Origin of the sequence: Peribacillus simplex (assembly GCF_001542915.1) — a bacterium.
Taxonomy (GTDB): Bacteria; Bacillota; Bacilli; order Bacillales; family DSM-1321; genus Peribacillus; species Peribacillus simplex_B.
Genome location: NZ_LNNH01000010.1, coordinates 176,710 through 292,052, shown reverse-complemented (window position 1 = coordinate 292,052; position 115,343 = coordinate 176,710). Strand labels below are relative to the sequence as shown.

Annotated in this window: 102 protein-coding genes, 1 pseudogene and 1 riboswitch (2 of these 104 only partly in view); of the genes and pseudogenes, 89 read left to right on the top strand and 14 right to left on the bottom strand. The window is 44.8% G+C overall.

Annotated features, from left to right (window positions below):
- On the bottom strand, positions 1 to 812 hold the 5' portion of the coding sequence (gene nikC, locus AS888_RS03940; RefSeq protein ID WP_061140873.1) for a nickel transporter permease. It extends 91 nt beyond the left edge of the window; 812 of the gene's 903 nt are visible here — the first part of the coding sequence; it begins with the start codon at positions 810 to 812; its stop codon lies beyond the left edge, outside the window.
- 210 nt (positions 813 to 1,022) lie between these two features.
- Here nikC and AS888_RS03935 point away from each other — a divergent pair, with 210 nt between their 5' ends.
- The 7 genes from AS888_RS03935 to AS888_RS03905 all read left to right on the top strand — a co-directional run bounded on the left by AS888_RS03935 (position 1,023) and on the right by AS888_RS03905 (position 11,632).
- Positions 1,023 to 2,579: a glutathione ABC transporter substrate-binding protein gene (locus AS888_RS03935; protein WP_061140872.1), complete on the top strand. Its 1,557-nt coding sequence runs from the start codon at positions 1,023 to 1,025 to the stop codon at positions 2,577 to 2,579.
- A gap of 65 nt (positions 2,580 to 2,644) precedes the next feature.
- Positions 2,645 to 4,153 carry an amidohydrolase family protein gene (locus AS888_RS03930; RefSeq protein ID WP_061140871.1) on the top strand — a complete coding sequence of 503 codons (1,509 nt, stop codon included), beginning with the start codon at positions 2,645 to 2,647 and terminating at the stop codon, positions 4,151 to 4,153.
- A gap of 1 nt (position 4,154) precedes the next feature.
- Positions 4,155 to 5,657 (top strand): amidohydrolase family protein, encoded by a 1,503-nt coding sequence (locus tag AS888_RS03925; RefSeq protein WP_061140870.1) that lies wholly within the window; start codon positions 4,155 to 4,157, stop codon positions 5,655 to 5,657.
- 100 nt (positions 5,658 to 5,757) lie between these two features.
- Positions 5,758 to 7,323, top strand: a complete 1,566-nt coding sequence (locus AS888_RS03920; RefSeq protein ID WP_061140869.1) for a glutathione ABC transporter substrate-binding protein — start codon at positions 5,758 to 5,760, stop codon at positions 7,321 to 7,323.
- Positions 7,324 to 7,835: 512 nt separating this feature from the next.
- Positions 7,836 to 9,083 carry an amidohydrolase family protein gene (locus AS888_RS03915; protein WP_061140868.1) on the top strand — a complete coding sequence of 416 codons (1,248 nt, stop codon included), beginning with the start codon at positions 7,836 to 7,838 and terminating at the stop codon, positions 9,081 to 9,083.
- Positions 9,084 to 9,107: 24 nt separating this feature from the next.
- Complete coding sequence (locus AS888_RS03910; protein ID WP_061140867.1) at positions 9,108 to 10,358, top strand: amidohydrolase; 1,251 nt, start codon at positions 9,108 to 9,110, stop codon at positions 10,356 to 10,358.
- A gap of 20 nt (positions 10,359 to 10,378) precedes the next feature.
- Positions 10,379 to 11,632, top strand: coding sequence for an amidohydrolase (locus AS888_RS03905; protein ID WP_061140866.1), 1,254 nt, complete (start codon positions 10,379 to 10,381; stop codon positions 11,630 to 11,632).
- 177 nt (positions 11,633 to 11,809) lie between these two features.
- On the opposite strand, the gene AS888_RS26290 is transcribed toward AS888_RS03905, so the two are convergent.
- Positions 11,810 to 11,995 (bottom strand): hypothetical protein, encoded by a 186-nt coding sequence (locus AS888_RS26290; RefSeq protein ID WP_221408560.1) that lies wholly within the window; start codon positions 11,993 to 11,995, stop codon positions 11,810 to 11,812.
- Between the two features lie 87 nt (positions 11,996 to 12,082).
- Here AS888_RS26290 and AS888_RS03895 point away from each other — a divergent pair, with 87 nt between their 5' ends.
- The 5 genes from AS888_RS03895 to AS888_RS03875 all read left to right on the top strand — a co-directional run bounded on the left by AS888_RS03895 (position 12,083) and on the right by AS888_RS03875 (position 19,503).
- Positions 12,083 to 13,378 carry a uracil/xanthine transporter gene (locus tag AS888_RS03895; RefSeq protein ID WP_061140864.1) on the top strand — a complete coding sequence of 432 codons (1,296 nt, stop codon included), beginning with the start codon at positions 12,083 to 12,085 and terminating at the stop codon, positions 13,376 to 13,378.
- 248 nt (positions 13,379 to 13,626) lie between these two features.
- Entirely contained in the window at positions 13,627 to 13,887 is a 261-nt protein-coding gene (locus tag AS888_RS26060; RefSeq protein WP_081092299.1) for a hypothetical protein, read from the top strand.
- A 146-nt stretch (positions 13,888 to 14,033) separates the two neighbouring features.
- On the top strand, positions 14,034 to 15,983 hold the full coding sequence (locus tag AS888_RS03885) for a putative thiazole-containing bacteriocin maturation protein (RefSeq protein ID WP_061140862.1): 1,950 nt from the start codon (positions 14,034 to 14,036) through the stop codon (positions 15,981 to 15,983).
- Positions 15,980 to 17,923 (top strand): TOMM precursor leader peptide-binding protein, encoded by a 1,944-nt coding sequence (locus AS888_RS03880; protein ID WP_061140861.1) that lies wholly within the window; start codon positions 15,980 to 15,982, stop codon positions 17,921 to 17,923. Before AS888_RS03885 ends, AS888_RS03880 begins: the two co-directional genes overlap by 4 nt.
- A gap of 23 nt (positions 17,924 to 17,946) precedes the next feature.
- Positions 17,947 to 19,503, top strand: coding sequence for a SagB family peptide dehydrogenase (locus AS888_RS03875; RefSeq protein WP_061140860.1), 1,557 nt, complete (start codon positions 17,947 to 17,949; stop codon positions 19,501 to 19,503).
- A gap of 69 nt (positions 19,504 to 19,572) precedes the next feature.
- Here the strand turns inward: AS888_RS03875 and AS888_RS03870 are convergent, their stop codons facing one another.
- Entirely contained in the window at positions 19,573 to 20,415 is an 843-nt protein-coding gene (locus tag AS888_RS03870; protein ID WP_061140859.1) for a MurR/RpiR family transcriptional regulator, read from the bottom strand.
- 725 nt (positions 20,416 to 21,140) lie between these two features.
- Between AS888_RS03870 and aspA the strand changes: the two genes are divergently transcribed.
- The 8 genes from aspA to AS888_RS03830 all read left to right on the top strand — a co-directional run bounded on the left by aspA (position 21,141) and on the right by AS888_RS03830 (position 30,546).
- Complete coding sequence (gene aspA, locus AS888_RS03865) at positions 21,141 to 22,568, top strand: aspartate ammonia-lyase (protein ID WP_061141061.1); 1,428 nt, start codon at positions 21,141 to 21,143, stop codon at positions 22,566 to 22,568.
- 279 nt (positions 22,569 to 22,847) lie between these two features.
- On the top strand, positions 22,848 to 24,437 hold the full coding sequence (locus AS888_RS03860; RefSeq protein WP_061140858.1) for a PucR family transcriptional regulator: 1,590 nt from the start codon (positions 22,848 to 22,850) through the stop codon (positions 24,435 to 24,437).
- A 250-nt stretch (positions 24,438 to 24,687) separates the two neighbouring features.
- On the top strand, positions 24,688 to 25,329 hold the full coding sequence (locus tag AS888_RS03855; protein ID WP_061140857.1) for an aspartate/glutamate racemase family protein: 642 nt from the start codon (positions 24,688 to 24,690) through the stop codon (positions 25,327 to 25,329).
- A gap of 2 nt (positions 25,330 to 25,331) precedes the next feature.
- On the top strand, positions 25,332 to 26,888 hold the full coding sequence (locus AS888_RS03850) for an OPT/YSL family transporter (protein ID WP_061140856.1): 1,557 nt from the start codon (positions 25,332 to 25,334) through the stop codon (positions 26,886 to 26,888).
- 14 nt (positions 26,889 to 26,902) lie between these two features.
- Positions 26,903 to 27,952, top strand: coding sequence for a DUF917 domain-containing protein (locus tag AS888_RS03845; protein WP_061140855.1), 1,050 nt, complete (start codon positions 26,903 to 26,905; stop codon positions 27,950 to 27,952).
- A gap of 14 nt (positions 27,953 to 27,966) precedes the next feature.
- Positions 27,967 to 28,908 (top strand): DUF1177 domain-containing protein, encoded by a 942-nt coding sequence (locus AS888_RS03840; RefSeq protein WP_061140854.1) that lies wholly within the window; start codon positions 27,967 to 27,969, stop codon positions 28,906 to 28,908.
- Positions 28,905 to 29,573, top strand: a complete 669-nt coding sequence (locus AS888_RS03835) for an AroM family protein (RefSeq protein ID WP_061140853.1) — start codon at positions 28,905 to 28,907, stop codon at positions 29,571 to 29,573. The genes AS888_RS03840 and AS888_RS03835 overlap by 4 nt, the downstream gene beginning before the upstream one ends.
- A gap of 52 nt (positions 29,574 to 29,625) precedes the next feature.
- Positions 29,626 to 30,546 (top strand): aminopeptidase, encoded by a 921-nt coding sequence (locus AS888_RS03830; protein WP_061140852.1) that lies wholly within the window; start codon positions 29,626 to 29,628, stop codon positions 30,544 to 30,546.
- A gap of 73 nt (positions 30,547 to 30,619) precedes the next feature.
- Here AS888_RS03830 and AS888_RS03825 read toward each other — a convergent pair whose 3' ends face one another.
- Together AS888_RS03825 and AS888_RS03820 are read right to left on the bottom strand one after the other, a co-directional pair.
- Positions 30,620 to 31,312 carry an N-acetylmannosamine-6-phosphate 2-epimerase gene (locus AS888_RS03825; RefSeq protein ID WP_061140851.1) on the bottom strand — a complete coding sequence of 231 codons (693 nt, stop codon included), beginning with the start codon at positions 31,310 to 31,312 and terminating at the stop codon, positions 30,620 to 30,622.
- A gap of 31 nt (positions 31,313 to 31,343) precedes the next feature.
- Entirely contained in the window at positions 31,344 to 32,879 is a 1,536-nt protein-coding gene (locus AS888_RS03820) for a maltose/glucose-specific PTS transporter subunit IIC (RefSeq protein WP_061140850.1), read from the bottom strand.
- 462 nt (positions 32,880 to 33,341) lie between these two features.
- Here AS888_RS03820 and AS888_RS03815 point away from each other — a divergent pair, with 462 nt between their 5' ends.
- From AS888_RS03815 to AS888_RS24865, 13 genes are all read left to right on the top strand, one after another.
- Positions 33,342 to 33,644 carry a DUF2294 domain-containing protein gene (locus AS888_RS03815; RefSeq protein ID WP_081092297.1) on the top strand — a complete coding sequence of 101 codons (303 nt, stop codon included), beginning with the start codon at positions 33,342 to 33,344 and terminating at the stop codon, positions 33,642 to 33,644.
- A 193-nt stretch (positions 33,645 to 33,837) separates the two neighbouring features.
- Positions 33,838 to 34,884 carry an ABC transporter substrate-binding protein gene (locus AS888_RS03810; protein ID WP_061140848.1) on the top strand — a complete coding sequence of 349 codons (1,047 nt, stop codon included), beginning with the start codon at positions 33,838 to 33,840 and terminating at the stop codon, positions 34,882 to 34,884.
- Positions 34,885 to 34,905: 21 nt separating this feature from the next.
- Positions 34,906 to 35,835, top strand: coding sequence for a nucleoside hydrolase (locus AS888_RS03805; RefSeq protein WP_061140847.1), 930 nt, complete (start codon positions 34,906 to 34,908; stop codon positions 35,833 to 35,835).
- A 24-nt stretch (positions 35,836 to 35,859) separates the two neighbouring features.
- Positions 35,860 to 36,681 (top strand): ABC transporter permease, encoded by an 822-nt coding sequence (locus AS888_RS03800; RefSeq protein ID WP_061140846.1) that lies wholly within the window; start codon positions 35,860 to 35,862, stop codon positions 36,679 to 36,681.
- A gap of 6 nt (positions 36,682 to 36,687) precedes the next feature.
- Positions 36,688 to 37,476: an ABC transporter permease gene (locus tag AS888_RS03795; RefSeq protein WP_061140845.1), complete on the top strand. Its 789-nt coding sequence runs from the start codon at positions 36,688 to 36,690 to the stop codon at positions 37,474 to 37,476.
- Between the two features lie 15 nt (positions 37,477 to 37,491).
- A complete protein-coding gene (locus AS888_RS03790) occupies positions 37,492 to 38,556 on the top strand; it encodes an ABC transporter ATP-binding protein (protein WP_061140844.1) in 1,065 nt (354 codons plus the stop codon).
- 16 nt (positions 38,557 to 38,572) lie between these two features.
- Positions 38,573 to 40,282, top strand: coding sequence for an adenine deaminase C-terminal domain-containing protein (locus AS888_RS03785; RefSeq protein WP_061140843.1), 1,710 nt, complete (start codon positions 38,573 to 38,575; stop codon positions 40,280 to 40,282).
- A gap of 161 nt (positions 40,283 to 40,443) precedes the next feature.
- Positions 40,444 to 40,596 carry a hypothetical protein gene (locus tag AS888_RS25480; protein WP_155645369.1) on the top strand — a complete coding sequence of 51 codons (153 nt, stop codon included), beginning with the start codon at positions 40,444 to 40,446 and terminating at the stop codon, positions 40,594 to 40,596.
- Positions 40,597 to 41,453: 857 nt separating this feature from the next.
- Positions 41,454 to 43,358, top strand: coding sequence for an endonuclease MutS2 (locus AS888_RS03780; RefSeq protein ID WP_061140842.1), 1,905 nt, complete (start codon positions 41,454 to 41,456; stop codon positions 43,356 to 43,358).
- Positions 43,359 to 44,257: 899 nt separating this feature from the next.
- The gene (locus tag AS888_RS03775) at positions 44,258 to 46,042 is read left to right on the top strand and encodes a sensor histidine kinase (RefSeq protein ID WP_061140841.1); all 1,785 of its coding nucleotides are present in this window, start codon (positions 44,258 to 44,260) and stop codon (positions 46,040 to 46,042) included.
- Complete coding sequence (locus AS888_RS03770; protein ID WP_061140840.1) at positions 46,014 to 46,757, top strand: LytR/AlgR family response regulator transcription factor; 744 nt, start codon at positions 46,014 to 46,016, stop codon at positions 46,755 to 46,757. The genes AS888_RS03775 and AS888_RS03770 overlap by 29 nt, the downstream gene beginning before the upstream one ends.
- 141 nt (positions 46,758 to 46,898) lie before the next feature.
- Positions 46,899 to 48,692 carry a carbon starvation protein CstA gene (cstA, locus tag AS888_RS03765; RefSeq protein ID WP_061140839.1) on the top strand — a complete coding sequence of 598 codons (1,794 nt, stop codon included), beginning with the start codon at positions 46,899 to 46,901 and terminating at the stop codon, positions 48,690 to 48,692.
- A gap of 79 nt (positions 48,693 to 48,771) precedes the next feature.
- Entirely contained in the window at positions 48,772 to 48,927 is a 156-nt protein-coding gene (locus AS888_RS24865; RefSeq protein WP_064505156.1) for a DUF1540 domain-containing protein, read from the top strand.
- 169 nt (positions 48,928 to 49,096) lie between these two features.
- Here AS888_RS24865 and AS888_RS03760 read toward each other — a convergent pair whose 3' ends face one another.
- Complete coding sequence (locus tag AS888_RS03760; RefSeq protein WP_061140838.1) at positions 49,097 to 49,732, bottom strand: O-methyltransferase; 636 nt, start codon at positions 49,730 to 49,732, stop codon at positions 49,097 to 49,099.
- Positions 49,719 to 50,042 (bottom strand): hypothetical protein, encoded by a 324-nt coding sequence (locus AS888_RS03755; RefSeq protein WP_061140837.1) that lies wholly within the window; start codon positions 50,040 to 50,042, stop codon positions 49,719 to 49,721. The genes AS888_RS03760 and AS888_RS03755 overlap by 14 nt, the downstream gene beginning before the upstream one ends.
- 502 nt (positions 50,043 to 50,544) lie before the next feature.
- Here AS888_RS03755 and AS888_RS03750 point away from each other — a divergent pair.
- The 32 genes from AS888_RS03750 to AS888_RS25470 all read left to right on the top strand — a co-directional run bounded on the left by AS888_RS03750 (position 50,545) and on the right by AS888_RS25470 (position 83,726).
- Positions 50,545 to 51,942: a DHA2 family efflux MFS transporter permease subunit gene (locus AS888_RS03750; RefSeq protein ID WP_081092296.1), complete on the top strand. Its 1,398-nt coding sequence runs from the start codon at positions 50,545 to 50,547 to the stop codon at positions 51,940 to 51,942.
- A 232-nt stretch (positions 51,943 to 52,174) separates the two neighbouring features.
- Positions 52,175 to 54,247 carry a BglG family transcription antiterminator gene (locus tag AS888_RS03745; protein WP_260320105.1) on the top strand — a complete coding sequence of 691 codons (2,073 nt, stop codon included), beginning with the start codon at positions 52,175 to 52,177 and terminating at the stop codon, positions 54,245 to 54,247.
- Entirely contained in the window at positions 54,244 to 54,513 is a 270-nt protein-coding gene (locus AS888_RS03740) for a PTS sugar transporter subunit IIB (protein ID WP_061140836.1), read from the top strand. Before AS888_RS03745 ends, AS888_RS03740 begins: the two co-directional genes overlap by 4 nt.
- A 14-nt stretch (positions 54,514 to 54,527) precedes the next feature.
- Positions 54,528 to 54,794: a PTS sugar transporter subunit IIB gene (locus AS888_RS03735; protein WP_061140835.1), complete on the top strand. Its 267-nt coding sequence runs from the start codon at positions 54,528 to 54,530 to the stop codon at positions 54,792 to 54,794.
- A 31-nt stretch (positions 54,795 to 54,825) separates the two neighbouring features.
- Positions 54,826 to 56,094 (top strand): PTS ascorbate transporter subunit IIC, encoded by a 1,269-nt coding sequence (locus AS888_RS03730; protein ID WP_061140834.1) that lies wholly within the window; start codon positions 54,826 to 54,828, stop codon positions 56,092 to 56,094.
- Positions 56,095 to 56,201: 107 nt separating this feature from the next.
- The gene (locus AS888_RS03725) at positions 56,202 to 57,047 is read left to right on the top strand and encodes a Cof-type HAD-IIB family hydrolase (RefSeq protein WP_061140833.1); all 846 of its coding nucleotides are present in this window, start codon (positions 56,202 to 56,204) and stop codon (positions 57,045 to 57,047) included.
- Positions 57,048 to 57,255: 208 nt separating this feature from the next.
- Positions 57,256 to 58,284: a LacI family DNA-binding transcriptional regulator gene (locus tag AS888_RS03720; protein WP_061140832.1), complete on the top strand. Its 1,029-nt coding sequence runs from the start codon at positions 57,256 to 57,258 to the stop codon at positions 58,282 to 58,284.
- Between the two features lie 207 nt (positions 58,285 to 58,491).
- Positions 58,492 to 59,271, top strand: a complete 780-nt coding sequence (locus tag AS888_RS03715; RefSeq protein WP_061140831.1) for an SDR family NAD(P)-dependent oxidoreductase — start codon at positions 58,492 to 58,494, stop codon at positions 59,269 to 59,271.
- Between the two features lie 35 nt (positions 59,272 to 59,306).
- The gene (locus tag AS888_RS03710; protein WP_061140830.1) at positions 59,307 to 60,503 is read left to right on the top strand and encodes an iron-containing alcohol dehydrogenase; all 1,197 of its coding nucleotides are present in this window, start codon (positions 59,307 to 59,309) and stop codon (positions 60,501 to 60,503) included.
- A gap of 4 nt (positions 60,504 to 60,507) precedes the next feature.
- A complete protein-coding gene (locus AS888_RS03705) occupies positions 60,508 to 61,941 on the top strand; it encodes an aldehyde dehydrogenase family protein (RefSeq protein ID WP_061141058.1) in 1,434 nt (477 codons plus the stop codon).
- A gap of 47 nt (positions 61,942 to 61,988) precedes the next feature.
- Positions 61,989 to 62,612, top strand: a complete 624-nt coding sequence (locus tag AS888_RS03700) for a cupin domain-containing protein (protein ID WP_061140829.1) — start codon at positions 61,989 to 61,991, stop codon at positions 62,610 to 62,612.
- Positions 62,613 to 62,614: 2 nt separating this feature from the next.
- Entirely contained in the window at positions 62,615 to 63,322 is a 708-nt protein-coding gene (locus AS888_RS03695; protein WP_061140828.1) for an alpha/beta fold hydrolase, read from the top strand.
- 16 nt (positions 63,323 to 63,338) lie between these two features.
- The gene (locus tag AS888_RS03690) at positions 63,339 to 64,118 is read left to right on the top strand and encodes an HpcH/HpaI aldolase family protein (RefSeq protein WP_061140827.1); all 780 of its coding nucleotides are present in this window, start codon (positions 63,339 to 63,341) and stop codon (positions 64,116 to 64,118) included.
- 15 nt (positions 64,119 to 64,133) lie between these two features.
- Positions 64,134 to 65,330, top strand: coding sequence for an ester cyclase (locus AS888_RS03685; protein WP_081092294.1), 1,197 nt, complete (start codon positions 64,134 to 64,136; stop codon positions 65,328 to 65,330).
- Between the two features lie 45 nt (positions 65,331 to 65,375).
- Positions 65,376 to 65,519 carry a hypothetical protein gene (locus tag AS888_RS25475; RefSeq protein WP_155645368.1) on the top strand — a complete coding sequence of 48 codons (144 nt, stop codon included), beginning with the start codon at positions 65,376 to 65,378 and terminating at the stop codon, positions 65,517 to 65,519.
- Positions 65,520 to 65,714: 195 nt separating this feature from the next.
- Positions 65,715 to 66,881 (top strand): ester cyclase, encoded by a 1,167-nt coding sequence (locus tag AS888_RS03680; RefSeq protein WP_221408559.1) that lies wholly within the window; start codon positions 65,715 to 65,717, stop codon positions 66,879 to 66,881.
- Positions 66,882 to 67,206: 325 nt separating this feature from the next.
- A complete protein-coding gene (locus AS888_RS03675; RefSeq protein WP_061140826.1) occupies positions 67,207 to 68,481 on the top strand; it encodes an ester cyclase in 1,275 nt (424 codons plus the stop codon).
- Between the two features lie 60 nt (positions 68,482 to 68,541).
- Entirely contained in the window at positions 68,542 to 69,795 is a 1,254-nt protein-coding gene (gene hisD, locus AS888_RS03670; RefSeq protein ID WP_061140825.1) for a histidinol dehydrogenase, read from the top strand.
- Between the two features lie 71 nt (positions 69,796 to 69,866).
- The gene (locus AS888_RS03665; RefSeq protein WP_061140824.1) at positions 69,867 to 71,168 is read left to right on the top strand and encodes an MFS transporter; all 1,302 of its coding nucleotides are present in this window, start codon (positions 69,867 to 69,869) and stop codon (positions 71,166 to 71,168) included.
- 259 nt (positions 71,169 to 71,427) lie between these two features.
- Complete coding sequence (locus AS888_RS03660) at positions 71,428 to 72,387, top strand: ABC transporter substrate-binding protein (RefSeq protein ID WP_061140823.1); 960 nt, start codon at positions 71,428 to 71,430, stop codon at positions 72,385 to 72,387.
- An 85-nt stretch (positions 72,388 to 72,472) separates the two neighbouring features.
- Complete coding sequence (locus AS888_RS03655; RefSeq protein WP_061140822.1) at positions 72,473 to 73,477, top strand: FecCD family ABC transporter permease; 1,005 nt, start codon at positions 72,473 to 72,475, stop codon at positions 73,475 to 73,477.
- A complete protein-coding gene (locus AS888_RS03650; RefSeq protein ID WP_061140821.1) occupies positions 73,474 to 74,475 on the top strand; it encodes a FecCD family ABC transporter permease in 1,002 nt (333 codons plus the stop codon). Before AS888_RS03655 ends, AS888_RS03650 begins: the two co-directional genes overlap by 4 nt.
- Before the next feature lie 20 nt (positions 74,476 to 74,495).
- Positions 74,496 to 75,287: an ABC transporter ATP-binding protein gene (locus AS888_RS03645; RefSeq protein ID WP_061140820.1), complete on the top strand. Its 792-nt coding sequence runs from the start codon at positions 74,496 to 74,498 to the stop codon at positions 75,285 to 75,287.
- A gap of 94 nt (positions 75,288 to 75,381) precedes the next feature.
- Positions 75,382 to 76,371: a zinc-dependent alcohol dehydrogenase family protein gene (locus tag AS888_RS03640; RefSeq protein WP_061140819.1), complete on the top strand. Its 990-nt coding sequence runs from the start codon at positions 75,382 to 75,384 to the stop codon at positions 76,369 to 76,371.
- Positions 76,372 to 76,508: 137 nt separating this feature from the next.
- Positions 76,509 to 77,819 carry an amidohydrolase family protein gene (locus tag AS888_RS03635; protein ID WP_061140818.1) on the top strand — a complete coding sequence of 437 codons (1,311 nt, stop codon included), beginning with the start codon at positions 76,509 to 76,511 and terminating at the stop codon, positions 77,817 to 77,819.
- Between the two features lie 466 nt (positions 77,820 to 78,285).
- Entirely contained in the window at positions 78,286 to 78,753 is a 468-nt protein-coding gene (locus AS888_RS03630; RefSeq protein WP_061141055.1) for a GNAT family N-acetyltransferase, read from the top strand.
- A gap of 130 nt (positions 78,754 to 78,883) precedes the next feature.
- A riboswitch (SAM riboswitch) is annotated at positions 78,884 to 78,995 on the top strand.
- A gap of 157 nt (positions 78,996 to 79,152) precedes the next feature.
- Positions 79,153 to 80,175, top strand: coding sequence for a methionine ABC transporter ATP-binding protein (locus tag AS888_RS03625; RefSeq protein WP_061140817.1), 1,023 nt, complete (start codon positions 79,153 to 79,155; stop codon positions 80,173 to 80,175).
- Between the two features lie 13 nt (positions 80,176 to 80,188).
- Entirely contained in the window at positions 80,189 to 80,839 is a 651-nt protein-coding gene (locus AS888_RS03620) for a methionine ABC transporter permease (RefSeq protein WP_061141054.1), read from the top strand.
- A gap of 21 nt (positions 80,840 to 80,860) precedes the next feature.
- Positions 80,861 to 81,733 carry a MetQ/NlpA family ABC transporter substrate-binding protein gene (locus AS888_RS03615; protein ID WP_081092293.1) on the top strand — a complete coding sequence of 291 codons (873 nt, stop codon included), beginning with the start codon at positions 80,861 to 80,863 and terminating at the stop codon, positions 81,731 to 81,733.
- Between the two features lie 77 nt (positions 81,734 to 81,810).
- Positions 81,811 to 83,016 carry a M20 family metallopeptidase gene (locus AS888_RS03610; RefSeq protein WP_061140816.1) on the top strand — a complete coding sequence of 402 codons (1,206 nt, stop codon included), beginning with the start codon at positions 81,811 to 81,813 and terminating at the stop codon, positions 83,014 to 83,016.
- Positions 83,017 to 83,227: 211 nt separating this feature from the next.
- Positions 83,228 to 83,446: a Fur-regulated basic protein FbpA gene (locus tag AS888_RS24860; RefSeq protein ID WP_081092292.1), complete on the top strand. Its 219-nt coding sequence runs from the start codon at positions 83,228 to 83,230 to the stop codon at positions 83,444 to 83,446.
- Between the two features lie 31 nt (positions 83,447 to 83,477).
- Positions 83,478 to 83,726 carry a Fur-regulated basic protein FbpA gene (locus AS888_RS25470; protein WP_155645366.1) on the top strand — a complete coding sequence of 83 codons (249 nt, stop codon included), beginning with the start codon at positions 83,478 to 83,480 and terminating at the stop codon, positions 83,724 to 83,726.
- 31 nt (positions 83,727 to 83,757) lie between these two features.
- On the opposite strand, the gene AS888_RS03600 is transcribed toward AS888_RS25470, so the two are convergent.
- Positions 83,758 to 84,120 (bottom strand): dienelactone hydrolase family protein, encoded by a 363-nt coding sequence (locus tag AS888_RS03600; protein WP_260320104.1) that lies wholly within the window; start codon positions 84,118 to 84,120, stop codon positions 83,758 to 83,760.
- A gap of 193 nt (positions 84,121 to 84,313) precedes the next feature.
- Between AS888_RS03600 and AS888_RS26665 the strand changes: the two genes are divergently transcribed.
- Both AS888_RS26665 and AS888_RS26660 read left to right on the top strand, forming a co-directional pair.
- Positions 84,314 to 84,514 (top strand): NUDIX domain-containing protein, encoded by a 201-nt coding sequence (locus tag AS888_RS26665; RefSeq protein ID WP_260320103.1) that lies wholly within the window; start codon positions 84,314 to 84,316, stop codon positions 84,512 to 84,514.
- An 11-nt stretch (positions 84,515 to 84,525) separates the two neighbouring features.
- Positions 84,526 to 84,729, top strand: a complete 204-nt coding sequence (locus AS888_RS26660) for an NUDIX hydrolase (protein WP_260320102.1) — start codon at positions 84,526 to 84,528, stop codon at positions 84,727 to 84,729.
- Positions 84,730 to 84,790: 61 nt separating this feature from the next.
- Here the strand turns inward: AS888_RS26660 and AS888_RS03590 are convergent, their stop codons facing one another.
- Positions 84,791 to 85,372, bottom strand: a complete 582-nt coding sequence (locus tag AS888_RS03590; RefSeq protein WP_061140815.1) for an LOG family protein — start codon at positions 85,370 to 85,372, stop codon at positions 84,791 to 84,793.
- Positions 85,373 to 85,462: 90 nt separating this feature from the next.
- Here AS888_RS03590 and AS888_RS27105 point away from each other — a divergent pair.
- The 4 genes and pseudogenes from AS888_RS27105 to AS888_RS03575 form a co-directional block, all read left to right on the top strand.
- Positions 85,463 to 85,784, top strand: a pseudogene (locus tag AS888_RS27105) (MazG nucleotide pyrophosphohydrolase domain-containing protein); the annotation flags it as partial.
- Positions 85,785 to 86,043: 259 nt separating this feature from the next.
- Positions 86,044 to 86,619 (top strand): TetR/AcrR family transcriptional regulator, encoded by a 576-nt coding sequence (locus AS888_RS03585; RefSeq protein ID WP_185113020.1) that lies wholly within the window; start codon positions 86,044 to 86,046, stop codon positions 86,617 to 86,619.
- A 74-nt stretch (positions 86,620 to 86,693) separates the two neighbouring features.
- Entirely contained in the window at positions 86,694 to 89,861 is a 3,168-nt protein-coding gene (locus AS888_RS03580) for a bifunctional cytochrome P450/NADPH--P450 reductase (RefSeq protein ID WP_061140814.1), read from the top strand.
- Positions 89,862 to 90,263: 402 nt separating this feature from the next.
- Complete coding sequence (locus AS888_RS03575) at positions 90,264 to 90,713, top strand: NUDIX hydrolase (RefSeq protein ID WP_081092291.1); 450 nt, start codon at positions 90,264 to 90,266, stop codon at positions 90,711 to 90,713.
- A 48-nt stretch (positions 90,714 to 90,761) separates the two neighbouring features.
- Here the strand turns inward: AS888_RS03575 and AS888_RS03570 are convergent, their stop codons facing one another.
- Positions 90,762 to 92,159 carry an NCS1 family transporter gene (locus AS888_RS03570; RefSeq protein WP_061140813.1) on the bottom strand — a complete coding sequence of 466 codons (1,398 nt, stop codon included), beginning with the start codon at positions 92,157 to 92,159 and terminating at the stop codon, positions 90,762 to 90,764.
- A gap of 350 nt (positions 92,160 to 92,509) precedes the next feature.
- Here AS888_RS03570 and AS888_RS03565 point away from each other — a divergent pair, with 350 nt between their 5' ends.
- A complete protein-coding gene (locus AS888_RS03565) occupies positions 92,510 to 92,701 on the top strand; it encodes a hypothetical protein (RefSeq protein WP_061140812.1) in 192 nt (63 codons plus the stop codon).
- A gap of 264 nt (positions 92,702 to 92,965) precedes the next feature.
- Here the strand turns inward: AS888_RS03565 and AS888_RS03560 are convergent, their stop codons facing one another.
- Positions 92,966 to 93,808: an SDR family oxidoreductase gene (locus tag AS888_RS03560; protein WP_061141050.1), complete on the bottom strand. Its 843-nt coding sequence runs from the start codon at positions 93,806 to 93,808 to the stop codon at positions 92,966 to 92,968.
- A 469-nt stretch (positions 93,809 to 94,277) separates the two neighbouring features.
- On the opposite strand from AS888_RS03560, the gene AS888_RS03555 reads away from it, so the two are divergent.
- Positions 94,278 to 94,763: an HIT family protein gene (locus AS888_RS03555; protein ID WP_081092290.1), complete on the top strand. Its 486-nt coding sequence runs from the start codon at positions 94,278 to 94,280 to the stop codon at positions 94,761 to 94,763.
- Between the two features lie 152 nt (positions 94,764 to 94,915).
- Here the strand turns inward: AS888_RS03555 and AS888_RS03545 are convergent, their stop codons facing one another.
- The gene (locus AS888_RS03545) at positions 94,916 to 95,248 is read right to left on the bottom strand and encodes an RNA polymerase sigma factor (RefSeq protein WP_061140810.1); all 333 of its coding nucleotides are present in this window, start codon (positions 95,246 to 95,248) and stop codon (positions 94,916 to 94,918) included.
- A gap of 130 nt (positions 95,249 to 95,378) precedes the next feature.
- Positions 95,379 to 96,170, bottom strand: coding sequence for a class D beta-lactamase (gene blaOXA, locus AS888_RS03540; RefSeq protein WP_061140809.1), 792 nt, complete (start codon positions 96,168 to 96,170; stop codon positions 95,379 to 95,381).
- A gap of 170 nt (positions 96,171 to 96,340) precedes the next feature.
- Between blaOXA and AS888_RS03535 the strand changes: the two genes are divergently transcribed.
- Positions 96,341 to 96,991 (top strand): alpha/beta family hydrolase, encoded by a 651-nt coding sequence (locus AS888_RS03535; protein ID WP_061140808.1) that lies wholly within the window; start codon positions 96,341 to 96,343, stop codon positions 96,989 to 96,991.
- An 82-nt stretch (positions 96,992 to 97,073) separates the two neighbouring features.
- Entirely contained in the window at positions 97,074 to 97,277 is a 204-nt protein-coding gene (locus AS888_RS03530) for a helix-hairpin-helix domain-containing protein (protein WP_061140807.1), read from the top strand.
- Positions 97,278 to 97,342: 65 nt separating this feature from the next.
- Here the strand turns inward: AS888_RS03530 and AS888_RS03525 are convergent, their stop codons facing one another.
- Positions 97,343 to 97,939, bottom strand: coding sequence for a spore coat protein (locus AS888_RS03525; RefSeq protein WP_061141048.1), 597 nt, complete (start codon positions 97,937 to 97,939; stop codon positions 97,343 to 97,345).
- 371 nt (positions 97,940 to 98,310) lie between these two features.
- On the opposite strand from AS888_RS03525, the gene AS888_RS03520 reads away from it, so the two are divergent.
- From AS888_RS03520 to AS888_RS03455, 14 genes are all read left to right on the top strand, one after another.
- Positions 98,311 to 99,162, top strand: a complete 852-nt coding sequence (locus AS888_RS03520; protein ID WP_185113018.1) for a PRD domain-containing protein — start codon at positions 98,311 to 98,313, stop codon at positions 99,160 to 99,162.
- Positions 99,163 to 99,286: 124 nt separating this feature from the next.
- Complete coding sequence (locus tag AS888_RS03515; RefSeq protein ID WP_061140805.1) at positions 99,287 to 101,209, top strand: beta-glucoside-specific PTS transporter subunit IIABC; 1,923 nt, start codon at positions 99,287 to 99,289, stop codon at positions 101,207 to 101,209.
- A gap of 65 nt (positions 101,210 to 101,274) precedes the next feature.
- Positions 101,275 to 102,741 carry a glycoside hydrolase family 1 protein gene (locus AS888_RS03510; protein WP_061140804.1) on the top strand — a complete coding sequence of 489 codons (1,467 nt, stop codon included), beginning with the start codon at positions 101,275 to 101,277 and terminating at the stop codon, positions 102,739 to 102,741.
- Positions 102,742 to 103,015: 274 nt separating this feature from the next.
- Positions 103,016 to 103,399, top strand: a complete 384-nt coding sequence (locus AS888_RS03505) for an iron chaperone (RefSeq protein ID WP_061140803.1) — start codon at positions 103,016 to 103,018, stop codon at positions 103,397 to 103,399.
- A gap of 266 nt (positions 103,400 to 103,665) precedes the next feature.
- Positions 103,666 to 104,277: a DUF1349 domain-containing protein gene (locus AS888_RS03500; RefSeq protein WP_155645389.1), complete on the top strand. Its 612-nt coding sequence runs from the start codon at positions 103,666 to 103,668 to the stop codon at positions 104,275 to 104,277.
- Positions 104,278 to 104,340: 63 nt separating this feature from the next.
- Positions 104,341 to 104,832 carry a PTS sugar transporter subunit IIA gene (locus AS888_RS03495; protein ID WP_061140802.1) on the top strand — a complete coding sequence of 164 codons (492 nt, stop codon included), beginning with the start codon at positions 104,341 to 104,343 and terminating at the stop codon, positions 104,830 to 104,832.
- A 288-nt stretch (positions 104,833 to 105,120) separates the two neighbouring features.
- On the top strand, positions 105,121 to 105,537 hold the full coding sequence (locus AS888_RS03490) for a VOC family protein (RefSeq protein ID WP_061140801.1): 417 nt from the start codon (positions 105,121 to 105,123) through the stop codon (positions 105,535 to 105,537).
- 429 nt (positions 105,538 to 105,966) lie between these two features.
- Positions 105,967 to 106,422 (top strand): ATP-dependent metallopeptidase FtsH/Yme1/Tma family protein, encoded by a 456-nt coding sequence (locus AS888_RS03485; RefSeq protein ID WP_061140800.1) that lies wholly within the window; start codon positions 105,967 to 105,969, stop codon positions 106,420 to 106,422.
- Positions 106,423 to 107,004: 582 nt separating this feature from the next.
- Positions 107,005 to 108,009 (top strand): ABC transporter substrate-binding protein, encoded by a 1,005-nt coding sequence (locus AS888_RS03480; protein WP_061140799.1) that lies wholly within the window; start codon positions 107,005 to 107,007, stop codon positions 108,007 to 108,009.
- 130 nt (positions 108,010 to 108,139) lie between these two features.
- Positions 108,140 to 109,933 carry a cache domain-containing sensor histidine kinase gene (locus AS888_RS03475; RefSeq protein ID WP_081092319.1) on the top strand — a complete coding sequence of 598 codons (1,794 nt, stop codon included), beginning with the start codon at positions 108,140 to 108,142 and terminating at the stop codon, positions 109,931 to 109,933.
- A 40-nt stretch (positions 109,934 to 109,973) separates the two neighbouring features.
- Positions 109,974 to 111,173: a response regulator transcription factor gene (locus AS888_RS03470; RefSeq protein ID WP_061140798.1), complete on the top strand. Its 1,200-nt coding sequence runs from the start codon at positions 109,974 to 109,976 to the stop codon at positions 111,171 to 111,173.
- The gene (locus AS888_RS03465; protein WP_061140797.1) at positions 111,166 to 113,052 is read left to right on the top strand and encodes a substrate-binding domain-containing protein; all 1,887 of its coding nucleotides are present in this window, start codon (positions 111,166 to 111,168) and stop codon (positions 113,050 to 113,052) included. The genes AS888_RS03470 and AS888_RS03465 overlap by 8 nt, the downstream gene beginning before the upstream one ends.
- Before the next feature lie 476 nt (positions 113,053 to 113,528).
- Entirely contained in the window at positions 113,529 to 115,055 is a 1,527-nt protein-coding gene (locus AS888_RS03460) for a sugar ABC transporter ATP-binding protein (protein WP_061140796.1), read from the top strand.
- A protein-coding gene (locus tag AS888_RS03455) for an ABC transporter permease (protein WP_260320100.1) crosses the window boundary here: on the top strand, positions 115,036 to 115,343 show its beginning. 694 nt of this gene lie beyond the right edge of the window; 308 of the gene's 1,002 nt are visible here — the first part of the coding sequence; its start codon is at positions 115,036 to 115,038; the stop codon falls past the right edge of the window. Before AS888_RS03460 ends, AS888_RS03455 begins: the two co-directional genes overlap by 20 nt.

Here is a 115,343-nt window from a genome sequence, read left to right as displayed (position 1 = left end):
AATAAAGCGATGTGCGGAGCGCTGAACAAATAGTCCCGTCCGCTGCTTAACATCGCGCCCCATTCCGGTGAAGGAGGCTGGGCTCCTAGTCCGAGGAACGACAAGCCGGCTGCCGAAAGAATGGCCGTTGCCAGGCGCAATGTCGCTTGTACGATGACGGGTGAAAGGATATTAGGGAAAATGTGCTTGAATATGATCGTGAAATCGGTGGCTCCCAATGCACGAACGGCGTCAATGTATTCAAGCTTCCTGACCGAAAGTGTGGAACCCCGTACGATTCGGGCGAACATGGGGATGGAAAACACACCAACCGCTACCATTACGTTGATTAAGCTTGGTCCCAGGGCGCTTATGATGGCAAGGGCCAGCAATATTCCCGGGAAGGCAAGCAGGACGTCCACGATCCTCATGATGACCGTATCGATCCACTTTCCATAATAGCCAGCCGTCAATCCCAAGAGGATGCCAATGAAGGCGCCGAAGAAAACGGAAACGAATCCCACCGTTAAGGAAAGGCGAGTCCCATATAATAACCTGCTCAAAATATCTCTTCCCTTATCATCCGTCCCCATCCAATGCTCTGCCGTAGGTGGCTGAAGCTTGTTGACCAAATCGATTTCATATGGATCCTGCGGTGAAACGACAGGTGCAAAAATGGCCAATAAAATATAAAAAAGTACGATGTATCCGCCTACCAATGCCAACTTATTTCTTTTGAACTTTTTATAAAAGGCTTTCCAGTTTTGTGGTTTTGTAGATTTGTTTTTGTTTAGCTTCAATCCTGGATTCTTGATAACGACCTCTGGCTTCATGACAGTTCCTCCTTTTCTTTCATTTAATTTATGCAAAATAGGTATCGAAGTAAATATGATGCCTGAAAGCAGTAAAGATAATAAAAAAATGAGTAAAGATTCTGAAAATATAAAATTTTGTTTTTTCTTATAATTTGATTATGCCCAATGTGCTCATCGTAAAAGTTGCGTGGAAATCAAAGGGAAGTAGGAAAGGGAGGAACAACTATCATGAGAAAAGGTATAACTGGATTACTATTTGCATCGTTATTATGTATCTCGACGGTTTTATCTGGATGTACATCAGATCAAACAAGCAGCAAGAAGCCAGAAAGGGAAGCGAAAGAAGGGGGAACATTGGTCGTTGCGCGGCTCTCTGATGCGACGACACTTGATCCGCATTTCATTACGGACATTCCTTCGGCAAACGTCGTCTATGAAAAGGTGTATGAAACATTGGTCGTTCCTGACAAGGACATGAAACCACAGCCATTGCTCGCGAAGGAATGGAAACAGCTCGATGATAAAACATGGGAGTTCAAATTGCGTGAGGGCGTGAAATTCCATGATGGGGCACCTTTCAATGCTGAAGCGGTAAAAACCAATTTCGACAGATTACTGGATCCGAAGACTTCTTCGCCACAGGCCGGGAAATTGGAAATGATCAAGGAAATCAAGGTAGTGGATGATACGACTGTACAGTTCAAACTGAAATATCCATATGCTCCCCTACTTTCGATATTGGTCAGTAATGAAGGAAGCATTTTAAGTCCAAAGGCGATTAAAGAGCATAGTGATAAACTTGGCCAAAATCCGGTTGGGACAGGACCATTCGTTTTCAAATCGTGGAAATCGGGAGAAGCGATCGAGCTGGAAAAGAATGAAGACTATTGGGGGAAAGAACCGAAGATCGATGGGGTCGTATTCAAGGTCGTCCCTGAAGATGCAACGAGAATTGCCATGATCGAAACGGGTGAGGCACATGTGACCGATCAAGTGCCCGTGACGGAAATCGATCGCATCGAGGCGTCGGACACGATGGGGCTTTATCGCACCGAAGGACTTGCCGTCGAATACTTAAGCTTCAATGTCAAGAAAAAGCCGTTCGATGATGTTCGTGTCCGGAAAGCGGTCGCACATGCCATCGAAGTCGATTCCATCATCAAAGGGGTATATAACGATGTTGGTACAAAGGCAAATTCAACGATGAGTCCGAAGGTTTTCGGCTATGATCCGAATATAAAGGGATACGATTATGATATTAATGAATCCAAAAAGCTATTGAAGGAAGCCGGAGTCAAGGAGGGCATGGAAATCACTTTAACGACAAGTGACCGTAAGGAAAGAATTAACATGGCAGAGGTGATTCAATCCCAATTAAAAGGAATTGGAATCAAGGTGAAAATCCAAGTTCTTGAATATGGAGCTTATATTGATGCGACCGCCAAGGGGGAGCATCAGGTTTCCATAGGCGGCTGGGGCAATGCGACAGGCGACGGGGATTATAATCAATTCAATCTTTTTGATAGCAAATCCCAAGGTGCAGCAGGGAATAGCTCATTTTACAGCAATCCTGAAGTGGATAAATTGATCGAAGCGGCACGACAGGAATCAGATGGCGATAAACGTAAGGAACTTTATTCGAAGGCCCAGGAGATCGAAAGGGAAGAGGTGCCGTATGTTCCGATCCGGAACTATGAGCATCTGGCTGTTTATGGCGAAACGGTTAAAGGGCTTTGGCTGAACCCGGCAAATTATTTAATGCTCGATGACATAACCGTTCAATAAGGAATGGATCAAAAGAAAAGACAGCATACGATGGTTATGCTGTCTTCTCGATTAGGAGGGGAAATATGATCGATCTGCTGCTCATTCACGGAACTGTAATTACGATGGATCCAAACAGGCGAATCCTTTCGGATGGTGCCATCGCCATAAACGAAGGACGGATTTTAGACGTTGGCATAACCGGAAAACTTACATCGAAGTATGAAGCGAAAAAAGTGATCGATTGCAGCCATCAATGCATATTGCCAGGATTGATAGATGTTCATGGCCATGGGGGGCACTCGATGTTCAAGACCATCGCGATGGAGAATATCGATTTTTGGATGCCGATCATGACGAATACGTATAAACATTTTGTAACCGATGATTTTTGGTACTACGAAGGAAAGCTCTCCGCCCTTGAGAGATTGAAGGCGGGTGTGACAACGGGTGTAAGTGTGTTAGGCTCGATGCCGCGATCCGATGACCCGATTTTCGCCATCAATCATGCGAAGGCTTATGCCGAGGTGGGGGTGAGGGAGGTTATCTGCACAGGTCCCTGTAACCCTCCATGGCCTCATTCATTCAGTCGATGGGTTGATGGGAAAAGAATCGTGAAGGAGGTTACCTATGAAGAGGTATTAAAGGGAGCGGAAGCAGTGATCGAAGCACTGAATCATGCAAATGAAGACAGAACAAGGGCCTTCATTACACCTTTTGTCATCGTCACATCGGTTGACCCCTCCAATCCCACAGCTCCTGACAGGCTAAATGGGCTAAGTGATCATGATCTTTATCAAGCGAAAAGAATTCGGGAAATTGCCCGTAAATATGATACGAGGATCCATTCCGATGCTTTTGGCGGGATGATCCATTTAGCGATACAAGATAAGCAGAATGCCCTGTTGGGTCCGGATGTCCATTTACAGCATTGTCGCGGCATTTCCTTCGATGAGGCAAGGATACTGGCAGAAACGGGGACGAATGTCAGTGCCTCGCCAGGTTTTGGACAGGTGCTTGCCCGAACGCCGATCACTGAATTATTGGAAATGGGGGCAACGGTGGCGATCTCTACCGATGGAACCTCGCCTTCGACTAGCTTTGATATGTTCCAGGCGATGAGGAAAACCCAATTCGTTCACCAGGCGGCACTACGGGATTATTACTATTTACCCCCAGGAAAACTGCTAGAAATGATTACGATCGATGCGGCGAAATGCATTGGCTGGGATGATGAAATCGGTTCGCTTGAGATTGGGAAGAAAGCGGATGTAATTACGGTCAATTTGCATCAGCCGCATCTGACTCCTGAATTCATGCATGTTCATCGGCTTGTCTTCCAAGCAGTGGCGAATGATGTGGAGCATGTCATCGTCGATGGGAAATTAATCATGGAGGGGAGGGAGGTCCACACCGTTCATGAAAGTACCGTACTCGACGAAGCGAATGAAGAAGCCTTTTCGACGATCGAGCGTGCGGGGCTGGAAAAGTATATGAAGCCGACGAAATATTTCTGGGGACACGCCAGGGCCTATGTCGATGAAAGGAGATATGACGAACGGGAAAACGCTGCGGCATTGCGGAAAGGGGAATAAAATGAAAACGAAGCTTAAAGGAAGATACGTAATTGGTCATGATGGCTGCGATCATGTCATTTTGGAAAATGCGGAGGTCGTATATGAAGGGGATACGATTTTGTATGTAGGAAAAAAGTATTCGCAAGAAGTGGATGCGGTATTGGACGCCGGGAATGCCATCATTAGCCCCGGCTTCATTGATTTGAATGCGTTAGGGGACATTGACCATGATATCTTGCATTTCGAGGCTGGCTCCGATAGACAGAAAAATCTGCTTTGGTCAGAGGACTATATCAAAAGCGGCCATCCCGAATGGATGTCCAAAGAAGATGAAGCTTTCAAATCTCTATATGCATATTCACAGCTCATCCTTCATGGCGTGACGACGGCGATGCCGATTACCTCCGTTTTTTATAAAAGCTGGGCCGAAACCTATGAGGAGTTGGCAACTGCGGCGGAGCATGCAGCTGGATTGGGGCTAAGGATTTACTTGGGGCCAAGCTTCCAATCCGGGATCAGGGTCGTCCAGCCTAACGGCAAGGTAAAACTGCACTGGGATGAAAAGGCCGGTGAAGCTGGATTACGAAGGGCGGTCGAGTTTGTCGAAACGTTCGATGGAGCCTATGATGGCCTGATAAGAGGGATGCTTGCCCCAGAACGTGTAGAGTGCCAAACGGCAAATAGTTTAAAACAGACAAAATACTATAGCGATAAATTGGGTGTACCGATCAAGCTTCATGCTGCCCAGGGGAGCTTTGAATTCGAGACGATATGGGAAGCTCATCACGTGACACCGATTCAATACTTGTACGATCTTGGTTTCCTCGGTCCAAGAACGGGAATTCCCCACGCCCATTATATTTCAGGATACAGCCGAGCGAAATATGGCCAGAGTGATGACTTGGCGCTTCTCAAGGAAACGAAGACAACGGTGATTCATTGCCCGCTGATTATCGGCAGGCATGGCGAGGCGCTGGAATCCTTCGCTGAATATAAAAGGGCAGAAATCAATATAGCCCTTGGAACGGATACATTCCCTCCAGATATGTTCCAAAACGTAAGGGTAGGCAGCATGCTTTCACGAATGGCGGAAAGTGAAGTGGAAGGCTCCACGTATGCCGACTTGTTTCGGTCCGCGACTCTTGGTGGAGCCGCTTTTCTTGGCAGGGACGATTTAGGCCGGATTGCCCCAGGGGCAAAGGCCGATATCATTGCGGTCAGCCTGGACAGCTACCATATGGGTGTCATGGATGACCCCATCCGAACCATGTTTATAAGCGGCACCGGGAAGGACGTTACCTTATCCATCATCAATGGGAAGATCGTCATGAAAGATCAAATGATCCCCGGCCTTGATTTGAAAGAGATGAATAATAAGGCGCAAAAATATTTCAATAGGATGAGAAGCGGATATATGGAGAGGGATTATCAGAAACATCCTGAGCAACAGTTGTTTAAGCCCTCATTTAAGATGGTAGAATCAGTTGCTCCCCAATCAGGAATAGAGAGAGAAAAGAAGTAAAGAAAGTGCAAAATATAGTAAATATTTTCACGATAAATAGTCAGAATATTTTCTATAATTAGATAAATATACAAAAAAAGAAATCGGGAGGTCATGGTCCATGGCAGGTAATCTTGGCATAGGAAGGCTTATTCTAGTCATGTTCATCGGATTGATCATTACAGGCTGTTCTTCTAACAATGGTGTAAGTGAAACGGCAAACGATTCGAGCGTCGCATCAAAGGAAGGGGGGACATTGGTCATTGCCCGTTTATCGGATGCTGAAAATCTGGATCAGCAGTTCATGTCCACGATTAATGCTGCCAGTGTCACGCACCATAAGATCTATGAAGGACTGGTGCAGCGGGATAAAAATGGCGAGATACAGCCTATGCTCGCAAAATCGTGGAAGCAAAAAGATGACACCACTTGGGAATTCAAGCTAAGGGAAGATGTAACGTTTCATGATGGTACACCATTCAACGCAGATGCAGTAAAAAAGACGTTCAATCGATTATTGGATCCGGCAGTTGCCTCTCCTAGAGCGGTCGTATTTGAAATGGTGAAAGAAGTGAAGGCGGTTGATGAATATACCGTGCAATTCATACTTAAGGAGCCATTTTCCCCGCTGCTTTCAATCTTGGCGAATCACGAAGGGGGAATCATCAGCCCGAAAACGATCGAGAAGTATGGCAAGAAAATTATCCAGGAACCGAACGGCACAGGTCCTTTCGTATTTGATTCATGGTCCCCGGGACAGGAAATCACCTTGGTGAAGAACAAAGACTATTGGGGAAATGAGCCAAAGGTGGACAAGGTCATTTTCAAGGTTGTCCCTGAAGATTCGACGCGGATATCGATGATTGAAACCGGTGAAGCACAGATAGCGGAGCCTCTTCCGATAGCGGTCATGGATCAAGTGGAATCCTCAGCGGCAATGGATGTTTACCGCAGCGAGGGATATGGTACCGAATATTTAGGGTTCAATGTCAAGAATGAACCATTCAATGATGTCCGGGTCCGTAAAGCGATTGCCCATGCCATTGAAATGGATTCGATCATTAAAGGCGTCTTTAATAATGTCGGAGTAAAGGCGAACTCGTTGATGGGCTCTAAAGTATTTGGGTATAATGCAAGTTTGGAAGCCTATGATTATAATCTCAAAGAAGCCAAAAAGCTGATGGCCGAAGCCGGATATTCAAAAGGCTTGGACGCTACCATCCTTACAATGGATAGTAAAGAAAGAGTCAACTTGGCCGAGGTCCTGCAATCGCAACTAAAAGGAATCGGAATCCACTTGAAGGTACAGGTCATGGAGTACGGGTCGTTCGTCGAACAAGTGAATAAAGGGCAATCGGAAATGTTCATCATCAGCTGGAGAAACGCGACAGGTGATGCCGATTATAATCAATACAATCTATTTCATACGAATTCACAGGGAGCGGCCGGCAATACGTTCTTTTACAGCAATCAAAAGGTTGATGATTTGATAGATGCGGCAAGGAAAGAAAAAGAAGAACAAAAGCGCAAGGAATTATACGCCGAGGCCCAGGAAATCGAAATGGCGGATACCCCATATATTCCGGTAAGGGTCATTGAAAACGTAGCTGCGGTCGCAAAGGATGTAAAAGGCTTCTCGATCAGCCCTTCAGGCTATCTCGAAATTAATGAAGTAACGATAAAGTGATGAAAGCAATGGGTCCGCCCCAATATAGGCGGGACTCCGTTTGCTGATGAAAAGGTTTCTGAGATTTCTTCAGAAGCCTTTTTGTTTTAACTCGATTACTGTGATGAGACTTTCCACGGCACTCTGGATGAAAACGAAAGAAAAATTCAGACAGTCCGCCTTATAGGTGGATTTGGACAATGATCATTTCATGCCACTTTGCATGATGACAAAGAGGCAATCCCGATTGTCCACATGTAGCTGGCGAGAAACGGTACAAAAAGCATGAGAAAAGCGCAATTTTTATGAGCACCCGCCTCAAATTCGGTGCTCAGCCTAAACTCGCGAATAAAGTGGCCCAGCGGAAAGGGGGCACCAGGGACGGTCCAAGTCCAATCCATCCCAACTTGGGGCAATTTATGCAATATGTAAAAATAACATAAAAATGAGTAAAAATTCTGAAATTATTCAATTGGCAGGAGAGCTATAATGAAAGGGACGCATGTTCAATATGTAGTGGAAGGGTGAGTTCAATGTCACGATCGTATTGGTTGACGAATGTTCGGCTGGAAAAAGGCTTCACGTATAATGAAAATGAAGTGATCACCGGTACGGAAACCGGGAATCATCACATTAAGATTGAGAATGGGAAAATATCCGCGATTTTATCGGCTAAGGAATCTTTATCAGATCAAGACCCGCAGCATGATGCAGGGGGCCTGCTGATGGTTCCTTCGTTTAAGGAAATGCATATCCATATTGATAAAACTTACTACGGCGGGCCATGGAAGGCTTGCATGCCTGCCATAAACGGGGTGAAAACAAGGATAGAAGAAGAGCAGGCGTTACTTCCTCAGCTGTTGCCTACCGCCAAGGCAAGAGCGGAAAAAATGCTCGATTTATTATTGGGTTTCGGATCTACGCATATACGCACCCATTGTAATGTAGATCCCGTAATTGGCCTGAAAAATTTAGAGGCCACCGTTCAGGCTTTGGAGGGATACAAAGATAAATTGACGTATGAAATCGTCGCCTTCCCCCAGCATGGCCTTTTACGTTCGAATTCCGTAGGGCTGATAAGGGAGGCCATGAAAAATGGGGCAAACCTGGTAGGCGGTGTCGATCCCGCCACCATTGATGAAAACATCGAGCGATCACTTGAAACGATCATGGATATTGCGGTTGAGTCGAATTCGGATATCGATGTCCATCTTCATGATCCGGATCAGCTTGGGCTGTTTACGATGCAGCGGCTCGCTTCCATGACGGAAGACGCAGGTTGGCAGGGAAGGGTGACGGTGAGTCACGCCAGCGGGTTAGCAGATCTTTCGGTTTCGGAGGCAACGAGCATAGCCGAAAGGTTTTCGGAATTGGACATCTCGATTACCTCCACTGTGCCTATCTTCAGAACGATCCCGATCCCGCTGCTCCGTGAAAAAGGAGTGAAAGTCGAACTTGGCAATGACAGCATCACGGATCATTGGACTCCATTCGGAATCGGTGACAATCTTGAAAAAGCAGGTCGCCTTGCCGAGAGGTTCCGCATGATTGAAGAACGTTCCTTGGCAAGCAGCCTGCAGCACATAACAGGCGGAAGGACGCCATTGAACCAAGAAGGAGTCAGGACATGGCCGAATGTTGGCGATGAGGCGAACATCGTCCTGCTAAAAGCAAGCTGTTCGGCAGAAGCGGTGGCTAGGAGGGCGAAGCGGGCCGCTGTCATCTTCAGGGGCAATGTCGTAAGCGGGTCGATTTCAGCTTTTGCGACGACAGGTGTTTAATCTTCTATTAAAGAGAGTGATGTAATGTATAAAGCATACTGGCTTACCAATGTTACGCTTGATAGCGGATATGTTTATGAGGATGGAAGACTGGAAGGAACGGAAACCACATTATACAACATCCGGATAAAGGATGGGGTGATCGAAGAAATGCAAGTGGCCGAAGGCTTGCCTTTGATGACGGATCTGCCCGTACAAGATGCCACAAAGCTGCTTGCCCTTCCCCCTTTTAAAGAGATGCATAATCATCTTGATAAAACCTATTTAGGACTCCCATGGAAATCATGCACCCCGGTGCCGAATTTAACGGAACGATTGAAATTGGAAGCGGCGGAGCTGGCTGAATTGGCACGGACCGGGCAGCATCGTGCGGAACAAATGCTTCAGCTTTTGCTGCAGGGCGGCGCGACGCACGTCAGAACTCATGTGAATATCGATCCGTACATTGGTTTGAAGAACTTGGAAGAAATTCAGAAAGCGTTAGATTGCTTCAAAGGCAAAATGACGCATGAAATCGTGGCTTTCCCGCAGCATGGATTGCTCCGGACGAATTCGACCGAATTGATGAGGCACGCGATGAAAGCGGGGGCTTCGATAGTGGGCGGCTTGGATCCTGGCGGAATCGATCAGAATATTGAAGCCTCCCTCTATGAAATGATGAACCTAGCTGTTGAGTTTGATGCGGATATTGATATCCATCTGCATGATCCGGGACATCTAGGGTTTTATACGATCAAGAAACTGGCCTCCTTGATCGATGAAGCGGGATGGAAAAACAGGGCGGCCATCAGCCATGCCTTTGCACTCGGTGATGTTTCCCTTGAAGAATCCGCTGGAATGGCGGAGGAATTAGCAAGTCTGGGGATTTCCATCATGTCTACGGTTCCGATTAACCGGGTCATGCCCCGAATCGATGTATTGCATGAAAAAGGTGTTCACGTAGCTCTTGGCTGTGATGGGTTTTATGACTCATGGTCTCCATTCGGTACAGGCGATATGCTGGAAAAGGCGGGCCGGTTGGCCGAGAGTTACAAGTGGAAGGATGAGTATGCATTGTCTCAATCGCTCCAATTCATAACAGGAGGCATCAGGACACTGGACCGTGAAGGAAACCGTCTATGGCCGAAGATGGGGGATGCGGCAAGCATGGTACTGGTGGAGGCATCATGCTCTGCCGAGGCAGTGGCAAGAAGATCAAGAAGGGCAGCGGTCATTTCCGGTGGTAGTCTGATTTACGGTGGATTGAACAGGGAAACGGCCTTGGCGAAGAAGTGAATTAAGAAGGGATGAGAGGGATGGATCATATCTTTTGGTTGAAGAATGCACGGTTGGAATGTGGTTTCCAAAAAGAGGATGGAAGAGTGACGGGGACCATTACCGGCCTATTTCATCTGTTGATCGAGGATGGAAGGATCTCGAGAATGGTCAAGGATGGAGAGCCGGTTCCGAATGATGTGCCTGTCGAGGATGCAAAAGGGTTGCTTGTGCTGCCTTCGTTCATTGAAAAGCACGTACATCTTGATAAGACCTTGATGGGGGATGTATGGAGAGCGTGTACCCCTTCGTCCGGTGTCATTGAGCGCTTTGAAAATGAGAAAAAAGTGCTTCCGACCATTGCGACAAGCACACGGAAGCGGGCTGAGTCATTATTGGAAGTGCTTTTAGCTTCTGGCTCGGCGCATGTCAGGACTCATGTCGATATTTACCCCGAAGTTGGCTTGCAAAACCTGGAGCAAGTGCAACAGGCTTTGGGAACCTATTCCAACCGACTCAGCTCGGAAATCGTGGCATTTGCCCAGCACGGATTGCTGCGATCGAATTCCGTCAAGCTTGTCAGGGAGGCTTTGCGAAATGGAGCAGGAATCGTGGGGGCAGTCGATCCGGCAACGATCGATCTAGATATTGAAGCATCACTTGTGCAAATGATGGAGCTGGCAGTGGAAGCGAATGCCGATGTTGATCTGCATTTACATGATCCCGGTCACCTCGGTACGTTCACCATGAAACGTTTGGCCGCTTTAACCAAGCAAGCAGGCTGGGAGGGCAGGGTAGCCATCAGCCACGCATTCGGCATCGGCGACGTATCCAAAGCAGAAGCTTATGACCTGGCCGACATTCTGAGGGATGCCGGGGTTTCCATCGTCACAAGCGTGCCTATCAATAGGCAAATGCCGCCAGTGGATGTATTGCATGAAAGAGGCGTTGAGGTTGCAGTAGGGAATGATAATATCTTCGATGTATGGTCACCGCTGGGGAATGGTGACATCCTGGAGAGAGCTGGCAGGTTGGCCGAGCGTTTCAAATGGGTGGATGAAGTTTCCCTCGCTCAAACATTGAGGTACATAACGGGCGGAAAAACGCCGCTTGATGAACAAGGGAACCAGGTATGGCCGAAGGTTGGGGATGCGGCAAGCCTGGTGCTGGTTGACGCCAGCTGTTCTGCCGAAGCCGTTGCCAGAAGGTCTGAGCGAAGAGCGGTCATGTACAATGGAAGTATCGTTTCCGGTTCACTTAGTAAACAAAAACGGCCCATCGACGTGAAGGGCTAATCCGAAAAAGGATTTCTGGATATTTCCGGATTTCCTTTTTCGTTTTGTGTCTGGAACACATGACGGGCTTCGTTTGCCATTCGTTTCAATCTCGTGTACTTTTACGTACTTGTGTTATATGCTTGGAAAGGAATTTCTTTTTGCTTTATTGGTTAATCAGTTTTGTCCGTAATGGTCCTATATGCTGTAAACGAAATAAAATGGAAGATGATTATACCGGTTAACAATGCTCTTTATATTCCAAACTAAAGGAGCTAGGCGATAGCCATCATTCTTCAAAAAATCGGAACCGGAGCTTGCATTTTTCACGCACCGTTCCAATATTTTCTGCATGTGCACTACGGCATTCACGTTTATCAGCATGGGCATTCCCGTCGGCTTCCTTTCCGGGGAGGATCCATGTATTAGCCATAAGCTAGAAAAGTATCATGTTCAAAGGAGATGGAAGCAATGAAAAGTTGGGGTTCTTCCGTGACTCTATTTTCTTCTTTTCAATGGTTATTTTTTATTTTTGCCAATACGGTGGTCGTGCCGATATCGATTGGGGCAGCTTTTGATCTTCCCACCGATGTTACGGAAATGACGATGAGGAGCTCGCTCGTTTTCACGGGGATCGCCTGTGTGATTCAAGGGTGGAAGGGTCATAAATACCCTATCATGGAGGGGCATTCCGGACTATTGTGGGGAGTGATGCTGAACCTCGGGTTATCTGCGCCATCGATCGGCCTCAGTTATGTGGAGATAGGAGGGGGAATCGCGACTGGCCTCCTTGCGGCAGGTGTCGTGACCATGATCATTTCGGCCTTCAACCTGATTAGTTACGTCCAGAAGATTTTCACTCCAATGGTCATGACCGTTTACCTTTTTCTCCTGACCTTCCAGCTCATCTTCGTCTTCTTTAAAGGGATGTTGGGAATTACGGATGCGGGGGAAATTAACATTCCAGTCAGTTTCCTTTCATTGGGGATTGTCTTATTAGTAAGTATATTGAAGATTAAAGGCCCAAGGACCATTAGTAATTTCTCGATTTTGATCGGTATCATCGTCGGGTGGATTTTTTATGCGTTGCTCTTTCCATCTACGGGGGCCGGATCGGGGTCGGCAAGTGCTTCTTTTTCATTATTCCCGTTGGGTACGCCGAACCTGGAATTCGGCATCATAGCGATCGCCTTTTTTGCCGGCTTCCTGAATTTATGTAATACCTTCGCTTCGATCCAGGCTGCATCCGAGCTATTGGGGGAGGAAGCATCGAATAACCAATATCGCAAATCCATATTCATGACAGGCGGGTTCACCATTTTATCGCCATTGCTAGGCCTTGTTCCATATACGCCTTTCACCTCCTCCATCGGATTTCTGCAAAGCACTCAAATTTATGAGCGGAAACCCTTTTTACTGGGGGGCATGCTGTTGACCATAATCGGACTGATCCCTCCTTTTATTTCTTTCCTGGCAACGATGCCGATAACCGTTGGGAATGCAGTATTGTTCGTTGCGTACCTTCAATTGTTCGGCACGGCCTTCAACAGTGTCAAGGGGGAGTATTTCACTTCGGATACGATCTTCAGGCTTGCCGTACCAGTATTGATCGGCGTGAGCTTGATGAACGTACTTCCCGGAGCTTTCGCGAATATTCCATCGCTTTTGCAGCCGTTTTTAACGAATGGGCTCATCATGGGCGTCATAATATCGATCGTTCTGGAAAAAGCGGTAAACTGGAAGCGGTTTGAACAACTTCAGAACTAAGCTGTAGACTTCATAATTGAAATTCAGCATGAAAACCAGGGGGATTCCAGCCTTCTGGTTTTTTTAGCTTGGCTCCGGGAACCGGCCGTACGGTGAAAATAGGCTTTTGTATCAGTGACAATACCAACTCCCCTTACATATTTTGTTGGAGGGAGTACTTGACGTGGTTCGGACTCCCAGCCTATTACATTGTGATTTTTTCTGTAACGAAGCACTACCTTATTAATGACTATATGGAGGTTATATAAATGAATGAGTTTCAAAATCAACTTCAAATGCTGAATGTTGACGATTTTCAAGTAACCCAGCCGGTTCCATGGGAACAAAATCAACCACAGTATTCCATGGAGGATTCCCGTCTTATAGGTGTTGGCTGCTTTGGTTGTTTCTTGTGCTTTGGCTGCTTTGGCTGCGGCGGGTGCGGCGGACGTTGTGGCGGATGCGGTGGACGTTGCGGCGGGTGTGGCGGTCGTTGCGGCGGATGCGGCGGACGTTGCGGCGGGCGCTAATGGTTCGAATTTTCTTACGGTCCCTGCAGTGATAGTGCAGGGACTTTTCTTTTGGTTTAGACATAAGAGACAAATTGTCATACATAGGATGAAAGTGAAGTGATCAGAAGCAGAACTTAGAAAAGCTTCGGGTCAGGAGGTGCAAAATGGTCAAGTTGACCCCTTCTATGCGATTGAAAGTGAAAAGGGACACGTTTTTCTTCCCTGAACCAAACAAAGGTGTATATTTCAGGAATAATATAAGTTCGTTCACTATGGAAGGAAGCACGATCGTCCAGTGGATCGAAAAGCTGTTACCGATGTTCAACGGGAACCATTCGCTACGTGAGCTGACGGATGGATTGCCTGGACCATACAGGAGCCGCGTTATGGAAATTGCCGAGGTGTTGTACAGGAATGGATTTGTTCGGGATGTAAGTCAGGACAGTCCCCATCAATTGAGCGATCAGGTTCTAAAAAACCATGCCTCCCAAATCGAGTTCCTCGAAAGTTTCGGTGACTCTGGCGCTAGCCGTTTTGAAGCTTATCGAAAGGGAAAGGCGCTGGCGATCGGCTCTGGACCGCTGTTCCTTTCCTTGGTGTCCTCGCTGTTGGAATCCGGTCTGCCCAAATTCCACGTGCTCATCACGGACACGGTACAAACTAATCGGGAGCGATTAAAGGAAATCGTAGCCCATGCGCGCAGCATGGATGAAGAAGTGGCGATAGAGGAGGTTGTACGAGGTAAGGATGCAAGCAAAGGCTGGCAGGAGGTCATCCAGCCATTCGATTCGATATTATATGTATCACAAGAGGGCGATATAGAGGAATTGAGGGAAATCCATTCAGTTTGCAGGCAGGCGGGAAAGGTACTATTTCCGGCTGTGGTCCTCCATCAGGTGGGCATGGCAGGTCCGCTTGTCAGCCCACAATCCAAGGGCTGCTGGGAGGCAGCTTGGCGCCGTTTACATCAAACGGTGCTGGACGGGGATCAAGCATCCGCTTCGTATTCCTCGACGGCAGGGGCGATGCTTGCAAATGTCATGGTTTTCGAGTGGTTTAAAGAAGCCACAGGTGTCACGGCAGCAGAGCAAGATCATCAATTCTATCTGTTGGATATGGAAACTTTGGAGGGGAGCTGGCATCCGTTCCTGCCCCATCCTGGAGTGACGGGACACGGGGGCGCTAAATGGGTAAAGGATTTCGAGAAGCTCCTCGGGCAAGCGTCTGGCCGGGAGAAGCCAGGTCAAATGTTCATGCTTTTTGGCAGATTGACATCCAAGCAATCGGGGATTTTCCATAGCTGGGAAGAGGGAGACCTCAAACAGCTTCCGCTGGCCCAATGCCGCGTTCAGGTTGCCGACCCGCTGTCCGTCGGTCCGGCACTGCTTTTGCCTGATATCATCCGTTGTGAACTGACACATGAGGAAGCGAGGCGGGAGACCGGGCTTTCAGGAATCGAGGCCTACGTATCACGAATGCTCAGCCAGCATGTTGCGGCCCTTCCTCCCCTGTCTGGTTTGGGTGATATGAAGGGACCGATCGGAGTCGGAGCAGGGGAAACATTTGCTGAAGGTGTATGCAGGGGATTGCAAAGCTGTTTGGATGAGGAGTTCGGGAACCGGAAGTTCAACGAGGAGGCTCTTGTTCCGGTGCAGTTGACTGAGGTGGATGACGAGCGCTGCACGTATTATTTACAAGCACTGACCCGTCTGCAAGGTGAACCGATCATCGGCCTTGGCAGTGATGTATCCGGTTTTCCAACAGTTTGGGTAGGAACGAGCGATGGCTGGTCGGGAGCTGTCGGTTTGAATGTCACGCTCGGATTGCGTGAGGCGTTGAAAAAGGCCATCATGAAGGTCCAAAATCAAACCATTTGCCTTACCGCTTCAGATTTCGCTGCATCATCCGAGCATCCGGCAGAACGAGCAGCAGAAGACCTTTTGATTCCTGCATGTGAAGGGCCAGCGACTTCCGAATTGGTACGCTCCGCGATGCAGGTAGTGGAAGAGGGAGGAAAGCGGCTCTTCGTTTTCGAAGTGGAAACGGAAATTGTTTTGCAAGAAGAACTGGCAGGGGTGTTCGGGGTGTTTTTGCGAGAGGGGGAATCAGGGTGAAAGCTGACGTATCGGTTGTCGGGGAAGGCGTATTGGCCGACCAGATTCATCGGGACTTATCCGGCACATATCAGGTCCATCGCCTATCCGATTTCACGGCAGGAATTCCTAAGGACACCGCTTTGCTCCTGGTGCTGCAGGATGCCTGGGATCCCGCCGTCCATTTGAAGGCGGAAGAGCTGGCAAGGTCACAAAACATTCCTTGGCTGAGAGGGTTCGTATCATTTGGAGAAGGTGTGGTCGGCCCGCTGGTGCGAGCGGGCATACCCGGCTGCTCCCAATGTGCCGACCTGAGGCAGCTCATGGCCGGGCGTGACCGAAAGGAAATGTGGGGCATCAAAAAGCAGCTCCTGGAAAATGGCGGGATCGGGCGGGATGCCGCAGCGTCGCGCTCAGGTCTGTTGCAGATGTCTCATTTGATTGGGGAGGAAGTAAGGAAGGCGATGGGCGGCGATCAGCCCCGTTCTGAGGGGCGGGTGGCATTCATCCATCTGAAAACACTTAATGGGTCGTGGCATTCATTTTTACCTGATCCATTGTGTCCGGTTTGCAGTCAATTGCCCGATGACTCGATGAATCGGGCAAGGATATCCTTGCAGCCAAGCCCGAAAATCAGCCCCGGCAGTTACCGTACCCGTTCAATGGAGGACCTGGGTAAAGTTTTGGCCAGGGATTATTTGGACACTCGCACGGGTTTCCTCAATAGTAAAATGATAGACCTCATTCCGCCATTTGCCGATGTCAGTGTTAATTTGCCTTTGTTCATAGGCGATGAGGGGACGGCTGGGCGGACGCTTTCCTATGCAGCAAGCGAGATGACGGCCATATTGGAGGGACTTGAGAGGTATTGCGGAATGGAGCCGCGCGGCAAGAGGACCGTGGTGCATGACAGCTACAACAACCTGAAAGATCAAGCGCTTGATCCAATCAAGATAGGCGTTCACGCAGAGAAGAATTATGCACAGCCAGATTTTCCGTTTCAACCGTTCGATCCTGACCGCTCGATAGATTGGGTATGGGGATATTCGTTCATGCAGGAGCGGCCGATTTTGGTTCCTGAGCTGCTCTCCTATTACAGCTTGGGCTGTGGAAACGGGTTTGTCTATGAAACCTCCAATGGGTGCGCTCTTGGCGGCAGTTTGGAGGAGGCCATTTTCTACGGAATCATGGAAGTGGCGGAACGTGATTCGTTTCTGATGACATGGTATGCACAGCTTCCTCTTAACCGGATCGACCCCTATTCGGCCAATGATAAAGAGCTGGAATTGATGATAGACAGGGCAAAGGCAGCCGCCGGATATGATATCCAGCTGTTCAATTCGACGATGGAACACGGTATTCCGAGTGTATGGGCACTGGCGAAAAACAGGAAAGAAAAAGGATTGAATCTCATATGTGCGGCCGGGGCCCATCTTGACCCGGTCCGGGCGGTGAAAAGCGCGGTTTTCGAGTTGGCGGGCATGATGCTGACCCTTGACGAGAAGTTGGAGGAAGACAAGGAGGAAATCGAGAAAATGTTCCAGGACTCCTCCCTTGTACGGAAAATGGATGATCATGGCATCCTGTACGGTTTGCCGCAATCGGAGGCACGACTGGATTTTTTATTGAAACCGGAACGCCCCTTGCGGACGTTTGCTGAAGAATTCGGGGAAATCGAGAAACATCAGGACTTGACTGATGAACTGCAAACTATTCTTGAGGAGTTTCGCCGCTTGAAGCTCGAGGTGATCGTGGTGGATCAGACGACGCCTGAAATCGAGCGTAATGGATTACATTGCGTCAAAGTGCTGATTCCGGGAATGCTGCCGATGACATTCGGCCATCATCTTACACGGGTGACAGGACTTGAGCGGGTACTCAGGGTACCAATGGAACTTGGATATGTAAAACGGCCGCTTGCATTCGAACAGCTCAACCCGCATCCGCATCCGTTTCCATAAAGGTGGATTAAGGAGGTAGGGGGATGAGTTTAGAGACATTTCTTCATAATTTGCATTTTGACATTGAAAAGGCAAGTCCGCCTGATTGGGAAGTGGATTGGGATGATGCACCGCTTACGTTCAAGCTTTACCGTGACTTGCCACAGTTCCCATTGTCGCTGGAGGTTCCGCTTGCACTGGATGGATCCGCCAGGTTTTCGAAGCCTGACGGAAGCGTAATCGGCCATTTTCTTTGGTATGCCTATGGTCTTACCCAAATCAGCCAAGCGCAGAGAGCCTCGGATCCCGATGACCTGATGCAGTCATTCCGGCGCTTCCCCCCATCAGGGGGAGCGCTGTATCCAAGTGAGCTGTACGTATACTTGAAGACGGAGGAATTCCCGGACGGCGTGTACCATTATGATGCAGCCCACCATCGATTGGTGCTGTTGCGGGAAGGGAATTTTGATTCATATTTAATCAAGGCCCTAGGTGACCGCTTCAATGCATCCGCTTGTTTTGGCGCCGTATTTGTATCGACGATGTTCTGGAAAAATTTTTATAAATATAATAATTTCTCATATCGGCTGCAAGGTCTTGATGCTGGCGTGCTTATCGGACAACTGCTGGAAGTGGCAAAACGGTTCGGCATGAAGACGAGGGTGTGCTTTCAATTCCTGGATCGTGCCATCAATCATCTTCTTGGACTATCGGAGGAGGAAGAAAGCGCCTATGCGATGATTGCCTTATCGAAGGAACCAATAAAACTGGAGAAGGATGAGGATACAGGGGAGGATGCCACTGCGACCGATTTGTGTCTGGAATTGCCCCTTATCCGGCCGGAACACTATGTTCGATCGCTTGTGGTCAGGGATTTCCCGTTGTTAACGAATATGAATGGAGCATCGATGATCGAATCCAGTCAAATGATTCGGCCTGTTGAAGCCAGGGAACAAGGGGAATGCGAGGGACATGTAATCGCCCTGCCTATCGTGAAGAGAATGTCCTATGATTTGGCATCGGTTTGCAAAAAGCGCTTTTCCCCGGAAATGGACTTCATTTTAGAAAAGGTAAGTCAAGAGCGGCTCGCCCTTCTCCTTCAAGAGGCAACAGCCGCGTTCACCTATCAAAATGACCTGGATGAAGACAATGAGCATCGCGTAACCATCTATGCAAGCTTATATAATGTAGAAGATATGGAGGATGGTGCCTACCTGTATGAAAGGACGACACATTCATTGAGGCTGATAAGGCCAGGAGATCATCGGGCTCGATTGCAGTGCGGAATGTCCCTCGATGTCTTGAATTTTCAGCAAGTCCCGATCTGCATCCATGTGGCGGGTGATCGGACGTACTTCAAGTCTCAGCTTGGATACAGGGGATACCGGATCCAGCAAATGGAGGCGGGGATGCTCGTGCAACGAATATTGTTGGCGGCATCTGCCCTCGGAATGAATGGGCATCCGCTGCTGGGGTTCGACGTCAATATGTGTGATGAGCTTTATAAGATGGGCGGATCTCAAGGGAAAACATCCCTGATCCAAATCCCGATCGGAGCGTACCGCAATCGCCCATGGCTTAAGGGGGGACTGCATAGCTAAACGAATGAAACGAAGGCCACCGTCCCTGTTTGGGAAGGGTGGTCTTCGTTATTTGGAGGGAAGTAAGATTCAGTGGGTGTCCGTTAATGCCTGCAAGGTTTTTTCCCTGATGCCGATCCTGTTTTTATAATCCTTTGAAACCAACTCGGTATAAAGTAAATCGAAAAGCAATAGGAGCGGCAGCAAGGGAGAGATGTTCTGCCCCATATGCATGCTGTTTTTGCTTGTGACCAATAACGATAGGTCACTTAACCGTGAGAGCTCGGAATTCTTATTGCCTGTGAAAACCAAGATCAGGGCGCCTTGCTTCTTGGCGATTTTCATCGCGCGGATGACCTCTTTTGTCGCACCGCTAATGGAAATGCCGATGACAACACTTTCCTGGTTGCTTAAAGCGGCATCCATCATCGACTGATGGGGGTCCGTTATCGCTTCTACAGACAGGCCGATCCTGAAAAACTTCGATTTGAACTCATGAGCGGCTATACCTGAGCTGCCAATTCCGTAGACATGTATCCTTTTTGCATTCGTAAGGAAAGAGACCGCTTTTTCGATATCCTCATAAGAAGTGATATGAAAGGTATCATCGATGATGCTCATGTGATCTTGATATAATTTCGCGAAATAATCGACCTGCTTGAGATCCTTCATATGTATCGGCGAATTGCGAAGGTCGACGAAGCGTTTTAACTCATGCTTAAACTCATTGAAACCGGAAAAAGCTAATTTCTGGCAGAAACGAGTGATCGTTGCCGGCGAAATATGCAGTTTTTTGGCGATTTGACTAATGGTTAACTGACTCACTTCCTCAGGGCGCTGCAGAATATAGTTGGCTAATTCTTCTTCCGTCTTGGTGAATTTACTCATGCTGCATTCGATTCCATATATGAGGTTTTCTGCTAAATATTCCAAATGACCACCCATTCCAGGCAAAATAGATTCTATGTATAGTTTAATGTATCCAGGAAGGACGTCAATAACCGATATCTTTTAATGATGGCGATCGATCGTCAAACCTGTCATATTTCAGCCTGTTCAAACAAGGAAGGCGGATTTCTTGCTTGGAAGCGTTTTATTATACTGGACAAAACAATGAAGTTGTAGGAAGATATTCTAATGGAAATCAGCCAATTCAGTGGGTGGAATGAAAAAATACTCCATTTATCCGTATTTCCCGATGCCGTTTTCGCGAAAAGATGAGTGTATCATCCAAGGATAATGGGAGAAAAAAACCACTTAAATATTATTCCTATATAAAATTATAAAATCTAGTATAATTAGATTGTCCATTTCTCTAAGAATGAGGAAGTTGCGTTACGTACCTTCCGTGGGACTGGATTGGTTAAGGTTCACCCCAATAACGGAGCCAAGATTCCTTGCTTTCTGATCAATGAAAAAGATCGATTTGAAAGAGAATGATGGGGTGTTATAGTATTCCTTGGAAAACATTTTTGAGAAATGTATGGAGTTAGGGGAGTGTTGCATATCTGTTGTCCAAACTACAGGATGGTAGGGGAGCGGGAGCGAAAGAAAATAAGGCTCGTCCCAGGTTAGATGACGATGGAGCCAACCGTTCCAAAACTGATGTGATGCACAAATTGAAAAAATTACTTTTTAAAAACATGGGGGATCAAGGAATGATAGATGAGAAAGCAATCCGTATTGAGAAAGACTTTCTTGGTGAAAAGGCAATTCCGGCAAATGTGTACTATGGAATTCAGACTTTACGCGCTGTAGAAAATTTTCCGATTACCGGATACAAAGTCAATGAAGAGATGATTCGTGCATTGGCGATGATAAAGAAAGCGGCGGCGTTAGCCAACATGGACACAAAGCGTTTGTATGAGGGTATAGGGAATAGTATCGTGAAGGCTTCTGATGAAGTGATTGAAGGGAATTGGCATGAGTATTTCATCGTCGATCCAATTCAGGGCGGCGCCGGCACATCGATGAATATGAACATTAATGAAATCGTTGCCAATCGGGCCATAGAACTGATGGGGCACGATAAAGGCGACTATAGCAAAGTCAGTCCGAACAGCCACGTCAACATGTCACAGTCGACCAATGACGTCTTCCCGACGGCCATTCATATTTCGACACTGCGATTATTAGAGCGTTTACTGGAAACGATGACGAAGATGGGGTCCGTCTTTAAAGCGAAAGCGAAACAATTCGATCACGTCATCAAAATGGGCCGTACTCACCTTCAGGATGCCGTGCCTATTCGTCTCGGCCAAGAATTCGAGGCATATAGCCGTGTGCTGGAGCGGGATATAAAAAGAATCAGCCAATCACGCCAGCATCTATATGAAGTGAACATGGGAGCGACAGCGGTCGGAACCGGTTTGAATGCCGATCCGCGTTATATCGAAAACGTCGTGAAATATTTAGCTGAAATCAGTGAAATGCCGCTTGTTGGTGCAGAACACTTAGTGGATGGCACACAAAACACGGATGCTTATACCGAAGTATCGGCTGCCTTGAAAGTATGTATGATGAATATGTCAAAAATCGCGAACGACTTACGTTTGATGGCTTCAGGACCAAGAGCTGGATTAGGGGAAATCACGCTTCCTGCACGTCAACCAGGTTCATCGATCATGCCTGGAAAAGTGAATCCGGTCATGCCTGAATTGATCAACCAAGTAGCTTTCCAAGTAATTGGGAACGATAATACGATTTGCCTCGCCTCTGAAGCAGGTCAATTGGAATTGAACGTAATGGAGCCTGTACTCGTATTCAATTTATTGCAATCGATCAGCATCATGAACAATGCCTTCAACGTATTCACCGATTATTGCTTGGCAGGTATTGAAGCAAATGAGGAACGCTTGAAAGAATATGTCGAAAAAAGCGTTGGCGTGATCACGGCCGTCAATCCGCATCTAGGATATGAAGTCGTTTCACGTATCGCGCGTGAAGCGATCTTGAAAGGAAAATCCGTTCGCGAGCTTTGCCTGCAGTATGATGTGTTGACCGAAGCAGAATTGGATTTGATCCTAAACCCTTATGAAATGACGAAGCCGGGTATAGCGGGCGCTTCTCTTTTCGATCGGGAATAAGGAATAAGTGTAGAATGAGATGTTTCTTCGAAGAACTATGCCTTGAGTTAGGGGCATAGTTCTTGTTTTTTATGCAGTCTTAGCCTGACATTGAGGTCACTAACTAAGCTAAGTTTAAGATAACGCTACAGGGAAGCCTGCGCTCCGATCACAAATGATTAAAGGGTGAAGCTGGCGTTTTCATGCACCTCATAATGATGGAGAACAACATCCAGTTAACTTATAAAGAAGATTTTTCGATAATGAAATCAGTTTTAAGATTTTAAAAGGGGGAGTACCATGAAAATCGCGGATGCTTTGAATATTGGGGAACTATCGATTGGAACAGTCATTGCCGGAAAAAAGGGGATGACACGGGAAATCGTTTCGATTGAGGTTATGGAGGTCCCGGAAGTGGGCAGCTGGGTCACGGAAGGAGTTCTGATGATGACGACTTTTTATTCGGTTAAAGATGATCATCAAAAACAATCTGAAATAGTAAAGGGATTAATAGAAAAAAACGCGTCAGGTATCGTCGTTAAAGTAGGTCGGTTTGTTGAACAACTTCCAAAAGAAATGATCGAATTAGCGGATGCCCATTCTTTTCCGATAATATCAATCCCTATTAATGTTTCATACATAAATATTTTAACTCCTTTATATGAAAAGCTTTATGAAGAAAAGAAAAAAGTCACCCAAGATCTACTCAATCCCTTCCATCCGTTTATAAAAGAGGAGTATGCCACAGTATCAGAAGCCCTGGAAAGTTTATCAGACATTCTGAATTCACAAGTCTATATAGAAAATTGTGAAGGGGGGCTTCTTTACTGCACAAAAAATATTTCCCCAGATGGATGGAGAAACTCCAAGTTGTTATTATCCAAACCTACACATCCAAAGTATAAAGAGCTGTCAAAAGAATGGTCGAAAGAATTAAAACATTGTCCTTTTAAACGAGTGCAATTTTCAAATCAAAGGAATCGATTGATCATTCCGCTTATTTCGAAGAATAATATATTCGCTTTACTTCATCTACCCTATAAAAATCAACCTGAATTTAGACAAATCCAACCACAAAACATAGAAGGGGTAATCCGGAAATGTTCTGAAATTGTAATGAGTGAGCAGTTAGAATTGCAAAAGGAGCGTATTAAGGATCTGGAAGAAATAGAATTCCTCGTCGATTATCAAAATTTTTCGAATGACCCCAAGTCTTATACGCTCTTATTTTTCACGAGAGCAAACCTTGGGTCCTCATCTTTTCATCCTTCGAACGTAATGGATGGTAATGTATTGATTCGAAAAAAAATAAAAGAGATAACGTACGACCTTCCGTTCGAACGAAATATCGTATTTGAAAAAACCGGGCATTTTTTTGTACTTGTCCAAAATTCAATAAACGACCAGCATGCCCTATTTCAGTTTAATGAATTTTTGCGATCGAAACTGTCAGATTCTTCAATAAGTGATATGCATATTTCCATAAGTCGGCCTTTTCAAGACTTGCATTCTTTTGATGATAGGATTAAATCGGTAATAAAGATAATGGAAATAGGTCTGAAATATCGACCTGATGAAAAGGTTTATGCGTATGACAAGCTCGGAATATACGAAATTCTCATCAAACTGAGCAGTGATTCGTTAGCAGTTAAGTATGCGGAAGAGGTACTGAGGCCATTAGCAAACAACGATGGAATCCTATTGGAGACCTTAATCGTATTCCTGGAAACGAACGGAAATGTATCTCGTACGGCTGAAAAGCTATTCATACATCGAAGAACAATGACATATCGACTGCAAAAAATAAAAGAGCTGATCAATATGGAGCTTGATGATCCAGAAAACCTGTTTATTTTACGCTTTTGTTTGAAAATGAAAGAGCTCATATAAATCATGAAGACGGTAGACAAACTCAAAAATAATGGGGTGTCTACCGTCTTTTTGTGTAATAAAAAGATCCTTGCGCGATCATGTAACTGCGAAAAACAGTCGCACAACCCTCGTTGCCTTCGGTATTTTTCGGTCTATTGATGATAAATGTGATAATAGTGGGAAAAATCAGAACAAAAAGTTTTCTCACTTTATGCATACAGATTAATCGTATTAATTTTTATAATAGGTAGAAAGGGGGATGGCTAATATGTTAGGAATTATACGGGTTTTAACAACGGAAGATGAATATGTCCTTCAGGAACACGGGAAGAAAATGCATGAATTTGCTGGGGTGAATTCCATGACATACTGTATCCCGGATCAACCGAATGGAATCTTTGATGATGAATCCGAGTACGAGGCGAAGCCAAAAATCATCCGGCTGGCAAAATGGATGGAGGAACATTCAAACGTTGATGCGATCACCATTAGCTGTGCAGCCGACCCAGCGATTGAAGGGTGTAAAGTCGCTTTGAACATTCCTGTTTTAGGGGCTGGTACATGTGGTGCAAAAATCGCTTCCATGGCTGGGAATAAAGTAGGTGTGCTCGGTATAACGGAAGAAACTCCAATCCGAATTATACAAGAATTGGATAATTACTATCATTCCTATGCATGTTCCAATGATTTAAGGAAAACGACAGATTTATTGGCAGAAGGTGCGAAGGATAAATTGCTGTATCGGGCCCAAATGTTAATTGATTCAGGTGCGGACGTTATTTTATTTGCTTGTACTGGCTTCTCTACCATTGGTTTAAAGGATCATTTTCGGCATAGTTTGTCCGTACCTGTAGTGGATTTAGTGGAGGCACAAGCGATTGCGTACCAATTACTTGGACAAGGAGGGTAATCATGAATCAAAAAACCTTTGACCTACCGTTCATCGTTTTTTCGATAGTCATTGCCGTTTTTGGTGCAATTGTAGGCATGCAGCTCATTACGACGCTCGGAATTACTCCCAATACATCAATCATTGGTGCATTGATTGCGATGTTGGTCGCACGGATCCCGATGCAAATGTTTTATAAATATAAGCTGCTGGATAATCAAAACTTAGTTCAAACAACGATTTCGGCTGCAACGTTTGGTGCGGCTAACAGTTTATTAATCCCAATCGGGCTGCCCTATGTTTTAGGAATGCCTGACCTCATCATTCCGATGTTGATAGGTGCCGGGATCGCTTTATTTGTGGATGGTTTCATTCTTTATAAAGTATTTGACTCGAATTTATTTGGTTCGAATGAGGCTTGGCCTCCGGGTATTGCTACCGCTGAAGCTCTTAAGGCAGGTGATGAAGGCGGACAGAAAGCGAAGTTCCTCGGATTGGGTATTTTAGGCGGCCTTGTAGGTTCATATTTTACCATTCCAATGTCAGCTTTTGGTGTCGCTTTCATCGGTAACATATGGGCTCTCTCCATGTTTGGAATCGGGCTATTATTGACAGGTTACTCTGGTGCATTGTTTGGTGTGGGTTTAAATGCGTATTACATCCCGCACGGAATGATGATTGGCGGAGGAATTGTGGCATTGTTCCAATTCATCTCTGTTTTTGTTTCTTCCAAGAAGAAAGTGGCGCAGGATACAGATCACGAATATACGCGAACACAAGTGGATGTGAAAAGGGGTTTTGGAATTGGTTTCCTTCTTTATATTGCGGGGGCGACCCTTCTTGCAATCATGGGCGGGATCATTAGCGAAATGCCTGTTTGGCAGATAGCGTTATTCGTATTATACGCTGCAGCAGCAGCCTTAATCCATGAAGTTATTGTCGGGATTGCAGCCATGCATTCAGGATGGTTTCCAGCATTTGCTGTTACATTAATCTGTCTTATCATCGGTATGCTGATGGGCTTTCCTCCAGTTGCTTTAGCCTTATTGACAGGCTTTACTGCGGCAACGGGACCTGCATTTGCTGATTTGGGGTATGACTTGAAAACGGGTGTACTGATTCGCAAAGGGGTTACGACTGCAGAGGAGCTCTTCGGGCGCAGACAACAGTTTAAAAGTGCAATGATCGGATTTGGAGTGGCAATCGTGATGGTAGTGATTTTTGCTGATTCATTTTTCTCCCAGGACTTGGTTCCTCCTGTTGATCGGGTTTATGCAGCGACAATTGAAAAGGGTGTCACCGGAAACGTCGGCATGTTGTTATTCTTATGGGCCATACCCGGTGCGATCATTCAGTTAATCGGAGGGCCAAAAAGACAAATGGGGATCATGCTTGCAACAGGATTGTTGATTATGAATCCAATTGCAGGCTGGGCAGTCATAATCGGAATTTCAATCAGGGTCATCATCTTAAAGGTTCGTGGTCCGGAAGCTGAAAATGCAATGTTTACAACAGCGGCAGGATTTATAGCCGGAGATGCCTTGTATAGTTTCTTTACATCCATTTGGAAAGTTCGATGATGAGGTGAAAAACAATGGTGAAAAGAGAATTGACAAAAGATGATGCAATAAAAGCAGTATATGGAGGTTGTATTTTAGGGGGAGGAGGCGGAGGCTGGATTTCAGATGGACTCCAAAAAACAGAATCCGCTTTTGAAATCGGTTTCCCTACACTTATTACGGTTGAAGAACTGCAAGACGAGGATTATGTTGTTTGTGTTTCTTTAGTGGGTGCACCTTCAGCAAAAGAGCAATATGTTGATTCAAAACAACTAGTGGAAACGGTTCAACGAATGCAAAAAGAATTTCCACATCCAATCAAAGCCATCATGACGAATGAAAATGGAGCATCAACGACGATAAATGGCTGGCTGCAAGCTGCCGGAACCGGTTTACCGGTTCTTGATGCACCTTGCAACGGAAGAGCACATCCAACAGGTTCGATGGGTTCATTGAATTTATCGGAAGTCGAGGGATATCAATCACTGCAATCCTATTCAGGAGGAAAAGCAGATAAGAAAGTGGAAGGGTTTGTTTCCAGTGCCCTCGATAAATCTTCCAAGGCTGTTCGGTTCATGTCTGTTGAGGCAGGCGGGATGGTTGCAGTTTGCAGAAATCCAGTAACGATGGGCTATGTGAAAAATCATGCTGCAGTTGGCGGAATTACACAAGCGATAGCGCTCGGCGATGCATTCCTATCCGTACCTGCTGGGCCAGAGAGAATTGAAGCAGTTGCATCATTTTTAAAAGGCCGTGTCATCCATTCTGGAAAAGTAAGTACTTTTCACATGAATCAAACAGGCGGATTTGATGTAGGTATGGTGAGGATTAACGATTTGGAGCTGACTTTTTGGAATGAATATATGACAGCTGAAATGAATGGAGCTCGTAAAGGAACCTTCCCTGACTTGATTATGACGTTTGATGCAAAAACCGGACTTCCGCTTGTAAGTGCCGAAATTCAAGAGGGACAGAGCATCGCCGTTCTTTCCGTACCGAAGGAAAACTTGAAATTAAGTTCGACGATGTTTAATGAAAAGCTATTAAAAACGGTCGAACCTATTATTCAAAAAAATATCATTTAAAGGAGAGATTACTAATGTCTTTGAAATATACGATGGAAGTTATGGAGCTATTGGATGATCCTAAAGCAAACGGGAAGATGGTCGTTGACCTTTTTATGGAATTTTCACATATTAAAGCATCATATCAAACAGTGACGGGTGAGAGTGGATCAACGGATTTCATCCAAATCGTTGTAAAAGGTCTTGAAGGAAAATCAGCAGGGGGACATGCTCCTTCTTTAGGAATTGTTGGGCGGCTGGGGGGCCTTGGGGCCAGGCCGTCCCGTATCGGATTCGTATCCGATGGGGACGGAGCAGCCGCAGCCATTACAGTTGCTTTAAAGCTTAGCCAAATGGCTGAAAAAGGTGATCGACTGCTTGGGGATGTCTATATCACGACTCATATTTGTCCGAATGCCCCAACAATGCCCCATGAACCTGTGGATTTCATGGGCTCGCCTGTTGATATTTTCACGATGAACCAGTATGAAGTTCTGCCAGAGATGGAAGCTGTTTTATCAATTGATACGACAAAAGGGAACAAAGTAATCAATCATCGTGGCATTGCCCTTTCACCAACAGTAAAAGAAGGATATGTATTGAAGTTCAGTGATGAGCTAATCCGGATCATGGAAATGACAACTGGAGAATTACCGGTCACGTTTGCTGTAACGACTCAAGATATTACACCGTATGGAAACGATGTCTTTCATATCAACAGTATTTTACAGCCAGCGGTAACCACGGATGCTCCAGTTGTAGGACTTGCGATAACCGCAAAGACAGCGGTCCCAGGATGCGGAACAGGTGCAAGCCATGAGGTGGATGTGGCGCAAGCCGTACGTTTTTGCATCGAGGTTGCAAAAGAGTTTACAAGGGGCGAAATTCAGTTTTATGATGAAGCGGAATTTCAGCAGCTTCTGAATTTATACGGATCGATGAAGAAGCTTCAAACATTGGGAAGTGCAGCAAAATGACAAAGAAATCGATTGGTGTCTTGACGATTGGCCAGTCACCAAGGGTTGATATTACACCTTCGATTCAACATGTGTTAGGGAAAACAGTCGAAATTGTAGAAGTTGGAGGACTCGACCGAATCAGGGAGGAAGATCTTTATTCGATTACACCTGATAAAGGTGAAGTTACCTATATTTCTAAGTTAAGAAACGGGCAATCCATTAAAATGGGGAAATCAAAATTATTGCCGTTATTGCAAGCGGAATTAAATGAATTGGAAGAACGAGTTTCTGTCGTCATCATGCTCTGTACGGGGGATTTTCCAACCATTAGAAGCAATAGGCCCATGATTTATCCGGATAAAATAGTAAGTAATATCGTTCAATCCCTCCTGAGGACAGGAAAACTTGGATTGGTCGTTCCGCTGGAAGAACAAAGAAATACGTTAATTCAAAAGTGGAAACTCAAGGGAGTGGAGTATTGCGTTGAAGTTGCATCGCCTTATGAAAACAGTGATATAAGCGGGGCTGCGAAAAAGCTGAAAAATCAAGGAGCAGAACTCATTGTCCTTGATTGTATGGGATATGATGAAACGCATAAAAAAGCGGCCATCGAAGGCAGCGGCTTACCTATTCTTCTGCCGCGGACCTTAATTGCTCGCATTGTGGCAGAATATGTAGGCTAGTAGAAGAGAGTCAGTCTGCTTTTGCGGCAGGAAAAAAGAGGAGCGGATATAGATGAGTGAGTTTCACACAATCGTTGCCAATATCATGGCGAATAATTTTCATGCTGCTAAATCTGAATCCATTTTAGTATTGGCGGATCATAGTACCTCTTTATTAGCCAAAAAGTTCAGTGATGCTTTATCAGCAAACGGTTGGAGTGCTTCCTTTCATGAAATGGAAGATCGAAAGAAATCGGGGGAAGAGCCACCGAAGCCAGCGGCTGATGAAATGCTGAAACATGATAGGGTCTTTTGTTTAACAAAACATTCTATAACACATACACTGGCACGGAAAAACGCGAACCTGCACGGCATAGGTGTGATTACCATACCGGGAATTACGGAAGATATATTTTTGCAGGGCGCAATGAATGCAGATTATCAAAGAGTGGAAAAAGAAACATTGGCAATGACGAAAAGGTTATCACAAGCTGAAAAACTAATCATCAAAACCGGAAAAAACTTGTTGGCGATACCGCTGCATGGGAGGAAAGGAGTTCCAAGTACTGGCGTTTTCAGAGAGAAATCGGCTTCGGGTAATTTACCATCGGGTGAAGCTTATATCGCACCGGTAGAAGGAGAAGCAGAAGGGAAAATTGAAATTAATGGTTCAATTGCAGGCATTGGGCTTTTGGAAAAGCCGATCGTGTTAACGATTCAAAAAGGCAGACTTGTCGAAGCGACAGGTGATGATGGGAAGACATTGCTCACCTTACTTGGGAATGGAGAGGGAAGATGGCTTTGTGAGCTCGGAATCGGTACGAACCATGCTGCAAGAGTAACCGGCAATATTTTAGAAGATGAAAAAGCCTACAATACGATTCATGTCGCTTTCGGTTCAAACCATACATTTGGAGGGGAAATCAAGACAAATGTCCATATTGACTGTGTAACGGTAAAACCGGAGTTGGAATGGGCATTTCCTGAAATGTGAATGATCGAGACCCGGACTCCAGATGGAAAAGACCCAAACTTAAAGTCTGGGTCTTTTCATTGCTTGTGCACTTCTATTCTTGAATCGCATCGACGAATCTTTTAGTGATTTGCTGGGGCCTGGTGATGGCGCCCCCGACTACTACTGCATGTACGTTCATATCCAATACGGAACGCGCGATTTCCGGGGTAATGACATTCCCTTCAGCGATGACTTTTGCCTTTTTCACGGCGCTTACGATTTCCTTCAGCACAGCATAGTTGTCGTGATAAATTTTCTGGCCGCTCGTTTCGTTTGTATAGCCGTATAAAGTAGGCGCGACAATGTCGAATCCTAGTTGGTCGGCGTATATGGCCTCCTCTTTGGAGGATACATCGGCCATGAGCAAAACATCTGGATATTTTGCCCGTATTTCATCGTAAAACTGCTTTAACGTTTTGCCGTCCGGCCGTACACGCGCAGTCGCATCGGTCGCAATGATTTCTGCTTTCGTTTCCATCAATGCATCGATTTCCGTCATGGTAGGGGTGATATAGACATCGTTTTGTCCATAGACCTGTTTAATGATCCCGATGACTGGCAGGTCGACATTTTTCTTGATCTCGATTATATCGGCTACAGAGTTAGCGCGAATGCATTTCGCACCGCCTTCCTTTGCGGCGACAGCCATGCGCCCCATGATGAAAGAACTGTGCAGCGGCTCATTCTCCAATGCCTGACAAGACACGATCAATCCCTTATGAATGGTATCCAGCACATTTTGCATGTGTAACACTCCCTTATCGTTATCTATCCGCTTAGTGGCCCAAATACTCTTCCACTTCATTTTTGATGATCGTTACTTGTGGTCCGTATACGATTTGAATGCCTTTTCCTTGTTTGACGACGCCCTTGGAACCGGTTTGTTTGATGACGTCTTCTTTTACCAAAGCTTCATCCTTTACCGTGACGCGCAAGCGAGTTGCACAGCAATCGACGATCTCGATATTTTCCTGTCCGCCCAAGCCCTCGACAATGGTCTCGGTTCTTTCCGATGCCGCCACTTGTTGCGAGACGGCTTGTTCCTCATCTTCACGGCCAACCACTTTTAAGTTCTTTCTCTTGATCAAGAACTTGAATGTGAAGTAGTAAAGGAAGAACCACGGAATGCCCACTACAAGGACATAAATCCAATTTGTTTTACTGATCCCCTGGAGTATCCCGAATAAGGTGAAATCGATAAAGCCTCCAGAGAAGGTTTGACCGATCGTGATATTGAATATATCAGCCATCATGAACGCCAAGCCGTCGAATATGGCATGAAATACATAAAGGATCGGAGCGACGAATAAGAAACTGAACTCCAACGGCTCGGTAATGCCCGTTAAGAAGGACGTTAAGGCTGCTGAAAGAAGCAAACCGGCCACTACCTTCTTGTTTTTTGGTTTAGCACAATGATAGATGGCCAATGCCGCTCCAGGCAAACCAAACATCATCGTGATGAACCGTCCTGACATGAACCGTGATACCCCTTCATAGTACTTGGTCGTAGTTGGATCGGCCAATTGGGCGAAGAAGATATTCTGCGTTCCGCTTACAAGCTGGCCTTTGATCTCCATCGTTCCCCCTAAAGCAGTTTGCCAGAAAGGGAGATAGAAGATATGGTGAAGCCCTAACGGCCCGAGCATGCGCAAAATGAATCCGTAGAAGAAGGTTCCAATCGTTCCTGTGCTCGTTACCAGTGCACCAAGCTGGTTAATGAAAAGCTGGAAGTAAGGCCATACGACAAACAATAAGGCTCCGACCAGGATGGATGCGAATGAAACGATGATTGGGATGAAACGGGAGCCCCCGAAGAATCCCAATACTTGTGGAAGCTGAATTTTATTATATTTATTATGCAAAAATGCTGCGGTGATACCAACTATGATACCGCCGAACACCCCAGTCTCCAGTGTTTGGATCCCAACAGCCATTCCCTGTCCGGCACCAGCCAAATTATCCTTGGCAAGCTCCCCGGTTATTTGAAGCAGTGCATTGATCGAACTATTCATCACGAAGTAGCCGATCATGGCTGCCAGGGCAGCGGTCCCTTTATCCGAACGCGCTAAGCCTACGGCGACGCCGACGGCAAAGATGACAGGCAAGTTGGCGAAAACGATATTGCCTGCAGAGCTCATGATCGTGAATATAGCCTGCAACCAGGCAAAATCCAAAAATGGATAAGCCTCAACTGTATTAGGATTGGAAAGAGCACCGCCGATTCCCAGCAATAATCCGGCCGCTGGTAAAACGGCAATCGGGAGCATAAAAGATTTACCGAACTGCTGCGCTTTCTCAAAAGCTTTCTTCATAAAACATTCCTCCCTTATTCATTGAGCCTATGACCCTCTTTATTTATTGGCTAAGCTATACTTGTATATTAATTCCCCATAAAAGCGTTTACAATAAGGAACCAAGAGATATCAATTGTTTTCAATAAGGAGCAAATTTCTCTGAAAACATTTTCAACACATGGACGGGCATGAAAATCAAAACGGGTAAAGACTTCCCAAAATAGGTAGGATCAGTGGATGTGGCTCGTTGTAAAGTTATATGAATATAGTGAAGGATCATAAGGAACTTACTGATATAATTCGGTTATTGGTAGTTAAATGGTCGATTTTCAGGGATTTGAACATTTTTTCGTATCAAATCCGAATATTATCTTGTGCTATTGAAAAAAAGTATATATAATTACCTCAAATGATAGTTTTGGCAGGTGAAAAGTCATCTTACCGATAAACACTAATGAAACGAAGAAATTGCTTTCTCATATGTATAATGAGGTATCGAAGGAATTGTTCGGTTTTGGTACGACGGTGCTCAAGGTTACCGTTGAACTGAATGTGATCACATTTCAGGCCAAACATCGCCGTGCACCACGCTCCGAGGCTTTGGAGGGAGAAGTTCCCAGCCTGAAGCAGGAGGTTGATTTTCATATGTCACTGCTTTATAAAAAGAAATTGAGACAAAAACTGGAAACACAAACGGATTGGGAGATCGAAGCGGTCTTGAGGGATTATGACTCAGCAACGCAGCGGGCTTTCACCAATATTGTATTGAAGGAAACTATGTAATCCTATAAATGGATTTCGCTCCGGATATATCTGGAGCGAACGCCGCAAAAGTACCAAAATGATAAGTTTTATCTTTGTTTACAAAGAAAAGACAATCTTGGGTAGAATGCTAATTCTATTTAAGATTGTCTTTTTTTACATGTATGGCTGTAAAAAGGGAATTTTATACAATATCAAATTGGAGGGTTCGATGATGAAAAAAATAATTAGCTTATTCATGATGTTCACGGTGTTCACACTAGTTTTAGCGGCTTGCTCCTCAAAGGAGGAGGGAAAGGGAAAATCGGCCAAGTTAGTCGTTTCGACTTGGGGATTTGCCGATGATTTCTTCCGCCCTGAGGTCTATGAGCCTTTTGAAAAGGAGCATAATGTCAAGATCGTCGTCGATTCAGGAAATAATGCAGATCGACTGAATAAGGTACGCCAAGCAAATAGTGACGTGGATGTCATCTATTTATCCGATTATTATGCACAGCAGGGGATCGATGAAGGGTTATTCGAAAAAATCGATGCTGCAAAGGTTCCGAACATGAAACAGATTTACGACCAAGCGAAGGCCCCGAATGGCGCCGACTATGGCCCGGCCTATACGATTGCCCAATTTGGGATTGCCTATAATCCCGATGAAGTGAATGCACCGATTTCCTCGTGGAAAGATCTTTGGAGCAAAGATTTGAAAGGAAAAATCACGATTCCATCCATTACTTCTACGACTGGCCCGATGTTTTTGGATGCGGCTTCGAAAGTAAGCGGAAGTAAGGAATTCAATGAAGATAAGGCCTTTGCCCAAATGAAAAAGATCATGCCGAATGCGGTAAAAGAGTACGGGCAAACATCCGAGTTCGTCAACATGTTCTCGCAAGGGGAAATCGCGGCTGGCCCGATCATGGAAATGTATTTCGGTGATTTACAGGAAGCCGTCCCGAATGCGAAGTTCATTGCTCCGAAAGAAGGCGGATACGCGGTCATGAATACGGTGAATATCGTAAAAGCCAGCGATCAAAAAGAATTGGCTGAAGAGTTCATGAATTACATCTTAAGCAAGGAAGTACAGGAAAAATCAGCGAAGGCGAAAATCGACTCTCCTGTCAATACGGAAGTGAAGCTGTCTGAAAAAGAGGCGAAAGGCTTAACATATGGTGAAGACGTCATTAACAGCCTGCGTGTCCTGGACATGAAGTTCGTTAATGAAAACTCGAAACAATGGATCGATCGTTGGAATCGTGAGCTTGCACACTAAGAATGGAATGAGGTTTGATGAATGAAGAAAAAACTGATTCTCGATGTGGATACTGGAATAGATGATGCAATCGGGATCATTCTCGCCGTGAAAAGCCGTCAATTCGACATATTGGCGATTACAACCGTAAACGGCAATGTATCACTTGATACGGCCACTCTTAACACGTGCAAGATACTCGATATGCTCGGCGAACAAGACATTTCAGTCATAAAGGGCGCAGATGCCCCCCTCATCAGGCCCTCCTTTTTTGAGCATAGGATCCATGGGGAGGATGGGATAGGGGGCGCCCTCGCGAACGTCCCCGTTACGAAGCAGCCTGATGATGGGTTTGCGGCTGATTTCATCATCAATTCCATTTTGAACTTTCCGGAAGAAGTGACGCTGATCATGACGGGACCGCTTACGAATTTGGCACTTGCGGTGAAGAAATGTCCGCAAATCACCCAGCTGGTGAAGGAAGTCATTTTCATGGGCGGAGTTGTACAAGGGGGCGGCAATGTTACGCCGACCTCTGAATATAACGCATACGTCGATCCGGAAGCAGCCAAAATCGTCCTGCATGCAGGGTTCCGATCGATCACCCAGGTCGGTCTCGATGTCACGAGAAAGGTGCTGCTGAGCGAGGCGCATATCCAAGCAATTCAAAATCAAGAGCTTGCTGACTATATAAGCGAAAGCACATCAGACTATCGGAAAAGGTATTTTGAGCGGAATGGTGTTTGGGCATGCGCCATGCATGATCCATTGGCGGTTGGCGTCGCTTTGCAAAAAGATCTTGTCACGACAAAAGAATATTATGTAGATATAGAAACAAAAAGTGAGATTTGTGATGGACAGATGGTTTGCGACTTTCAGGACCGGCTGATGAAGCCTGCGAATGTGCATGTTTGTCTGGATGTCAATGCAGAAGCGTTTTTCGACCTGTTCATTCGCACCATCCATTCATAAATCAAACGATCAGGGGGCTCCGAGGTGAAAAAACGCTATTTATACCTGCTGCTGTTGCCAGGGTTACTTTTTTTGACGGTTTTCATGATCATTCCCATCTTTTTGACGATAGGGACGACATTCATCAATGACAATGGTTTTTCGATACAAGGATATCTGGATTTTTTCAAAGATCGATACTTTATTGAAATCCTGCTCACGACACTTAAGGTGAGTCTGTTCACGACGATCCTTTGTATTCTCTTAGGTTTTCCAGCAGCCTATTATATTTCGAAACTAAAACAAAGAAAAAAAGCGATCATGCTTTTGCTGACGATTTTTCCGCTCCTGACGAGCCCGGTCGTCCGCTCATTCAGCTGGATGGTGATCATCGGTAAAAACGGTGTGGTGAATAAATTGCTTATGGGCATCGGCTTGATCGACAAGCCGCTTGACATATTGTATACGCCGACGGCGATCATCATCGGCTTGGTCCATTTATTCCTGCCTTTGATCATCGTAACGCTGGTAGGCGTAATGGAAAACATCGAGACCGATTTATTGAAGGCGGCGGAGAGCCTTGGAGCTTCACGGCTGGCCGTGTTTTCAAAGGTGATCATCCCGCTTTCCGTTCCAGGCTTGGTCATTGGCAGCATCCTCGTTTTTGTAGGAAGCTTCACGGCGTATACGACGCCAGCCTTATTAGGCGGGAAGCAGCGAGTCATTTCGACATTTCTTTATCAAAATGCCATAACCTTGAATGAGTGGCAGGTGGCATCGATCGTCGCGACGATCATGATTGCCGTAACCGTCCTTATCATCTCGATCATGAATGGTTTGGCAAAAAAATTAAATCCAAAGGGGTAGAGGTGTATGCAGGAAAAAAATCGAGGATTGGCCCTGTTTACTCTCCTGGTGTTTCTCTTTTTACTAGGGCCTTTACTGATCATATCCGTTACGTCATTCGAGGGCGGAAATATTTTGAAGTTCCCGCCAGAAGAGTTTTCTTTAAGATGGTATGAAAATATTTTCAAGGTGGACATGTTTTTAGTCGCATTCAAAACGTCCATTCTTGTTTCGCTTGCCGGCAATCTATTGGCGCTATTGCTGGGAGTTCCGGCTGCTTATGCATTAAGCAGAGTTGATTTTAAAGGGAAGTCCCTCATTAATGCGTTTTTCGTTTCGCCGATCTTAGTTCCGGGCATCGTGCTTGGCTTTGCGTTTTTGCGTTATATTGTGGGAACGTATCAGCTTCCGATCCATGCGGCCCTGTTTGTCGGGCATACAGTCATCATGCTGCCGTTCATCATCCGCGTGATTTCCTCAAGCCTGTCAAACTTCGACTTTTCCATCGAAGAAGCGGCCGAGAGTCTTGGGGCAAGTAAGCTGGGGACATTCTTCACGGTCGTCCTCCCGAATATCAAATCAGGAATCCTGGCAGCCGTGATGATTGCCTTTTTGGAATCCTTCAATAATGTGGACATTTCCGTTTATATGACGGGTCCTGGAGTTAGCACGTTCCCGATTCAGATGCTGACGTATGTAGAGAATTATTTCGATCCGACCATTTCGGCCATTTCCGTAGTGCTCATGTTCATAACGGCATTCTTCATGTTCATGGTTGAACGGCTCATGGGCTTGTCTTATTTCACAAAACGATAAAGGAGGTAATGATGGATGGCGTTATTCACTTTACAAGATGTATCTGTAGCCTATAACAAACAGAATATTTTAAAGGACTTCAACCTGGAGATTGAAAAAGGGAAATTGGTCTCCCTCCTTGGCCCGAGCGGCTGTGGGAAAACGACGACCCTGCGTTTGATCGCCGGCTTTTTACAGGCGAACGAAGGAAAATTTTTATTCAAGGATAAGGATTATACGAAGGTTCCCGTCAACAAGCGGAACTTTGGCTTTGTATTCCAAAACTATGCTTTATTCCCGCATTTGTCGATTTTCGATAATATTGCCTTCGGTCTGCGCCTAAGAAAGAATTCAAAGGCTGAAATTGAAAAAAAAGTAATGAATGTGCTCGAAATCGTAAATTTAAAAGGATTTGAAAAACGATATCCCCAAGAGCTTTCCGGCGGGCAAAAGCAGCGGGTCGCGATTGCGAGGGCGCTGGTGATCGAACCTGATATCCTCTTGTTTGACGAGCCATTGAGCAACCTTGATGCGAACTTAAGGGTGAATATGCGGGTCGAAATTCGCCGCATCCAACAGGAACTGGGGATTACGACGGTTTATGTTTCCCATGATCAGGAAGAATGTTTTTCCATATCCGACCAAGTGGCGATCATGAATAAAGGGGTCATCGAGCAGCTGAGTGATCCTGCGACCATCTACAAATATCCTGAAACCAAATTCGTCGCGGATTTCATCGGCTTCAAGAACTTCATTGACTTCGATAAGCGGACGGATCATGACGGTAAAATTGTTCTGAATAAATCCGGCTACTCCTTCGTATTGGATAAGGATGCCCGGATGGCCAATCATGCCGGGAAAATAGGCGCGATCAGACCGGACGATCTGTTGATCAGGGAAAAGGATGATGCCGCAGCCGTGCAGGAAAATAGTGTATCCGGGCGAGTCAAGGTAAGCACGTATCTTGGAAGAAGCTATCAATACGTCGTTGAAACGCCAATAGGGGATTTCATCGTCAATAAGGAAATGACGGAATCCTACCGGATGGGTCAGGAGATCGTCCTTGAAGTTCCGAGAAGCCAGATGGTGCTTGTCGATTAGGTTAGGGGGGGAAGTTATGCGAATGGATATGCTTATAAAAGATATCAACATTTTCAACAGTTACTTTAAGAGGTTCATGAAAGGGAACGCGGCCATCAAGGACGGCAGGTTCTATTATATTGGAGCTGGGGAGCCGGATGCCTTCGCTGCCGATCGGATTCTCGATGGAAAGGGGAAGTATCTGATCCCTGGACTGATCGATATCCACCTGCATATTGAAAGCACGATGGTGACACCGGCCACGTTTTCCTATGGCCTCATCAAGAATGGCGTGACCACAATCGTGCCGGAACCGCATGAAATGGCCAATGTCTTCGGTATTTCCGGAGTGAAGGAAATGATCAAGGCGAGTAAAGAGTGTGTCGCGGATATGTTTTATGCCATCCCGAGCTCCGTCCCTGCGACATCGATGGAAACGACGGGCGGTTCCATCGAAATTTCCGACATGGACGAATTGATGCAAACCGAGGATATTATCTGTCTCGGCGAAATCATGAATTACTATGAGGTCATCTCCGACCCCGAATGCAAAACGAATAAAATCCTGTCCCACATCCGCTCCCATTATCCAGATCTGATCATAGAGGGGCACGTTCCAAAGCTGCTCGACTTGGACTTGCAAAAAATCATTCATGCCGGAGTGGATTCAGATCATACGCACCAGACCGTTGAAGGGTTGGATGCGCGGATCGCTGCCGGGATGTTCATTGAGATACAAGAGAAATCGATGACTGAAGAAGTGATGGATTATTTGAAGGAAAATCAAGTGGATGAGCATTTCTGCTTCGTCACCGATGACGTCATGACCGACTCTTTCCAAAAAAGGGGGCATCTGAATGTCCTGTTAAAGAAAGCGATCCAAATGGGCATGTCCCCGGAAAAAGCGATATATGCTTGTACGTATACACCGGCACAGCGGATGCGGATGCATGATCGCGGCGCAATTGCCCCTGGAAAGGTGGCTGACTTCCTGCTTATCTCGGACTTGCAAAGCTTTGACATCGAGCAGGTATATAAAAACGGCGAGCTCGCTTATGATTCGTCACAGCCTTACGTGCAGGAAGCAAGCGGCAAGCAATTTCCGGAACACTTCTATCAAAGTGTGAAGCTTGCGGACCTGAGCGAAAACGATTTTCACCTATCTGTACCGGATGAGCAGGGACAAGCTAAGTGCCGGATCATCAATGTGCAGAATGGTTCCACCTTCACAAGTGAAACACATGATTGGCTCACGATGGAGAAGGGTGAATTATGTTGGGAAGAAAGCCCCTACGGGTTGATTGCCACCTTCGAACGGTATGGGAAAAACGGCAACCGGGCCCACGGCCTGATCACCGGCGATGTTTTGAAACGGGGAGCGGTTGCCACCACCTATTCACATGATAACCATAATCTATTGGTGATCGGCCGCAATAAGCAGGACATGGTGATGGCCGCTAATGAAGTCATCAGGAACCAAGGCGGCGTCTGCAGTGTCCATGACGGCAAGATCCTCTCGATGATTCATCTCCCAGTGGGGGGGATCCTTTCCGAAGAACCGATGGACATCGTATCGGAACAAGTCGAGCGACTGACTGACTCGCTTAAATCGTTAGGCTACGAACATTATAATGTCATCATGTCATTAAGCACCTTATCGCTCCCAGTCAGCCCGGCCCTGAAAATAACGGACCATGGATTGATCAACGTAAATGAAGGGAAAGTAGTCCCTCTCATAATAAAATAAGAAAAGGGATTATCCGAAGGTGGATAATCCTCTTTTCCTATTTAATGTTGAGTATGATTTCAAAAAAATGGAAATATATGATAAGATAAAAGGACAACTGAGGATAGAGTGGTAGGTCACATACTTTTCCATCTAATTATGGATGGGAAGGAGGTGACTGCATGATTCATTTCTTATTGAACATCATGATAGATATGGGTAAAGAGATCGTTGTTGCAGTAGCAACCAGTCTTGTCCTGTCTATGTTCGCCAAGAAACGGAAAAAGAACCACTCATCCTCCCAAGATGGCAATGGTTCTTCTTCTGACGATTAAATTAAGTTAGTTGTGACCAACCACTCTTGCTAGTTGTCAGCCTCATGTTAGCGCATGGGGCTGTTTTTAGTTTATGACAATATAAGGATAACATACCCCGATTTTAAAGTAAATATTCAGACATTGAAAACAGAAGTTGAGGACCCGGATCCATTTTGTCGTCATCATTCATAAAAAAAAGATTTGTGCTTTGCTCGTGAATTCGGGAGCCTTACTCGCGAAAAACGTGCGTTTACTCGCCAATTCGGACCCTGGCCTGCCTGACTGGCGAGCTATTAAAGTGCTCGATAAATAAATGCGGGCTATCGAGACTACAAAACGCCCAAACACAATTGTGCAGTCTCCCCATTGGGCGCAACGTAAAGAACCATGAAATTATACCTTCAAAAGTCCATTCGAAAATAGTTTGACTCTTTCTTACTAATATGGTATGTTAGTTCCAATTCTTAGAAAAGGTGTGGTGTTTTATGTCGGGAGTAGGTATCAACTAATTCAGTTGAATAAGGTTTTTTAATCACTGATAAGTCAGTGGATTAAGTATGCCTTTTTTCACGGTGCAATTATGCAACTGTGAATGCCTACCTTAAGACTGCTTCCTTTTCCATAATTCGCGTAACATGTAGGTGTTACGGCGAAATTGCATGGTGGGATTTGTCCTATCATGCTTTTTTGTTGTAGATCAGGTTTATTTGACCTGCCTATTTTGTTATCGATTTTAGGTTCTTATCATTGATGAGGCCGTGCCCGCAGGAGCTTTCTACTCAAATGGCTTGTTCATTTGTAAAGGTAGGGGGGACTTTTGCGGGCATTTTTTGGATTTAAGGAGAAAATCACACTCATTCAAGGAGGATCAGGCTATGAATACGATGACTTATGAAAAATTACAATATATCCAACTAAAAGAAATGGTGAAAAACCATTGTGTAAGCGGCTTAGGAAAGGAATTGTTGGATCGGCTTCAGCCAAGCAGCGTGTTGAAGGTTGTTAAGAACCGTTTGAACGAGACGACGGAAGCGAGGAACTTATTGAACGCGGAAAGCCATATTCCTTTAAAAGGCATATCCCATGTTGGTCTTCATATCGACAAACTGGAAAAGGGAATGATCCTGGAGCCGAGTGAACTTGTGGCGATAGCCGACTTTTTGAGAGGCTGCCGGAATATCAAGACGTTTATGACCGATAAAGCGTTCTTTGCCCCAACCCTGCATTCGTACGCTCATTCGATGACCGATTTAAGGAGCATCGAGGAAGAGATCCAATTCACGATAAAAGGGAATGCGGTTGCTTCGGAAGCCAGCAGGGATTTGAAGCGGATTCGGAATCAAATCAGCAAAATGGAAAGCAAAATAGAGGAGCGGCTGCATAAGTTCTTGAAGAGCGGGGCCAATAAAGAGTTCATTCAGGAATTCTTCATCAGCAAAAAAGATGATCGCTACACCATCCCGATCAAAGCCTCTTATAAAAACCAGGTGGCCGGGACGATCGTGGAGGTTTCGGCCAAAGGGGCCACCGTATTCATCGAACCTGCCACCGTGACGAAACTGAATGCAGAATTGGCCAGCTTCAAAGCGGAGGAAGCGATGGAGGAGTATCAACTTTTGGCTACATTATCCGGCACGGTTTTCGAGCAACTGAAACCGATCAAAATCAATATCGAGCTGATCAGTCAATATGATATGATCTTCGCAAAAGCCAAGTTCAGTAAAAGCCTGGACGGGATTGAACCGAAAATCAATGATCATGGGTATATCCGATTAGCAGGCTGCAAGCATCCGCTTTTGCCCGCCGACAGTGTACCATTGGATTTCGAAATCGGTCACGATTATCGCAGCTTGATCATCACCGGACCTAACGCCGGAGGGAAAACGGTCGTCCTGAAGACGATCGGCATCCTTACGCTGGCTGCGATGTCCGGGCTTCATGTTGCCGGAAAAGAGGGAACGGAGCTGGCTGTCTTCGATCACGTATTCGTCGATATTGGCGATAATCAAAGCCTGGAAAATGCGCTGAGTACGTTTTCATCGCATATGAAAAACATTTCGGAAATCATGCTTGCTGTGTCCAATAACTCGCTGTTGCTCTTCGATGAAATCGGGAGCGGAACGGAACCGAATGAAGGTGCGGCTTTGGCGATTGCGATATTGGAGGAATTTTATCAAAAGGGATGCATCACCGTTGCGACGACCCATTATGGGGAAATCAAGCGTTATTCCGAAATTCACAGCGACTTCATGAATGCGGCGATGCAGTTTAACAGTGAAACATTGGAGCCGAAGTATAAGCTGCTGATCGGTCAATCCGGCGAAAGCAATGCCTTGTGGATCGCGAAAAAAATGGATATACGCCAAAAGGTATTGCAAAAAGCAAAACACTATATTGACAATAAAGACTATAACTTGGAACGTGTCCAGGAAGGAAAAATCAAAAAAGCGAAAGCCGAAACCCCTTCCAAAAAAGCCTTACCCCAATTTGACATCGGTGACAAGGTAAAAGTAAGCGGACTTGACGGATATGCGATCATCTATAAAAAGAAGGATTCATTCAATCATGTCATTGTCCTTTTCGAAGATGAATTCAAGGAAGTTCATGCAAATAAGCTGGAGCTTGAAATAAAAGCCGCCGACTTATATCCGGAAGGCTATGATCTGAACGCCCTATTCGTCAGCTACGAAGAAAGGAAGCTGGATCATGACCTAAAGCGGGGGTCGAAGAAAGCCTTAAGGAATGTCGCGGCGGACATGCGGAAGAAGCTAAACGAATAAACAACGTTAGGCAGGGGCTCTTTGTGGATTCATCCTTAATTTAACTTTATTTCCCGTGTATATCGTTACCTGTAACGGCGATGTGAGAAAAGACTGGGAAATCAAGTGAAATCCTAAAATAGGGATTGGGCGTAGATAGGAAAGGTATCAAACAAACAAAAAATTTATGGAAGAAGTGTTAGTAATAAGCAAATTTACTGACTATTAAATTTGATGGAAATGAACGGTAAAATAAGAAAGGTGATGCAAACAGCCTCCGAAAAGGTTGATTGTATCACCGGAATCTTTAGCTTTTTGAATGATCAAACATCTTTAAAATAAAAATGGCACTTAGAAAAAGTGCTGGAATTCCTACAATAAAATAATAAACACCTTTGGGCATAACCATATCAGAGAAATATAGAAACATGACTACCCAGAGGAATAGGACAATATATTTGGTTAATTTTTTCATGAATAATCAATCATCCTTTATAACAATCGCGTCATATCTCTTTTATCGTATTAGTTTACTACCAAATTTAATCTCCCTCATTTTTCTTTCCTCTTGTGAATTTGAGCGATTAAGATAAATATCATACCTAAAATAAACAAAGAGATAAATAAATGGAAAGACTTTATATATCTGAGCGGAAATAATCCTGCACCAAACAAGGATATTCCAGCCAGAATATAAAATGTCAGGACCTTACTATTCATGATTCCTCCTAATAAGTACTAGCTTTGCTGACTCCACTATACATGTTTTTTCAATTTGCTGGGTTCCTAAAATGATCGGTACCGTTTCAGATATGGTACGCCCTCCAATGATGTGCTGGGCTGAGCGCAAAAACAAAATTCGACAAAGATTTCAAAGCTGTTGTAAGATGAATGAAAAAGCCAGAAATGGAGGTGATGAGTTGGTTCATTTATTACCGTCGCTGTTTGAAAAAGTGGGGATCATCGTGATTGCTGCGTTCCTGCTTTCTTATATGAAGCCGTTTCGGCAAATGATCGGCCATGAACATCAAATGTCAAAGAAAATCATGCTCATCGTCCTTTTTGGAACATTCGGCATCATTAGTAATTATACGGGGATTGAAATCGGAAATCATGAGATGCCCGTGGGAGATTGGCACACCGAAATTGCGCCAGAAAATGCGATTGCCAACACCAGGATCATGGGTGTCGCCATCGGCGGCTTGCTTGGGGGGCCATTCGTAGGCTTGGGGGTCGGTTTGATTGCAGGCCTTCACCGTTATACTCTCGGCGGTTTTACAGCAGGGGCTTGTGCCGTGGCGGCAATTTTGGCTGGCGTCTTGTCAGGTTTTTTAGGAAAAAGGCGGCAAAGGCATGGAAGGATCACCCCTTGGTTTGCCCTCCCGATTTGCATGGCCCTGGAAGCGATCCAAATGGTCATCATCCTGGCAACGGCCAAGCCATTTGAACGGGCCTGGGAGCTCGTTCAGGTAATCGGACTTCCGATGATTTTCATCAATGGCTTTGGCACGTTACTGTTCATGCTCATCATTCAATCGATTACGAGGGATGAGGCCCGGACGCGGGCGGTGCAGACGAATTTGGCGTTCCTGATTGCGGATCAGACATTGCCTTATTTCCGCCAGGGCTTGAATCAAAGCTCCTGTAAGAAAATTGCCGAGATCATCCTTGGGCTGACAGAAGCCGATGCCGTGGCCATAACCAATCGGAATAGCGTACTTGCTCATGTGGGGGCAGCTTCCGATCATCATGTCCCGAAGGAGGGAATCGCGACGGGTATAACGAAAAAGGCTCTTGAGCAGGGTGAGATCATCGTCGCGAAAACAAGAAAGGATATTTATTGCTTTCAAGATCAATGTCCATTGCAAGCAGCGGTCGTGCTGCCCCTTCAGGTCCAACGGAAGACGGTCGGGACGTTGAAGATGTACTTCAAGCATCCCGATAAATTAAGCCAAGTGGAACAGGAGCTGGCTGAAGGGCTGGCCAAGCTTTTTTCCACCCAGCTGGAGCTCGCTAAAGCGGAAATGCAGACGGAGTTATTGAAAGATGCTGAAATCAAGGCCTTGCAGGCACAAGTCCATCCGCATTTTCTGTTCAACGCAATCAATACGATTTCCGTTTTATGCCGGACGGATGTGGAGAAGGCAAGAAGCCTATTAATGGAGCTAAGTGCTTTCTTTCGCAGCAACCTCCAAGGCGCAAGGCAAATATTGGTGCCGCTTGAAAAGGAATTGGAGCATGTCCATGCATACTTATCGCTGGAGCAGGCCCGATTTCCGGATAAATATGAAATCGTTCATAACATAGAACCAAGTCTTAAGGAGGTTCCACTGCCTCCATTCACGCTGCAGCCGCTCGTTGAAAATGCCATCCACCATGCCTTTTCGCAAATGAGAAACAAAGGTGAAATCCTCATTGATGTATCTTTTCAAGAGGCGGCGATGTGCATAACCGTGAAGGATAACGGAAAAGGGATTTCAAGAGAGAAATTAGCTGAATTGGGGAAGCGGACTGTCAAATCGCCGAAAGGTACAGGAACGGCCCTTCATAATATCAGTGAAAGGCTGGAGGGCATCTATAAGGGCCAGGCCAGCCTCTCGATAGAAAGTGAAGCGAATGTTGGAACAGAAGTGAAAATAACCATACCACTCAACGAAAAAGGAGCATATGACAGCGATGTTGAAAGCATTTATCGTAGAAGATGAACCCCTCGCAAGGGATGAATTGAAATACCTTCTGAAGAGAAGCAGGCAAGCTGAAGTCATCGGTGAGGCAGAAGGGATAGAAGGGGCCATCAGGGATATCCCCAGCTTAAAGCCGGATCTTGTTTTTATGGATATTGAGCTGGCTGACGGCACAGGCCTGCAATTGGCTAAACAATTGGCCGGGCTTGACCCAGCACCAACGCTCATTTTTGCCACGGCTTATGACGAATTTGCCCTTCAGGCCTTTGAATCGTATGCATTTGATTATCTATTGAAGCCCTTTAATGAAAAGCGAATACGCCAAACATTGGACAGGCTGAACAAAGTGCGCAAAGCAGGGGAGCGCGAAACCAGGACAAAGCCGCCGCATCGCAATGGGGCGGAGCAGACAGGCAAACTGGCTGTTGAAATCGATGACCGGATCGTTTTGATCGACCGGGATTCGATATTATTCATCGGGCTCATTGAAGGAAAGACAATCATCAAAACGGAAGAAAATGAATATAAAATGGGCGATCCGCTCATCGTGTTTGAACGGAAGCTTGACCCACGCTCGTTCTTACGGGTGCATCGCGGGTTTATCGTCAATGTCATCCATATCGCCGAGATCCAGCCCTGGTTCAATTCGACGTATAATCTCATCATGAGCGACGGATCGAACATACCCGTGAGCCGCACATATGTAAAGGAGCTAAAGCAGCTTATTGGTTTTTAAAATTTTCATAATTCTGCATTTTAGTATCTTTATATTGCAATCCAGCCCTCATTATCTGCATTGTAGCTTGAAAACCCTTTGCATCCGCTTACATCGTGATATCATCAGTCTACGATGTAAGAAATAGAGGGGGTTTTCAAAATGAATGCGGTTTCAATCGTCATAGGCTCGATTTGTATATTAATGATCGCTTACCGTTTATACGGGACATTCATAGCACGGAAAGTACTGAAGCTGGATGATTCCAAGCCGACTCCGGCTCACGCATTGGAAGATGGAAAAGATTATGTTCCGACCAATAAATGGGTGGCATTCGGCCATCACTTTGCCGCCATCGCAGCGGCAGGTCCGCTCGTCGGTCCGATCCTTGCTGCACAATTTGGCTATTTGCCAAGTTTGTTATGGCTATTGATCGGAGCCGTCATCGGCGGAGCGGTCCATGACGCCGTAGTGCTTTTCGCTTCCATGCGCAAAGACGGAAAATCGCTATCGGAAGTGGCCAAGGAAGAACTTGGACCGGTCGCAGGCTTCTGTACAGGACTTGCCATGCTTTTTATCATCACCATTACGATGGCAGGACTTTCTATGGTCGTCCTGCATGCATTGGAAAATAACCCATGGGGAACGTTTGCTGTCGGGATCACGATTCCCATCGCCATGGGAGTCGGGCTGTACCATAAAAAAACAGGCAATTTGAAAGGCGCGACCATTGTCGGCTTCGCGCTCATCATGGCTGGGATCTTGCTTGGTCCGAACATTCAAGGAACGGCCCTTGGTGAACTATTGACACTCGAAGCAAGCACGCTGGCCCTCATTTTGCCGATTTATGCTTTCTTTGCAGCGGCATTGCCTGTGTGGCTGCTGCTTGCACCGCGCGATTATTTAAGCACCTTCATGAAAATTGGTGTGTTTGCCGCTTTGATCATCGGCGTGTTCGTGGTGAATCCAGAGATCCAATTTCCGGCATTCACCGAATTCGTCAATGGCGGAGGCCCGATTGTCGCCGGTCCTGTGTGGCCATTCATTTCAATCACGATTGCCTGTGGGGCGATTTCAGGATTCCATGCATTTGTCGGCTCCGGTACAACGCCAAAAATGCTGAACCGCTGGAGTGATATCAAATCCGTCGGTTTCGGGGCGATGCTTGTGGAATGTGTCGTGGCCATCATGGCATTGATTGCGGCAGTCTCCCTGCAGCCAGGTGATTATTTTGCCATTAACTCTTCACCTGAGGTCTTTCAAACATTAGGCATGGAAAAAGTGCACCTTAATGAGCTAAGCGAAGAAATCGGCATTAACCTTGAAGGACGGACAGGCGGGGCCGTAACCCTTGCTGTCGGAATGACCTATATTTTCACGGAGATTCCCTTCTTTGAAAAATTGGCTTCGTTTTTCTTCCAATTCGTCATCATGTTCGAGGCGGTGTTCATATTAACCGCGATCGACTCGGGGACACGTGTGGCCCGCTACTTGATCCAGGACTTCTTCGGCGAGTTCTATAAACCATTGAAGAAAGTCGATTGGCTGCCCGGCAACATCTTCGCCAGTGCATTAGCCTGCTTCATCTGGGGCTATCTGCTCTATTCCGGGGACATCGGATCGATCTGGGCACTATTTGGCGTATCCAACCAGCTCATGGCTTCGATCGGCCTCATCATCGGGGCGACCGTCGTCTTGAAAATCGCCGACAAGCGCTGGTATATGTGGACATGCCTCGTGCCCCTCGCCTACCTATATGTAACGGTTAATGTAGCAGGATACTGGATGGTGAAAAACGTATACTTGAACCCGGACGCTGCAGGCTTCAGCATCCTGAATGGAGCATTGTCGATCATCATGCTATGCCTCGGCTTGGTCATTCTCATCTCCGCCCTGAAAAAATGGCGCGAGCTCTGGAAAATCCCGCAAGCCGAACTACTGAAACAATCAGCCTGAAAAAATGAGATAACCTAAAAAAGGAAAGTATCAATACCCCCAAATTTGTTAATGATAACAAATGAGGAGGTGTAATACGATGGCTAAAGATGTTCTATGTGAGGTAAACAACTGTGTACATTGGCATTCTGGAAACAAATGTAATGCTGAAGCTATTTATGTAGTGAGTCATAAAGGGAATCATGCATCAAATAGTAAAGAAACGGATTGCAAAACATTTGATCCAGGAGTTTAAAACCTCGGGGGGTAACCATCAACTGGTTGCCCTTCTTCTTTTTTATTATTGATAATAAAAATCATTTTCATTCAAGGAAAATGAAATTCCTTTTATTTTTCTTCCTCACTTCGTAAGATTGAGCGATAAATCGGGAAGTTTGATCGATATAATCGTGAACGAAGCAGCTTTACTTTACTTTTGAAATGGTCAGCCCGTCACCAAGTGGAATGAGTAATGACTCCAAGCGAGGATGATTGGCGACAGATTCATTGAATTTCTTCATGAATTCAGTATAATGCTTAGGTTCAGCTTCCTGATCTGCGACACTGCCTCCGACAAGGACATTATCCATGACGATTAAAGCACCCGGTTCTGCCAGCTCTATGCAATGGTGAAGGTAATTTTCATAATTGTCCTTGTCAGCATCTATAAAGAAAAAATCAAATTTCCTGTTATCACGAACAAGTTGTTCAAGGCTTGGCAGTGCCTCTCCGGTCATATACGTTACTTGATCGCCAAAGCCAGCTTTTGATAGATGGCTTTGTGCCAAGGCTGCGTAATTTTCCTTTAATTCAAGGGACGTTAATTTCCCTTCGCTGCCGAAGCCCCTGGCCAGGCAAATCCCGCTATAGCCTCCAAGAGCACCTATTTCCAGTACATGTTTCGCACCTGATATGGATACAAGCATGGTTAGGAACTTCCCTGATGAAGGAGATACCGATATGGAAGGCATCCCGTTATCTTTTATCGCAGCCACGACTTCTTCCAAAACCTCATCTTGGGTATGAAAAACTGAATCGATATAGTGGTTAATTTGTTTCATTCTGAACCATTCCTTCCTCATTGTGATTGATAGCTTCCTTTTCTTCACCTTCTTGTATTTCAAATAATTGTGTAAATTCGTTGATTAACATATCGATGGCTTTTAATTCACCGACTAAGATTTGATTAATGGATTGAAACTCTGGTTTGTCTAACTGTTCCTTAATGGTTGAACGTTTAAGCTTCATCATCTCTAAAAAAGCGAGAGCCCGTCCGCGGCGAAACGTTTTTGGGCCGCGATGGTGTGAGCCATGTCCTTTTCCTTTGTGATGTCCATCTTTTTTTAGATCCTTCATTTTTTCATCTCTCATAGCATTCCTCTTTCTGTATACAAACGTATACATGTTTTTTCTTGTTCTAACTGTATACTTATGTATACAAATTGTCAATGAATGAACAAGAAATCCCACTAAAATATGTGTAAAAGCCAAATTCGCGAGAAGGGCTACATTGGGGAGTAAATGTACCGAATTAGCGAGTAAAGTCGTCAAACTCGCGAATAAAGCTCCGATCCAGTGAAAGAGAGCACTAGTCTTCCGGTAAAAAGAACATGCACTGATAAAAGTGTGTCCAAAATGTGAATTCGTTAATTAGAAGAGAAAAAAGTACTTACATCCAGAGAATTTTTTTTGGTATAGTTGCAAATAGACCGGTTGGTACAAAGAGAAGGAGGAGGCTTTCGGCTATGGGTACAAATCGTTGCCGAGGTCCTGCAACGATTTTTTTTCGGGAAATGTAAGAAGCTTTTGCAGATGTGTTCAGAGACATCGGGTTTGCGATGGCTATCAAATATATTGAGGGAGTTTTTAAAAAGTGAATAAACAGGTAAAAACAGGGCCGATAATGGCGGCTCTTTTAGTCGCGGGGTTTGTCGGGCTATTCAGTGAAACCGCATTGAACATCGCATTGGGTGAATTAAGCCATATTTTTGATGTAGATGCGACGACCATCCAGTGGCTGGCTACAGGCTACTTTTTGACACTCGGCATTTTAGTGCCGGTAACAGGAATTTTAATGCAAAAGTTTACAACACGCCAAATGTTCATGGCGTCTTTATTTTTTTCAATTGTCGGTACGATTGTCGCGGCTGTCGCACCAGAGTTTAGTGTGCTATTGGCGGCACGTGTGATACAGGCAGCTGGACTGGCGATCATTTTGCCGTTGACGCAAAATGTCATCTTCACGATTTTCCCGCCGCATAAACGTGGAGGGGCAATGGGGATCATGGGATTGGTCATCTTAGCGGGTCCAGCCTTCGGTCCTACCTTGGCGGGGATGATTTTGGATACGTTATCGTGGCATTTCATCTTCTGGTTTACGCTACCGTTTTTATTATTTTCGCTTATTTTTGGCTATATTTTCATTCCGAATGTTAATGAAATCCGAACGGTTACAATTGATTTCTTGTCGGTTGTGTTATCGACGATAGGCTTTGGCGGTATTGTGTACGGGGTAAGCGCAGGCGGCGATCTCGGCTGGGCGAATACGACGGTCATGGGCACAATCATCGTTGGGATCATCGCACTCGTTTTGTTTGCGTTCCGTCAAACGAAGATGGAAAACCCGCTGTTGAATTTACAGGCATTCAAGTACCCACTCTTCGTGCTGGGACTTGTGATGAACATGATTACGTTCTTCAACATGTTATCGATGCTTGTTGTGCTGCCGATGTATATGCAAATGGCGTTAATCGTCTCGGCGTTCGCCACTGGCTTGATCATGCTGCCAGGCAGTTTGTTAAACTGCGTATTCGCGCCGATCATCGGGCGGCTATTCGATAAATATGGCCCTCGTGCCATCATTATGCCTGGGACGATATTGGTTGCGATCGGATATGGGCTATATGCCATGTACGGAACGGAAACGGCACTTTGGATCGTGGCAGTCACGCATATCGTGATGATGCTTGGCATTGGCATGGTCCTTGCTTCCGTCCAAACGAATACATTGAATGCCTTGCCAAGACAATTCTATCCAGATGGTATCGCGATCACGCAAACCTCCCAGCAAGTATCGGGGGCCATAGGCATTGCAGTCATGATATCGCTTTTCTCTGCGAAGCAAAGCAGCTATCTGACTGATTTCGCAAATGACCTGCCAGCAGCTGCTGCTACGGGATCATCACTTGTATTTAAAGTCAGTTTACTGCTTGCCGGCGTTAATGTGGTGCTTTCATTATTCATGAAAAAACCGTCTGGACATGGAGTATGAGAGTATGACTGTCTAGTAGACAAAAGGTTTCGGTCACTCCGAAACCTTTTTTTATTTTTGAGTGGACGTACTCAGCCCTCGAACGGATGACTTCGTTGCCTTAAGCATGGTTGCAGGATTGTGCACAAAAAAATGTAGAGTATAATATTGTGCAGTCGATGTGACAACAAACGAACTCAGAAACCGTTCATTTCTAATGAGAAGTGAGATATTGTAGAGGAAGGGAGAGGGAATGAGCATGTTTTTAGATGAAAGAAGCGCCCATTTATTAAGGCTATTGCAGCATTCGCCGATTTCGAAAATGAAAGAGCTTGAAGCACAAACCGGTTTGACGAGAAGGCAAATTCAATATGCCCTGACTAAAGCGAATGATTGGCTGCAATTTCAAGGTTATGAGCCGATTCAATTCAGCCGTGAAACGGGTTATTCCTTTTCTGGAACAATCAAGGATGAAGAATTGAATGTTAAGCTGACAAAACGCAATTATATATTTTCAGAGATGGATAGAGAAAGAGTTTTTTACCTGCTGATTTTGTTAAGCGAGGAGGAACTGTCCGTCTACCATTTCCAGTCACTTACCGGAATATCACGGAATACGGTGTTGAAGGATTTAAAGCGGTTAAAGGAAATACATAGAGACAAGGCGCTTAAAATCCAGTATTCGAAGCAAGAAGGATATGTGGTGAAGGGAGAAAGCCGGGTTAAACGATATGTCATCGAACATCTGGTGCATGATGTGCTGAACAGCCCGAATCGCGAGCCGATCATGGAGTGCATCTGGGGTCGATACGAAAGCCGGATCATCGCCATTCGGTCGCAGCTTGAAAAAATCGAGCGTGAATTGGGCATCACCTTCACCGATGAACGGCTCCATGAACTGACGTATTTGTTTTTATGCACCGATCAGCTCATTGGAAAAGGGGAAGCGTTATTGGCAGACCCAAGCTGGGAGCCATTTGTTACGACTGACGAGTACAAAATGGTCGAGGAAATGACCAAAACGGATGCCTTTCAATCGGCATGGAGTGAAACGGAAAACCTATATGCGACTTTACATTTATTAAGCATGAATCGTACGAAGGACATATCGCCTCTAAAGGATGATGAGATCATTCAACAGCTATTGGAGGAGATCGTGGAAGAGTTTGAAAGGTTGGCTTTTGTTCACCTGAAAGACAAAGAGCAGCTATGCCAACAACTATATGTTCATTTTAAACCGGCATATCATCGCCTGCGGTACGGTCTCCCGCAAATGAATCCGATGACCGGCCGGGTCCAGAAGGTATATCCTGAGCTGCATCATTTGACAAAGAAGTCGATGTGGGTGCTGGAGAAGGAGCTGGATTGTCCGGTATCGGAAGAGGAAGTGGCCTACTTCACGATCTATTTTGGCGGCTGGCTGCGCAGGCAAGGAACGACATTGGATGATCGAAAAAGAGCGATAGTCGTTTGTCCGAATGGTATCGGTATCAGCAATATCCTCATTTATACATTGAGGGAGCTGTTTCCCGACATTTTGTTCCTGGATGTTCTGTCCGTTCGAGCTGCGGCCGATTACACACTCTCATATGACCTTGTCTTTTCAACCGTCCATATGCGGACGAACGCGACATTATTCGTCGTGCCGCCCATTCTGGAAATGCAGGATAAGCATACATTGCGCCAGCAGGTTATGCAGCAGCTGTACGGATATACGGCGGAAAGTGTCGATGTTGCAGCATTATTGAAGCTCATCTCCAAGTATGCCACCATCCATGAACAGGATCAGCTTGAAAAGGCACTGCAGTCGAAGATGTATGATCGTACACCAAAAATTACTCAATTTTCATTAAAGGAGGCAGAGAAGCCTGTGTTAGAAGAACTGCTCAATATGCAAACCATTCAATTACAGCCGCACGTTTCCGATTGGAAGGAAGGCATTCAGGTAGCGGCTAAGCCTCTCGTGGATCTGGGAACCGTCGAAGATCGATATGTGGATGCCATGATCGAGGCGATAGAAACGAATGGTCCTTATGTAGTCATCACTCCCGGGGTGGCCATTCCCCATGCACGGCCGGAGCAGGGAGTCCGGTCCTTATCGATGAGCTTATTGAAGTTGGATGAAGCCGTCGACTTTGCGCCGGATAAACCGGTACGCTTGATCATCATTTTGGCTGCGGTGGATAACGATTCCCATTTGCGCGCATTGATCCAGCTCACTCAATTATTGAATGAACCAGCCAATATTGAAGAAATCCTGCGAACTTCAGACAAAGAGATCCTTATGGAGTACGTTCATAAATATTCGAAGGAGGAAGCGGAATGAAAAAAATCATGGTAGTATGCGGGAACGGATTGGGCAGCAGCTTCATCATGGAGATGAATGTGAAAAAGGCATTGACGGAAATGGGGAAGACGGCGGAGGTGGATCATACGGATCTGGCATCGGCCAAAACGGTTCAGGCGGATATATTCCTCGGTGCCGCGGATATTGTCGGTCAGCTGGATGATGGGACGCGTACGATCGTCACATTGGAAAACATGATGAGCATTCCGGAAATCAAATCTAAATTGGAAGTCCATATCGGATAAAAGGAGAGATTGATATGAAAAAAATCATGGTAGTATGCGGGAACGGATTGGGCAGCAGCTTCATCATGGAGATGAATGTGAAAAAGGCGTTAACGGAAATGGGGAAGGCGGCGGAAGTGGATCATACGGATCTGGCATCGGCCAAAACGATTCAGGCGGATATATTCCTCGGTGCTGCGGATATTGTCGGTCAGCTGGATGATGGGACGCGTACGATCGTCACCCTGGAAAACATGATGAGCATTCCTGAAATTACATCGAAATTAGCTTCACATCTATAAGAAGAAAAGATAAAGAAGAGGGGGAGAGGCAATGCTGGAGCTTATCATGAATGACATCTTGGGTACACCATCGATACTGGTCGGGCTGTTTGCGCTAGTCGGCTTGCTGTTACAACGGAAAGCTGCTGCGGATGTTGTATCTGGAACGCTAAAAACCGTTATGGGCTTCATCATCATTGGAGCGGGTGCGGCCGTACTCATCGGCGCCCTTGATATATTCAGCCAAATGTTCGATCATGCCTTTAATGTTCAAGGCGTCATCCCGAATAACGAAGCCATTGTTGCCGCGGCACAAAGTGATTTTGGGACTTCGACTGCCTTGATCATGGTTTTTGGGATGGTCGTCAATGTTTTACTAGCACGCTTCACGCCATTTAAATATATATTCTTGACGGGACACCATACCTTATTCATGGCTTGTTTACTTGCTGTCACCCTATCGGTCGGCGGGCTTGACGGCGTTGCGCTCATCTTGGTCGGTTCCATTCTGTTGGGGGCATGCATGGTGTTGTTCCCTGCGCTCCTTCAGCCATACGTGCGGAAAATCACCGGAAGCGATGATTTTGCCATCGGCCACTTCGGGACGATTGGATATTTCGTTTCTGCAACCGTCGGAAAATGGTTTGGCAACAAGGAAAGAACGACGGAGCAAATCAAAGTGCCTAAATCGTTGGGATTCTTGAGGGACACATCGGTCGCTGTCTCCCTAACCATGACGATTTTCTTCGTGATCGTCGCATTGTTTGCCGGGCAGGATTATATCGAAACAAAATTATCCGGCGGCTCGAACTTCATCGTATTTTCTTTCATCCAGGCAATCACATTTGCAGCCGGCGTCTACATCATTCTTGCAGGGGTACGGATGCTGATTGCCGAGATCGTCCCAGCCTTCAAGGGGATCGCGGATAAAGTCGCGCCAAACACAAAACCTGCGCTGGATTGTCCGACCATCTTTCCATTCGCACCGAATGCCGTGATCATTGGGTTCCTATTCAGCTTTATAGCTGGGTTATTGTCGATGTTCCTTCTTCCGGTAATCGGACTGAAGGTCATCGTTCCGGGACTCGTTCCCCATTTCTTTACCGGGGCGGCAGCGGGTGTGTTCGGAAATGCCACAGGCGGCAGGCGCGGGGCGATGCTCGGATCATTTGCCAACGGTATCATCATTAGCTTCCTGCCGGCGATCCTCCTCGTCTTCCTGGGGGATGTAGGATTTGAAGGAACGACATTCGGTGATTCCGACTTCGGCGTAGTCGGTCTCCTGATTCTAAGTGTGATGAAGCTGTTAGGATTATCCTAACATGTTATACTGATTTATGAAGAAAAATAATGGAACGAAACCAGCAGCCTATGATCTATATGAGAGTGGGCTGTTGGCATTTCATGATCAATTCTGAGGTGATGTAGATGACGATTGAAGCAATCGTGCTGGATTTGGATGGCACGACATTGAACGAAATCAATACGGTGAACGAAACACTGATCCAGTACATAGGGGAACTTAGGGAAAGGGGAAAGCTGGTGTTCATTGCAACGGGAAGGACGCTGGAAGAATTGAAGGACGTTGTGCCGTCTCATATGCTCGTCGATGCCATGGTGACCGCGAATGGGATGTCCGCATTCATTGAAGGCAATCAGATCATTGAACACGCCCTGCCGCCACAACTTGTGGAGCGATTGGTTGCGAAAGCGGGAGCGGAAGAGATGTATTACGAAGTGCATCCGAACGACGGAGCACGAATGACGTTAAAAAAAGATAAAGGCTATATGGTTAAACAAGGAATGGTGCAAAAGCCTGCTACAGTCGAGGAGAATGAATGGCTCTCAAGACAGGAGGCAATGGAAGGGAAAATAAAATGGGTGGAACAAATGGATACTGACAGCGTCGCCAAAATCTACTTTTTCAGCAATGACATCCATACCATGGAGAAATGGATAGCCGAGCTGGAATGGATCAAGAAGGAGCATGCTTTCACAACAGCATCCTCGACCCATCATAATGTGGAAGTGACCGTGGAGGGCGTTTCGAAAGCAACGGGCGTTCAAATATTGCTGAAGCATTTTCAGGTGGAGCCCCAAAATATCCTCGCTGTGGGTGATGGTGAAAATGACCTTCCGCTCTTTAAATTCGCCGGACGCTGCATTGCCATGAAAAACGCCACTGATCTTGTCAAAGAACAGGCAGATGAAGTGACGGAGTATTCCTATAGAGAAGATGGCCTGTATCGCTTTTTGAAGGAAAAGTTTCAATGACCCATACTTGTTTGATCTGTGCCCATTTTAGCGATGGGCCTTTTTTTGCTTCACGGACGCCAGGACCGATTTCATAACCGGAAGAAAAATTTGTAATATTATGATATATTATAAGAGATGGAAATCGATTACCGTTCAGGTTGAAAAATATCTAGGTTTTTAGTTTTTCAGGATAACAATTTGTAAGCGTAGAAAGGATTTTATAAGTATGAAAAGATTGACGACAGAAGATGTGGCAAGAATTGCTGGTGTTTCACAGTCAACTGTTTCGAGGGTGTTGAATGACTATCCCTATATTAAGAAGCATACCCGTGAAAAGGTTCTGGCTGTCATTGAAGAACTGGGGTTCACAAGGGATGAAATTGCCCGAAGCCTTGTTGAAAAAAGAACGAAGTCGATAGGGTTGATATTGGGGAGCATTTCCAATCCGTTCTTTGCCGAAACGGCCGAGGTCATCATCGAAAGGGCCCAGCAATTGAAATATGATGTAATCGTATACAATACCGGTCATAAAGATGAAAACCTGGAGCAGGCGATTAATTTGCTGATTGGTAAGCGGGTGGACGGAATCATCCTCACAAGTGTGAGTAAAAACTATACTGAAAAAATCAAGAAATTACATGATAATGGATTTCCGGTATTATTATATAATAGCTTCCTGGATATCGAGGATGTGAACTTTATCGTCATGGACAATAATAAAGGGGCGAGGGTAGCCGTCCAGCACCTATTGGGATTAGGACATGAAAAAATTGCGAAAATATCCGGGCCTTCCAAATACTTAGCGACTTATGAACGAACGATGGGCTATAAACAAGAGCTTACGGACAATGGATATGCAATCGATGACGATTTGATTTTCAGTAGTGAATTTTCCTATGATAAAATTTATTCATTCACGAAAAAACTGCTGAAGAAAAAAGACAGGCCGACAGCAATCATCGCCGCATCCGATCAAATGGCCCTCGCCGTTTTAGGTGCAGCTTCCAGCCTCGATATGAAAATCCCGGATGATTTGTCCGTTGTCGGGTTTGATAATATAAGGCTAGCTTCCAATGAATTCATCGGGCTGACCACCATATCGCAAAAAATGGATGAAATGTCGTTGACGGCTTTGGAGAAACTGATATATCTAATTGAACATAAAGAAGAAGAAGCAGCGGCATCGATCCAAATATTCCTTGAGCCTGAATTGATGATCCGCCGTACAACGGGACCCGCCCCAAAACAAGACTGAGTGTCATGACCGGCTTTGGGGTGGTCCTCAAGTATGTTTGTTGAAAATTTCTTCGTAAAAAAATAATCTAACTATTTACAAAAGTCGGAAAGTTGTATATATTTTAGTTTGTAATCGATTAAAACACTGCATCCCATTTTTTGAATACGTATTCAAAGGCAAATGCTTCATTCCGGAATTTACAAAAATCTCTTCGATGAGATAAAGATGGGTGATAGATTGGACATTAATCAAATATTTCATTTAAACGGTAAAGTGGCGATCATAACCGGCGCAAGTAAGGGGATCGGCAAAGAGTTGGCCAAAACCCTTGCGCAGGCCGGGGCCCATATCGCCATAGTTGCCCGCAATAAAGAGCAACTCGAAGAAGCTGCACATGAAATTGAACGAATCGGTGTGAATGTTTTACCCGTTCCTTTTGATTTAACGAAGGTGGAAGACACGGCACAGATGATGGATGGAATCTACAAGCATTTCGGTCAGCTCGATATTTTAATAAATAACGCAGGAATCAATGTGGCAAAGCCAGCGGAAGAGTTAACACCACAAGATTGGGATAAGGTGTTGGACATTAATTTAAAGAGTGTATTCTTCACGAGTCAAGCAGCAGGCAAGTATATGATCAACCAGAAAAAAGGGAAAATCATCAATATGTCCTCGCAAATGGCGTTTGTCGGCTATTACAAGCGGGCAGCCTATTCCTCCAGCAAAGGGGGAATCACCCAGCTTACGAAAGCGCTGGCAATAGAGTGGGCGCCCCATCAAATCAATGTCAATGCCATAGCCCCGACTTTCATAGAGACACCGATGACAAAGCCGATGTTTGCAGATGAAGCCTTTAGACGCGAAGTATTGGGGAGGATCCCTCTTGGCAGGCTTGCCAAATCGGAAGACCTATTCGGAGGTGTGCTCTATCTGGCATCACGAAGTTCGGATATGATGACGGGCCAAACCTTGGTGATTGATGGCGGGTGGACCGTCTGGTGAGTTTTTTTGAATACGTATTCAAAGGAGGATGAAACATGTCAATTAATCAATATAGGCATCATATGAGCCATGATTTTCGAATGCCTGCCGTTTTCCGATTCGGTGCCGGGGCATTTGCAACATTGGTGAAAGAAATAGAAACGCTTGGTTCCAGGAAGGTGGCGATCGTTAGTGACAAAGGGCTTGAAAAGGTAGGCGTAGTCCAAAGAGTGGTCGATTTGATTGAACCGCTTTCCATTCCAACCGTCACGTATACGAATATTGCCGGCGAGCCAACGTTTCAGCTATTGCAGGATGCCGTAGAAACGCTTCAAGCCGAGAATTGCGACTTGATCATCGGGATTGGCGGGGGAAGTGCGCTGGATGTCGCCAAAGCAACAGCCGCTTTATGCGGAAAAGACAATTTGGCTCCCTATTTAAATGGGGAGGAAACGATCAAATCGAGAATGGTGAAATGCATCCTTCTGCCGACAACCTCCGGAACAGGTTCGGAAGTGACGATGAATGCCATTTTCGGCGATGAAGAGCAGCAAGTCAAAAGAGGGCTGGTAAGTCCAGTGTTCCTTCCTGATGCAGCCATCATCGATCCGGAGCTGACCATTTCCTGCCCGCCTCGAGTGACCGCGGCATCAGGGGTGGATGCGTTTACCCATGCGATTGAATCGTATATCGCCATCAAGTCGACACCGCTCACGAAGGTTTACTCTGAAAAGGCGATGAAGCTATTCACTTCGAACATTACGGGAGCTGTCCACAATGGAAGTGACTTAGAGGCGCGGATCGGGATGAGCTGGGTAAGCTCGCTTGCGGGAGTGGCCCTTGCCAATGCGGGGGTTGGGGCGGTGCACGCACTCGCCTATCCGCTAGGCGGAACATTCCATATTGAGCATGGAGTCGCAAATGCTCTCTTAATGCCATTTGTTTTCGAAGTAATCGGAAAAACATGTACGGAAGAAATGATTGAAGTAGCGACCTTTTTACAGCTGGGTGATTACAAATCACGACCGCATCAAGCATTGAAGGCAGTTGTTGATTACATGTATCAGCTTCTGGAGGATCTGGATTTACCAACATCGTTATCTGAACTGGGGATCGATGAAGGCTCATTACCGATGATGGCGGAACAAGCTGCTAAAATCGATCGCTTGCTATCGAATACTCCTTATAAGCTAAATGAACAAAAGATTCTTGGAATCTATCAAAGCGCCTTTAAAGGAAGGGAGGGAAACTAAGTTGATTGGTACAGATTCTGATAGAAAGAAATTATTCATCGGGGGCGAGTGGCTGGAAGGAAACAATCATTACGAGCTTCGGTCTCCTTTCTCCGGTAAGGTGATCGCACAAGTTCCTTTGGCAGAAAGGGAAACCGTTTTAAACGCGATCGAATGTGCCGAACGTGGTGCGAAGGAAATGAGAAAGCTAACGGCGCTTGAGCGTTCAACCATTTTGGAACGCGCAGCCGCACTATTTCAGGAAAGACTTGAGGAATGTGCATTAATACTCGCTAAAGAGAATGCCAAGCCATTGAAGGCCGCAAGGGGGGAAATCCTCCGCACGATCGAGACGTATAAGTTTGCGGCGGAGGAAGCAAAACGGATCCATGGTGAAACGATTCCGATGGATGCCGCTAAAAACGGCAAAGGCCGTTTCGCTTATACGAAGCGTGAACCGCTTGGCGTCATTGCGGCGATCACACCCTTTAACTTTCCGTTTAATTTAGCGGCACATAAGCTGGGCCCTGCGTTTGCTGCAGGTAACGCAGTCATATTAAAGCCAGCTTCACAAACGCCGTTAAGCGCAATCATGGCCGCGAAAATCTTTGAAGAAGCAGGCTTGCCTAAAGGAGCTCTCAATGTCGTCACAGGTAAGGGAAGCGTCGTCGGCGATGTTTTGGTCACTGATCCCAGAATTAAAATGGTTACGTTTACAGGAAGTGTCGACGTCGGTTTGGGAATCAAAGAAAAAGCGGGTTTGAAAAAAGTGACATTGGAGCTTGGTTCCAATTCAGCTGTCATCATAGACAGTGCTGATGACTTGGATGCCGTTGCAGCGCGTTGTGTCGAGGGTTCCTTTGCTTATTCCGGTCAGGTATGCATCTCGATCCAGCGAATTTATGTTCAAGAAGATTTACATGAAGCATTTTTACAAAAATTCACTGAAAAGACGAAGCAGCTTAAAATGGGCGATCCGGAATCCGAAGATACAGACCTTTCCGCACTAATTCATATCAATGAAGCGGAACGTGTGGAAAAGTGGATTGAATCGGCTAGAATGGCTGGAACGGAAATCGTTTATGGCGGGCAAAGAACAGATGCAGTCCTTCATCCAACCATTATCAAAAATGCAGGGTCAACACAGGAAGTAAGCTGTCAAGAAGCATTTGCGCCAATCGTGTCAGTGAACGCCTATAAAACCTGGGATGAAGCCATCGACCTTGTCAATGATTCCTTATACGGCCTTCAAGCAGGGGTGTATACAACTTCGATGCCAAAAGCGTTCGATGCGGTCGAGCGGCTGGAAGTGGGCGGTGTCATCGTGAATGATATCCCATCATTCAGGGTTGACCATATGCCATATGGCGGTGTGAAAAACAGCGGCACGGGCAAAGAAGGGGTTAAATATTCAGTGGAGGAAATGACGGAATTGAAGCTTGCCGTCTTTACGCTTTGAATAAATTGAAATTTTAAAAAATAACGAAGATGGAAGGGGAAATTAAAATGACAGTACAAGAGCCAAAAGTGAAAAAAGCGGTAACGAATGAGGAAATGGAAAACAATTGGATCGTCCGTTTCGATCAAATGAAAGCAAAAGGAATACCGCTTATGTTCATCGACAGCATCATTCCAGGACATCAACGCCTCAACTATACATTAATCGGGGATACAGCAAGTGAAAATGATAACTTCACACCGGAGATTACGGAGCCGCATGGTTTTCAAATCGGAATGGTGAAGGCCCAGAAAGGCAACGGACCCGCTTACCATACGCATGACTATATTGAATCCTTCCTTCCTCTTTCAGGGAAATGGCGTTTTTACTGGGGAAAAGGACCGGATGAAATTGATGGTGAAACGATCATCGAGCAATGGGACTTGATTTCCTTGCCGCCAGGTTTATGGAGAGGCTTCGAAAACATCAGTGAAGAAGATGCCTGGATCTTTGCCGTGCTTGAACAACATCAAGTATTTGATGGAAAAGACCCTTACTGGTCGCCAAAAGTGATTAAAGATGCTGCTAAATATGGCTTCCACGCCAATGAATTAGGAAAAATGATTAAACCGGATAACTTCGAAGAACTTGAAAAGGAAATCGCCGATAAATTGAAAATGGGTGAAAAATAAGCATGCAAAAGGTACCGCTCATTCTGCTTCCTGGAACGCTTTGTGATGAACGTTTATGGGAATCGCTGAAACTATCGGATCTTGCAGATGTAAAAGTATGTGATGTGTCCAAAGCTGATACGATCGAGGGCATGGCAAAGTCGGTATTGAAAGAGGCACCTGATCGGTTTGCCCTTGCGGGGTTATCACTGGGCGGCATCATCTCTCTTGAAATCATGCGAATCGCACCGGAGCGGGTCCTAAAGCTAGCGTTGCTCGATACAAATCCATATCCTCCCCAACCTGAACAAATCTCAGGCTGGGAGAGGCTCATCGAAATGGCCGATAACGGTCTATTCCTCGATATTACACACAACCACCTGCTGCCGGTGTTGATCCATCCAGACCGGAGAAATGATGAAGCATTGGTCTCAACGATTATCGAAATGGCTGAGAAAGTCGGTAAAGCAGGGTATATCAATCAGTTAAAAGCCGTGATGACTCGCTCTGACCAGCGCCCCATTCTTTCCTCCATTGAATGTCCGACCATGATTCTGACAGGAAAGGAAGACGTCGTGTGCCCTGTCCATATGTCTGAATTCCTGCAAGAAAATATCCGGGAAGCGAGACTGGAAATCGTGAATCATTCAGGTCATTTAAGTACGTTAGAGCAGCCAGAAAAAGTAAGTGCCTTATTGAGGGCTTGGTTATGGAATGAATACGCTTTGTAGAAAGTGAGGGAAGATGATGAAGAATGAAGTAAAGGAAAAAATAAAGCAAGGCGAACAGGTTCTTGGAGCATTTATAGGCATTCATTCACCGCCCTTAGTCGAAATGATCGGCTATGCCGGCTTTGATTTTGTCGTAATCGATGATGAGCATGGCGCCTTCAGTCCCACCGAGCTTGAGAGTATGATCCGTACGGCGGATTCATGCGGGCTTGTCCCGATCGTCCGGGTTTCCTATGACCCTTCCAGTATTCAAAAGGCCTTGGATCGCGGTGCAAAAGGTGTACAAGTACCGATGGTCAATACAAAGGAAGAGGCGCTTGATGTCGTGAGCAGGGCCAAATTCCCGCCATATGGAAATAGGGGGGTATCGTATTCGACGAGGCCCGCACGCTACGGAAAAGAAAGTGGAAAACCTTATTTAGATGAGAGTAATGAAAATGTTATGATAATTGTGCATATTGAAACGCAAACGGCAGCCAGCAACTTCGAAGCCATTGCCACAGTACCTGGAATCGACTTAGCCTTCATCGGCTCGACGGACCTCTCCGTGAGCATGGGCCATTCCGTGGAAGGGGCCAGTCACCCTGAAGTGCAAAAGGTCATCCATGGACTTTTCGAAAAAGCGAAGGAGCTGGATGTGCCGATTGGGACGGTTGCCGGTAATGGTGCTGCCGCTAATGGGGCATTTGACAAAGGTGCACAATACGTTGGGGTCATATTGAATAATGTGATTACCTCTGCGTTAGATGATGTCGTCTCGGCTAGCAAACCAGTGCAACCTATCAAATCATCTTGAAGAGGAGTTAATCGCATGACTAAATCCACAGAAACCATCGATGTGAACGAGGAAAAAGATTCAGTACAATCAGCTGTAACAAGGAAGGTGCTAAATTCCAATAATGGGAAAATCCATTATGGAAATAGCGAAGAAGTTAATAGGTTGGGGTTTCATGATTTTAATGAGTATAGGAAAAAGCTGAATCGAAAGCAAAGCATGGATGGTTTTGATCCTCAGTACTTGGACATAGTGGATTTCATCATGAAAATCACTCACCAAATTTGGGAAGAACGAGGCATTGGTGTCATTTATAAAACGTACCATAATAATGTCACCATGCACTGTGGGTCTTTAAATCTTCAAGGAATGAATGCAGTCATCTCCAATACCTTGCAAACCTTACATGCGTTTCCAGACAGGAGATTAATAGGAGGAAACGTTGTTTGGTCTGGTAACGATAAAGAGGGCTTTTATTCCTCCCATCGAATTAATTCGACTGCAACGAATTTAGGGGACTCGCTATTTGGACCATCGACTGGGAAAAGGGTGAACTTCAGGACCACTGTCGATTGTGCCGTGCACTCGAATCGGATTTATGAGGAATGGTTAGTGAGGGATAATCTTCATATTGTTCAACAGCTAGGCCTGGACCCTCATGAAATGGCAAAAATCCTGGCAAGAAATACTGCAAATTCCTTTCAGCAAAGCTATGGCTTAAGCGAGACGATGAATGGTCAATTGATGCCTGCTGTGTTCGAACCGAAATCCGCTCAATTCGAAATCGGTGAGTTCATTCAGGATATGTACAATAAGATTTGGGAGTGGCGTTTGTTTAATCAATTACCTGACTATTACGCGGATCACGCGGTGGTACATTATATTTGCGATAAAGACCTTAGTGGCTACGATCAGATTCAAGGGATGCTCGTAAGCCTGTTTGCATCATTCCCGAACGCTAAGTTTTTAATGGACCGTGTGACCTGCAACCCGGGAGATGATCATGATGCTTGGGATGTATCTGTAAGATGGCGTCTCCAGGGACTTCATGAAGGAATCGGCTGCTTCGGGCAACCGAGCTGGAAACCGGTTGATATTCTAGGTATCACTCAGCTGCGCGTGATTGGCGGCAAAATAGGCGAAGAGTGGATGACCTTTGATGGATTGGATGTCCTCAAACAGATTTACATGAACACAGATGATATGGAAGAATCACCGCAAAAAGAACTGTAAACTTCCGAGAGTGTATCGGGCACTTTCGAAATGGGTGATTTTATCATGGAACAGCGATCTTTCAACCAAGTAAGAGCTTTTATAGAGATAACGCTACCGGTCATTTTATTGACGATAAAACGCTCGAATCCAGTGAATGTTGGCCTATTTTTTTGCTTCGTATCCTGCCGCCCGATTTTGAAAGGGTGACCTGTACCTAAAGCGGTGCCGTTAATGAAGGTTAAAGGAAGAGCATTCTTTGGTCAACCAAGCTATGAACCTATTGAAAACTAGCGATTAAACTTGTAGAAGAATGGATCATTTTTGATGAGATGGATATTTTGAATCAAATTCATGCCAATCAAGAAACAGGGGCCAAACAAATGTAAGGGGATGTGTGAAAAATTGACAAAAGTAGATGATAGTAAAGTGATGGAAAAGAAAGAATCACTAGATAGTAACAACACACCTAATAATATAGTTCTTCATGACAAGGTTTTTTACGGAGATAATGCAGAAGTGAATCGTTTAGGCTATGCAGATTATAACGAATATTCGAAGAAAACGATACGGAAACAAAGCATGAGAGGTTTCGATAAAACCTATGTAGACATTGTGGATTATATTGTGAAATGCACCCACCGCATTTGGGAAGAAAAAGGCTTTGGCTTGATCTATTCCCACTACCATAATGAATCGATTTTACATGCGGGATCACTTAATCATTATGGCATCAATCATGTCCTGTCAAGTTCCATTCAAATGCAGCATTCTTTTCCAGATCGCAAGGTAGTCGGGGAACAAGTCATATGGTCAGGGAATGATCAGGATTCCTTTTATACATCTCACCGCAGTATGTCAATGGGGACAAATCTAGGGGCGACGAGCTTTGGACCAGCGACAGGTAAAAGGGCAACATTTAGAGTGATTGCAGATTGTGTTGTTCATTCTAACAGGATTGTGGAAGAATGGCTTGTAAGGGATTATCTTCATATCGTTAAACAATTGGGATATAATCCGGTCGAGATTGCTAAAAAACTGGCACGCACCTCTCAAAAACAGTCTAGTTTCGGAAGACCTGAAGCAATGGAAGGTCAATTCATGCCAGAAGTATACACTAACAAGCACGAATGTTTCGATATTGGCGATTTTGTTTTAGAAATGTACAATAAAATTTGGGAACTGCGATTATTTAATCATGTAAAGGATTTTTACGTAGATCATGCAGTGGTCCATTACATTTGTGATCAAGATATCGTAGGCCACAATAAAATCCAAGGATTGCTTGTTAGTTTATTTGCATCGTTCCCAACGGCCAAAGTAATCTTGGAAAGAGTTACGTGCAATCAAGGTGAAGGCAATAAAGAGTGGGATGTGGCTGTAAGATGGAGATTGCAAGGCATTCATGAGGGAATTGGCACTTTTGGTTTGCCGAGTGGAAAGCCTATCGAAATTCTTGGAATCACCCATCTGAAGGTTCGCAATGAAAAAATCGTTGAAGAATGGATCGTATTTGATGGAATAGATGTATTAAGGCAAACCTTTTTAGATACAGAGGATGAACCCATTTAATTGCTGCATGCCCCCCATTTTTCTTATTTGATGCGGTATTCAGGCGCCATATATATTCCTGCGAAAAGGAGCCTTCTTTTTACTTTTAGGGGGAGAGTAATGGAGGTTTCTCCTTTTGATTTTTTTTATTTACATTAGTTAGAAAATTATTTATATTCGATGATACCCAATATTTTGAATGCGTATTCAAATGTAACATTTTCCTAATGTTGCAAAGTGGGCAAAAAAAAGATAGACGAAGCAGCTTAAAGCGTTTACAAGGTCTAGATATCTTGCGTTGAATGTAAGGAAGCTATAACTCTATTAAAAAGGATGGTTATCCACTATGGCAGAAAAAAATTCAGGTTCAATCGAAATGGCGGTAAAAGAGGAAAAAGCAGGTTCAATCAATGTGGCTCCAAAAGAAGGAAAGGCAGCAAGGAAAATGAGTCAACCAATCAAGAGATCGCCCAACTACATCTTCTATGCGGATGCTGATGAAGTGAATATGCTGGATACGAAGGATGACTCCGATTACATAAATATAGAAGAAATGTATCAAAAGAAACAGCGGATGAACGGTTTTGACCCGGAATACAACAACATCGTCGATTATATCGTAAAAATCACGCGTCAAATCTGGAAGGAAAAAGACATCGGCCTGATTTACGATACGTATAGCACAAGTGTCTCCGTTCATAAAGGGCTGATCAATAGTCACGGCGTTAACGAAGTCATATCAGGCACGCTGCAAACCTTGCATGCGTTTCCCGATCGGAAAGGACTGGGATGGAGTGTAATCTGGTCAGGAAATGATGAAGAAGGATTTTTCACCTCCCACCGGGGACGTTCGGTTGCGACGAATCTTGGAGATAGCTTATACGGCCCGGCCACCGGAAAGAAAGTGATGTTCAGAACAAGCGCCGATTGTTTGATCTTGAATAATAAAATTCACGAAGAGTGGCTTGTGATGGATACCTACCACCTTGTTTTACAGCTTGGCCTGGATCCTGTCGAGGTGGCTAAAAAAATGGCCAAAAGCACGCTGAAGCTCGCTCCATCGATTCAATTCGGCTTTAATGAGACAGCGGAAATGGGGCTCCCGCCAAAGGTCTTCACGCCATCATCTGATGAATTCGAGATCGGGGAGTTCATGCAGCTTGTATTCAACCGCATCTGGGCACGGCGCTCCTTTAACTTCGTTCGTCAATATTATGAGGAAAATGCCGTCGTTCATTATGTCTGCAATAAGGATGTCATTGGAGCGAGTGAAATTCAAGGAATGTTCATGAGTTTGTTTGCCTCCGTTCCGAACGGGAAAGTGATCGTGGAACGGGTGACGTGCAATAAACGCGGCTCGGAAAGTGACTGGGATGTAGCGGTGCGCTGGAGAATCCAAGGGATGCACGAAGGAACAGGATACTTTGGAGCGCCTAGCGGAAACGCCATCGATATTGCTGGAATCAGCCATTATAAAATCCGCAATGAAAAAATCCTCGAGGAATGGTTATTGTTTGATGGGATGGAAGTATTGCGCCAAATCCATTTGCCGAATGAACAAGATTCCGAACAACATGCTGAAGCGACAGTGGAAGATGGGAACTTTACCGGCGTATCATGATTGATCGGTTTTTAGCGGCTGTGCTGCAGCAGGTAATGACACGAATAGGAGGAAAATGAGATGGAATATATGAAGAAAGCGGAAGCGTTGGAGCAGACCTCTTCAAATGATGTAGAACAAACGGTAAAGTCCATTATTGAGCATGTAAAAGCGGGCGGAGATGCGGCCGTACAGGAATACGAAAGGAAATTCGGCCAATCCGATCGTCCGGTCCGGGTAAGTGAAGAGGAGCTGGATCGCTGCATGAGGACGCTGCCAGATGAGGTGAAAGCCCTCATCGATCGGGTCGTGGATAGGGTCAGTGAATTTGCCAAGGCGCAGCTGAGCTGTCTGACACCATTCGAAAAGGATTTTGGAGAAGGAATCAAAATGGGGCATCGAATCGTCCCGATCGAAAAGGTAGGTGCTTACGTACCAGGGGGGAGATTCCCTTTATTGTCATCAGGGCCCATGGTCGTTGCCCCGGCAAAGGTGGCCGGGGCAAAAAGAATCGTTGCCTGTAGCCCGGCCAATTATGAAGGCGGCATCCATCCAGCTGTTTTATATGGATTGATTCGATCCGGTGCGACAGACATTTTCGCCATCGGCGGTGCCCAGGCGATTGCAGCGATGGCGTATGGAACGGAATCCATTCCCGAAGTGGATATCATCGCAGGGCCAGGAAACCGCTTCGTGGCAGAAGCAAAGCGCCAAGTATTCGGGAAGGTCGGCATTGACCTTATTGCAGGACCGAGCGAGGTCATGGTATTTGCCGATGATTCCGCATCACCGACGAAAATCGCGGCTGATCTGCTTGCCCAGGCAGAACACGATCCTTACGCACGGGCCATTCTCGTTACGACTTCCCGGGCGGTTGGCAAGGAAACGGAAACCGAAGTCGCACGGATTTTGAAATCCTTTTCACCATCATCGCCCGCTCATGAATCATGGGAAAAAAGAGGCGAAATCATTTTGGCGGAATCGCTGCAGGAAGGCCTCGATATTTGCAATGACTATGCCATAGAGCATTTGCATCTGCATATTGAAAAAAGCCGTGATTTGATGGATAGGTTATATAATTATGGATCATTGTTCCTCGACGAAGGCAGCTCCGTCGTCTTTTCGGACAAGGTTTCCGGCACGAACCATACCCTGCCCACTCAAAAGGCAGCAAGGTATACGGGCGGATTATGGGCAGGAAGCTATGTGAAGGTGATGACCCATCAGGAAATTACAGGCCAAGGCATTCAATTCCTGGCCTCCCATGCAGAAGACCAATCCCAAATTGAAGGATTGGAAGGCCATAAACTATCAGCCACGGTCAGGATGTCGTGAAATGAATGATATAAGGCAAGCTCCATAAAGCTTCAAGCCCCCCTTTAAGGTGGATGGGGGGCTAGGGCATCATGAGAGAAAAGAGCGCCTTTCCGAACGAAGGGAAGGCAAGGGAGGGGAATGAAAGGATGGAATATATGAACCGAACCAATAAAATGAACAATCGAAAAGAGACCATTTTATTCTTTATCATTAGCTTGTTGTTCTTTGTCACCATTTCGGCATTTGATCCATTTATCTCCTCTTACGCTAAAGATCTCGGGTTCGATTCCGTCGTTATCGGCAGCATAATCGGAATATCGGGGATTGTCGCCTTATTGACCAGACTTCCAATAGGGATACTTTCAGATATGTTCCATAAACGGAGATTGTTCATCCAATTGGGGTTGTTGGTCACGATCGTCCTGTGGACGTTAGCCTTTTTCATCCCAAATGCAACAACCTTGTATCTCGGGAAGATTTCGGACGGACTGACAGGTTCGACCTGGGTGATTTATAACGTCATGTTCGCTTCCTATTATGGCGTGAAGGAAGCTGCGAAGGCTGTCGCGATATTGAGCGTCGCATCGCCGATTGGCTCGATCCTGGGAACGACGACCGGTGCGCTGGTGGCCAACAGTTATGGCTATCGTTATAGTTTTTTGGTCGCTGTTGCCGCAGCGATCCTTGCGTTGATATTAACCTGCTTCACGAAGGATATAAGTATTAAAATGAAGGTCAAATACGATAAGAAAATACTCATCGAGCAAGTTACCGATAAAAAAATCTGGATCATTTCCGCCTTGGCAACGGTTGCCTTGATGGTGACCATTGCAACAAGGGATACGTTCACACCTCTAGTAGCAACGGACCTGGGCGCAAATCCCTTGCTGATCGGCATGCTGGCCAATACGCATCTGATCATATATGGGGTAGCGGCAGCATTATGCGGAGGCTTTTTTTACAAAAAGATCGGGTTGGTGAAAACGGCGTTCATAGGTGCGGTATTGCAAGGGGTGATCGTGATCGCGATTCCCTATGCCCAAAGCCTGTCCATGCTGTTCCTCCTGCAAGCATTTCAAGGCTTTGGATACGGTTTGATCTTTACGGTCGTCACCTCCTGGGCCGTCGAAAACATACCGGAGATCAAGCAATCCACGAGACTGGGCTTGTTCCAAAGCCTCTATTCCGGGGGGATGTTTTTGGGCCCTGTCCTAATCGGGATCTTGATCGAAATGTTTTCAAGGACGACCGGCTTCCTCATCATTGGCATCTTGTCGATCGTGTCCACGATTCTGATTAGAGGAACGGTCAAACCTGCCAAAGGGCAATCTTCCGATCAAATCTATCCTATTATAGGAGATGATGACGAAAAGAAAATGAGTGTACGCTGAAATGATAACGCATACATGAAAGATGAAAAGGTGAACCCTGGAGGGGTTTGCCTTTTTTATTTTTGAGCCGGTTCCCATGAAGCACATCAATGTCATGAGCAATTAAATGCATGAAGGCTTTCTTAATGGCCATAATGTTTTTTATTCACAAAATCGTACTAATGTTGACGGTATCAGTCCATGACTTTATCATAACAACAAGATAATGATAATCATTTTCATTTAAAACTTCATTGCTAAAACAGAAAGGGTGCAAAAAATGCGGGAATCGAAGAAAGCAAGAACAGTAGGGGGGGGAATATTCATCCTGTTATTCACGGTCATGATGATATTGTCAGCATGCAATACCTCTCAAAAAACGACAGAAGCAGAGAAAACAGCAAAGAATCAAGACATTAAAACGGTCAAGCACGAAATGGGAGAAACGGAAATCAAGCATACTCCGAAAAAAATCGTTACCCTTGAATTATCTTTCGTTGATTCTTTAAATGCTCTGGGATTGGAACCTATTGGAATATCAGATGATAACAAAAAAGAGATGATTACAAAACTTGTAGGGAAAGAAATAGATTATACCTCAGTAGGAACACGTGAACAGCCTAATTTAGAGGTCATCAGTTCTTTACAGCCGGATTTGATCATTGCAGATGCCGAGCGTCATAAAGGAATTTATAAAGATTTGCAACAGATTGCCCCTACGATCATCTTGAAAAGTCGGGAATCGACGTATCAAGAAAACCTGGATTCTTTTAAAACGATTGCAAAGGCAGTCAATCAGGAAGAGCCTGCAGAAAAACGTTTAACCGAACATGAAAAAACGATCAAGGACCTTAAGGAAAAGCTTACTGTCGATACAAACATGACGGTTCTGCCAGCCGTTGTGCGGGATACTTCCTTCCAGGCTCATACATCATCTTCCTATGATGGAGAATTGCTTGAACGGATGGGATTGAAAAATGCCATTCAGCAGGAACAGCCGCATGCTGAGATGAATCTGGAGCAGCTTGTCGAGATTGATCCAGATATCCTGCTGTTGGCGAACAATGAGGGCAAGCTGCTGACTGATGAGTGGAAGGACAATCCTCTATGGAAAAACCTGAAGGCTGTAAAAAACGGTCATATTTACAGCGTTGATCGTGATTTATGGACAAGATACCGCGGGGTTGTATCCGCAGAGGCCATTGCCAAAGACACTTTAAAAATGCTTGATGAAAAATAAAGGAATAAAAGAGGAGTAAGAGAACTGATTCTTACTTCTCTTTCCAGTCGTTTTAAATTTTGTTAGGAAGTGTGTTGTGTTGTAAATGGAAATTTTAGGTAAAAATAAAATGAAAGTATACGGTACAGCTGTAACTGGAGTGGTTTTGTTAATGTTAGGAGTCTTGTCCAGCATTACGGTGGGTGCAGCCGATATAGATGTATCAATGGTGATGAAATCCTTTTTTGCGATGGATTCGTCCAAGGAACAAACGATCATCAGGACCATTCGCTTGCCCCGCGCCTTGGTCGGCGCCTTAGTCGGTGCAAATTTAGCGGTTGCGGGTGCCCTCATGCAGGCTATCACCCGGAATTCACTAGCCTCGCCGCAAGTTTTTGGGGTGAATGCCGGAGCCTCATTTTTTATTGTGTCCGCCTTTGTCTTCTTTCCTACGCTCTCTTCCGTCTCTCTTGTTTGTCTTGCATTTGCTGGGTCAGCAGTGGCGGGGCTGTTGGTCTATTCTTTTGCTTCGGGAGGGGGAATGACACAAGTAAAACTGGCATTGGCCGGGATGGCTGTTCACTTTTTTTTATCTTCTTTAACGCAAGGAATGATCATCTTTAATGAGCAAGCGAAAGACGTGCTCTATTGGCTAGTGGGATCGATCAATGGAAAAACATGGACGCATGTCAATTTGATTCTCCCTTGGTCCCTTTCTGGGTTATTGATTGCTGCCGTGTTCTCCCGATCGGTTTCCATCCTTGTCTTAGGAGAAAATATGGCCCAAGGACTTGGTCAGAAGGTTCAACGAATCCGGATTCTAGCAGGAATCTTGGTGATCATTTTGGCCGGTTCTTCGGTGGCCGTCGCAGGTCCAGTCGGCTTCGTTGGACTGATCGTTCCTCATATCGCCAGAAAGCTGGTGGGTGGGGATTATCGAAGAATCATTCCCTTTTCGGCCTTATTCGGCGCTGTATTGTTAGTATATGCAGATGTTCTTGCCCGTTTTATCGCCTATCCGTTCGAGTCGCCGGTAGGCATCGTAACAGCCATCATCGGTGCGCCGTTCTTCCTTTATTTAGCGAGAAGAGGGAGGAATATTAAGCAATGAAACCAAAACGGAAAGTGAAATCAAGGTTGCGCCCAAATTCCATTCTCCTGATGCTGACCATGATTACGTTGGTCCTATCGATGGTGAGCCTGGGGTTAGGGGCCATATATATATCACCTTTAGATATCATCCAACACTTGCTTGGAGAAGGGATGCAAAGCCAGGCATTCATTCTGCACAACTATCGTATACCGCGCATTTTAATTGCTGTGATAGTGGGAGCCGGATTGGCAACGGCTGGAGCCATCTTGCAGGGAGTCCTGCGGAATCCATTGGCTTCTCCCGATGTGATCGGGGTAACGAAAGGGGCCGGATTGGCGGCTGTTATCGTAATCGTTTTATTTCCGCAATCACCCCTCATCATCCTGCCTCTTTCGGCTTTCATAGGAGCGGCGATCATGGCGGCCATTTTGATGACATTCGTTTATAAAAAAGGAGCTCAACCGAATACGATCGCTCTGGTGGGAATTGCTTTAGGGGCCATTTGTCAAGCGGGCATAGAGTATTTCATGGTCAAATTCCCGGATGATGTCAATACGACACTGCTGTGGTTGACGGGCAGTTTATGGGGAAGAGGATGGGATCAAGTCTTCATATTGCTGCCATGCCTTATTCTTGTCCCGGTATTGATTGCCTTAACTTCTAAAATGGATGTGCTGAGTCTTGGCGACGATATAGCTACAGGTCTCGGTGAAAGATCAAAATCCCTGCGCTATATATTGCTTAGTGTTTCGGTCATTTTAATTGGAGTATGTGTAGCTGCAGTTGGTTCCATCGGGTTCATTGGTTTGATTGCCCCCCATATTGCCCGAAAACTAGTAGGATCAAAATTCAAGGTATTGCTTCCTGCATCAGCTCTCTTTGGTTCAATCTTTCTGCTCGTCGCCGATAGCCTAGGGAGGGGATTATTCCCGCCAGTAGAAATACCCGCCGGAATTATCACAGCGGTGATTGGCGTGCCGTATTTTTTATATTTATTACGTCGTGAACGAAAATAACATAAGGAAGGCTGGCGGTTATGACAACATTATCAGCAGAGCATCTTTCTCTCTCTTATGGAACGAATCGAATCATTGAGGATATCGATTTAGACATCCCGGAAGGTAAAATAAGCATAATCATTGGATCCAATGGATGCGGCAAGTCCACCATCCTGCGGTCCCTTGCTCGATTATTGATGCCTCAGGAAGGGACGATCTATTTAGATGGAAAAGCGATCGCCCTTCAATCCTCCAAGGAAGTGGCAAGGAAATTGGCCATTCTGCCTCAAGCTCCCGAGGCTCCTGAGGATATAACCGTTAAGGAACTGTGCCATTATGGCAGGCATCCTCATAAGGGGTTATTTTCCAGGAAGACCCTGGAGGATGAGGCCATTGTGGACCGGGCGTTATCCGCCACTAAAATGACGGAATTCGCTGATCGGACTTTGGATGCCTTGTCTGGAGGGCAAAGGCAAAGAGCGTGGATTTCAATGGCCTTGGTACAAGAAACGGATCTTTTACTATTGGATGAGCCGACAACGTATCTCGATCTAGCACACCAAATCGAAGTATTGGAATTACTGCGCGATCTAAACCAAACCTATGGACGTACGATTGTCATGGTGTTGCACGATTTAAATCAAGCAGCACAATATGCCGATCATCTGATTAGCATCGTGAAGGGGAAAATCTATAAAGAGGGACCGCCTGGAACGGTGTTTACGAAAGAAATGATCAAGGACGTCTTTAGACTGGAATGCTGTATTATCGAAAATCCTGTAGATCAAACACCATTATGCATTCCAATTGGTTTATCACAAAATCTATAAAACGTGTTGCACAATCAGGGGGATATCCATCTCCCTGATCTTTTTTCATCATGATAAAATAGATGGAACTTGATAGTGAAGGAGACTTACGATATTGGAAGCCAGATGCGCAAAATTCTATGAGTTCGGGAATCCGCAAAACGTGATAAAAGTGGAACATACATCTATACAAAAACCTTTAAGTGGGGAAGTCCTCGTTCGGATGACCACCCGTCCGATTAACCCGTCTGACCTGCTGCCCATCAGAGGCGCCTATTCCCATCGAATTCCCTTGCCAGCGATCCCAGGTTACGAAGGCGTCGGCATTGTGGAAGAGGTGGGTCCTTTTGGTTCGAAAGACCTCATTGGCAAACGTGTTTTGCCTTTGCGCGGCGAAGGAACGTGGCAGGAATATGTAAGAACCTCTGCCGAACTTGCCATCGTCATTCCCGATTCGATCGAGGATCATGTTGCGGCACAATTATATATCAATCCGTTGACGGCCTGGTTGATTTGCACAGAATCGTTGGCGCTGAAGCCGGATGATGTATTGGTCGTGAATGCCTGCGGATCTGCGATTGGCCGTATCTTCACCCAGCTATCGAAGATCCTTGGCTTCAAGCTGATTGCCGTAACGAGAAACGATACCTACACCGCTGAACTGCTCAAACTCGGTGCCGATCTTGTAATCGACACGTCCAGGACAGCATTGACCGATGCCGTGATGGAATGGACGAGTGGGCGAGGAGCGAATGCGGCCATCGATTCTGTGGGCGGCAATGCTGGCTCTGAGCTGGCTTTTTGTGTTCAGCCTACGGGCATTCTGCTGACGATCGGTCTTCTATCAGGTCAATCCGTCAATTGGGCGAAAATTTCTAAAGCGACAAAAGTTCATGTTCAGATGTTTCACCTAAGGCATTGGAACCAGCGGGCGTCCGTTCAAACCTGGCACGAAACGTTTGACCGCTTGCTCGGCTTCATTGCCGATCATAGCTTGAAACTCATGCTGCCTCATTCCCACTATGACCTTCGGGATGTGCAGGAAGCCATTACTGTCGCCGAAACTTCCTCCAGCAATAGAGGAAAGGTGTTTTTAAGCAGCTGATTAAATGGAATTAGCTTCCTAAGGTAAAAGGTAATCGCCCCTGATAATATGGAATTACTTGAATACCGGTAAGAGGCTAGGGTAGAATGCGGAATAGACACATGTTGAGCAATGATACGACTTTGGAGGAGATACGAATGAAAACGATATATATGAATGCTACTTTTTTTACCATGGATAAGGAAAATCAAATCTTTGAAAATGGCATGATGGTTGTGCAGGATCAAACCATCTCCTCTATCGGTCCGCATTCAAACGAGCAATTGAAGGATGCAGATCAAGTGATCGACCTTGGCGGGAAATGGGTGATGCCAGGTCTTGTAAATGCCCATTCACATATCGTGATGACGCTATTGCGCGGAATCGGGGATGATATGCTGCTCAAGCCATGGCTTGAAACGAAAATCTGGCCGATCGAGGCCCAGTTCACAACCGAAATTGCCTCAGTAAGCACACAGCTTGGCATCTTGGAAATGATGAAATCGGGCACGACGACCTTTTCGGATATGTTCAATCCAAATGGAATAGATGCAGGGGCTGTCATGGAAACGATAAGCGAAACAGGCATGCGCGGAGCCTTCTCCTACACGATTTTCAGCTTGGGTACCGAAGAAGACCAAAAAGCGAACCTCACCGGGGCTGAACAGTTCTCGAAAGCGTATAAGAATTTTGCCGATGGCCGCCTGACCACCATGGTCGCACCGCATAGCCCGTATGCCTGTACACCTGAAGCCATTTCCGAGAGTGCCCGGATCGCTAAGGAAAATGACTTGATGGTGCACATTCACGTATCGGAAACGGACTTTGAAATCCTCGACATCGAAAAGCGGTACGGATCCCGTCCTGTCGAACACCTTCGCCGTCTAGGACTGTTCGACCAGCCGACCGTGATGGCCCATGGTGTCGTTCTCAATGATGAAGAACGGTCGATATTAAAACAGCATGACGTCCGTGTTGCCCACAATCCAATCAGTAACCTAAAGCTCGGATCGGGGATTGCCGATGTTGTCAGCCTCTTGGATGCAGGCATTAAAGTGGGCGTGGCAACAGATGGCGTAGCTTCCAATAACAACTTCGATATGTTCGAGGAAATGAGGACGGCAGCCTTGCTGCAAAAAGGCATCTACAAGGACGCCACTAAATTCCCAGCTCAAACCGCACTGGCCATGGCCACCAGAATGGGCGCCGAAGCAATCGGCATGAGTCACACCGGATCACTCGAAGCAGGTAAAAAAGCGGACTTCATCACGATTTACCCTCACGACAAAGAACATCTGCAGCCGCTAAGCGAAGCTTACTCACACTTGCTCTATGCCGCACGCGGAAACGACGTATGCGATGTATACATCGATGGCAAAATGGTCGTCAAAGACCGCGTCTCCCTCACCATCGACGAAGAAAAAGTCATTGCCGAAGCCAATCGCCTGCAAGGAACCCTTTCACGATAAAAAAAGAAGCTGCGACTTGCAGCTTCTTTTTTTTATGGATGGAATGATGCAAAGGCGGATCGGCCGAATTAATCGAGGTGTAGGACGAAATATTCGTATGTAGGCCGGAAAAAACGGGGGTTTGGTCTGTAAATTCGAATGTGGGACGAATTAAATGGGGTTTGGGACGAAATATTCGATTGACCGCAATAGTAGCCAGCTAATGTTAAACGATGAACGGGTTAAACAATCTTTGCTAGCATCGACAATTTAATTCACTTTATTATGGAATATTTTGTTAATGTATAGTATACATGATTTTACAGCATGCTTCATGTATATGTAAAGTGTTGAAGGGAATGAAAAAAGAAGCTTATTCTTTTAGAGAAGATTTGCAGCAGTTGGAGAAAAGTGTCCTCTTATTTAACAATAAAGAGTGCAAGTACCTGTCATTATTATCCCAACAAAACGAAAGAGAGTGATGAAGTTGATATTTAGAACCATAGATATCGATAAAGATAAGGAAACAATCGTTGCATTCAGGAAGGATTCGTATGTTGTGAGTTTTGGGTCTGAAGAGGGTTTTGGAGATGAGCGATCGTATTTGAATAGAATTAAAGAAAGGGTGCGCCAATTTCCGGATGGGCAGGTGATCATTGAACGGGATCAGGAGCCGATCGGACAGATGGAGCTTCAAATTCGGGAATATGAAGGTACTGAAATTGGCTATGTGAATCTGTTTTATCTTATTCCCGAATACCGGAGTAAGGGGCTTGGCAAGGAATTGGTCGGCTATGCAGAAACCTTTTTCAGGAAGTTCGGGGTATCCGAATATCAGTTAAGGGTGTCTCCGGATAATCAACGCGCGGTTCGGTTCTATACGAAGTCAGGAATGGTGAAGCTAAGGGAAGAAAACGAAAAATATCTTGTATGGAGAATGAGGAAATCTTTATAATAAATTATATTGATATAATAAAAAATAATAAATAAACTATCCTGTCAAAATTTTTCGAATGATGAAAATGGTGGTTGACTTTAGCGGGATTTGAAGATATAGTGAAGGACATAATTAAATATAACGTTATTTCTTATCAAGAGATGTGGAGGGACTTGGCCCTATGATACCTCGGCAGCGGGTTTTTACTTTTGTAAAAATACTGTGCTAATTCCAACGGACGAAAGTTTGAAAGATAAGAAGGAGCTTTTCTTAGATAATTAAATTAAGAGTTTACTCTTTTTTATTTCTAAAAGAGGCCTCTTCTGTCTGATGACGGAGGAGGCCTCTTTTGTTTATTCATGCAAAGCTCTTCTCTGATAATGAAATCGAAAAAACGAACAACTGGGGGGAGACAGGATGATTGAGTTTCAACATGTTAAAAAGGTTTACGAAACGAAGAAGCAGACCGTCGAAGCATTGAAAGGCATCGATTTGACCGTCGAGAAGGGGGATATATTCGGTGTAGTCGGTTATAGCGGGGCCGGGAAAAGTACGTTGATCAGGCTAGTCAACCTGCTGGAACATCCTTCAGAAGGTAGGGTAGTCGTCGGCGGGAAGGAGCTCACTTCATTGAGCCCGAAGGAATTACGGGCAGAAAAGAAGAAAATCGGGATGATCTTTCAGCATTTCAACTTACTAAACTCGAAGACCGTTTTTGATAATATTGCTGTGCCGCTGGTTTTATCGGGCACGCCAAGTAAAGAGATCAAAGAGCGGGTAAGCGAGCTGCTTGAGTTCGTCGGCTTATCGAGTAAAGCAAAGAGCTATCCGGAACAATTATCCGGCGGTCAAAAGCAGCGGATTGGGATTGCACGGGCATTGGCCACCAACCCATCGATCCTTTTATGTGATGAAGCGACATCCGCATTGGATCCGCAAACAACGAGTGCCGTGCTGCAGCTCTTGAAGAAAATCAATAAAGAATACAATATCACCATTCTGCTCATCACCCATGAAATGTCCGTGATCAGGGAAATTTGCAATAAGGTGGCAGTGATGGAGGGCGGCTTCGTGGTTGAACAAGGCTCCGTGTTCGAGGTGTTTGCCAAGCCCAAAACGGCTATCGCCAAAAACTTCGTGAGAACGGTGATCCATGATGAGATTCCGCAAAGTTTCCTAAAAAGGATAGGGACGCACATTCCGATTATTTGGAAAATTAATTTTATTGGGACTACTTCCGGCACCCCGCTGCTTTCTACGATCTCAAAGAAATATGATGTTCACTTAAGTGTTTTATCAGCCAATATTTCTGAAATTCAAGAAACGCCGTTTGGGAATTTGATCATCGAAGTGACGGGTGACAAGCAAGAGGTAGCCAAGGCTTATCAATATATTAAAGATGAGGGGATTCTCGTCCAGGAGGTGCAGGTAAATGGGTAATACACTTTGGGGAATGGAAATAACGGCAGAGCAGCTGTCGACCGCTTTCGGCGACACTCTTTATATGGTAGCCCTCTCGTTGATTTTTTCCGGGCTGATCGGGCTTCCGCTTGGCGTCTTGCTCGTCATAACAAGGAAGGGTCACATCATGGATAATAAATGGATCTTTAATGTATTGAACCCAATCATAAATATTGTGCGATCGGTTCCTTTCATCATCTTACTTGTCGCAATCATTCCTTTTACTAGATGGATTGTAGGCACTGGAATCGGTTCGAATGCAGCGATTGTTCCGCTTGTTTTTTACGCCGCTCCTTATATTGCCCGGCTCGTCGAGAACTCCCTGTTGGAGGTGGACAAAGGAATCATCGAGGCAGCCCAGGCAATGGGGGCAACAACATGGCAGATCATCCATCGCTTTTTGATTCCTGAGGGACTTAGTTCGCTGATCCTAACCTTCACAACAGCGACAATCGGGCTTGTCGGAGCTACTGCGATGGCAGGGGCCGTTGGTGCTGGCGGGGTCGGAGATCTAGCTTTGGCTTACGGTTATCAAAGATTCGATACGATGACGATGGTCGTCACGGTAGCAGTGCTCGTGATCATCGTTCAATTACTGCAATCCACCGGGAACTTCGTTTCCAGAAAAATCAGAAGAAGATAAATATATCAGGAGGTAGGAGACATGAAGAAAATTTTAGTAACGATCATGGTATTGGCATTTGCGCTCGTGACGGCAGCATGCGGAAACGAGAAGGGGGCATCAGGCAGTTCAGATGATGTGAAAACCGTGAAAGTCGGAGTCAACAGCGGGGATACGAGAACGTGGGAGTACATTGTCGAATTAGCCAAAAAGAAGAACCTGAATATCGAGCTGGTCACGTTTAATGATTATATCCAACCAAACCTTGCCTTGAGCGAGGGCGAAATCGATGCGAATTCATTCCAAACGGTCGCCTATTTCGATGAATTCATTCAAGATCAAAATTTGAAATTGGAGGCCATCGGGTCTACCGTCATTGCGCCAATGGGCCTTTATTCGAAAAAACATAAAAGTATAAAAGATATTCCAGATGGTGCGACTATTGCCGTTCCGAATGAAGCGACGAATTGGGGCCGCGGCTTACTCCTTTTACAGGAAGCGGGCTTGATTACATTGAAGGATGAATTCAATGGGTCGGGATCAGCGAATATCATCAAGGATAATCCGAAAAACTTGAAAATCAAGCCTGTTGCTGCCGGAAGTACGCCACGTCTGCTGGATGATGCCGATGCTTCCACCATCAATAGTAACTTTGCCGTGGAAGCTGGACTTAACTTAAAAGATTCATTATTCCATGAAAGTAAAACGGCCAAACCGTATATCAATATCATTGCCGTCAAAAAGGGAGACGCCGATCGTCCTGAACTGCAAAAATTAGTCGATCTTTATCAGTCGAAAGAAGTGGAAGCGTTCATTAAAAAAACGTATAAAGGAAGCTCGATTCCGGCATATGTGACGGTCGATGAATTATTGAATTACCAAGATTCCTGGACAAAACCAGCTAATGAAAAATGATGTAAAGATCGAAAGAGCCGGATGCAATATGATTAGCCATCCGGCTTTTTCATTAACAGAAAAGGGGAGATAGCAATATGGGAATTGAATTAGTGAAGTCGCCTCAGCAAATCATTGCCGATCACATCGATGAACATTCCAAATTATATGTGGAAACGAGTCAGGCGATCCATGCCAAACCGGAAATTGGCAATCAAGAGTTCTTCGCTTCGGATACGTTGACGAAATTGCTTCAAGCGGCGGGTTTTGAAGTGACCCGCGATATAGCTGGACACGAAACAGGATTCATCGCCAAAAAAACCTCTTCCAAGCAAGGACCCACGATTGCCTTTTTGGCAGAATATGATGCACTGCCGGGGTTAGGTCATGCCTGCGGCCATAATATCATTGGGACGACGAGTGCGGCGGCAGGCATTTCCCTCGCTCAAGTGCTGGAGGAAACAGGCGGTCAGGTGATCGTGTTCGGAACGCCTGCCGAAGAGGGAGGTCCCAATGGAAGCGCAAAGGGCAGCTTTGTGAAGCACGGCCTATTCGATGAGGTCGATGCTGCGATCATTATCCATCCGGCCGGAAAAACGGGTGTGACAAGTCCATTTTTGGCTGTCGATCCTCTTGATTTTCACTTTTACGGAAAAGCGGCACACGCTGCGGCTGCACCGGAACAAGGCGTGAATGCACTCGATGGGGTCATCCAGTTGTTCAATGGCATTAATGCTTTGCGCCAGCAGCTTCCATCCGAAGTCAAGATTCACGGAATCATCACCAATGGCGGGGAAGCGCCTAACATCATTCCGGAATATGCTTCCGCGAGGTTCTACATCAGGGCGACAACATGGAAATTATGCCAGGAAGTATCCGGAAAAATCCGTGATATTGCAAAAGGTGCAGCACTTGCCACAGGAAGCACCGTCAAAGTCGAACGGTTCCAGAATGAAGTGCTCGATTTCATCATTAATCCGGTTCTGGATGAGGTGCTGAAGGAAGAACTGACTGAATTAGGAGAAGCGGTGGCACCAAGAAAAGAAAATGGTTTCGGTTCGACGGATGCAGGTAATGTTAGTCATGTGGTCCCGACGGCCCATCCTTATATCAAAATCGGGCCGGATGAGCTGATTGCCCATACGAATGAGTTCCGCGACTGCGCCAAATCCCCAAGAGGGGACCAAGCCATCCTCACTGGTGCAAAGGCACTTGCCCTTACAGGGTATCGATTGATTTCGGATAAAGACCTGTTAAATAAGGTAACGGCTGCATTTCAGGAAGCGAAGCAAAAGGCTGAATGAAATTTTGAAAACAAGAAAAAAGTTGTTGACTATGAAGCAGAGAGTTTGTAACATAAGAGACAATAATACTTAGTAAACTAATAAGAATTATAGGTTAATTGACCGGATAACCGGAGACTTTTTCTTTCGTACAAAGAGATGTCTCCGGTTTTTTTTTATGTCAGGTCAAGAGAAGTACGCAGTGGTGTTCATAATAAGGGAGGGTTTTATTATGGGGATGAGATTACGCAAAGCAGTCGAAACGAAACGGAACTTTCTGATCAATAAGTTGATTAACGAAGGGATTTATAAAAAGAACGACATCCATCTATTTGAATGGACCTTGACCGATTTAGAGGAGGAATATAGGAAATTAAGGAAAACGAAGCAGATTGAAGCCAATCCAGAGGATCATCCCCCCTGTATGATCGAGCATTGGGCCATCCACTGAAACAAGCAAATAAAGAATAGGAGCGGGTGAAATGAAGAAGGATGCGAAAGAAAGACAACGGGAATTAATTTATAAACTTAGGATCCATCACCTCTACAAGAGTGAAGAGCAGCTTTTGAAGCTACCCTTACATGAATTGGAAATGGAATACAAACGGGTGCAATCGGACTGTCATCCCCACAGTGATTCGGGTTCGATTAACTGGATTCATGCATGCAAAACGTTAACACTTCATGTTCCGCAAAAAATCATTCATGATGCTAAATGCCTTATCGGCTGATTCGGCATCATAGTTGGAAGTATAGGAGTCACTAACTTCCACTGAAAGTATGTATATCGATAGGCTTAGCTTTTAAAATTGAAATCAATTCGTCCACATCAAAAGATCGCTCTTCTTGAGCAAAGAATAGCAGTACAGGGCACTGTGGCACCAATTCGCTATAATTCCTGATCCGAGAACCGTAAAATCCAACGATTCCATCGACACATTCTTCCTCACTGCATATCCAGGCCACAGTCGCACCTGCACTGAACCCAATGATGAAAACGTGTTTGTAGCGGATAAGTATTTCATTCAGGGCCCCAGTGATACCAACCTTCTCTCGAAAATGTCGATAAGCTGCCTCTTTTTCAGAATAACCAAAAACTAGCTCTCGTTCCTCGAATTCGGACAAATGACAGCGAAACGCTGATTTGCCAATGCGTCACAAACATCATGCCTATTGAAAAACTCGAATAGGGCGAATCAAGACATGCCACAAGAAAAAGGAAATAAGTCTTACAGAAAGGATTATAAATTATGATAAATGATTCAGGAAGCAACAACCATTTTCCATCTATCCAGTTAAGGACGGGAGGATGATCATGATGCCGATAAAAAAAGCCTACGGGTATGTGACAAGAATCAATAAGGGAGAGACACAGGTATTGGTTTTCCAACATCCCATAGCTGAAGCGGGGATACAGATACCGAAGGGTACAGTGAAGTCTCAAGAAGATGCGTACCAAGCGGTGATTAGGGAAATAAAAGAAGAAACAGGCTGGAAAATATTCGTGTCGAGGATTTAATTGCCGAGGATTTGTGGGAGAACGCAGATGGCGCCATCCATCATAGATCTTTTTATCAAATCCGTGTATCGGACGTTCCTGATGAATGGGACCATCAGCCACAGGGCGGCGGAGATGAAGCGGGGCTGACCTTTCATTTCTTCTGGATTTCATCCGAACATGAAGTGGAACTTATTAAAGGACATGGAGATTATTTAAACCTGATATTCACCTAACCCATCCGTTTATTACAAGCGGCCAAGATCATCCTTGATCATGGCCGCTTGTTCTTTATGATCAGGTTTGATTTTCGGTCATGAACGTTTTTACGGTTGGCGGCTCATATGTATTGAATTGATCAAGAAGTCCACTTGGTTCAACATCTACCAGCGCCATGGAACGGAACTTTTCATGCAGGAACTGTTCGTCGGACATATGATTGAATAAAGCGACTAAAGGATCATAATAGTGATTGATATTTAAGAGTCCGCAAGGTTTTTGATGAAGACCAAGCTGAGCCCAAGTGAATATCTCAAAAAACTCTTCCAATGTTCCTGGCCCGCCTGGCAAGGCCATGAACCCATCTGAAAGCTCGGCCATTTTCGCTTTTCTTTCATGCATGGATTCCACGACGATCAGCTCGGTTAAGCTCTTATGTGCGATTTCTTTTTTCTCTAGAAAATCGGGCATTACGCCAATCACATTACCGCCTGCTTCCAGAACGGAATCTGCAACCGCCCCCATGATTCCGACACTTGAGCCCCCATAGACAAGGGTAATCTCACGTTTTGCCAGCTCCCTGCCCAGTTTTTTAGCTTCTTCAACATAGACAGCAGATGCACCTTTGCTCGATCCACAAAATACAGCTAGACTTTTCAAAATATCACATCTCCCATTTAGTAATCTTCCTTTCTTATCATACAAAATTCAAGGGGGTTTGTTAAACTTGAATGATTTAATGAAAGGTGGATGCATAGGAACGTCACTGAATTTCAACATGGGGTAAAAGAAAATTATGAAGCCCGATGATGGTCGGGAGTGGGCATCTTCATCATTCGCATTGGCTTTTTGGCAGAAGAAACCGGGGAGGGAGCTCGAGCCATTCGCTCCCTTAAGATGGGGTGGGATAGACCCAATGAAGTTAATGGCTCGTTTGAAGTGAACAAACAGCAGCTAACCGAGAATTGGGGGATGTGCAGGGAAACATGAGCGTGATTTGAGAATGAATACAATCTTCCTTTGGAAAGAAGTGTTGAGTGCCCATAAAAAGAAACGATCTGAACGCTATAATCTTAGATGGCATTCAATAGGTGAACAAAGGAGTAGAAGAGCTGTGACCTTCAGTCCTTTTTTTAGTTCAAAAGAATTATATGTATATATTTTTTCTGAGATTATAGAAATAGAATAAGTCTTTTGTCCTTATTTTATCGAGTGTAATTCACAAATTTTGGGTACTACGCTCGATTGAGATTGGGTTTTATTGGGTATACACTAGCATGGATAGGAATGAACGTTCATTCCGCATTTTCTGGATGAAAGGCTGATTCAATATGATAACTGCAGCAAATAAACGAGACAGCATCGTGTCCAGCGCATTGGAACTATTCGCCGAAAGAGGATATGATGCGACGACGATCCCGATGATCGCCACGAAGGCAGGGGTCGGAGCGGGTACCATTTATCGTTACTTTGAAAATAAAGAAGTGTTGGGCAATAAGATTTTTCAAGGGTATGTGGATATTTTTACGGAGACAATCAAGAGCGGATTTCCACATGAGGATTCCATTCGTAATCAGTTTCATCACATTTTCAAGTCAATGGTCCATTTTACAAACGAGCAGGACCAAGCGCTTTATTTTATAAAAATCCATAGCGGGGCCCATTTCTTAAATGAGGAAAGCCATTCTAGTTTTCAAAGTCTTTTGGATCTATTTAAAAACTTCTTTGATTTAGGTAAGGATCGAAAAGAAATCAAGCAGCTTCCCTCTTCCGCCTTGATCGCCATCATATATGGAGCATTTCTTGAACTGCAGCGACTTGTCCGTATCGGGGAGTTGGTACCTGAAGCGAAACTTTTGGCAGATGTGGAAGAAAGCTTTTGGGATGCTGTCCGCCTGCATAATTGAGATAGGTTCGATTTTTCAGCCATTAAGCGGAATGAACGTTCATTCCGAAATATTAGTAAATAGAGGTGCTAAGCATGACAAAAACAACTCAAATACCACAGCCAAAGACATATGGCCCTTTAGGGAGCCTGCCTGTCATCGATAAGGATAAACCGCTTCAGTCGTATATGAAGCTGGCGCGGGAGCTTGGACCGATTTTTCAATTTCAATATCCGGGCCGAATCGGTACATTCGTATCAAGTGCAGCACTAGCTAAAGAAATTTGCGATGAAACCAGGTTTGATAAGAAGGTTGGTCCGGCACTGCAAAAAGTGAGGGCATTTGGTGGTGACGGCCTCTTCACAAGTGAAACGGCGGAGCCGAATTGGAAAAAGGCGCATAACATTTTGCTCCCTAGCTTTAGTCAGCAGGCCATGAAGGGCTATCATGCTAAAATGGTGGACATCGCCGCCCAGCTGATCCAAAAATGGGCTCGCTTGAATCCGGCAGATGAGGTTGATGTGCCTGAAGATATGACCCGTTTGACCTTGGATACGATTGGTTTATGCGGATTCAATTACCGCTTTAACAGTTTTTATCGCGATACCACCCATCCGTTCGTGGCCAGCATGGTCAGATCGCTCGATGAAGCGATGAGTCAAACACAGCGGCTCGGCATCCAGGATAAACTGATGGTCAAATCGAAAAAACAATTCCGCGAAGATATTCAATATATGTTTTCGCTCGTGGATGAATTGATTGCCGAACGAAAGAAAAACGGCGATCAAGGCGAGGATGATCTCCTTTCCCATATGCTCAAGGGCGTCGACCCTGAAACGGGAGAGACGCTGGATGACGAAAACATCAGATATCAGATCATTACCTTCTTGATCGCAGGACACGAAACGACGAGTGGTCTCCTATCATTCGCCATCTATTTCCTGATGAATAACAGGGGCAAATTGAAAAAAGCGCAACAGGAAGTCGACGAAGTGCTCGGTGGCGGAATTCCGGATTACAAACAAGTCAAGAAGCTGAAATATGTCCGGATGGTGTTGAACGAAACGCTTCGCCTATGGCCGACAGCTCCGGCATTCACTGTTTATGCGAAGGAAGACACCGTGCTTGGCGGAGCATACAAGGTGAACGAAGGGGATGTGTTCTCGCTTCTCGTTCCTGAACTCCATCTTGATTCATCCGTTTGGGGCGATGATGTCGAATCGTTCATTCCGGAACGTTTCGAGAATCCAAGCTCGATTCCTTATCATGCGTATAAGCCGTTTGGAAACGGGCAGCGCGCCTGCATCGGACAGCAATTTGCACTTCATGAAGCGACGCTTGTGCTCGGGATGGTCTTACAGCACTTTGAATTGATCGATCATAAAGAATATCAATTGGACGTTAAAGAAACGTTGACGCTTAAACCGGACGGATTAACGATGCGCGTATCACCAAGGAAGCCGTTGATGTCGCTTACCGTTGATCCTCCTGAACCGGTTTCAGCAAATAAAGGAGCCTCGGCCCCTTCAGTCACATCCGCTCATGGCACACCATTGCTCATCCTGTTCGGATCGAACATGGGAACAGCTGAAGGAATGGCCAGAGATCTCGCAGAAACAGGGAAACAACAAGGATACCATACGGAAGTTGCCCCTTTGAATGATTATGTCAATCAACTTCCCCGCGAAGGAGCTGTCCTGATTGTCTCGGCTTCTTACAATGGAAATCCCCCTGATAATGCGGATGACTTTGTTTCAGCGTTGAAGGAAAGCGAGGATGGCAGCTTGGATGGAGTCCGCTATGCCATCTTTGGATGCGGAGACCGTAATTGGGCTACCACTTACCAACGCATTCCGACCTACATCGATGACCGGCTGGAACAAAGTGGAGCCATTAGATTGTCAAAAACAGGCTATGGAGATGCAAGTGATGATTTTGAAGGGGACTACGAGAATTGGACGGACGCCCTTTGGCCAAATCTTGCTAGCGCCTTTAGCATTGAAGTCAATACGGATGATCGGGAAACAAGCTCGATTACGATGAACTTCGTCAGTGATGTAAGCGGCACACCACTCGCCCGCACTCATCATGCCATTACATCGATTGTCAAAAGGAATGTGGAATTACAACATGCGGATAGCGGAAGAAGTACACGACATATCGAACTGGCGCTGCCAGATGGCGTCGAGTATCAGGAAGGCGACCATCTCGGGGTCCTTCCGCAAAATCCGGCGGAACTTGTCGAGCGAGTGCTCAGTCGATTCGACCTGAACGGCCAAGACTATATCAAGCTTACAGGTGATTCTGGAAAAGCTGCCCATCTCCCTACGGAAATACCGGTAAAACTAGCGGAAGTACTATCAAACTATGTCGAGTTGCAGGAACCCGCCACCCGGTCCCAAATACGGGCCCTTGCCGCACATACGGTATGTCCACCGCATGTAAAAGAGCTTGAAGCGCTGCTGGATGATGGCACCTATAAACGAGAAATCTTGGGCAAGCGCATGACCATGTTAGATTTAGTTGAAAAATATCTAGCATGTGAAATCCCATTTGCAGGATTCCTGGCATTGCTGCCGCCTTTAAAGGCAAGATACTACTCGATTTCAAGCTCCCCGCTGCATAAGGAGGGGCAAGCGAGCATCACTGTCAGCGTCGTCCGCGGCGATGCATGGAGCGGCAACGGCGAATATAAAGGCGTTGCTTCCAATTACTTGGCGGGGCGCGCTGAAGGCGATAAAGTGGCCTGCTTTATCCATACACCGCAATCCAACTTCCAGCTTCCGAACCAACCTGGAAAACCGATCATCATGATCGGACCTGGAACAGGAATCGCGCCGTTCAGAGGGTTCATTCAAGCCCGCCGCGCCCTGAAGGAAAAAGGCGAAACACTAGGAGCCGCCCACCTGTACTTTGGCTGCCGCAATCCGGAACACGACTTCCTTTATCAAGAAGAACTCGTCCAAGCCGAACAAGATGGACTCGTAACCTTGCACACAGCCTTCTCAAGATGCGAGGGCCAAGAAAAAACATACGTTCAAAACCGCCTCGCGGAGAACGCTCAAGACATTCTTCCTTTATTAACTGAAGGCGGACACCTATACATCTGCGGAGACGGAAGCAAAATGGCCCCTGATGTTGAACGAACATTGATCGAAAGCTACAGGCAATTCCAACAAACAACCCAGCAAGAAGCATCCGTCTGGCTGCAGTCGTTAGAAGAAAACGGCAGATATGCAAAAGATGTCTGGGCAGGAGCATAAATCAACAAACAAGCAGCGACTCCCACAAGGGACTCGCTGCTTTTCTCTTTATATACCAAAATAGCATTGATGAGTAAGCGCCGAAATGGAAGAGCAAAGCCTCAAGCGCAAACTCACGAGTAAAATACTTGAATTCACGAATAAAATGCCCAAACTCACGAATATAGTAGCTGAATTGGCCAGTAAGGCACCAAATTTGTGAGTAAAGCACCGAATTTCATCGACGAATCGCCCAAACTCTCGAGTAAACGCGGCTAATAGATGTAATCCAAATTCCTCAAACTGGACATAAAACGGTCCAATGGTGTAAAACCAATGTTATATGAGTTGCGACTTTCATTTTTAAAAGGTGAAATCGCTTCGTCACGTCTTTAGGCGGCTTACAGGTGGAGGGGATTGGTTATGTTTAAGTATACGGTTTGTTTTGTGAAGAGAAAGAATGAAATCCTGATGCTCAATCGGGAGAAGGCTCCCATCATGGGGGTGTGGAACGGGGTGGGCGGCAAGATCGAAAAAGGAGAAACTCCTGATGAGGGGGCGATGCGTGAGGTGTTCGAGGAAACGGGCATCCGTGTCGGGCACTATTATTCTAGCGGAACGGTAACGTGGCAAACTGCAGGGGCTGACCGGGATGGAATATACGTTTATTTGTATGAAGCGGATGATGATTTAACATATGAATCTCCCCAAAAAACACGAGAAGGGATTCTTGATTGGAAAACGATTGAGTGGATTCTCGCGCCTCATAATCTAGGGATAGCGGAGATGGTCGGGGAGTATTTGCCGGTTTTATTGAAAGAAGAAGGCACCTACTCTTTCATTTACAAAAATGGTCAAACCTATCTTTCGTAATCTTCCTAAAAAGAGATACTACCATAGTGAGTAGTATCTCTTTTTAGTCTATTTTTCGAATATCGTCCCTTTTTTGAAAGGTGATGTTTTATAGGTGAACTTCATCAGAAGGATATAGGCCATGCCTCCCACGACAACACCTATGATCCAGGCGAGCTCCACTTTCAGGAAGGCGGCTCCTGCGCCAATCAGCATGGCTAGCAGTGCGCAGGGATTATACCCGGCGAATGGTCCATCTTCTTTGTACAAGTCGGACACCTTCATTTTTTGCTTTCTTAATAGATAATATTCGACTAATAGAATAGAAACGATCGGACCTAAAAATGCAGAATAAATCAGAATGAACATACCGAGGCCTTTTGCCGAGGAATCCTGCACAAGCACCCAAGGAAAGGAACATGATGCGAGCAGTCCGGTGACGATAACGGCAGGCTTATATTTCATGTTTGTCAGTAAAGTAATGACATAGGTGGGCGGAATGATATTGGCCACCATGTTGACCGCAATCGCACCTATGACGATGAATGCAGACACACCGACTGTAATATAAGGATTATCCACGACTATGGCGAACGCCTTGACCGGATTGGATATGCCGGTAGCCGAGGCGAGCATGACACCGATGGTCAGGACAAATCCGTACGCAATTAAAATCGGCGAAAAGTATAAAAATCCACGTTTTGAATCACTAATGCCAGTTTTTAGCTCTCTTGAGTAGTCCGCTGCACTTAAAAAGATCGCTGCATAATTTCCCAAGAACATCATGATGAATGCAAAGAAAGGCAGCCCCCATGAGCCTTTGGCATGCACCCATTTTTCTGCGATCACTTCGCTATGGGATGTCAAAAGAACACCGAATACATAGACAAGAGCGAGCATGATGACAAGCGATGCAAGCATTTCCACCCATTTGATGGCATGGAAGCCATACAGGGAAAGCGTGATTTGCACCAGTTGAATCACGACGAAGCATATGAAGACATTATCAAAAGCGCTGCCTGTCATGATCTTGACGATTTCATTTAAGGCGGTACCGCCGATCCAACTTTGGAAACCGTACCAAATGATGGCGGGTATGCCACGCAAAAGTGATGAGAGGATCGCGCCCTTCATCCCGAAAGACATCCTGAGCTGTACAACATAAGGAATTCCCGTTCTGTATCCAATTCGATCATTTAAAGCAAATATGGTGGAGATGATTGCAATGGCAATGGCCGCTGCTGTAAATGTCTGAACGATGTTTAACGTAGCGGTTCCGGCTACGATCAAGCTCGCCCCAAGTGTCATATTGCCTAGATTGACACCATCACCAATCCACATGAAAGTGTAGGAAATTGGACCGACCGTCCTGCCTTCCTCAGTTTTAGGCAGTAATGATTCATCGACATCCGCAGCCTGGCGGATGGCCCCCTCTTCTAGAACGTGTTTTTCTAAATGTGCAGACAATATACAATCAACTCCTTTTATTGTGAGACTAATTAACTATTTTGTGTCAGGAAAAATAACATGTAAAAAGTATATAAAATATTGATTTATTAGTCATTAGAATAATTGTGAAATTTCAGTCAATTAATTGTGCTAATTAACTAAAAATAATAGAAGGCAATACAAGCCAATGGATAAACTACCGCGACAGATCAATGGAATAAGTACTCGTGAATACCTTAGCTCCTTTGATTTAAAAAAGTGACGGAGCGATGAAGGAGCGATTTATAATAAGCAGCTGCTAGCACATCCATTCCAATGAGGTGGAGCCTATAACCTATATTCGATTCCGGGAGGGAGGTTTTTTTTTGATGGAAGAATATCGATTGTTGGGAAAGATTGAGCATTTTAGTCAGTTATTTGTGCATGATACCTTTTGTCATAGAGGGTTCACAGCTCATGAAGGTGTTTATATGGTGCTATTTCGCAGTAATAATGGGAGTTCAAATTGTTTTGGAGAGAATATACCTGAAAAACAAGGAATATATGTTAACGCTTGCTAATCTAGTGTTGATAGTAGTGTTATTTTAACCATTTATAAGGCTACTACTCGGAAATAAAGTGGAAGGAAGATTGCATGAAGCTTTTCAAAGGTAGGTCTGCAACGGAGTCGGCCCATTGGAAATAATGAGCCATACTTGGTTTTTAGATTGCTGCATTTGGATTGCAGTGAATTTTGGATAACATGAGAAAATGAAACGGAGGTGATTTTGAAGATTATCCAAGGCAACCACCCTTGAATCAGGGTGGTCATGACCATTTTTATTTCAGTCCAAGCCCACTTGTTGTTCGCTCCAATGCCAAAACCGGTCTACAAGCTCGTCATCCTGGGCTAGCTTTGAAAGCGGGGCTTCTTTTTCATCATAAAAATAAGAGCCGGAAATCGTCTGGACGCGGTCGCTTGTTGCGAGAAATACAGCTGTTTGTGCACCTCTTTCAGGGGTTCTGAAAAAGGGGACCAATAGCTTGATGAATCGCTTGCCGAATCCGGTGTCCCGATCGACGCCTATATTCGTTGCAACCGCCCCGGGATGCAAGGCGTTTACGGTGACGGATGTATCTGCCAGTCTTTTGGCCAATCCTTTCATGAACCAAACATTGGCCAGCTTGGAACGCCCATATCCTTTAACGACATTGAAGCCTTTGTGAAAATAAGGATCGTCAAAATCGAATGTCCCCCATTTATGTGCTCCTGAAGAAACGATGACAATCCGCCCAGCTTCAGATCGTTTTAATTCATCAATCAGCAAATTGGTCAGCAAAAAATGGCCGAGGTGATTCACTCCTAACATCGATTCGAACCCATCCTTCGTTTCCTGCCGTTTTAAGGTGACGACACCTGCATTGTTAATCAATAGATCAAGAGAATCATGATTTGCCTTAAACGTCTCTGCAAAGTGGTGAATGCTTTCGATGGATGCTAAATCACCATTCATTAGTTCGATACTGCTGGACTGGCTTTCTTCCTTGGCCAATTCAAGCGCTCTTTTCCCCTTCGCTTCATTCCGGCATAGCATGATGACGTGCAGGTCTTTCTTGGCAAGGGCTATCACGGTTGCCAAGCCCATTCCTGAATTGGCTCCCGTTACGATCGCTAGTTTCTTCTCCATCGTTTTGCTCCTTTTCTTTTTCAAAATCGCCTTTATTGTAACTTGTTCCCTGATTGGGAAAAATGAAAACTCTCCAGCTACCGTCTTCTGGACTGGACTTTCGTTTGTGTTCATCCCATACATTTGCTTAATGATCCTTGGTGGGCGGTTTCGATCGTATTCATGAGCATCCACCTGCGAACTAAACGAATGAATCCACTCATTAGGGGCCTTTTTTCTTGATGCTATAGTATCCCTATTTTGGCAAACAAGCAAAAAAAACGGTGGAATAAATCTCGGAAAATCTATATCGTAGAGTGGAGGCAAGGCAATCGAAAAACAGTGTTGTAAAGCTCTGGCCTATCACGCGAGTTCACAGTGTGGTGTTGATGAAGACCCGCCGGATAACCAGTGTAGTTTCAGGAAAAAGGCATCATCAGCGGGCCATTCGGTTGAATGTCTTGAAATTGAGCAAGAAGGGAGCGTTTCGATGGGGATTTTAATGTCGAATGGGAAAAATATCGAGGTGGACTGTTTGAGCTGTGCCGTAACAAGCGGCTTAGCCGAGCCGGAAGGCGGTACCATCATTGAAACGGAATATTTTCACGCCCACCAGGATGTAGCATACCCGATCAAAGGGTTGATCATTTTAGCATCAAAACGCCATATTAAGTGTCTGGATGAGCTGACTGAAGAAGAAAAAATCGATTATATCAATCTATTGACTAAAATCAGGAAGGCTCAAAGAACCGTATTGAACATAGAGTATGTGTATTATTTTTACAATGAAGATACGACGCACCATTTCCACACTTGGATGGTTCCGAGATATGAATGGATGTACGAATTCGGCCGTTCAGTCGAATCCGTAAGGCCCATCCTTTTGCATTCGAGGAATCACTTGAACAGTGAGGGAAATTCGAAGGAAGTGTTGCTTGCGGCAGCGGAGCTAACTAAGGAATTGAATGGAAAATGAATGTCTGGCAGGCTTGGATGATAGGGAAACTGGATTTTCCGGAAGTATAAAAGATGAAGGATATTCTATGATGCGGATAAGGAGGCTTCTTGGCAGCCATTCTTTTAAAACAAACGAAGCAAAAATCGGTTGTATTTCACAATATAAGCTGATCAAAGGAAATCGGAAGTACGGATAGCTTGGATGTTTTCTTTTTGCTTATCTCGCTTTCGCTTGTCTCGCTTTCGCTTGTCATGTAGATGATTGTATACGACCTGTTTCATGAGGTAGGTGGAAATCATTCGATCATTGGAAGCTTCAAACGAATGAGGCGATTCCCACAATTTCTTGAAGGTAATGAACAAAAGATTCTCGGCATTGATTTCAGAACCCGTCAGTTTCAGGGCAGTATTTTTTAACATGTTTTCATATTTGTTGTAAAGCTTTGTAAAGTAAAGTCGATCCCCGTTTAATATGTGGTTAATTACTTCTTGTTTATTCATCATGGCTGTATCCCCGTTCCTGTTTATAATTATAGGTAATAAGTACCTCCCTTTGCGTCAAATGAAACCTTTATTTGAAAAATATTGGAATGTCGCAAAACGCATGCCCGGAAAAGGGGGCATGCGTGATTAGTCATTCCTTAATGATTTCCAACTTTTTCAAAGCTTCCAGAGTAACCGCCTTTGCCGTGCTTCCGCTGCCGTCCAAGTTCGTGGCAAAAGCCCATGTCCCTTTGTCCGTTTCGATGTAACCGACATACCAGCCCAATCCCATATCAGAGAGGCGCGTACCTGTTTTTCCATGAAGGACATAATCATCAGCTTCTTCATTGATCATGATTCTCTTTACCGTTCTCATATGCTGCTTATCGATGGGCAGTTTTTCTTTCACCAGTTTTTCGATAAATTGGACCTGTTCCTTGGCAGATATGTTCAGGCTGCTGTCCAGCCAGAAATGATCGATCCCGCCAGATATATCATGATTGCCGTAATCGAGCATGTTCACATATTGCTGCATGTTTTGTGCACCTATGTCGCGGGCCATTTCTTGATAAAACCAGATCACGGAATACCTCATGCCTGAAGCAAGCGAATGGTCCCTATTCCAATCTTCGAACTCCCGGATCACCCCATCCCACCGCTTCACTTCATATTCATCGCTTACGGCCTTTGTCTGCAGGCCGATCAATGCATTCGCCACTTTAAACGACGACTCCGGAGTATAACGAACGTTACTTCTTTTCTTATTGTACATATATTCTTTATCCGTTTTTACATTTTGGATGATCATCGTGCCATCCACACCGCCGAAGAATTCCCCAATCTGCAGTTCCTTCACCTTATGACCGTTTGCACTAGCATGAACCGTGCTCACAGAACCGGCGACCAGCAGGACAAGAATGAAACATAACGATTTGATATTCATTACACACTCTCCTTTAAGGGTTGGAATGGTATTTTTCCAAAAAATAGGGCAATAATTAAATTATATATATGATCTAAGAGAAACGAAACCATTAAATCATGACAACCAAGCAGGGATGCGGCAGGAAGCTGATGAATATATGGGGTGAATGCTGGAAGGGGGGCCTATATATGGAGGTTAATTTAGGGAAAATAAAGGGGATCGAAAAAGATGTGACATACACCCAGATTGAAAACGGAGGTCCCGCTGTTTGTTTTATGTTTTCGGGTGCTGGTTACACGTATGACAAGCCATTATTTTATTATTCGACAATGACTCTTCTTCAAAATCGGTTTGATGTCGTACATATTCATTATTCTTACGAGCAGGATATAACCAAGCAGCCATTGGTGGATATCACTAAAGTTATGGTTGGGGATTGTTCTCCGGTCATTGCGAAGGTATCTCAAAAAAAAGAATATCAAGAAACTATGTTTTTAGGTAAATCACTTGGTACCATCCCCCTCATTAATGGCTTTATGAAAGACGAGCGGCATATCGATTCCAAAATGGTTTTGCTTACGCCGCTACTGAAGTTCGACCCGGTTTTTGAAGGGGTAATGAGCAGCAATCATCCCATTCATCTAGTGATTGGGGAAAAAGATCCTCACTATGTTCCAGAAAAAATTCAAAGGATCAAAACTAAAACGAACATCAGCATGAATCAATACCCTGATGCTAATCATTCATTGGATATCGAGCCTTTTCATACTTCAAGGTCGATAAAGGTTGTAGAAAGTGTCATGAACGGGTTGGCGGAATTCATAAAAAGCAAAAGCTGAGCCTTACCACAACAAACTCCATGTTTTAAATCAAGGTGGTGAACGAAACATAACGAAATTGATTTCATAGGGAGGATGAGTAATGAATAAAGGCACAGATCTGCCGCCAGAGTTGGCGAAGCCTGCACAGCGGGCATTAGCAGGGGCTGGGTATGTACAGCTGGAACAGTTCACCAAGCTGAGCGAGGCGGAAATTCTCAAGCTGCATGGGATGGGGCCGAAAGCGTTGGAGCAGCTTAAGCGTGCACTTGCGGAGAAGGGGTTAACCGTACGGGATGGTTCATGAATTGGTTTTACTCGATGAAAAGCCCAGTTTTTCGCTTGTATCAAGTGGAAAAACTGGGCTTTTTATTAATTGATGATATTTTTTGCGGCAGGAGCAAAGCCTTTTATCATTTGTGTCATATCCTGTGGCGCTAATTGCGGCACTTGATAATAGCGATGCTTGTTTTGATAAAGGAAAATTTCATAGGCCATTTCAACAAAGTTAGGTACACTGTCAGCGATGACCCTTCTAAGCACAGGGTTGGTGATTTCGACAGCAGTCATGGCAAGCAGTGACCCCGTTGATTTGATAAGTCCGAGCATGTGACCGGAAACACCTTGTTCATTCATCTCGTTTACAGATTGATTCGGTTTTTTAGGCTGAGAAGGCGTGAGGCCGTACGTGACGGCATTATTTTGGTGCATTTCGTAAGGCTGGGATACATGCGATGGTTTTTTTCCTGTCGTGAAAGCTTCTACAGCAATGTTATACACATCTGTTACGAATGTATACTGATGGTGAAGGATCGCTTTCAGGTCTTGATCTTTAATGTGCTGGTCAAAGAGTTGGTATTGATCTAATACATTTATGAATCCTGAAAGGACCTCGTGAGCATCAAACAATTCATGACCACCATGGTTCATGTTCGGCACCATGCCTTGTGGCTGTTGGGTATTGGACATATTAGGCTGATTTTGCAAAAGTATTACCTCCCATATTTTTTAGCATACCTCCTTAAGATGGACAGCGATGCCTGAAAATATGTATGTGTTGAATGAGAAAGAGGAGAGGCTTGCTCATTCTGGATCATTCCCTTTAGATTTTTTCTTTACGTCGAATTCGTCCTGCGTCGATACAATTCGACTTTATATTCTCTTGTGATATCGGTTACAAAATGATTGACATCGTTTTCATTGCATAGTATATTGTAGCTAACGAGAATAAGGATTGTTACTGACTCGATCAGGCATTACCTATGTTGAAAGTGCTTGGATTTTTTTATGCATTTTTAAGATGGGATTTTTTACGTTCCTTTGATGTGGGGGAAGCTTCAATGAAGTTTGTTAAAGCGTTCAATAACAATGTAGCCTTAGTGGAGGATTCCTCAAATTTAGAATGGGTCGTGATGGGAACGGCTGTTGGCTATCAGAAGAAAAAAGGGGACATGATTGATGAATCCCTCATTCGGCGTAAGTTTGTAGCTGAATCTTCGACGGTCCGTAGACCACTTGCACAAATTCTTGACAGCATCAAACCGGAAATCCTTGAGGTATCCGTAGAAATAATCAAGCGAGCCGAAGCTGAAATTGGCGTAACATTCAATACGAATATTTACTTAACTCTTGCGGATCACTTGAATTTCGCCATTGAGCGGAGCGATGCAGGCATTGAATACGCGCAACCAAGCCGTTGGGAAGTGAAAAAGCTCTATCATAAAGAGTACCAGGCGGCAGTGAATGCGATTCGATTTGTATATGATCAACTCGATGTACTTCTTCCTAAAAGTGAAGAAACATTCCTTACTTATCACTTCGTCAATGCCCAAAATGCGCATGCGAAGATTGAAGAAACGATGAAAATGACTGAGGTGATCAATCGAATCATCGACATCGTACAGTATCACTTTCAAATTAAACTAGATGAAGATTCCATGAACTATTCCAGGCTTGTCACGCATTTACGATTTTTCGTCATACGTCAGCTTGATCACGAACAAGATGGTAACCCACAAGTCGATAACACTTTACTTGATGTGGTGAAAACGAAGTATATGAAGGCATACCAGGCAGTCGGGAAAATTGCCAACCTGCTGCTTAAACAGTACGGCTGGTCACTATCATCGGACGAAAAGCTTTATTTAACACTGCATATATGGCGCGTCACCAGTCGTGCTGAAACTGAATAACCGTTATCTTCACTTGAGGATTGCTACTGACTAGATCAGGCATTACCCAAACAGACTAAGCATGTGATGAAAACATGCTTGGGCATCTGTTTGGGTTTTTTATTGGAAAAAAGGGGGAAATATTTTGGCTACACACAAGGAGACAGCTAAAGAGATTGTGTTGAAAATCGGCGGACGCGAAAATGTGGATCAAGTTTGGCACTGTGTTACCCGACTGCGATTCAACCTTCAAGATAAGAACAAAGTAAAGCTTGATGAAATTAAACAAATTGACGGCGTCATGGGTGCCCAGTTTTCTGGCGATCAGTTTCAGGTCATTATCGGAAACAAAGTAGCTGAGGTTTTTGAAGAAGTGGAGCCGCTTGTTGGGGTTGGCGGTTCGTCTAATAGTAAAAATAGAGAGAAACAAGGGGGAATCAGTCGGATCTTGGATACGATCTCCGGGATATTTACCCCGATCCTTCCAGCGCTTGTCGGTGCTGGCTTGTTAAAAGGTTTTGTCGCTTTATTCATAACCTTTGGTTGGTTTAGTTCAAAAAGTGACACATACGCAGTACTCAATGCAATTGGTGACGGGGTTTTCTACTTCCTGCCCTTCTTCTTAGCCGTTTCAGCTGCACGCAAATTCAAAACAAACGAATATTTAGCACTTGCGATAGCTGGTACATTACTTTATCCCACTTTTGTTGATGCAACACGAGGTATCACGGATATTTCGAATTTTACATTATTTGGATTAAGTTTCGTTTCCATTCCGGTTGTGAACTACGCTTCTAGCGTTCTTCCTATCATCTTAAGTGTTCTGTTATTGAAATATGTATACAAATTTATTCGTTCATGGATGCCTTCATCGATTACGGTGATGTTTTCCCCATTGCTTGCGCTGCTTATCGTCGTGCCTCTCACCCTCTGGTTGATTGGGCCGCTCGGTACAAATATTGGGAATGGACTATCCCAAGTATTTGCTTGGCTCTTTGAACATGCGGGCCCGGTGGCTGGTTTGCTGATGGCTGGATTGATGCCGCTGATCGTTATGACAGGCATGCATTACACGTTCGCACCAATTAGCATTCAGAACATGTCTCTTTACGGGTTTGATAATGTCCTGGCACCCACGATGTTCATTAGTAACTTGGCTCAAGCTGGAGCTGCCTTTGGCGTAGCGCTGCGGACTAAAAATAAGGAATTGAGACAGCTTGGAATATCCTCAGGAATCTCGGCGGTGATCGGGATTACAGAACCGGCAATGTATGGAGTCAACATGAAATTAAAAAGACCATTCTACTATGCGATGATTTCTAGTGGATTGCTTGGTGCTTTTGCTGGTTGGTATGGATTCAAAGCGTTTACCATGGGGGGACTAGTCGGGATATTCTCCATTCCGACATTCGCGGATCCCAGTGGAGAGGCGGGTAACTTGATCGTTGCTCTCGTCATGCTTGCATTAGCGATCATTCTACCCATTATTCTGATTTTGATCTTCGGGTTTGAAGATATTGCGACAGAAGACCAAACTAGTGGAGTTGGGAAAGTTGAAAAAGGATTGGCAGAAGCTGCATCTACGATAACCAGTATGGAAGGTGAATCAAAAACGGCCGATGTATTTTCCCCGTTAACAGGAAAAATCGTTCCTTTAAAAGACGTTTCAGATGCAACATTCGCGCAAGAGATTATGGGAAAAGGGATTGCCATCCAGCCAGCTGATAATCGTGTCGTCTCTCCAGTCCCAGGAATCATCATGGTGTTGCCGGATTCTCAACATGCAGTTGGCATAAAAGGAGATGATGGGCAGGAAATATTGATTCATATTGGGATTGATACGGTTTCTCTTAGAGGAAAACATTTTAAAGCACTTGTTAAAGAGGGAGATCGTGTAATCAGCGGCCAGCCGCTGATTGAATTTGATCGGGATGCCATCCAGGCAGAAGGCCTCGACTCCGTTACGATGATTATAGTGACAAATACAGCAGATTATTTAGATGTCCTGCCAGTCAATGAGAAGGGGCAGATATTCGAAGAGGAACAACTACTTTCGATAGTGAAATAAAGCAGACTTGGAGGGCAAGGGTCTTAGCCCTCCATAATAAAAAATAAACAAAGGACGTGGAGAATATGGCAATGACGGATACTGGATTCAAAAAAGGATTCCTCTGGGGCGGCGCAACCGCAGCCAATCAACTTGAAGGTGCTTTTGATGTTGCAGGCAAAGGACTTTCTACAGCGGATATGATTCGCTTCGTTCCAAAAGAAGAACGCAACGGCTATTCTATGGACGTAAAAGCGGATTACATTGAAGGCGTTCTTGCAGGGAAAATAAAGGATCGTTTTCCAAAACGTACAGCGATTGATTTCTATCACCGCTACAAAGAAGACATGGCGTTATTTGCAGAAATGGGATTTAAAACACTTCGCATTTCGATTCACTGGGCGCGCATTTTTCCGAATGGCGATGACCAACAACCGAATGAAGCAGGATTGAAATTTTACGACGATCTTTTCGATGAAATGTTGAAATACGGCATTGAGCCGCTTGTAACTCTTTCACACTATGAAACTCCGCTTGAATTGACGCGGAAATACAACGGGTGGCATAACCGGAAGCTTATTGGATTCTACACGCGCTATGCAGAGACCGTGTTTACGCGCTATAAAAACAAGGTGAAATACTGGCTCACCTTTAATGAAATCAACGTCATTACACACAGTCCTTACACAGGTGGCGGTGTGCTCGTTGAAAACGTTCCGGACAAGACATTCGAGCAAGTAGCGTATCAAGCAGCCCACCATCAATTTGTCGCTAGTTCCCTTGCCACGAAGCTTGCCCATGAAATCATTCCCGGAGTACAAGTAGGATGCATGCTTGCACGCATGACCACGTATCCTGTCACGAACCATCCGGATGACATCTTATTAGCGCAAAACCACAATGATATGAACCTATTCTTCACAGACGTTCAAGTGCGAGGAGAATATCCGAAGTTAATGGAGCGTTACTTTGAGGAAAATGACATCGTGATTGAAAAGAAAATAGGCGATGATGAGATTATTAAACAGTATCCTGTCGATTTCATCTCATTTAGTTACTACATGTCTATCTCTGTTACTACACAAGGTGAAAAAGAGAGTGTTCTCGGGAATATGGTGAAAAATAGTGTTAAAAACCCTCACCTTGAAACATCCGATTGGGGATGGCAGATCGATCCAAAAGGGCTTCGTTATACATTGCAAGACTTCCATAATCGCTATGGAAAACCGCTGTTCATCGTTGAAAATGGTCTTGGTGCCCATGATAAGGTCGAGGAAGATGGCTCCATTCATGACCCGTATCGTGTTGACTACTTAAGACAGCATATTGAACAAATGAAGGAAGCTGTCAAATACGGCGTTGATTTGCTTGGCTACACGGCATGGGGGCCCATTGATCTAATCAGTGTCTCAACGAACGAAATGTCCAAGCGCTACGGCTTCATCTATGTGGATCAGGATGATGAAGGAAACGGCACACTTGCACGCTCGAAGAAAGATTCGTTCTACTGGTATAAAAAAGTGATCGAAACAAATGGAGATGATCTATCTTAATCTTCCTATAAACAAAGGAGTCCGCTATAAGCCACTTGTAGCGGACTCCTTTGTTTATTAGTCCCTTTTCGTAAAGATTTCTTATTTAAGGCGAAGCTACTAAATGTTGATTGGAGCAGATTGCGAGACTTCGGCGTCAGGAGTGCCCGCCCTCTCGAAAAAGCGGCATTGAGGGAAATCAACCACAACACACTACTTGAGAAACAGAAATAAAGAATCCTAAAAATTGCTATAATATAGAATAACGACAAATTGAACGACGAAAGGAGAAATCATGGTAGGAGCCAAAACTTTTCATACAATTGATGAATATATCTTGCAATTTCCCGAAGAGGTACAGGAGATTTTGAAAACGGTAAGGAACGTGATAAAAGCTGCGGCACCGGAAGCTAGTGAAAAGATTAGTTATCAAATGCCCACGTTTGCCATACATGGCAACCTGGTCCATTTCGCGGCTTATAAAAACCATATCGGATTTTATCCGACACCGAGCGGGATCTTGGCCTTTGAAGATGCTTTATCGGACTATAAACGGTCGAAAGGGGCCGTTCAGTTTCCGCTCAACAAGCCGATTCCTTATGATGTAATAAGTGAGATCGTTACATTCAGGGTGAAGGAGAATATTAAAAAAGCCGAAGCCAAAGCGAAAAAGAAATAAGTACGTTCAGCGCCATTTTCGAATCGGTTAAAAAAGGGGCGGTTTTTCCTTATGAAGTATCGCTTTTTCTTGTGCCGGAATGTGTGTAGAATTTGATCGCCTTCTGCTTGCCCTGCGCTCCGGAACCTGATAATTCTCAAACGTGGTCGACTTATGATAAGCTTGTATTATCGGAATTAACAAAATATTAATGATTTTGTTGGCGAAAGTCCTGCGTGCATGCATCAATTGTTAGAAAGGTGGCAACGATCATAACGGCTATATTAATGGAGGAGTTTAACCATGCTTCTGGATTCGGAACGAAATTAACTTGGCACTCCGAGCCGAAAGCATGGAGTATTAATGCGGAGGATTCGGTTTTAGTCATTAAAACGGATAATCAAACCGATTTTTGGCAAAAAACTCATTATGGCTTTCAAGCGGATAATGGGCATTTTTTATACCTTGAGGTAAACGGGGATTTTCGTTTAACGACGAAAGTGAAATCCAATCCAGTCAATAGATATGACCAAGCGGGCTTGATGGTGCGCTTCTCAAGCGAGACATGGCTAAAGACGTCGGTTGAATATATCCCTGATGGCCAAAGTAAATTAGGTGTGGTTGCAACAAATCAAGGGTATTCTGATTGGTCCAGCCAGGACATTTCAGAAGACGGGGCTCCGCTATTTTATCGAATCACGAGAAAGGACAACGACTTTTATGTGGATTATTCATTGGATGGCACTTCGTGGAGCCAAATCAGGATGACCCATCTCGTTGAAGAGGCAAGTAAGATGAAAGTCGGCCTTTATGCCTGTAGCCCGCAAGGAATTGGGTATGAAGCAGCGTTCGATTTCATGAAGGTGGAAAAAATAGATAAGGAAACAAAGGTTTATTAATAGGGCAAGAGATGAAGACTTTTTGTCTTGATAAATTCGACTGGAAAGAGGAAGGGGTCTATTATGTTCAAGAAATTATTCGGAAAAAAAGATAGTGTGGAGCAATTGCTTGCACCGATAAACGGACAAGTCATAAAGATGGAGGATGTTCCTGATCCGGTGTTCTCCGGGAAGCTGATGGGAGATGGGATCGCGATCCTTCCTGAGGAGGGCCTTGTCGTGGCTCCGATAGATGCAGAAGTGGTCCAGGTTTTTCATACGAAGCATGCAATAGGACTTAAGACAAAAAATGGGATTGAATTGCTGATGCATATCGGGCTAGAAACGGTGAACCTTAAAGGTGAAGGATTCGAAGTCCATGTCGCAGAAGGGCAGCGTGTAAAAGCCGGGGACAAGCTCGTTACATTCGATATCGAATTTCTTAAATCGAATGCACCAAGCATTATCACTCCTATCGTCATCACGAATGGTGAGCTCGTTGAAAAAGTGGAAAAAACAGCTAGCACCGAAGCGATCATGAACGAAACGGAGATTATGAAAGTTTATTTAAAGTAAAAAATTAAGGGTTTACTAAAGTGTAAACCCGCAAAACATCCTTTGCAGCGATTATTGCAAAGGATGTTTTTATGATCATGAACTTTATTTATCCACCCAGCAAGATAGACCTTTCAGGAATACGCACGCTGAATTCGCTCAATGTCTATAGCATATTAAAGATTTAAGATGGGTAATGAACTGGTTCATATTTTGACTTGGACCGCTATCATTGCTGCCAGCAGGATATTCGAAAAAAACAGCGAATAATAGGTGAGTGAACAAATAAATCAAGCGAGGGTGAATAGGATGAGAGTTCAAGCAGAAAAGATATTCGTTAACCTGCCTGTTAAAGATTTGGATGCTTCGATACAATTCTTCACTAAAGTGGGCTTTGCCTTTAACGAGCAAATGACCAATGAAAACGCAACGTGCATGGTTATCAGTGAATCGATTTACGTCATGCTATTGGTTGAGGATTATTTCAAGACGTTTACGAAGATGGAAATCCCGAATTCGGAAACGAGTGCGGAAGCGATTGTCGCCCTATCGGTAAATAGTAAGCAAGAAGTCGACGAAGTCGTCAATAGGGCATTGAATGCCGGCGCACAGCCCTATAATGAAGCCATCGACCATGGATTCATGTACGGTTGGAGCTTCAGGGATTTGGACGGACATCTTTGGGAAGTATTCTACATGGATGAAAGTGGGTTCAGGCAAGAATAAGCCAAAACGAACACCCCTTCACTTAACATGTACGCCTTATATAAGACATGAAAAAGGTGATGCTGTCTGTATTTTGCAGATGGCATCTTTTTTAAGCTCCATTACCCTCATAAACCAATACCCTAAAGAAAGCTGCCCAGTTCGTGCTGGCCTACGAAAGTATAAACCTCAAAAACTGTGGGTTAAATGGTCCTTTCTAAATGTTTAAGCTGAGTGTAATGAAACGATCGATGTATAAAATATGAAAACTATAGGCAATCGAACTTCTATCTCCATTCCCTTGTAGAGGGGATGAAATGGCATTACGCATGTTACCCTCAGTTTTGACTACGGGCTGTCCCGATCTTCTCCTATTGGTTTAATTGTTAATAATTAACTATATATGATACTATTACCTTTAGTTTGTTTTAACATGGGAGAAGGTATTAGATGAAGGCAATTTTCCGCACTAAGTTTTTTTATGTAATTATTTTGGCCGTGTTGTTGGCTGCTGGTTTTGGTTTCACCCATTACGAGCATGGCGAGAAGAAAGAGACATTGACCGATGCTGAATTTTATTCAACATTAGAGGCTGGAAAGGTGACATCCTTGAAATTGGAGCCGAAAAAAAGTGTATATGAAATAAGCGGCCGCCTGAAAGCTGATGGAAAGGATCAATCTTTTAACGTAATTGTCCCGAACAGTGAGTTCGCGCTGAATACGATCAATCGAGCTGCGGACGAACATAATATAGAACAAATTGTCGTGATACCGCCAGATACTGATGTAAGCGGGTGGGTCACCGTTCTTACAACGACATTGCCGTTCATACTCCTTTTGATCATGGTTTTCGTCATTGTCCTCATGTTACGGGTGATAAAAAGATGGAACCGTCCACGATATTAAAAAAACTCGCTTTTCCTACTTGGAAAGGCGAGTTTTTTTATCAATATATCAAGTTTGGCAGGATCACATCATGTGAGTCCAGCCAAGACGAACAGTTGCAGAATAAAGCCAGAATGGTGATGGTCCAATTCTAGATCAAGCATGGAAATTCATAAATAATGGCGTTTTATTGTAAATACTATTCCGGGCCTATTTTGTAATCTTATGGTAGTCAACTGTAACCGGACTCCGGATGGCGTTAAACCAGTTGACTCCAATTTTAAAGAATGGGGGGATCACCATAAAAAAATGTGAGCATCAACAGCTGTCGACAATCAAACAGTTAAATGGACCTACTTTGATCATGTGCACAACATGTAATGAAATCATAAAGATCGTTAAGGGATAAAGCAAATCTGGAAGAAAGATAACTCCATTACTTTTTGCCCTCGTTTGATGGGTTCTGGTTATCCTGACATTCTTGATCACATATGAATACATGTCAAAAAAACTAAAAATTATAAATAATCCTGTTTTATTATAAATACTTTCTTCTTTTTAAGCTGTAATCTAATGTGGAATAACTTTAAGGGGGGAAAAGAAATGGGGAAAGCAAAGAAGGGTTGGATGCTGTTAATTGCTTCAATGTTGGCAATCTTTTTGTTGGCAGGGTGCAATAGCGAATCATCCGGCTCAAGCGGTGGCACTTCGAAAGGCAAGGGGGATAAAATCGTTGTAGGTTTCTCGCAAATTGGTGCTGAAAGCGGCTGGCGAACAGCGGAAACCGACTCCATAAAAAAAACGTTGGGCAATGACCCCCAATTTGAATTGAAGTTCTCGGATGCTCAGCAAAAACAAGAAAATCAAATCAAAGCCCTTAGAAGCTTTATTGCTCAAAAAGTGGATTTGATTGCATTGGCTCCCGTTGTTGAGTCCGGCTGGGAAACGGTTCTGAAGGAAGCTAAAAATGCTGGTATCCCAGTCATCTTGTTAGATCGTGGAATTAAAGTTAAGGATGAATCACTTTATACAAGCTTTATCGGTTCCGATTTCATTACAGAAGGTGAAAACGCTGCCAAAGAGTTGATCAATTTGATGGGCAAGGATTCGAAGGTGAATATTGTAGAGCTCCAGGGAACGGTCGGAGCTAGTGCGGCCAATGATCGCATGGCTGGATTCGCCAAGGAAATCAAAGCGAATGCCAATTATAAAATCATTAAATCACAAACAGGTGATTTTACACGTACGAAAGGCAAGGAAGTAATGGAAGCATTTTTGAAATCGGATGGCGATAATATCGATGCGGTTTACGCTCATAATGATGATATGGCATTAGGGGCGATACAAGCGATCGAAGAATATGGATTGAAGCCAGGTAAGGATATCAAAGTGGTATCGGTGGATGGCATTAAAGATATTTTCGAAGCGGTCATCGCAGGTAAGTCAAATATTATAGTCGAATGTAATCCATTATTGGGACCTCAGCTTGCTCAAGCAGCTAAAGATTTAAAAGCTGGAAAAGAAATTGAAAGATGGATCAAAACGGATGAAGATGTGTTTGTTGGGAAAGAAGCGGCAGAGGAAGCTTTATCATCACGACAATACTAATAGTAAGCGGAAAAATCGGAATTGTTTCTTAACAATTTCGATTTTTCTATGGTATCAACCGTTGGAAATTTATTTTTTGATTATTATGAATTTTATTGAAAATGAGCAACACATTGGTAATAATATAACCATGACCCAAGAAAAGGGAGAGGGAGAGTTCACTATTGCGCTCAAATTGCTAGCACATTTCAATAACAGCAGTATCCGATTTAAACTATTTTTCTATTTTTTTATCATCATCATCTTGTGTATCATGACCCTGAGTTTTTTTGGCGGGGAAATATATAAGAAATCCATTGAAAAGGAAGCGAACAGGCACACAGATCAGATGATTGACCAAGTATGGAACCACATTAAAGTGCTAATTCAAGAGAATGATAATATTATGTATTACTTAGCGAACGAAGAATCCGTTGGACAATTTTTGGAACAAAAAAACCCAGCTGAAAAGATAGAGCAAAAGGCGAAGGAAAAAATCCAAATCTATAAAGACAGGCATCAGGAAATAGCAGGAATCATTCTAGTGAATCGGTACGATCAGCTGATCAGTAATGAGATGACGAGGATTTCCAGAGATCCGCTTACGAAGGAGTCTTGGTATAAAAAGGCGATACAAACACCAGGAAAGATCCAGTTGATTTCAAAGCCGATCGGCAGGAATCTTACAAACACCTCGGATTATCAAGTCAATAATGTGCTATCACTGGTCAAAGCCATTGAAAACCCGACAACCAAGGAAGTTGAGGGCGTCATTTTAATTGACCTTAAATTCGATTTCATAAAAAGCGTGATAGAATCGATCAAGCTTGGTAAAAGCGGCTTCATTTTCATCATGGATAAAGAAAGCAAAGTGGTTTATTCACCGGTTAACTCGACGGTTTACCGCATCCATCCAAGCTGGCTGGCGAACGATGAAATGCCGCCGATCGAAAAAGAGATTGAGCATGACAAGTTCCAAATCATTTACAATACGGTTCCCGATATCGGTTGGAAGATTGTCGGGGTGTTTTCGATTAATGAAACGACCAAGGTCGTATCCAAAGTTCAAGGACTCACTTTGATCATCGCCATCATCACTTTAATCATCAGTTTGATCGTGTCTTTATTCTTTGCGAATACGATAACGAAGCCATTAACAAAACTCAAGACATTAATGGGGAATGTGGAGGAAAGACGATTCGACCTCCGTTTTCACTCGAAGTATGACGATGAAATTGGTCAGTTGGGCAACAGCTATAATAAAATGATCCAGGAAGTGGAGGAGCTCATCGATCTTGTCTATAAGGAACAAAAAAGTAAAAGGGAAGCAGAGCTTAAAATATTGCAAGCGCAAATCAAGCCGCATTTCTTATACAATACGTTAGACACCATCCAATGGATGGCAAGCGAGTATAAAGCCGAAAAAATCATAGAAATGGTCAATGCACTGACAACCTTATTCAGAATTGGCTTGAATAAGGGAAATGAATTCATAACGGTTGAAGAAGAGGTCGAGCATATAGTCAGTTACCTTACCATACAGATGACCCGCTATGAATCCAAAATAGAATATCAGTTGGATGTGGATGAAACGGTAAAAAATAACCAAGTGCTGAAGCTTATTTTACAGCCTTTGGTCGAGAATGCGATCTATCACGGAATAAGGAACAAAAGAGGAAAAGGAAAAATCTCGATCAGCATATGTAAAAAGAACGATCAGCTTTTATTTGCCGTTAGGGATACAGGAGTCGGAATCGAGGCGGAGCCCTTGAAAAAATTGAATCATGCTTTGAAGAATATGAGTGGTGACCATAAAGGTTATGGCTTATTTAATGTAAATGAAAGAATCATGTTGTCATATGGATCGCAATATGGATTACAAGTATTCAGTGAATATGGAACGGGGACAACAGTGATAGCGATACTTCCTATAATCAATAAATAAAGCGCTTACAAAATTTATGGGCTGTCGTGGAGGTTTTATGATGTGGGAGTTATTAATTGCCGAAGATGAAACAACGATAAGGAAAGGACTCAGGTTCGCAGCTGACTGGGAGGATTACTCCGTTCACGTAATAGGAGAAGCGGAAGATGGTGAAATGGCATTGGACATGGCCATCGAATTGAAGCCCGATATTTTATTCATTGATATTAATATGCCGTTTCTAAATGGATTGGAATTGATGGAGCAATTGCGAAAAAACCTTCCAGACGCCATTTTTATCGTCATATCGGGCTACGATGATTTTGGCTATGCACAACAGGCGATCAAGATGGGTGCATTTGACTATATAATAAAACCTGTTAACAAGGATGAACTAATCAAAACGGTGAAAAGGGCTACGGAACATCTCGAAAAAAACAGCAGAAGTAAGCGGCTTGCGCAGCAACTGGAGGGAAATAAACCACTGCTTAAAGAAAAATTCCTGCAAAACTGGTGCTCAGGTTCATTTACCGAAGAAGAAGTCCATGAACAGTGCCAGCTACTGGAGCTGAAGCTTGAAGGCCATATAGGGATGTCGGTTTTCAAGGTAGTCAGAGGAATTGATGACGGTGGAGCGGAGCGGTATTGGAGTGATAGTTTAATAAACTTTTCATTGAAGAATATCATCAAGCATATTTTGAATGCGTATCCAAACGTTGAGCTTTTTGAAGACCATTCAGGCAATATTGTCGTACTTATCCCAGGCGTCAATATGGAACAGTTGCTCACACAGAACAGGGAAATAAAAGACTATGCCGAAAAATTCTTGGGCAAGGGGATTGTTTGTGCCGAGAACATGTTTCATGATCTCCTAGCTTTTCCAAAGCAATATACCGAGTTAATTACAGAGGTAAAAACCTCCAAAAGTTTATCGCCGATGGTTTTATTGGCTAAAAATTATATCGATCAACACTATGACGAGCATTCGATTTCATTGAAAGAAGTGGCTGCCATTGTACAGGTGAGCCCTACGTATTTAAGCAAGCAAATTAAAAATGAATTAGGGATTTCGTTCATACACTATCTGACGAAGGTACGAATAAATAAAGCCCTACTGCTGATAAAGGACCCTTATCTAAAAATCTATGAAGTGGCTGATATGGTCGGGTATAGTACTCAGCATTACTTTTGCAGTGCCTTCAAGAAGGTGATTGGCATTTCACCGATGGTTTATAAGAGTGGAGTAAAGAGTAATGACTAAAAAAAGGATATATCGAAATATAATGATTGGATTAAGCGTCTGTTGCTTACTCCCATTATTGCTTCATTACAAGAATACCGAGAAGGAGGCCAAGGAAGAGAAGGAAGTAGACTATGTCATTGGTGTTTCACAGCCAAACCTTCTTGAACCATGGCAAGTGCTGATGTATGAGGAGTTAACGGAAGAAGCTGCGAAACATCACAATATAAGAGTGATTTATACGGATGCGGCGCACAGCTCGGCGCAACAGATAGAGGAAATCGAAACATTGAAGTCCTATGGAATCGATCTGTTGATCGTATCCGTCGATAATACGGCTGCCTTGACGCCTGTCATTTCGAAGGTGTATGAAGAAATCCCTGTCATTGTCCTGGGAAGGGGAGTCGAAGGGTACAATTATACCCTGTATATCGGTTCGGACCACCATTTCATAGGCGAGATGGCTGCAGAGGCTGCCATGCAATTGCTGGGCAATAAGGGCGGGGACATCATTGAACTGCAAGGTGTCGCGAGTGCCTTGCAAGTGGAGGAAAGAAGTGAGGGTTTCCGGGAGAAAATAAGTGAAAACTCGGCTTATAAGATAACCGATTCACTTGTTGCGAACTGGCAAAGAGATAAGGCCGAGGACAAGCTGAAGGAGCTATTGCGCTATCGCCACGATCCGCCTGACCTGATTTATGCGTACAATGATGCAATGGCTTTAGGGGCCCGCAAAGCCCTCGAAGCTTTGCATCTGAAAGGAGTTGACATCATCGGCAGCGATGGGGTCAACAAGCCGGATGGTGGATTGCAATTAGTAAAGGGAAAAAAGGTCGATACGACATTCATTACCCCGACTGGTGGAAAAGAAGCCATTCAGTATGCGATTGAAATTTTGAATCAAGAAGCGGAAATCCCGAAAAAAATAATAGTCAGGAACCATCAAGTGACACTGAAGAACGTAAATGAATATCTACAACAACGGGATCTATCCACTAACCATCAGGAAGAGAAGGATGTAAAGGTCACATTGGGGTTTGCGCAAGTCGGTAAGGAAAGTGGTTTTAGGGCGGCCAATACGAGTTCGATCATTGCGGCAGCAAAAGACGAAGGGGTAAACCTGAAACTGAAGAATGCCAATAATGATCAAGAAAAGCAAGTGGAAATAATAAGGGGATTTATCAAGCAAGGGGTAGATGTCATCGCCTTTTCCCCGAAGGTCGAACATGGCTGGGATGAAGTGCTTCAAGAAGCAAAGAATGCCGGAATTCCCGTCATTCTCTCTGATCGAGAAATTGAGGTGAGGGATTCCTCCTTATGGACTTCCTTTATCGGTTCGGATTTTGTTGAGGAAGGACGCAGGGCTGCCCGTTGGTTAGTCAATGGGAGGAAGACACCGGGAAAAGAGGTGAACATCATTGAATTGGAGGGGACGAGCAATGCCGCTCCTTCCATCGGCAGAAAGGAAGGGTTCGAAGAAGTTCTGCATGACCATCATTCCTATCGGATTTTGGATTCATTAATAGGGGATTTTACGTATCGAAAGGGGAAGGAAATGATGGCCGCCGCCTTGGCCCGCTATGGCCGGGACATCGATGTCGTGTACGCACATAATGATGATATGGCGATTGGTGCGATTGAAGCCATTGATGAGTATGGTTTGCGGCCCGGGAAAGATATTAAAATCATTTCCATTGATGCAACCAAAAAGGCATTGACTGCATTGAGTATAGGCAAGCTGAATTTCTCGGTGGAATGCAATCCATTATTGGGTCCCCAACTCATGAAATCGGTTAAAGACCTTAAAGCGGGGAAAGAAATTCCGATGAAAATCATTACTTCGGAAAAAACCTTTACGAAAGAGGAAGCGAAGCAGGAAATTTTGATGAGGCACTATTGATTGCCAATGGTTTTGGAGAATCTGTACTTCGACCGTTTCATTGCACTTTGCTTGAACTTGAAGAGGGAATTCCGATTGGCCACAGTTTTAAGGGTTTGTACATGATGGATTTTACATTTGCCCACCGATTTGATGGTTGTAGAATGACCGTTTCATTGCCCTGCAGGCACTCCCTTATCCAGAGGCGGTCCTTGAGCCTCCTCGGCATGCATCTGCATGGTTTCCCATGGACCGCATTTCCTAAGCGGGAGTGTGACGCTTATCGTTTCATTGCTTGAAAACAGGGCGGAATCCCTTTTGTCTAGAGGCTGGAGCCGTGGTAGTTCATACCATGGCTCTTCTTTATGCGTATGTAATGTATTCGCTGAAATTTGTAAAAAAAGACCCTTTTTTTTAAATACATAAAATTATCGCCACTTTATACTTAATTTAACAATTTACATGTTCATTAAATAGTGATAAAGAAGGTGTTATAGATGGGTCCAATTTTACTGAAGGCTGAAGGGATCACGAAATCGTTTCCAGGTGTTAAAGCATTATCGAACGTCCATTTCAATTTGCAACGGGGAGAAATCCACTCTCTTATGGGGGAGAATGGAGCCGGTAAATCGACATTGATCAAGGTGCTGACAGGCGTACATGAGAAAAACGGAGGCACGTTCTATCTGGAAGGTGAGAAGATAGAACCAGGGTCTCCCGAAGAAGCACAGCATTTAGGCATCAGTACTGTCTATCAGGAGATAAACTTGTGTGAGAATCTCTCTGTTGCAGAAAATATCTTCATAGGAAGGGAGCCGATGAAGAAAGGGAGAATCGACTGGAAGGAAATGAACCGAAGAGCAAAGAAGGTACTCTCGGAACGTTTAAATATTCACATCGATGTAACAAAGATTTTATCTTCCTATTCCACGGCGATCCAACAAATGGTGGCAATCGCAAGGGCTGTCGATATTTCCAGCGGTGTGCTGATCTTGGATGAACCAACTTCAAGTCTGGATAAGAACGAAGTGAAGCAACTGTTTGAGGTGATGCGAAGCTTAAAGAATGAGGGGATGGGCATCATTTTTGTCAGCCACTTTTTAGATCAAATCTTTGAAATTACCGATCGAATCACGGTGTTGAGAAATGGTGAACTCATTGGTGAATATGAGACGAAGACGATCTCCAGGGCAGAGCTTGTATCAAAGATGATTGGCAGGGAATGGGGAGAGGATTCTAAACGAGATAACCAGAAAAAGAGGCATATCAGTCAGGAAGTCTTTGTGGATGCGAGCAGCTTGGGCAGGCAGGGAACGATAAATCCGTTTACCTTAAGCCTGCGGCGAGGTGAAGTCCTAGGGTTGGCGGGATTGTTGGGTTCGGGCAGGACCGAGGTAGCCAAACTGATTTTTGGCATAGAAAAAGCCGATGAAGGAATCATGTCCGTCGATAATGAAACGATCAGGTCGATGAACCCTAAGCTTGCTGTGGATATAGGGCTAAGCTTCTGCCCGGAGGATCGCAAACTGGAGGGAATCGTCAACGATTTAACGATTCGCGAGAATATCATTTTAGGATTGCAAGCTAAGCGAGGTTTATTCAAGTACATTCCGATGAAGGAACAAAGGGATATCGCACAAAAATATATCGAGTTGCTAAGAATCAAAACACCTAGCATGGAACAAAAAATCGATAATTTGAGCGGTGGGAATCAGCAGAAGGTTATCCTTGCGAGATGGTTGGCGACAAATCCTAAATTATTGATCTTGGATGAACCGACACGGGGAATCGATATTGGCTCAAAACGGGAAATCCGCAAGTTGATATTGGATTTGGCAGCGGCCGGAATCACGATTTTGTTTATCTCCTCGGAATTGGAAGAAGTGGTAGCCTGTTGTGACAGAGTCATTGTGCTGCGTGACCGAAACATCATTGGTGAATTACAAGGTGATGAAATGAGCGAATCCAAAATCATGGATATGATTGCAAAGGGGGCTGAGAGTATTGAATCGATACCTGTTTAGGCTGGCCCAAACGAAAATATTTTGGCCGCTCGTAGCCTTATTGGTCCTCCTGCTCCTGAATTTCTTTTTGATTCCTGGGTTTTATTCGGTTGAAATGAAGAATGGGCATTTATTCGGTAGCCTGATCGACATTTTGAACCGTGTCATCCCGTTATTGATCATTTCCATCGGCATGACTTTAGTCATTGCAAAAGGAGGGATCGATATTTCGGTCGGTTCCGTTTTGGCCATTTCAGGAGCCTTGGCCGCCTATATCATGGAAACCTCCTCCGTTTGGGTTGCGCTGAT

Coding starts and splice junctions, on each gene's coding strand:
- AS888_RS03935 (WP_061140872.1), top strand. CDS start 1,023: ATGAGAAAAGGTATAACTGGATTACTATTTGCATCGTTATTATGTATC.
- AS888_RS03930 (WP_061140871.1), top strand. CDS start 2,645: ATGATCGATCTGCTGCTCATTCACGGAACTGTAATTACGATGGATCCA.
- AS888_RS03925 (WP_061140870.1), top strand. CDS start 4,155: ATGAAAACGAAGCTTAAAGGAAGATACGTAATTGGTCATGATGGCTGC.
- AS888_RS03920 (WP_061140869.1), top strand. CDS start 5,758: ATGGCAGGTAATCTTGGCATAGGAAGGCTTATTCTAGTCATGTTCATC.
- AS888_RS03915 (WP_061140868.1), top strand. CDS start 7,836: ATGTCACGATCGTATTGGTTGACGAATGTTCGGCTGGAAAAAGGCTTC.
- AS888_RS03910 (WP_061140867.1), top strand. CDS start 9,108: ATGTATAAAGCATACTGGCTTACCAATGTTACGCTTGATAGCGGATAT.
- AS888_RS03905 (WP_061140866.1), top strand. CDS start 10,379: ATGGATCATATCTTTTGGTTGAAGAATGCACGGTTGGAATGTGGTTTC.
- AS888_RS26290 (WP_221408560.1), bottom strand. CDS start 11,995: ATGCTGATAAACGTGAATGCCGTAGTGCACATGCAGAAAATATTGGAA.
- AS888_RS03895 (WP_061140864.1), top strand. CDS start 12,083: ATGAAAAGTTGGGGTTCTTCCGTGACTCTATTTTCTTCTTTTCAATGG.
- AS888_RS26060 (WP_081092299.1), top strand. CDS start 13,627: ATGAATGAGTTTCAAAATCAACTTCAAATGCTGAATGTTGACGATTTT.
- AS888_RS03885 (WP_061140862.1), top strand. CDS start 14,034: ATGGTCAAGTTGACCCCTTCTATGCGATTGAAAGTGAAAAGGGACACG.
- AS888_RS03875 (WP_061140860.1), top strand. CDS start 17,947: ATGAGTTTAGAGACATTTCTTCATAATTTGCATTTTGACATTGAAAAG.
- aspA (WP_061141061.1), top strand. CDS start 21,141: ATGATAGATGAGAAAGCAATCCGTATTGAGAAAGACTTTCTTGGTGAA.
- AS888_RS03860 (WP_061140858.1), top strand. CDS start 22,848: ATGAAAATCGCGGATGCTTTGAATATTGGGGAACTATCGATTGGAACA.
- AS888_RS03855 (WP_061140857.1), top strand. CDS start 24,688: ATGTTAGGAATTATACGGGTTTTAACAACGGAAGATGAATATGTCCTT.
- AS888_RS03850 (WP_061140856.1), top strand. CDS start 25,332: ATGAATCAAAAAACCTTTGACCTACCGTTCATCGTTTTTTCGATAGTC.
- AS888_RS03845 (WP_061140855.1), top strand. CDS start 26,903: ATGGTGAAAAGAGAATTGACAAAAGATGATGCAATAAAAGCAGTATAT.
- AS888_RS03840 (WP_061140854.1), top strand. CDS start 27,967: ATGTCTTTGAAATATACGATGGAAGTTATGGAGCTATTGGATGATCCT.
- AS888_RS03835 (WP_061140853.1), top strand. CDS start 28,905: ATGACAAAGAAATCGATTGGTGTCTTGACGATTGGCCAGTCACCAAGG.
- AS888_RS03830 (WP_061140852.1), top strand. CDS start 29,626: ATGAGTGAGTTTCACACAATCGTTGCCAATATCATGGCGAATAATTTT.
- AS888_RS03825 (WP_061140851.1), bottom strand. CDS start 31,312: ATGCAAAATGTGCTGGATACCATTCATAAGGGATTGATCGTGTCTTGT.
- AS888_RS03820 (WP_061140850.1), bottom strand. CDS start 32,879: ATGAAGAAAGCTTTTGAGAAAGCGCAGCAGTTCGGTAAATCTTTTATG.
- AS888_RS03815 (WP_081092297.1), top strand. CDS start 33,342: ATGTATAATGAGGTATCGAAGGAATTGTTCGGTTTTGGTACGACGGTG.
- AS888_RS03810 (WP_061140848.1), top strand. CDS start 33,838: ATGAAAAAAATAATTAGCTTATTCATGATGTTCACGGTGTTCACACTA.
- AS888_RS03805 (WP_061140847.1), top strand. CDS start 34,906: ATGAAGAAAAAACTGATTCTCGATGTGGATACTGGAATAGATGATGCA.
- AS888_RS03795 (WP_061140845.1), top strand. CDS start 36,688: ATGCAGGAAAAAAATCGAGGATTGGCCCTGTTTACTCTCCTGGTGTTT.
- AS888_RS03790 (WP_061140844.1), top strand. CDS start 37,492: ATGGCGTTATTCACTTTACAAGATGTATCTGTAGCCTATAACAAACAG.
- AS888_RS03785 (WP_061140843.1), top strand. CDS start 38,573: ATGCGAATGGATATGCTTATAAAAGATATCAACATTTTCAACAGTTAC.
- AS888_RS25480 (WP_155645369.1), top strand. CDS start 40,444: ATGATTCATTTCTTATTGAACATCATGATAGATATGGGTAAAGAGATC.
- AS888_RS03780 (WP_061140842.1), top strand. CDS start 41,454: ATGAATACGATGACTTATGAAAAATTACAATATATCCAACTAAAAGAA.
- AS888_RS03770 (WP_061140840.1), top strand. CDS start 46,014: ATGTTGAAAGCATTTATCGTAGAAGATGAACCCCTCGCAAGGGATGAA.
- cstA (WP_061140839.1), top strand. CDS start 46,899: ATGAATGCGGTTTCAATCGTCATAGGCTCGATTTGTATATTAATGATC.
- AS888_RS24865 (WP_064505156.1), top strand. CDS start 48,772: ATGGCTAAAGATGTTCTATGTGAGGTAAACAACTGTGTACATTGGCAT.
- AS888_RS03760 (WP_061140838.1), bottom strand. CDS start 49,732: ATGAAACAAATTAACCACTATATCGATTCAGTTTTTCATACCCAAGAT.
- AS888_RS03755 (WP_061140837.1), bottom strand. CDS start 50,042: ATGAGAGATGAAAAAATGAAGGATCTAAAAAAAGATGGACATCACAAA.
- AS888_RS03745 (WP_260320105.1), top strand. CDS start 52,175: ATGAGCATGTTTTTAGATGAAAGAAGCGCCCATTTATTAAGGCTATTG.
- AS888_RS03740 (WP_061140836.1), top strand. CDS start 54,244: ATGAAAAAAATCATGGTAGTATGCGGGAACGGATTGGGCAGCAGCTTC.
- AS888_RS03735 (WP_061140835.1), top strand. CDS start 54,528: ATGAAAAAAATCATGGTAGTATGCGGGAACGGATTGGGCAGCAGCTTC.
- AS888_RS03730 (WP_061140834.1), top strand. CDS start 54,826: ATGCTGGAGCTTATCATGAATGACATCTTGGGTACACCATCGATACTG.
- AS888_RS03725 (WP_061140833.1), top strand. CDS start 56,202: ATGACGATTGAAGCAATCGTGCTGGATTTGGATGGCACGACATTGAAC.
- AS888_RS03720 (WP_061140832.1), top strand. CDS start 57,256: ATGAAAAGATTGACGACAGAAGATGTGGCAAGAATTGCTGGTGTTTCA.
- AS888_RS03715 (WP_061140831.1), top strand. CDS start 58,492: ATGGGTGATAGATTGGACATTAATCAAATATTTCATTTAAACGGTAAA.
- AS888_RS03710 (WP_061140830.1), top strand. CDS start 59,307: ATGTCAATTAATCAATATAGGCATCATATGAGCCATGATTTTCGAATG.
- AS888_RS03700 (WP_061140829.1), top strand. CDS start 61,989: ATGACAGTACAAGAGCCAAAAGTGAAAAAAGCGGTAACGAATGAGGAA.
- AS888_RS03695 (WP_061140828.1), top strand. CDS start 62,615: ATGCAAAAGGTACCGCTCATTCTGCTTCCTGGAACGCTTTGTGATGAA.
- AS888_RS03690 (WP_061140827.1), top strand. CDS start 63,339: ATGAAGAATGAAGTAAAGGAAAAAATAAAGCAAGGCGAACAGGTTCTT.
- AS888_RS03685 (WP_081092294.1), top strand. CDS start 64,134: ATGACTAAATCCACAGAAACCATCGATGTGAACGAGGAAAAAGATTCA.
- AS888_RS25475 (WP_155645368.1), top strand. CDS start 65,376: ATGGAACAGCGATCTTTCAACCAAGTAAGAGCTTTTATAGAGATAACG.
- AS888_RS03675 (WP_061140826.1), top strand. CDS start 67,207: ATGGCAGAAAAAAATTCAGGTTCAATCGAAATGGCGGTAAAAGAGGAA.
- hisD (WP_061140825.1), top strand. CDS start 68,542: ATGGAATATATGAAGAAAGCGGAAGCGTTGGAGCAGACCTCTTCAAAT.
- AS888_RS03665 (WP_061140824.1), top strand. CDS start 69,867: ATGAGAGAAAAGAGCGCCTTTCCGAACGAAGGGAAGGCAAGGGAGGGG.
- AS888_RS03660 (WP_061140823.1), top strand. CDS start 71,428: ATGCGGGAATCGAAGAAAGCAAGAACAGTAGGGGGGGGAATATTCATC.
- AS888_RS03655 (WP_061140822.1), top strand. CDS start 72,473: ATGGAAATTTTAGGTAAAAATAAAATGAAAGTATACGGTACAGCTGTA.
- AS888_RS03650 (WP_061140821.1), top strand. CDS start 73,474: ATGAAACCAAAACGGAAAGTGAAATCAAGGTTGCGCCCAAATTCCATT.
- AS888_RS03645 (WP_061140820.1), top strand. CDS start 74,496: ATGACAACATTATCAGCAGAGCATCTTTCTCTCTCTTATGGAACGAAT.
- AS888_RS03635 (WP_061140818.1), top strand. CDS start 76,509: ATGAAAACGATATATATGAATGCTACTTTTTTTACCATGGATAAGGAA.
- AS888_RS03625 (WP_061140817.1), top strand. CDS start 79,153: ATGATTGAGTTTCAACATGTTAAAAAGGTTTACGAAACGAAGAAGCAG.
- AS888_RS03620 (WP_061141054.1), top strand. CDS start 80,189: ATGGAAATAACGGCAGAGCAGCTGTCGACCGCTTTCGGCGACACTCTT.
- AS888_RS03615 (WP_081092293.1), top strand. CDS start 80,861: ATGAAGAAAATTTTAGTAACGATCATGGTATTGGCATTTGCGCTCGTG.
- AS888_RS03610 (WP_061140816.1), top strand. CDS start 81,811: ATGGGAATTGAATTAGTGAAGTCGCCTCAGCAAATCATTGCCGATCAC.
- AS888_RS24860 (WP_081092292.1), top strand. CDS start 83,228: ATGGGGATGAGATTACGCAAAGCAGTCGAAACGAAACGGAACTTTCTG.
- AS888_RS25470 (WP_155645366.1), top strand. CDS start 83,478: ATGAAGAAGGATGCGAAAGAAAGACAACGGGAATTAATTTATAAACTT.
- AS888_RS26665 (WP_260320103.1), top strand. CDS start 84,314: ATGCCGATAAAAAAAGCCTACGGGTATGTGACAAGAATCAATAAGGGA.
- AS888_RS03585 (WP_185113020.1), top strand. CDS start 86,044: ATGATAACTGCAGCAAATAAACGAGACAGCATCGTGTCCAGCGCATTG.
- AS888_RS03580 (WP_061140814.1), top strand. CDS start 86,694: ATGACAAAAACAACTCAAATACCACAGCCAAAGACATATGGCCCTTTA.
- AS888_RS03575 (WP_081092291.1), top strand. CDS start 90,264: ATGTTTAAGTATACGGTTTGTTTTGTGAAGAGAAAGAATGAAATCCTG.
- AS888_RS03565 (WP_061140812.1), top strand. CDS start 92,510: ATGGAAGAATATCGATTGTTGGGAAAGATTGAGCATTTTAGTCAGTTA.
- AS888_RS03560 (WP_061141050.1), bottom strand. CDS start 93,808: ATGGAGAAGAAACTAGCGATCGTAACGGGAGCCAATTCAGGAATGGGC.
- AS888_RS03555 (WP_081092290.1), top strand. CDS start 94,278: ATGGGGATTTTAATGTCGAATGGGAAAAATATCGAGGTGGACTGTTTG.
- AS888_RS03545 (WP_061140810.1), bottom strand. CDS start 95,248: ATGATGAATAAACAAGAAGTAATTAACCACATATTAAACGGGGATCGA.
- blaOXA (WP_061140809.1), bottom strand. CDS start 96,170: ATGAATATCAAATCGTTATGTTTCATTCTTGTCCTGCTGGTCGCCGGT.
- AS888_RS03535 (WP_061140808.1), top strand. CDS start 96,341: ATGGAGGTTAATTTAGGGAAAATAAAGGGGATCGAAAAAGATGTGACA.
- AS888_RS03530 (WP_061140807.1), top strand. CDS start 97,074: ATGAATAAAGGCACAGATCTGCCGCCAGAGTTGGCGAAGCCTGCACAG.
- AS888_RS03525 (WP_061141048.1), bottom strand. CDS start 97,939: ATGTCCAATACCCAACAGCCACAAGGCATGGTGCCGAACATGAACCAT.
- AS888_RS03520 (WP_185113018.1), top strand. CDS start 98,311: ATGAAGTTTGTTAAAGCGTTCAATAACAATGTAGCCTTAGTGGAGGAT.
- AS888_RS03510 (WP_061140804.1), top strand. CDS start 101,275: ATGGCAATGACGGATACTGGATTCAAAAAAGGATTCCTCTGGGGCGGC.
- AS888_RS03505 (WP_061140803.1), top strand. CDS start 103,016: ATGGTAGGAGCCAAAACTTTTCATACAATTGATGAATATATCTTGCAA.
- AS888_RS03500 (WP_155645389.1), top strand. CDS start 103,666: ATGGAGGAGTTTAACCATGCTTCTGGATTCGGAACGAAATTAACTTGG.
- AS888_RS03495 (WP_061140802.1), top strand. CDS start 104,341: ATGTTCAAGAAATTATTCGGAAAAAAAGATAGTGTGGAGCAATTGCTT.
- AS888_RS03490 (WP_061140801.1), top strand. CDS start 105,121: ATGAGAGTTCAAGCAGAAAAGATATTCGTTAACCTGCCTGTTAAAGAT.
- AS888_RS03485 (WP_061140800.1), top strand. CDS start 105,967: ATGAAGGCAATTTTCCGCACTAAGTTTTTTTATGTAATTATTTTGGCC.
- AS888_RS03480 (WP_061140799.1), top strand. CDS start 107,005: ATGGGGAAAGCAAAGAAGGGTTGGATGCTGTTAATTGCTTCAATGTTG.
- AS888_RS03475 (WP_081092319.1), top strand. CDS start 108,140: ATGACCCAAGAAAAGGGAGAGGGAGAGTTCACTATTGCGCTCAAATTG.
- AS888_RS03470 (WP_061140798.1), top strand. CDS start 109,974: ATGTGGGAGTTATTAATTGCCGAAGATGAAACAACGATAAGGAAAGGA.
- AS888_RS03465 (WP_061140797.1), top strand. CDS start 111,166: ATGACTAAAAAAAGGATATATCGAAATATAATGATTGGATTAAGCGTC.
- AS888_RS03460 (WP_061140796.1), top strand. CDS start 113,529: ATGGGTCCAATTTTACTGAAGGCTGAAGGGATCACGAAATCGTTTCCA.